Below are 83,490 nucleotides of genomic sequence, written 5' to 3'. Positions count from 1 at the left end.
GGTCGGGGTTGGTGGGCACTGTCAGGCTTCCGTGTAGGGGATGAATGCTTCGATGAGGTACCCGCCGCCTGTTTGCGCTCCGGCGGCCAGATTCCCATCGTAAAGTCTGACTCTCTCGCGCATGCCCTTGATGCCCTGCTCCGCGCCGGCGGACGTCGGGTCCGCGCCGGCGCCGCGGCCGTCGTCGTCGATCGTCAGGCTCAGCCCGCGGGGTGTCCATACCTGCTCGACGACGGCGCGCGCGTCCGGGCCCGCATGCTTGAGTACGTTGGTGAGGGATTCCTGCACCACCCGGTAGGCGGTGAGCTCGGCACCGGCAGGAAGCTCCCGACGGCTGGTGCCCTTGACCGTGTAGCTGGTGGTGAGACCCGCACGCTGCACTGTCTCGATCAGCGTGGGGATGTCGGCGAGTACCGGGAGGGGACGGGTGGAGGCTTCCTCGTCCCCGCGCAGGACACCCAGCAAACGGCGCATTTCGCGCAGGGACGCCCTGCCGGTCTCAGCGATCGTAGCCAGCGTCGCGGGAGCCACCGCTGGGTTCTGTGCGCTCGCGTACCTGGCGCCGTCGGCCTGGGTGATGATGACCGATAGCGAATGGGCCACAATGTCGTGCATTTCCCGGGCAATGTGGCTGCGTTCGTCGGCGGCGGCCAGATCCCGCTCCTGCTGGCGCTCGACCTCCAGGCGACGGGCACGGTCCTCCATGGCCTTGAGGGTCAGCCGTCGGTTGCGGGTCAGGTCACCGAACGCCCAGCACACTAGAACTACTGCCTCGACCATAACGAGCACGATTACGAGGAAGGGGAGGGAGCCGAGACCCGCCTGAAAGGGATTGATCCCATAGCCCTCGCCATACCTGAGTACTCCAGCGAGGCACCCAACTGACGCCAGTGTGAGGCCACCGAGGCTGGCCCACCGGGGTGCATACGCCGCAAGGGCGTACAGGGATACCAGCACCGCAATCTGGGCAAACACCGGCCAGATACCGAGGCTGAGCTGAAATACCGACACTCCCGCGACGATGCCAGCCGAGAGGACGGGGCGGGTGCGCCGCCAGGCGAGCGGAAGAACCAGTGCCGTGGATACCAGGACTTCTATTCCCGGACCCGAGGCGAGGAGCAGGGGCACCACGAGAAACAGGAACAGCACCACCATGAGCATGAAGTCCACGCGACCGGGGTTAGTGCGCAGGAGCCTGGCGACACGGTGGTGGAAGTCCATGGGACTTAACACTAGGCTCACGTCTCCGGTCCTACATCAGCCCGCGGGTGGAGATCAGGTTCGGTCGCCGCTAGGCCCGCAGGTGAGACGTCTCAAAAAGTGAGACAGGTTGTCCATCATGTGGTCCCAATCCATAGCCTGTTCCTATGAGCGAATCCTCTTCACCAGTCCAGCTGGCAGTCATCCCCGGCGACGGAATCGGCCCGGAGGTCATCGCCGAGGCGGTCAAGGTGCTCCACAGCGTCACCGCCACCCTCGATACCTCCTTTACGCTGACCGAGTACCCGCTGGGGGCGGAGCACTGGCTGGCCACCGGAGAGACCCTTCCGGACGAGACCCTCGAAAAGCTGCGGCAGCATGACGCGATCCTCTTCGGCGCCGTCGGCGCAGCACCGGGAGACACCCGGATCCCCTCAGGGCTGATCGAGCGGGAAATGCTGCTGAAGCTCCGGTTCGCACTGGACCACTTTGTGAACCTGCGACCCTCCCGCCTCTATCCCGGCATTGCGAGTCCGCTGGCGGCGCCGGGCGCCATTGACTTCATTGTGGTCCGCGAAGGCACCGAGGGCCCCTACGTCGGCAACGGAGGCTCACTGCGCACAGGTACCGTCCATGAGATTGCCACCGAGGTATCCCTGAATACGGCACACGGCGTGGAACGGGTGGTCCGTGACGCGTTCCGGCGGGCCAACGACCGGCCGCGCCGCCACCTCACGCTGGTGCACAAGCACAACGTCCTGGTGTACGCCGGTCACCTCTGGAAGCGAACGGTCGAGGCCGTCGCCGCCGAGTTCCCCGACGTCACCCACGACTACCTCCATGTTGACGCCGCGATGATCTTCCTGGTCACTGACCCTGCCCGGTTCGACGTCATCGTTACCGACAACCTGTTCGGCGATATCATCACTGATCTGGCCGCGGCAGTGACGGGCGGGATCGGTCTCGCCGCGTCGGGCAACATCAACATGGACCGCACCGCGCCCAGTATGTTCGAGCCCGTCCACGGCTCTGCCCCCGACATCGCCGGGAAGCAGGTGGCCGACCCGACGGCGGCAATTCTCTCGGTTGCTTTGATGCTGCATCACCTCGGGTTTGACGATGCAGCGGCCCGCGTGGAGCGTGCCGTGGACGACGACGTCGCCTCCCGGACCGGCGAGGCCCGCACCACAGCCCAAATCGGCGATGCGATCGCCGCTTTGGTGTCCTAAGCTGGTTAACCATGACAGCCACCGACCTGGAATTTAGCCAGCACCCCTCCGCCAACCCCAAATCCGATCAGGAGCGCGCCGAGATTCTCGCCGAGCCAGGGTTCGGAAACCACTTCACGGATCACACAGTCGTGGTCGACTTCAAGGCTGACAGCACCGGTGCCGGCGGGTGGGGCAACGCCCGCCTCGAAGCCTACGGACCCATTGCGCTCGACCCGGCTGCAGCAGTGCTGCACTACGGGCAGGAAATCTTCGAGGGGATGAAGGCCTACCGCCACGAAGACGGGTCGGTGTGGACGTTCCGTGCCGACCAGAATGCCGCCCGCCTTAACCGTTCAGCCGCACGCCTTGCGTTGCCGCAGCTTCCCGAGAGCATCTTCCTGGAGTCCCTCCGCCAGCTGGTGGCCGCGGATCAGAACTGGATCCCCACCCGCGAGGGCGAGAGCCTGTACCTGCGGCCCTTCATGATTGCCACCGAGGCGTTCCTTGGTGTGCGGCCGGCACGGGAAGTGTCCTTCAGGGTTATCGCCTCACCGGCAGGTAACTACTTCGGTGGGGAACTGGCGCCCGTGGACATCTGGGTTTCCCGCAATTACGCCCGCGCAGGACGTGGCGGCACCGGCAACGCGAAGTGCGGAGGCAACTACGCCGCATCCCTCGCCGCGCAGCTGGAGGCCGAGGCCCAGGGTTGCAAGCAGGTCCTCTTCCTGGACCAGTTCAATGACAACGCCGTCGAGGAACTCGGCGGAATGAACGTCTTCTTCGTCTTCAAGGACGGGTCACTTGTGACCCCAGCCCTGTCCGGCACCATCCTGGAGGGCGTCACCCGCTCATCGGTGATCCAGCTGGGCAAGGACCGGGGCCTGACGGTCACCGAGCGGAAGATCACCCTCGATGAGTGGCGTGATGGGGTTGCCTCCGGTGACATCACAGAGGTGTTCGCCTGCGGTACCGCTGCGGTCATCACCCCGATCGGTCAGCTGAAGGACGGCTCCGAGGTGATCGGCGCCCCCGATTCGAAGGCGGGCGAAGTTACCATGTCGATCCGCGAACAGCTGCTCGGTATCCAGACCGGCACCTCGGAGGACACCCACGGGTGGCTGACCCGGCTGGTCTAACCACTCATGAGTTCTTAACGACCGGGGCGCCCGCAGGAGACTGCGGGCGCTCCGGTCGTTAATTGGCCATGAGTTGAGGGGCCGGGATAGGCGAAAGGCTAGAAGGCGAGGGGCAGGGTGGCCGAGGATCGCAGCAGCGCTGTGGTCTCCTCGACCGGCAAGGGCCGGCTGAAGTAGTAGCCCTGGCCGCCGATGCAGCCCATCTCCTGCAGCTTCTGCACCTGCTCGTACGTTTCGATGCCTTCGAAGACTGCTTCCAGCCCCGCTGCGCGGATCAGTTGGAGGATTGCCGAAATGAAGCCGAACTGGATGGACCCGGTGGACAGTTCATTGAGCAGGGACCGGTCCACTTTGACCATGCTGACGGGCAGCTTGCGCAGGTAGCTGATGGAGGAGTACCCGGTGCCGAAATCGTCGATCTCGATGCACACGCCGAGTTGCTTCAGGCTCAGCAACGAATAGGTTTCCACCTCGCCACCGGTCACCAGAGCGGTCTCGGTGATCTCCAGCACCAGTGCAGCTGGAGGGATGTCGAACCGCCGCAGGAGCCCACGGACGTAGTCCACCAGGTCGAGCTGCTGCAGTTCCACGGCGGACAGGTTGAGCCGGAGCTGGAAGTCGTCGTCGAGCTGCAGCTCCGCCCGCCAGAGTGAGTACTGGCGGATCGCGGCGGCCATCACCCACCGATCCAGTTCGACCACTGCACCGATCTCCTCGGCCAGCGGGATGAATTCGTCGGGCATGATGAAACCACGGGTGGGGTGATTCCACCGGACCAGCACCTCAAGTCCGAGTACCCGCCCGTCGCGCAGGTCCACCACTGGCTGGTAGTTGAGGGAGAGCTGATCCGTCGAGATGGCGTCCCTGAGCTCGGACGCGATCTGGCTGCGCAACTGGCGCTGGTACAGCATGACCGGTTCGAAGACCTTGATGGTGCTGCGGCCTTCGCGTTTGGCTGCGTACATGGCGGTATCGGCGTCGAGCAGGATGCTTTCAGCCTCCTGACGCGGATCGGCAAGCCTCACGCCGATGCTGGCACGGGAGAAGACGTGGAGCTCGGCAAGCGAAATCCGGTCCCCCAGGGCGGCGAGGGCCCGGTTGGCGATCCGGAGGGCTATCTCCAGTGTGGCTTCAGGGACCAGGATGGCGAACTCGTCGCCGCCAAGTCGCGCGACGGTGTCGGTCTCGCGGACCACCCCTTCCAGGCGGCGGGCCACCTCCTGGAGCACGCGGTCACCAGCGTCGTGCCCGAAACTGTCGTTGACGTCCTTGAAGGAATCGAGGTCGAGCAGGATGATGGCGGGCGGGGGAGTGTCCCCGTCCGCGTCCAGCTGTTCCTGGAGTTTGCCCAGCAGGGCGATCCGGTTGTCCAGACCGGTCAGTGCATCGGTCATGGCCATGTTCCGCATGTCGAGGTGCGCCTGATGAAGCATTGCGGTGCGGTTCTCCACCCGCTCTTCGAAGTCGCGGTAGACCAGTTCCAGCTCCTCGGCGAGGAGGTTGAAGCCGGTGATGACGGCGTCGACGTCGTCGCGTGCCTCCGAGGGTTCCATCCGGCTGCTGAGGTCACCGCGGGAGAGCCTGACGATCCCATCGACCAGCATGGCCAGGCGCGGATCGGCGTCTTTCTTAGGCATCCGGGCTGCTTCCTAACCAGGCCAAGGCCTCGGACTCGGTGCTAAAGAACCGGGTGGGGCACGGGGGCGGGTCGCCACCGAGCAGGAAGTTCGCGAGCACCCGGTCAACAGGTGTTTCGCCCAGAACGGCGATCGCAGAGGAGGTGCGTGAGGAGGTGAAGACAGCCCGCGCTTCGCGGCTGATCGCGCTCACTCCCGTGATTTCCAGCAGGACCGGGCGTAAATCGTCTCCTGACAGAGCCCTCGCCCTGGCAGCGTGTTCCTCGGCAATTTCACCGGTGATCTCCACGCCCCGGGGCATGACCAGCCTAATTACCCGGTCCGGCTGACCCTCCCGCACCCGATCATCTTGTGTAGTTATAGCCGACATGCTGCCTTTCACTCCGACTGCGTCTCTGTCCGGTTGTTGGCAAACCAATCCCTACCGCGAGGAGATCCGGCGACGGCGGTCGTTGGAGCCCCGGAGATCACGGTTGAGCCGACGGTCACCGTGATACAGGATCGATGACCAGTCGGCTTCTTCGGGGGTTTTCTCAATTACCCGCGACTTTGTTTCAGGCTTCTTGCGGGGGGATACGTAGAGCCAGTTTAGGACTCCAAGAACCATGTCCACAATTGAATTGTTCACCCCAATGTAGGCGCGGATGGCACCCGCCGCCAGTATTGCGTTGAATCCCGCGAACGCGGCGTTGCCCCAGTTGCCCTGGGCGACATCGCGCCACAGGGTCAGGACGGAGAAGGCGACGATGGCGTAGGGGATAAAGACGTACAGGGCTGGTGCCGCCGTCCGGTCCTTGACCTTGGGGGTACGGACGAAGGGAATCTTCTCGCCGGTGAACGCCTGCTGAATGGATTTCAGCACACCCGCCAGGTTCACGGGGAGCAACACGATGTTGAACCCGTAGATCCTGAAGATGTCGCTGAACCGGTGGCCGCAGTCTCTCAGATCGCTTCCCATGGCCAGGAAGTAGGGCAGCGCGGTCAGAAAGACCAGGGGGCTCAGGAGCCGGCTGTCGTACGGGTACATCAGCAGGAAGAGCAGTCCGAAGCTCGCCCAGGCGATGGAGGCCATGTAGTTGACGCGGAGCAGCACTTCCCGCATCAGGATCCGGTCCCGGCGGTAGCGCCGCTCGGAGAGCTGGTTCCACAGCTTCGGCAGAATCAGGAGCCCGCCGTTGGCCCACCGGCGGCGCTGTACCACGAGCGAACCAAAGTCAGGGGGAGTGGCGCTGTAGCTGAGCCGCTCAGGATAGTTGACCAGGGTCCACCCGTGGGCCCCGAGGTCAACGCTCGACTCGGTGTCCTCAATGACGGTCCGGTCCTGGATGTAGGTGTGGATCTCGAATCCGCCAACATCCTCGACCTCGAGGATGTCCATCAGGGCTTCCTTGCGGATGACTGCGTTGGCTCCCACCCAGAACGTGGCGCCGTAGTAGGACATGCCCTGGTGCAGGATGTGCTGGATGTCGGTGGTAGCGCCAGCCACACGTTCAATGCGGGTGGGTGCCCCACGGAAGGAGGAGTACGGGGTCTGGGTGACCGCTACCCGCTCGTTGCCGGGGGATTCCAGAAGGTAGACCAAACGGAGGCAGTAGTCGCGGAGCAGGAGGGAATCGGCGTCGAGGGTGAGGAGGTAGGTGGTGTCCGGGACATCGAGGTCCACCTGGGCCGGACCCTCGGCGGGACGCAGGATCGTGCCGTTGGGGGATTCCTCCTGGTGCCAGCGCTTCCCCATCAGGGAAATGTAGGAGTTGAGGTTCATCGCCTTGTTCGCCTCGTGCGACAAGGAAGCGAACTTCTTGCGCTCGAACGTTTCCAGCCGGACAGTGAAGATGCGGCAGAGCCGCAGGTACAGCTCGTCCAGCCGGTCAGCGTCCGGTTGCTGGCCCTGGGCACGGGCTGCTGTGAGGCCCAGCAAAGTGAGCCGAAGTTCGCGGGCCAGCCCCATCAGCACCAGGTCGACGAAGAACTCGTCCACATGGTCATCGATGCTTTCCGCGGCGGCCATGTCCTCAAGCCAGGTTGCGGCGGCGACGTACTCGATGGTGAGCAGTTCCAGCTCGTCAATGCCGTCTTCGATGGGTGCCGTGAGACGTTCGCGGAAGCCGGTGAGGGAGTCGTTGAACCGGGTGGAGGGTTCGAGTAGCTGGGCTTCGATGTTTTCCGTTAGTTCCCGGGTGATCCGAAGCCGCTCGGCCACAGCGGGATCGGAGGGGGTAGGAGGATCGTCGAGCAGAAGGACCACCTTCAGGTCCGGGAACTCCTGGAGGGCTGCGGACCAGAGGGTGGCACGAACCACCTGCGGCTCCTCGGCGTAGGAGGGGACCAGGACGGTAATCCCGTCATCGTACTGCGCGAAGTGCCGGTCCAGCTCGCCGCGGGGTACCCGCTTATGGTCCCTGAAGCGGTACAGGGCGCCCTGCCGCGCCACCAGGTACAGCAGCGCCGAGAAGGTGAGGAACGTGACCACGATGAGGTAGGAGACGGCCTCGAACTGGAACCGGAAACCTGCGGTGGGGTTCTCGATGAGCTGCCGAAGGATCGTGGTGATGACATACGACGCCCAGCCCACCATGGTTGCCACGATGGCCAACCGGCCCAGCGCAATCTTCCGGCGCGACGGCGTCGGGTGGACAATCGACAGGGGTTCGGAACGTTTCTCTGCGCCCCATTGCCGCTTACGGGCCGCCGGAGGCAAATCCTTGCTCTTTACGACGGGCGCTGCAGTCACCTTGTGATCTTTCATCTCGCTCCCCAGCGACTCGATTGCAGGATTGACTCCCACCTATCCCTGCGCAGCCGGCACGTGCCGTACCACCGCGGGGGTGGGTTTTATCTGCGTTCACGTTTGACACTGAGACCTGGCACATGACCAATACAGCGATTCGATGACGCTGTAACGATAACACTTGCAGTCAAGACCTATAGTGAGTGCATAACATTAATGTTTAGTGTTCAAGTAACCCTGGCTCAGCAGGGGCGAATATTTCTTGGAGTGCACAGTGGCAAGACATTTTCCGGGCCGAAAACTCTCGATCGTCCGGCTCGTTCTTGTGGTGGGGGTTCTTGCCGCAGTAGTGGGTGCATCATTTACCGGGTGGAACCGTTTCGAGGACGCCCGGGCCGCTGAAGGCACCGGATCCTGGTTCACCGGATACGTCGACGCCACTGCTACTCCGTTCTACGCGTTCGAGCGTCCACGGACCGACGAGGGCAACTCTGTCATGCTGTCCTTCATCGTCGCCGACCCCGAGAGTCCGTGCGAACCGTCGTGGGGTGCGGCCTACAGCTTCGACGAGGCCGAGTCCACCATGGATCTGGACCGGCGGATCGCCCGGCTGGTTCAGGGTGGCGGCGAGGTGGCCGTGTCCTTTGGAGGCCTGCTCAATGACGAGCTTGCCACCTCCTGCACCGACGTTGACGATCTCAAGGACGCCTACGCTTCAGTCGTTGACCGGTACAACCTCACCACCATCGACCTGGACGTGGAGGGCGAGAACCTCCTGGATACCGAGGCTGGCGAGCGCAGGGCCGAGGCGTTGGCCCTGCTGCAGGAAGAGCGACTGGCAGCTGACGAACCATTGAACATCTGGCTCACACTTCCGGTGGCCCCCTCCGGTCTGACCGAGCCGGGGACCACCGCCGTCACGCAAATGCTTGAGGGTGGGGTTGATCTCGCAGGCGTCAACATCATGACCATGGACTTCGGGGGCAGCAAGCCCCCGGCGATGAGCATGCTCGACGCATCGATCGCGGCTGCAGAGGCCACGCATTCGCAGCTCTCCACTCTCTACAGCCGGGCGAACATGGCGCTCGGCCCGCAGGCGCTCTGGACGAAACTGGGGCTCACCCCGATGGTGGGGCAGAACGACGTCGTCAGCGAGGTCTTCTCCCTCGACGACGCCGCGGGGCTTAACGCCTTCGCCGTCGAGCGCGGTATCGGCCGGATGTCCATGTGGTCACTGAACCGGGATGCCACCTGCAGCGACAACTATGCCGACGTGTCGGTGGTGTCGGTGGGCTGCAGCGGCATTGACCAGGACGGGCTGAGCTTCGCGCAGATTCTGGGACAGGGGTTTGAGGGAAGCTCCGAGAGCATCCCGACCGCGTCAGCGACACCGGAGCCCACCCCCGAGCTGGTCGAGGACGATCCCGAAACCAGCCCGTACCCCATCTGGTCGGAGGACGCTACCTACGTTGCTGAGCAGCGTGTGGTCTGGCACGGCAACGTCTATGTTGCCAAGTGGTGGAATGAGGAGTCGACTCCCGACAACCCGGTACTGCAGGCCGACGAGACGCCGTGGACTTTGATCGGACCGGTGCTGCCGGGCGAGAAACCCGTCAGCGCACCCACCATTCCCGCGGGTCTCATCGACGAGTGGGATCCCGAGGAAGTCTATGAGAGCGGTGATCGGATCCGGCTCGATGACCATGTGTTCGTGGCCAAGTGGTGGAGCCAGGGGGACAGCCCCGAGGCTGCCCTGCAGGGGTCGGCCGGATCGCCGTGGAACCGGCTGAGCAACGACGACGTCGTCAAACTCCTGGAGGAACTCAAGAACGACGACGCCAGCGGGCCGACGCCAGCCCCGCGGGCAACCAGCACCACAGGTAGCTCCAAAGCTGACGGGACAAGCACCGATGAGGCCACTACGGACACCACGTCCACCGACGACGACTCTTAGTCCAGAGCAGCGCCTAGATTCGGTGCCGCCTCTTAGTCGGCGCGGTCCGAGTCAGGAAGTGCGCCTGGACGGGCGCCTACCAGTAGCGACTTTAGGATGACGACCGGTCGTCCGACGGATTTCTCCGGATAGACGCTAGGAAGCGCTTTCCTCGGGCTGCAATAGCGAGTCGATAACCGCGGAAACATGCTCGGCCCGGTCTTGGGCTCCAGCCTGAATGAACAGACTCCGGGCAGTGTCGAGGAAGCTCAATGCCTCAATAACGTCTCCGCGACCCACGAGCGCTCGCCCTAGCAATAGGTTGGCTTCTCCTGCAGTCTGTGAGGCGAGGATTGTCCCCTCAGAGCAGATTGGCTTGAGTCGTTTCACAGCGGCGTTGAGCTGGCCGGTCAGGACCAGCCAGTGGGCGCGGGTAAGGGAGAGCTCCAGTTGGTCGCGCTCGTTGCCGCCGACGATCGAGCTGGCAGTCTCCGCCCTCTCGATGCACTCTAGGGTTTCGGCGTCGACCACACCCGCCGCCAACCGTTTCGCGGCTGACGCTCGGTTGAACCTCGCCCACAAGTCGAGGTCATTGTTCGGGGATAGCTTAGAAGCAGCGAGACGATGATACTTCGCCCCTTCTGTCACCTCTTGCCTCAAGAAGGCTACGTTGCCGATCACCCAGTACGCTTTACCGGAAATCTGTGGGGGCGTATCGGGAGTAAGGAGGGCGGCCAGTGCCATGCACTCTGCCCATGCTTCGTCAACCTGATCGCTCTCCGCCAGGGTCGCGATCAGTGCACGGCGAGCGTTGATAAGAAGTTCGCTGGGAGCATCATCGTTAGAGGCCAAATTGACGGCATCTCGTGTGGCGTCCACGGCAGATGGAAGCTGACCTATCCCTTGAAGCCCAATACCAAGCAGGGTAAGAACCCGGGCCTTCAGAGCAGGTGACTGACTTGTAAGAGGGTGTGCGCGGAGGAGTTCCGCAACCTTAACCGATTCTTCAACGGAGCCTTCCTCTCGAAGGCACTCCGCCTGAAAAAAGGCCATATTCCACCAAGCCACCTGATTGTCTTCCCTAAGGGCAAGTTCGACTGCTTGACCAGCAATCACACGAGCAGATTCGTAATCGCGCTGGCTCCACGCTTCTCTGGCCCGCAGCTCATACAGCAGTTGGTTGCCGGGCTGGTTAGTTGCCATGGGTGGTAGCCCCTTCGTGCGGTGTTCTTGTGGACCTCGGGCAATGCATTTCGGGCTTCCCCACGGATAGGGACTCCAAAACAAGAGTTTAGGGGATACGCGGCGCATACTCAGTTTGGAGGCTCATCCTACAAAACGCTTGGTTTCCTCTAAATCGTTCGTATACTAATGAAACTGTGCGGGGTTCGGTTCCCCGTGCTTTATCGCATAAGCAAAGGACTCTCGCTATGAAAAGACTATCTGCTTCACTGCTCCTCGTGGCAGTATTCGCTGTCGGAGGCGTTACCACGGCTACAGCTGCGGACGCCGCTACTGGTCTCAAGGGCTCATCGATCACAAAGATTGGTGATTGGCCCAATAAGATTGGCGATTGGCCTAACATCGGTGACTGGCCTAACTAGGGGCTCAACCCCATAGTTGCAGTTCAGACTGAGCTGCATTTGCTGATGGTCGTGAACTTGTCCGCTGGGGACAGGTTCACGGCCATCTGCATGTTCGGGATCAAATAGACCGACTAATTGCCTGACCCCACGAAATTGCCGTCTAAGTCCGGGGTCACGGTAACCTGAGGATCATGCGTATAGCCCGATTTGTCGTTGACAGTGACCCAGCATTCGGAGTGGTAGAGGGGGAGGAGGGCCAGGAAGAGATTGCCGTCATGGCCGGCGACCCGTTCTACTCAGGGGTGCAATTGACCGGTGTCCGCCATCAGCTTGCTGATGTCCGACTGCTCGCGCCGGTCATTCCCAGGAGCAAGATTGTCGGCATTGGCCGGAACTATGCCGAGCATGCCAAGGAACTCGGCAACGATGTGCCGCCCGCACCCCTGATGTTCTTCAAGCCCAACACTTCAGTCATCGGTCCCGGCGATCCGATTGTCCTTCCCGCGTTTTCCGACGAGATCTCCTTTGAGTCCGAGCTCGCCGTCGTCATCGGCCGGATCTGCAAAGACGTTCCGCTGGAACGCGTGGACGAAGTTGTCTTCGGCTACACCTGCGCCAATGACCTCACCGCCCGGGACGCCCAGAAGACCGACAACCAGTGGGCCAGGGCCAAAGGGTTTGATACCTCCTGCCCCGTGGGTCCGTGGATCGAAACGGAGCTCGACACCGAGAACCTCAGCGTCAAGGGTCGGCTGGATGGCGAACTGAAGCAGGACGGGTCCACCAGCCAGATGATCTGGGGTGTGCGGGAACTCGTTTCCTACGTGTCGCAGGCTTTCACGCTCCTTCCGGGAGACCTCATCCTCACCGGCACGCCGGCCGGCGTCGGCCTGATCAGTGAAGGCCAACGGTACGAAGTGGAAATCGAAGGCATCGGGCGCCTGTCCAACCCTGCGCGCCGCTAGCCATGCGCAGGGTGCCCAGCGGGCCAGTACGGAAAGGCAGCCCGAGCGCTGAACGACGACGGCTCGCGCGGTTTATAGCCATTGCCGCGGTGGCGTTGCCGCTGGTGCTGGCCCGGGCTGCCTCCCTCGGCGGCGCCGACCAGCTCTGGGTGTCGCTCCTCGCGGCGCTGGGCTTTGGCGCCGCCGCGGTGCTGCCGGTGCGCTACTTCCGCCCGAGGACCTCCCTCGTGGTCCAGGTCGCCGTCGGAGTGGTGGTCGCGGCGCTGATTTTCGGCGCCTGGTGGTACTTCGCGGGGTAGCTTCCCCGGCCACCCTCCGCTGCGGGTCGGGCCCGAAAGCCCCGTAGACTGGGGGCCATCATGACTATTGCTGCTGAGATACCCCTTGTCACCGCCGAGACCCCCGTCCGGGTACGGTTCTGTCCCTCTCCCACCGGGACGCCGCACGTCGGACTGATCCGGACCGCGCTGTTCAACTGGGCCTACGCCCGCCACACCGGCGGGACCATGGTCTTCAGGATCGAGGACACCGACGCTGCCCGCGACAGCGAGGAAAGTTACACCCAGCTGCTCGATGCCCTCAAATGGCTCGGCATCGGCTGGGACGAGGGAGTGGAGGTGGGAGGCCCGCACGCCCCCTACCGCCAGTCGCAGCGTGGTGAGCTCTACCAGGACGTTATCGCGAAGCTCCGCGCCGCCGGCCACCTCTATGAGTCGTTCTCCACCCCCGAGGAGGTCGAGGAGCGCCACCGGGCTGCCGGCCGGGACATCAAGCTCGGGTACGACAATCACGATCGGGATCTTACCGAGGACCAGCGGGAGGCCTTCCGCAGCGAGGGCCGCGCCGCGGTGCTGCGACTCCGGATGCCCGACGCCGACATCACCTTCACCGACCTGGTGCGCGGCGAGATCACCTTCCGGGCTGGAAGCATCCCCGACTTCGCGGTGGTCCGCGCCAACGGCGCACCGCTCTACACGCTGGTTAACCCGGTCGATGATGCACTGATGGGGATCACCCATGTGCTCCGCGGGGAGGATCTGCTGTCCTCCACCCCGCGCCAGATCGCCCTCTACCGGGCATTGATCGACATCGGGGTGGCGCGGTACATGCCACTGTTCGGCCACCTGCCCTACGTGATGGGCCAGGGAAACAAGAAGCTCTCCAAGCGGGATCCGGAGTCCAATCTCTTCCTGCACCGGGAACGCGGGTTCATCCCCGAGGGGCTCCTGAACTACCTGTCGCTGCTGGGCTGGAGTCTGTCCGCCGACGAGGACATTTTCACTGTGGACACCCTGGTGGAGAAATTCGACATCCACGATGTGCTGGGCAACCCGGCGCGTTTCGACCTGAAGAAGGCCGAGGCGATCAACGGCACCCACGTCCGGTTGCTGGAGCCGGAGGACTTCCGTGAGCGGGTCATCCCCTACCTGCAGAGCGCGGGCCTGGTGGGCACCAGTCTGAGCGAGCGCGAATCCCAGATCCTCACGGAGGCCGCACCGCTGATCCAGGAGCGCATCACGCTCCTCGGCGAAGCCCCGGACATGCTCGGGTTCCTGTTCACCGACGACGCCGGTATCGAAATCGCCGACGATGCCCGGAAGGGCCTGCCCGCAAACCTTGGCGAAGTCCTCGACGCCGCGCACGCAGCCCTGCTGCCGATCGACGAGTGGACCACCGAAAACATCCAGGACGCCCTCCGCGGAGCGCTCGTCGAGGATCTGGGCATGAAACCCCGGCTCGCCTTCGGCCCGGTCCGCACCGCCGTCTCCGGGAAAAGGATCTCCCCACCCCTGTTCGAGTCGATGGTGATTCTGGGGAAGGAGTCCTCGCTGGCGAGGATCAGCGCGTTCCGCAGCACGGCCAGCTGACCGTGGAGGCGTTGCCGGAGATCGCCGGGGTCCTGTTCGACATTGACGACACCCTGGTCGACCTGGAGACCGCGATGGGCCGGACCCTGCATCATGTGGGCGCCGACACCCTGGCGCACCTCAGTGAAGCCGAGTGGACCGAGTACAAGAGGTTGTACACCCGTGATCCGCTGGGCTCCTATGAGCGGTTCCTGGCGGGTGAGCTGACGTTCACCGAGCAGAGGCTGCACCGCGCCAGGCATGCGCAGGCTGCCTTCGTCGAGGAGCCGCTCGAGGGCGAGGCCGCCCGCCGCTGGAACACCGCCTACGAGGCGACCCTGCCGCTGCATTTTGCGCCGTACGACGACGTTGTACCGCTGCTCGATGCGCTCGACGCAGCAGGCGTGCCCTACGGGGCTGTCAGCAATAATGTGCATGACTATCAGCGCGCCAAACTGGACCGTTCAGGGCTTTCGCGGTTCGGTGTTCTTGTTGGAATCGACACGGTGTCGGCGGCGAAACCCGACCCCGCCATCTACCGGGAGGGTGCCCGGCAGCTCGGCACCGATCCGGAACGCACCCTCTATGTGGGGGACAACCGGATCGTTGATGCCGAGGGTGCCGACGCGGCCGGGCTGGTCGGGGTGTGGCTGGACCGTCGGAACGCCGGGCCGGGGGACTTCGCGGGCCGCCGGATCACCTCGCTGGCGGGCGTTTTGCAGTTCCTGCCGAATGTCCGGTAAAGTGATCTCTCGGCGCAGAGCGGTTTGAAGCGGCCCGGAAGCTCCTCGCGGAGCGCTTCGGGATGTGCCATTGGGGTATGGTGTAATTGGCAACACACTGGTTTCTGGTACCAACATTCTAGGTTCGAGTCCTGGTACCCCAGCGTTAGATGCAGGCCTGATCAGGCGGTTTGATTCGGGACTTCGGTCCGGAGGGCAAACCAACTGATTTGGTGGCAACTAGCAGATGTGAAACAATCATCTAGCTCGTTTGGTCCAACCAGACAGCACACAGTACTGGCCCCATCGTATAGCGGCCTAGTACGCTGCCCTCTCACGGCGGTAACGCGGGTTCGAATCCCGCTGGGGTCACAACTGCCCCCGGAACCCCACGGTTCCGGGGGCTTTTTCTTGCCCATGCCCAGTTGACTGCCTGGCTGACGTGGGGGGCAGTGGCACCCTACGGCCGGGATCAAGGGGTGTACGGCACAATGGGGTGGTGACTGACACCCTTCCTCCCGCCGGCGCACATCCGCTGCTCGCGACGCTGCACCACACCAGCGAAGCCCTGCGCGGTTTAACCTTCCCCCTGGCGGTGCACGGCGCCGAGGACGCCCGCCGCAACGCCGCCACGGCCGCGGCCCAGCTCGATGACTACGTGGTTCCCCGCGTCCGCAGCCTGGACGCGCCGCTGCTCGCCGTCGTCGGCGGATCCACCGGGGCCGGGAAGTCAACTCTCGTCAATGCGATCGTCGGACACCCCGTGACCCGCTCGGGTGCCATCCGCCCGACCACCCGGCAACCGGTTCTCCTGCATCATCCGGCTGACGACCGGTGGTTCTCCGACCAACGGATCCTCCCCACCCTCAGCAGGGTGCGCGCCGTTGACGCCGGCAGTCCTGCTCCGGTAACGGACGAGGCGCGCAACCCGGACCTACCCGGGGCTGGCACGCTGCTGCTGCGCCCCGACCCGATGATTCCGCTGGGCCTCGCGCTGCTCGACGCCCCCGACCTCGACTCGATCGCCGACGAGAACCGTCGCCTGGCCAACCAGCTCCTCGCGGCCGCAGACCTGTGGGTCTTCGTCACAACAGCCAACCGGTACGCGGATGCGGTGCCCTGGAAGCTCCTCGCCGACGCTGCCGCGCGGGACATCCTGCTCGCCGTCGTGCTGGACCGGGTTCCGCCGGGCGTCGAGGAAGAGATCCGCGGTGACCTGCACACGCTGCTCGCCGCCGCTGAGCTGGGCCATGCGCCGATCTTTATCGTCCCCGAACTGCCGCTGGACGCGGAGGGGATGCTCCCCGCGGAGGCAGTTGACCCCATCCGGCGCTGGCTACAGGCCTTGGCCGCCGATGCCGCAGGGCGGCGGGACATCGCCCGCCGCACCCTGTACGGGGCCGTGAAGTCCCTGGCCGGCCGAGTGGACGCCGCTGCCGACGCGCAGGACGACCAGCTGGCGGAGCAGCGGCGCCTCCAGGACGCGGTTACCCGCGCCTATGACAACGCCCTCGCGGGCATCCTCGACGCCACTCAAGACGGGACACTGCTCCGCGGCGAGGTCCTGGCCCGCTGGCAGGACTTCGTGGGCACGGGGGAGTTCATGAGGGGCCTCGAGTCCAGGGTGGGCCGGGCACGTGACGCCATTGGCTCCTTCTTCACCGGCCGCCCCACCCGGGCGGTCACGGTGGAGTCAGCCATCGAAACCGGCCTCCATGCCGTGATCGTGGAACAGGCGGCCCAGGCCGCCGAAAAAGCCGAGCGCGCCTGGCGGGACGCTGACGCGGGCCGGGACCTGCTCGCCGGGCTGCCGCCGCGCGAGGGCGACTTCTCCGCCGAGGTTGCCCGGGAAATCAGGGCCTGGCAGAAGGACCTCCTTGACCTGGTGAGTGCCGAAGGAGCCAATAAGCGGTTCACCGCCCGGATGCTCTCGTTCGGGGTGAACGGCGTGGCGGTGGCCCTGATGGTCGTGGTGTTCGCCTCCACCGCCGGACTGAGCGGATTGGAGATCGGTGTCGCCGGTGGTTCCGCCGTCGTCGGCCAGAAGGTGCTCGAAGCAGTGTTCGGAGAAGACGCGGTGCGGCGGCTGGCCCGCACTGCCCGCGACAATCTCCGGCACCGGTGCGAGTCCCTCCTCCGTGCCGAACAGCAGCGCTACCTGGTTCTGCTGGAGCCACTCAGTCGGCAACCCGAAGCGGCCGCCCTGCGCACCCTCGCCAACGAACTGGTGTCCCATCAAGCCCGGCAGGACGACGCCGGACAGGGCAGCGTCGACGACGGCGCCCCCGCCGCAGAGGGGCAGGAGCAGTGAGCCGCCACAAGGGCAAGGCGGCGGAATCGGCGGTGCAGAACCAGTTGGTCGCCCTGGCCACCGCCCACGACCTGGCGGTCGGCCGCCTCCCCGAGGAGGAGCTTCAGGCTGCCCTCGACGTACTCGACCGGGCCAGCACCCGCCGGTCCCTGTCCGCCGCCCACACGGTGGTGGGCATCTTCGGTCCCACCGGCAGCGGCAAATCGTCGCTGCTGAACGCGCTCACCGGCACCGACGTGGCCCGGGTCGCGGCCCGCCGCCCCACCACCTCCGAGCCGCTCGCCGTGCTCTGGAACACCGAGGGCAGCGGACCGCTGCTCGACTGGCTCCAGGTGGACCAGCGCCACGAACTGCCAGCCCACTCGCGGCTGGCTGCCGGGGGACGCACGTCCCGTGACGCTCTGGGCGGGTTGATCCTGCTGGATCTCCCCGACTTCGACTCGACGGCGGCGAGCCACCGCGCCATCGTGGAGCGGCTCGCCGGTCAGGTCGACGTCCTGCTCTGGGTGGTCGACCCGCAGAAGTACGCGGACGCCGCCCTTCACCACGGGTTCCTGCAACGCATGTCAGCCCACGGCGCCGTCACCCTGGTCGCGCTCAACCAGATCGACCGGCTGGTGGGGGACGAACCCGACCAGGTGGCAGCGTCGCTGCGGGACATCCTCGCCGGCGATGGTCTCGGGTCGGTCGCGGTGCATCAGGTGTCGGCTGCGACCGGGGCCGGGTTGGACGGGCTGGTCAAGGACATCGGGGCGATCGTCAAACGCCAGAGCGCCGCGACGGCGCGGCTCACTGCCGACGTGAGTGCGGCGGCCGCCCACCTTGCCGGGCATGCCGGGTCCTCCGATGCCAGCCCACCCGCCAAGGCGGACCGGTCGCGGCTGGTGGACCGCCTGGCCGGGGCCGCGGGCACCGAGACGGTGGTCGCCGCGGTGGTCGGCTCCTATCGGCGGGACGCCCACGCGGCCACCGGCTGGCCCGTGACCCGTTGGCTCGGGAAACTCCGGCCTGATCCGCTGCGTCGCCTGAACCTGCGCCGCCCCGACGTCGACGCTGCGGTCAACCGGACCTCGCTGCCCACCCCCGGGCCAGCGCAACGCGCCGCCATGGACGGTGCCCTCCGGGAGTATGCGGACGCTGCCGCCTCGTCCATGCGTGGCCCATGGCGGGAGCAGCTCCGCAGCACCGCCCAGGCTACCGGCGGTCCGCTGGTCGACGGCCTGGACCAGGCCATCGCCGGGACTGACCTGCGGTGGGGCCGCCGTTCGTGGTGGTGGCCGCTGGTGGGCGTCCTGCAATGGATCCTGTTCGCCGCAGCCGTGGCTGGCCTGGCCTGGCTGGGATTGCTTGCGGCGCTGGGCTTCCTGCAGATCCCGGCACCGGCTACCCCGCTCGTCGAGGGGTTTCCGCTTCCCACCCTGCTGGCACTCGGGGGAGCGGTCCTCGGGATTGCCGTGTCGATTCTCGCTGCGGTTGCCGCGCGGATCTCGGCTGGATCACGGGGCCGCCGGGCCCGGAGGCGCCTGCACGCGGCGGTCGCCGAGGTTGCGCTGCGCGATGTCGTCGCACCCGTCGGTGCCGAGATTGACCGGTACAACGGCTTCCGGAAAGCCATCCTGGCGGCTCGTGGGGGCAGCTAGGCAGGCTACTTTTCGAGCACCGCCAGCACCTTATGCAGGGTCCGCAGATTCCGGGTGGTGCTTGAGTTCTTGAAGCGTGGCTTGCCGGAGATCTTGCTCAGCGGTGAGTCGAGGGTGCCCCCACGCGGGGCCAACCAGGCGGCGGCGTCGGGACCCAGCACCCGGAAGTCCCCGAGCCCTCCCGTGGCGCCTCCGATTGCCCTGTCGATCGCCTCGACTAGGTCGGTGAGTGCTTCGGGATCGGAAAATAGCGTGATGTAGGTGTGGGTGGTGGGGTCATCAGCGGGGTAGGGGCAGGCGTCCACCAGTTCCCGGAGCCGCCCAGCATCGAAGATCACCACCCAGGCGTCGTAGCCAAAGGTGGAGCGCAGGAGCGTCTCCACCGCGTCCTTGAGCTCCTGGGAAGTGAGGTCCGAGCTGCAGGTGAGGTTCCCGGAGGCCAGCTGGGTGGCCACTCGGGTAACGGGAAGAGTCTCGACCGCTGCCCGCAGTTCAGCCATCAACAGATTGACACCGCCAACGTTGACGCCCCGCAGGAACACCGCATAGTCAGTCAAGGCGTACCTCAGTCATGGCGCCACCCTAGTCCGTGCTCTTGCCGACCGCCAGAGTCAACTGGTGGGCTGCGTTTAACACCACTTCGGCGTGGATGCGCCCCGGCTGACGGGTCAGCCGCTCCATCGGACCGGAGATGGACACCGCGGCAATCACGCGGCCGGACGGCCCCCGCACGGGAGCAGACACCGAGGCGACGCCCGCCTCCCGCTCGCCCAGGCTCTGGGCCCAGCCCCGGCGTCGTACCCCGGCGAGCACCGTCGGGGTGAAGCGTGCCTCCTGCAGGCCCTTCAGGAGGCGGTCGTGGTCCTCCCACGCCAGCAGGCACTGCGCCGCGGATCCCGCCTTCATGGAGAGCTGGGTTCCCACGGGGATGGTGTCGCGCAACCCGATCGGGCGCTCCGCCGAGGCAACGCAAACCCGCCACTCGCCCTGCCGGCGGAACAGTTGCGCGCTCTCCCCGGTGGCGTCCCGCAGATTCAACAGGACCGGTGATGCCGAAGCGATCAGCCGGTCCTCGCCAGCCGCAGCAGCCAGCTCCACCAGCCGGCTGCCCAGCACAAAGCGGCCCTGGATGTCCTTGCTGACCAGGCGGTGGTGGACCAGTGCCTGTGCGAGGCGGTGCACGGTGGGACGGGCCAGCCCGGTGGCAGCCACCAGCTGCGCCAGCGTGGTGGGGCCGGCCTCCAGCGCGTCCAGTACCGTCGCCGCTTTGTCTATGACCCCTACACCGCTAATATTGTCCATAGGATGATATTGCCGTCTCAGCATTTGAGATGCAACTACTTGAGATGTACGACGAACAGCACCGAAGGGAACGGGTCATGGGCAATACGCTCGCGGAGAAGGTCTGGGACGCACACGTTGTGCGCAAAGGCGAGGTCCAGGGTGCTGAATCGCAGCCGGATCTCCTTTACATCGACCTTCACCTGGTCCATGAGGTCACCTCACCGCAGGCCTTCGAGGGGCTTCGGTTGGCTGGCCGGCCGTTGCGCCGCCCCGACCTCACTATCGCCACTGAGGATCACAACACCCCCACCTGGGACATCGACAAGCCGATCGCCGATCTCACCAGCCGCACCCAGATTGAGACCCTCCGCGCGAACTGCAAGGAGTTCGGCGTGCGGTTGCACTCACTGGGTGACGCGGAACAGGGAATCGTCCACATCATCGGCCCGCAGCTTGGTCTGACCCAGCCCGGCCTGACAGTGGTGTGTGGCGACTCGCACACCTCGACCCACGGGGCGTTCGGCGCCCTCGCCCTCGGCATCGGAACGTCGGAGGTGGAGCACGTTATGGCCACCCAGACCCTTTCCCTGAAGCCCTTCAAGACCATGGCGATCACCGTTGAGGGCACCCTGAAGCCCGGCGTGACGTCGAAGGACATTATTTTGGCCGTCATCGCCAAGATCGGCACCGGCGGTGGCCAGGGATACGTGCTGGAATACCGTGGTTCGGCGATCCGGGCCCTGTCGATGGAAGCGCGGATGACCATCTGCAACATGTCCATCGAGGCCGGTGCCCGCGCCGGCATGGTGGCACCCGACGAGACAACCTTTGAATACCTCAAGGACAAGCCTCACGCACCTCAGGGCGAGGACTGGGACGCCGCCGTCGAGAACTGGAAGACCCTGGTCACCGACGACGACGCCGTCTTCGACGCCGAGGTGTTCCTTGACGCCAACGACCTCGAGCCCTTCGTCACCTGGGGTACCAACCCCGGCCAGGGCGTGTCCCTGTCCCAGGCGGTGCCGTCTCCCGATGACTTCGCCGACGAGAACGACAAGGCGGCCTGCGAGCGTGCGCTTGAGTACATGGCCCTCGACGCCGGGACCCCGATGAAGGACATCCGGGTGGACACCGTGTTCCTGGGCTCCTGCACCAACAGCCGGATCGAGGATCTGCGCATCGCCGCCGACATCATCCGCGGCCGGGCCAAGGATCCTGACATCCGCATGATGGTGGTACCCGGCTCGGCGAGGGTCCGCCTTGAGGCCGAGGCGGAGGGCTTGGACCAGGTGTTCAAGGACTTCGGCGCTGAGTGGCGGTTCGCCGGCTGCTCCATGTGCCTGGGCATGAACCCGGACCAGTTGGCACCGGGGGAGCGCTGCGCCTCCACCTCGAACCGCAACTTCGAGGGTCGCCAGGGCAAGGGCGGCCGCACCCACCTGGTGTCCCCGGTAGTCGCTGCGGCGACCGCCGTCCGCGGGACGCTCAGTTCGCCGTCGGACCTCGACCCCCTGCCACCCGCCACGACCGGCCAGCACGACGACGTCGTCGTCCCCTCCGCTTCGAACGCCGCCTAGGAGAACCCCATGGAGAAGATCACCACGCACACCGGCATTGGAGTGCCGCTGCGCCAGAGCAACATCGACACCGACCAGATCATCCCGGCGGTGTTCCTGAAGCGCATCACCCGGACCGGCTTCGAGGACGCCCTGTTTTCCGAGTGGCGCAAGGACCCAAACTTCATCCTGAACCAGGAGCCGTTCAACGCCGGCTCCGTCCTGGTGGCGGGACCTGACTTCGGCACCGGATCATCGCGCGAGCACGCGGTCTGGGCGCTGAAGGACTACGGTTTCAAGGCGGTGCTCGCATCGCGGTTCGCCGACATCTTCCGCGGCAACTCGGGCAAGCAGGGGCTGGTCGCGGCGCAGGTGGCGCAGGACGACATCGAGCTGATCTGGAAAGTACTCGAGAACCACCCGGGCACCGAAGTAACTGTTGACCTGGTGGAACGCACTGTGGTCTGCGGGAGCGTCACAGCACCTTTCCAGATCGACGACTACACCCGCTGGCGGCTGCTGGAGGGACTGGACGACATCGCCCTGACCCTCACCCACGAGGAGTCGATCACCGAGTACGAGCGATCCCGCCCCACTTTCAAGCCGAAGACGCTACCCGCCCGGACCTGAGGCTGCCGCCCCGGGGTGGAACCCCTGTGGTGGGGAAACTCATTCAGCCGGCGGGGTTCCGCGGTCCGGCGGGGAATGAATCGGGGTTCACGGCAGTTTTCGCCAGTACCCCCGGGGAGCCTATTTCAGTCTTGTTGGACATGCTCCTATGCTTAGCGGGAGGCAAAAGCTGCTCTGGGGGCAATCTCTGTTGTGTGCAAATCGTAGAAAATAGGTGTTCATGGGAAGCGTGCTGACCATTCGTGGTGGAGTCCCTCTGACCGGCAAGGTCTTCGTTCGCGGAGCCAAAAACTTGGTGCCCAAAGCGATGGTCGCCACCCTGTTGGGCAATGCCCCCTCAATCCTGCGGAACGTCCCCGAGATCAAGGACGTCGAGGTTGTCACCAGCCTCCTGAAGCTCCACGGCGTGGAAGTCACCAAGGACCCGGTCACCGGGGACTTGAGCATGGACCCCAAGGGCGCGAAGATGGCCCAGTCCAAGGACATCGACGCTCACGCCGGCGATTCGCGGATCCCCATCCTCTTCTGCGGCCCCCTGATGCACAGCATTGGCGAAGCCTTCATCCCCGACCTTGGTGGCTGCAAGATCGGTGACCGGCCGATCGATTACCACATGCAGGTGCTCCGCAACTTCGGAGCCGTCGTCGACAAGCGTCCCGGCGGAATCTCCATTTCCGCACCCAAGGGACTGCACGGCGCGAAGCTGGAGCTGCCCTACCCGAGCGTCGGAGCCACCGAGCAGGTACTCCTAACCGCCACTCGGGCCGAGGGCATCACCGAGCTCAAGGGTGCCGCCGTCGAACCCGAGATCATGGACCTGATCGCCGTCCTGCAGAAAATGGGCGCGATCATCACCGTGCAGACCGACCGGACCATCCGGATCGAGGGCGTGAAGGAGCTTACCGGCTTCAATCACAAGGCCATCTCGGACCGCAACGAGACGGCATCCTGGGCATCGGCCGCGCTGGTCACCCAGGGCGACATCTATGTCGAGGGCGCCCGTCAGCTGGACCTGACCGCCTTCCTGAACACCTACCGCAAGATCGGTGGCGCTTTCGACGTCGACGACGACGGCATCCGCTTCTACCACCCGGGCGGCAAGCTGTCCCCGCTGGTGCTTGAGACCGATGTGCACCCCGGCTTCATGACCGACTGGCAGCAGCCCCTCGTCGTCGCCCTGACGCAGGCCGGGGGAGTGTCGATCGTGCACGAGACCGTCTACGAGAACCGGTTCGGCTTCACCGACGCCCTCATCCGGATGGGCGCCAACATCCAGGTCCACCGCGAGTGCCTGGGCAGTGTCCCCTGCCGTTTCGGCCAGCGGAACTTCCTCCACTCGGCGGTCATTTCGGGACCGGTGCAGCTGCACGGCGCCGATATCGACATCCCGGATCTGCGGGGCGGCTTCAGCCACCTGATCGCGGCCCTCGCCGCGAAGGGCACCTCCCGGGTGACCGGCATCGAGCTGATCAACCGCGGCTATGAGCGGTTCCAGGACAAACTCGAGGGGCTCGGGGCTGACTTCGACGTCACCCCTGATACCGAGGCGACGCCCGAGGGGGTCAGCCGCTAGGCTCAGCGGTACTCATTTATGGCTGAATCGAGGAAATCCCGGGTGACGTTCGGCGTGCTCGCCGTCACCGTGCGTCCGATCATGAACGCGCTGATGGCGAAGCGGTGGTCGGGGGCAGAGAAACTGCCGAAGGACACCGGCTTTATCGTCTGCCCCAACCACATCACCGAGATCGACCCGGTGGTGATCGGCCATTTCCTGTTCAACCACCAGGTGACACCGCATTTCCTCGCGAAGGCCTCACTGTTCAACGTGCCCATCATGGGGTGGATCCTCAAGGCCACCGGCCAGGTGCCGGTGGACCGGACCACCGCGGGTGCCAACCGGTCCCTCGAGGCCGCCCGGGACGCGATCAGCGCTGGCGGTGGCATCGTGGTGTACCCGGAGGGCACCCTGACCCGGGACCCCGACCTGTGGCCGATGAAGGGCCGCACGGGTGCGGCACGTCTGGCGCTTCAAACCGGGGCGCCGGTGGTTCCCATCGCGCACTGGGGCGCCCACGAGGTATTTCCGCGCTACGCCAAGCGGCTCTACCTGTTCCCACGGAAAACCTCGCGGGTAGTGGTCGGTGACCCGATCGATTTCGCCGACCTGGCCGGGAAACCCATCACCAAGACCGTCCTGGACACGGCCACCGACCGGATCCTCGATGCGCTGACCGAGCTCGTGGCCGAGTTGCGCCAGGAGACCCCGCCCACCGAACGCTGGAACCCGGCTGACAAGCACCAGAAAAGTACCGGCAGGGACTACGACAGCCCTCCAGAGGGGACCCCGTGACGCGCACCCCTCCCGCCGTGGTCGCCGTCCTGGGCGCCGGCAGTTGGGGGACCACGTTTGCGAAGATCCTCGCCGACGCCGGCGCCGCCCACGGCACCCAGGTGAAACTGTGGGCACGCCGCGACGACGTGGCCACCGAGATCAACACCACCCGGCGCAACAGCAGGTACCTTCCGGACACAGTCCTGCCCGCGAACATCACCAGTTCCAGCGACATTGCCGAGGTGCTCGACGGTGCCGAACTGGTTGCTGTCGCCGTCCCCGCGCAGTCGCTCAGGCCCCAGCTGGCCAGCTGGAAGCAGTTCCTCAGCGCCGACGCAGTGGTGGTCTCCCTCATGAAGGGGCTCGAGGTCGGCTCCGACGCGAGGATGAGCCAGGTGATCGCCGCCGAACTGGACCTCCCCGAGCACCGCATCGCAGTGGTGTCCGGCCCCAACCTGGCGCTCGAGATCGCCCGGCAGGAGCCCACCGCCTCGGTGGTCGCCTGCCCGGACGAGGACGTGGCTGCCTGGATCGCTGCCGCGTGTACCGCCAGGTATTTCAGGCCCTACACGAACCCCGATGTGGTGGGCGTCGAAATTGGCGGGATCGTCAAGAACGTCATCGCCCTCGCCGTCGGAATCTGCGAGGGAAAGCAGATGGGTGACAACACCAAGGCCTCGGTCATCACCCGCGGGCTCGCGGAGACCACCCGGCTGGCCGTCGCGCTGGGTGGGGAAGCCGAAACGATGGCCGGCCTCGCAGGGATGGGCGACCTGATCGCCACCTGCTCGTCCGCGCTGTCCCGCAACCACACAGCTGGCAGGTTACTGGGGCAGGGGCTGACCCTGGACGAGGTCACCGAGAAGATGAACCAGACCGCCGAGGGCATCAAGTCCGCCCAGGCCGTGCTGGACCTGGCCGGTAAATTGGGTGTTGATATGCCCATTACCGAGAACGTGGTGGCAGTGCTCCAGGGCACCGTCTCCGTCCATGACCTGGGGCCGCGACTGTTGTCCCGCGACCTGAAATCCGAAGGCAAACTGTGACTGTAGTTCCACCCGCGACGCCCGATCCTGACCACACGCCCAAGCCACGGGTACTGGTTCTCTTCGGCGGACGATCCAGCGAGCATGCCGTCAGCTGCATTACTGCGGCCGGCGTGCTCGAAGCGATCGACCGGGACAAGTACGAGGTCATCCCGGTCGGGATCGCGAAGAACGGCCAGTGGGTGCAGGTCTCCGGTGATCCGTCGCAGTGGTCGCTGCGCTCCGCGACTCTTCCCGAGGTCCAGGCATCGGACGAGTCGCTGGTCCTCGCCGCGGCTGGCGTCGGCATGGATCTCGCCTCCACCGAGCTCATGGTGACCGCCGCTGAACAAATGCCGCGCAGCCTGGGCGGGGTCGACGTCGTCGTGCCGCTGCTGCACGGACCGTTCGGTGAGGACGGCACCCTCCAAGGATTGCTGGAGATGGCCGACATTCGGTACGTCGGTGCCGGGGTGCTGGCGTCCGCCGTCGGCATGGACAAGCACTACATGAAGGTGGTCTTCGCCGCCGCCGGTCTGACGGTGGGACCGTACGAGGTCATCACCGATCGCCAGTGGGTCAACGACCGCGACGGGTGCGTTGCCCGTGCAGCGGCCCTGGGATTCCCCTCCTTCGTGAAGCCCGCCCGCGCCGGCTCGTCGATGGGGATCACCCGGGTGGCGTCGGAGGAGGACCTGGCTGCCGCCGTCGAGGTGGCCCGTGACTTCGATCCAAAGGTGCTGGTCGAGGCTGGCATCATCGGCCGGGAGATCGAGGTGGCCGTCCTGGAGGGTCGCGGCACCAGCGAACCGCGGACCTCATTGCCCGGCGAGATTGCCGTCCAGCCCGGCGACCACGACTGGTACGACTTTGAGGCGAAGTACGTCGACGGTGCCGCCGCCGAGCTGAGCTGCCCGGCTGACCTGCCGCCCACCGTCAGTGACCGGGTGCGCACCCTCGCGGCCGAGGCGTTCGACGCTGTCGGCGCCGAGGGACTGTCCCGGGTCGACTTTTTCTACACCCCGGCGGGCGGACTGATCATCAACGAGATCAACACCATGCCGGGCTTCACCCCGATCAGCATGTACCCGCAGATGTGGGCCAAGTCCGGCCTCACCTACACGGAACTCATCGACGAGCTGATCACCCTGGCCCTGAACCGGAAGACCGGCCTCCGCTAGCCCGGCTGACCGGCGCGGAAGATGCCAGACGGGTCGTGCCGTCGTCGTTTTGGTGAGCAACCCGGACAGGCAGGGTCAACCTGGACATCGGTGAGTGAGATCTTGCCCTCCAAGGTCCAGGTTGCTCACCAAAACCGAGGTGGGTCCCAGGAGGCGTCAGGTAAGACCCTAGGCGGTGACCAGGACCGCCCCGGCGAGCGTGATCCCGCCGAGGAACACCGTCGAGATGCCTCCAAGCACCAGGTTCTTCCCTCCGGTGCGTGCCAGATGCGGGATGTCGATCCCGGTGCCCAAGCCAAACATTGCTGCAGCCAGCAACAGCGTGGCGGTCAGGGAGGCAGCGTCGAGGACGGGTTCGGGGACCACCCCTGTGGAGCGGAGCAGCACCAGGGCCAGGAACCCGACAACGAACAGTGGCACAATCGGGGCCACCCGCCCCGTCGCGGACGGCTGGGCACCCTCGGTGCGCCGGATACCGACCGACACGAAGGCCGCGACGGGCGCCAGGAGCACCACGCGGCCCAGCTTCACCACCGTCGCCACCGCGAGGGCGACGGCGCCGGCGGTGCTCGCGGTGGCTACCACCTGGGCCACCTCGTGGACGGCGAGTCCGGACCAGATACCGAAGGTTTCGGGAGAGAGCCCGAGCAGGTTCCCGATCAGCGGCAGCCCGACAATCACTGCCGAACCGTACAGGGTCACCATGGCGATGGCGCTGGCCACCTCGTCGTCGTCGGCGTTGACGATGCTCTGCATGCCAGCGATGGCTGAGGCGCCGCAGATCGAGAACCCGGCAGCCATCAGGGTGGATGCCGCGCGGCTGAGGCCGAGCCTCTCACCCACGTAGCGGGTGAACAGGAAGCTAATGAAAACCGAGACGATGATCAGGGCGAGGACTGGATAGCCGAGGCTGAGGATCTCGGGGAGGGACAGCTGCAAACCCAGGACGACGACGCCGAGCCGCAGGAAGCGCTTGGTGGCCCGCTGGATGCCGGGCCGGATGCGGGGGTGGAACAACCCGGTGTTGCGTACCAGCAGGCCGAGGGCGAGCGCCACGACGAGGGCGCCGATGAATCCCTGGAGACTGGCGACGAAGAGTGAGATGGCGACGGCGGCTGCCATGACCAGTACTCCGGGGAGCAGGTTGATGACTGCCGCGGTGGCGGCCGAGCGCTGTGTGGTCACTGGGTTTCTTTCAGGGCGCTCGGGTGAAACGGGTGCCGGGATGGGGGAACGGGCGCTGCCCATCCCGACGGCGTACCGTCGGGATGGGCAGGGTGCGCTTAGAGGAGGTCGTATTCCTCAAGGAACGCGGTGGCCACGGTGGCGCTGGCTTCGCGGTCCACCTGAACCCGTGCGAGGTATTCGGTGAGGTTCTCGGTGGTGAGGGCAGCCGAAACCGCGTTCAGCGATTCGGTCACCGCATCGGTCACCTTGGACTCGCGAATGATCGGAACGATGTTCTCCGAGAGGTAGAGGTTCTTGGTGTCCTCAAGGATCACCAGTCCCTCGGTCTCGATGACCGAATCGGTGGAGAAGATGTTTGCGACATCAACCTGGCCACTGATCAGGGCTTCGCGGGTGAGCGGGCCACCCGCGTCGAGGGCCTGGAACTCGCCGAAGGTGATTCCGTAGAGTTCCTCAAGGCCCAGCAGGCCCTGGAAACGCTCGGCCCATTCTGGGCCCGCTGCGACGCTGAGTTCACCGGCAACAGGAGCGAGGTCGTCGATGGTTTTGAGGTCGTACTCCTCGGCGGTTTCGGGAAGGACGGCAAGCGTGTCCTTGTCCTCTGCCTCGGACTGTTCGAGGGCAACAATTCCCTCGGGGAGGACCTCGACCATTGCCTCGTACACCTCGTCGGGAGCGGTGATCCCCTCGGGGGCGCCACCCTCTACGAGCGCCGAGTACAGCGCGCCATTGTACTCGGGGAGCAGGTCGATCGACCCGTCCTCAAGTGCCGCAAGGTACAGGTCGCGTGCACCGATGTTGAAGCTGCGCTCCACCTCGATGCCTTCGGCTTCAAGGACCTGCGCGTACATCTCGGCAAGCAGTTCGCTCTCCGGGAAGTTGGCCGAACCAATGGCGATGGTTTCGGCGTCGACCGATTCGCCGCCGTCGGAGGCGAGTGGATCGCCACCGCACGCGGTGAGGGCCAGGGCCGCTGCGCCGAAGAGCGCAACGCTACTCATCAGTTTCGTGGAGCGTTTTCTTATCATGGGTCGTGCCTTTCGGTCAGGTAAATAAAGCTTATCCCGCAGTAGCCGTTGCTGGCCCGACGGAAGATGATGGGGCTTTGTTGGACGTCCGGGTGAGGGCCCGGCCGGAAACGCCGGGCGAGACCACCAGCCGTTGCACACTCGACGCGATCAGGTCGAGCACGATCGCCAGGGCGGCGACGACGACGGCGCCGGCGATCACCCGGTCGTACTGGTTCAGGGCCAGCCCATCGACGAGCAACCGGCCCAGCCCGCCGAGCCCCACGTAGGAGGCGACGGTGGCGGTGGAGACGACCTGCAGGGTGGCGCTTCGCAGGCCGCTGAGGATCAGGGGCAACGCCATCGGGATTTCGACCCGGAAGAGGATCTGGATGGGGCGCATGCCCATCCCCTTCGCGGCGTCCACCGAGGCCGGGTTGATGGCCCGGAGCCCCGCATACGTGGACGTCAGGATGGGAGGGATGGCCAGGATCACCAGCGCGATGATGACAGGGAGCAGGCCGAACCCGATCACCGTCACCAGCAGGATGATCAGGCCCAGGGTCGGCAATGACCGCCCGGCGTTCCCCGCGTTGATTGCCACAAACGAGAACCTGCCGGTGTGGCCGATGTACAGCCCCACCGGGATGGCGATCAGTGAGGCGATCACCAGGGTGATCACCGTGTAGTACAGGTGGTCGACGACGAGCGAGGGGATGTTGCCCGTCACGGCCAGATCCCAGTGCTCGGGGTCCAAAAGATACTCGAGATAGTCCATCAGGCCCGTCCTCCCGCACGCACCCAGGGCGTGAATCGTCGTTGAACAAGCACAATGATGATGTCGCAGGTCGCTGCCAGCAGCACCGACAGGATGATTCCGACGAAGATTGGCGCCAGGTAGTCAAGCTGCAGGCCGCGCAGGAACAGGGCCCCCAGTCCGCCGACGCCGATCAGCGCACCCACGCTGACAATGCTCACGTTGGCCACCGTTGCCACGCGCAGTCCGGCGAGCATCACCGGCAGGGCGATGGGCAGCTCCACCGCGAAGAGCCGCCGGACCCGCCGGTAGCCCATCGCTGTGGCGGCCTGGGTGATCGCCGGGTCAACCGAGTTCAGCCCATCGGCCACCACCCGGACCATCAGCGCGATGCTGTACACGGTCAGCGCGATGATGATGTTCAGCGGAGACAGGACGCCCGTCCCGATGATCGGCGGCAGCAGCAGGAACAGCGCCAGGGATGGGATGGCGTAAAGAATGCTGCTGATATTGACCAACGGGTAGTACAGCTTTTTGTAGCGGACGGCGATGTACCCCAGCGGCAGCGAGATGATGATCGCCAGGATGACCGGGATCAGGGCCAGGTACAGATGCTGCTGGAAGGCCTCCCAGATCAGCTGGTAGTTGATTCTGATGTAGTCGATCATGAGGCGGTCCCCGCGCGTTGCCGGCGTCGTTCATCCAGTTGGCGGACCAGGCTCGGGTGCCTGATGATGCCGTCCGCTACGCCCGAGTCGTTGACCCGGACGGCGATACCGACGGGGGAGCTGATCGCCAGGTCGGTGACGACCCGCAGCGAATCAGCAGCCGTGAACGTGCCAGCCACTGACAGTGGCGAGCGTTCGTCGGCGATTCCTGGACCGGCCCAGCCCAGTGGCCGGCCGGCGTCGTCGAGCACCAGGATCTCGCTGCCGGAGCGGACCGAGTCAACGGAGTCCAGAACCAGGACCCCGGAGGAGTCGAAGGAGAGACTGCGGAAGCCGCGGTCGCGGCCCACGAAGTCGGCGACGAAGTCGTTGGCGGGGTTTTCCAGAAGTTCCTGTGGCGAGGCGTACTGGGCCAGGTGGCCGCCTTCACGGAAGACCGCCACTTTGTCACCGAGTTTGATGGCCTCGTCGATGTCGTGGGTGACGAAAGCGATGGTCTTGCCCAGTTCGCCCTGTAGGCGGAGGAACTCGGTCTGCAGTCCCGCACGGACGATGGGGTCGACGGCGCTGAACGGTTCGTCCATGAGCATGACCGGAGGATCGGCGGCCAGCGCCCTGGCCACGCCCACGCGCTGTTCCTGGCCGCCCGAGAGCTGGACCGGGTACTTGTTGGCCATGCTCTCGGTCAGCCCCACCCGGAGCAGCAGCTCCATGGCGGTTGCCCGTGACTTCTTCTTGTCGGTGCCGATGAGGTTGGGAACGGTCATCACATTCTCAATCACCGTGCGGTGGGGGAATAGCCCGGCATGCTGGATGACGTATCCGATGGAGCGGCGCAGCAGGGCGGCGTCCTGGCTCATGACGTCCTTGCCGTCGATCAGGATCCGTCCGCCGGTGGGTTCGATCATCCGGTTGATCATCCGCAGCGAGGTGGTCTTGCCGCAGCCCGAGGGGCCCACGAAGACGGTGATCTTGCCGGTGGGCAATTCAAAGTCGAGGTTTTCGACGGCGAGGGTGCCATCCGGAAAAGTCTTGCTTACCTTGTCAAACGTAATCACGGTGGCTCTCCAGGTTCCTTGGCACCAGCCCTAATAACCGGCAGTGAATAAGTTGATTCATAGTTTCAGCGAATGAATAGACAGTCAACCTAATTTGTGAGATTACTTACATAGCCGACATACAAAGGACAACGGTGCATCCATGACTTCCGAGCACAACATCAACCGGGTGGTGCTCGACGGCGCCTCGCTGACACTTGACGATCTTATTACTATTTCCACGGGGTCCGCCGGTATTCACGTGCCCGACGGCGTGCTGGCCGCCCTGACGACCTCGAATGAGGTGCTCATTCGGGCCCGCGAATCCGGTCGCGTCTATGGTGCAAATACCGGCGTCGGGGCCAATCGGGCCATGAATGTGGAGCCCGGTGGGTCGCCGGAGGAAATCCGGGCGGCGCACGCACGCCGTCTGCTCCTGAGCCACTGCGCGGGGGCCGGACGGGTGGACGAGGACAGCACTGTCCGCGCCACGATGGCCGTCCGGCTCAACCAGTTCCTCGCGGGCGGCTCCGGGATCAGTACCGGAGTGGTGAGGGGGCTGCTGGAGGCCCTCGACAGTGGGTCGGTCGCCACGATCCACAGCCTCGGCGGGTTGGGGACCGGCGACCTGGCGGCGATGGCCGAACTGGCGCTCACCCTCAGTGGAGACCGGCCGTGGCAGGTGGGCGGCATTGCTCCGGTCCACTTCGAGGACACCGACTCGCTGCCGTTCATGAGCTCCAGCGCGCTGACTCTGGCCACCGCAGCGCAGGGCGCCGTCGCAACGGAGCAGCTGATGAAGAGTGCCCTGGTGGTGGCGTCGCTGACCATGCTCGCGCTGGAAGGCTCGCCCGAGCCGTACGCCGAGGCAGTTCACCGTGCCCGGGTCTATCCGCATCAGGCGTCGGTCGCCGCTCAGATGCGTCGGCTGACGGGGCCCGACACGCCGGTTGCTCCGGCCCGATTGCAGGATCCCTTTGCCCTCAGGGCGCTGCCTCAGGTGCATGCCCCGGCGCTCGATGCCCTGTTGCGGCTGCGGGCCATTCTCGAAACTGAAATCAACGGAGCTGCTGAAAACCCACTGATGATCGAGGGGGGCCCCTTCCACCACGGCCAATTCCACCAGGCCATGCTCTCGGCGGTCCTGGATGCCACGCGAAACGCCGTCTACCCGGTGATCTCCCTGTCGGCGGCCCGGCTGTCGCACCTGTTCCGCCCCGAGCTGAGTGGCCTGCCGTCGTTCCTGGCCGCCGGACCGCGCGGCAGCTCGGGACTCATGATCGCCGAGTACGTGGCGCAGGACATGCTGTCGATCCTGCGCACCTATTCGACTCCAGCCAACGGCCCCGGCATCAGCGTTTCCCTGGGCCTGGAGGAACACGCCGGGTTTGCCACCCAGGGTGCCCGGCAGCTGCGCCACCTCGCGAAGGAGGCGCCCGTCGTCGTCGCGCTCGAAGCGGTCGCCGCGGTGCGGGCGTTGCGGATGGCACCCCACCGGTTGGGTACGGCTCCGGCACGGGCCGCCTTTGAGTACCTGGCAGCCGGGCTGGACCCCGATATTGATGACCGTCCGCTGGGGGACGACCTGGCGGCAGCACTCGCGCTGCTGCCAGGCCTCGCCGGGTTCTAGAATTGCCCGGTTTTAGCGTCCGGCCAGTTCGTCAGTGACTGATTGGAGCTGCTTGTATTTCTCGATGACACTTTCGTCATCCATGGGCCGGAGCTCATCGGCGTAGCTGACCGACATGCGGCGGATCACGCCGTTGCGGCCGATCGCATACTGTCCCATCCGCCACAGCGGTGGGGAGTACGCGTGGATCGAGACCGATCCGTCGACTGAGCCGCCCATCCGGTGCACGTGGTCCGGTCCGAAGGAGAAGGACCTGCCGGCCTCCACAACGCGGCGGACAGGTTCGCCGTTCATCCGGGGGTTCGCTTCGGTGACCGCACCGTGGGTGACGACGACGGCGCCCGAGGAAATGTCGTGGTCGTGCCAGCCGGTGTCGTCCTGGGTGTTCCAGCAGAGCAGCCACACGTCGATGTTGGAGTCCCGGTAGACGGAGGCATAGTGGCGCTCGCCGCCGTCGTGATTGATGTGGTGTTCCCACAGGTCGGGCCGGGCCGCGAGGGTGGTCACCCAGTCCTGCAGTTCCTTTTGGCTGAGGGTGCGCCCGGGTAGGGCAGGAACGTCTGATTCTGTGAGGGCGTGGCCCTGGGGAGGTGCTGTGGTCATCGTGGTGTTCCTTTCAGGAGATGTTGGGGATTCGCGGAGAAGAGTGCGTGGGTGAAGGCATGTCCCAGTCCCGGGTCACGGGGTTCGGCGTAGGGCCGGTCGGAGCCGTGGATAATCGGGTCGACGCCGACTACCCGGATGGTCGCGTCGATCGCCCGGGTGTCGTAGGAAGAGGTCTCGTAGTACACCAGCGGGTCGACGGCCCCGAAAGTGCCGCCGCGGGCTGCCAGCCGTTCGTGGTGGAGCGGGGCTAGTCCGGCGAGGGCCACGAATGCCACCCGCAGGGTGGGGTGCTGGGTGCGTCCCACCGCGTGCCAGGCCAGCCAGGAGGCATGTAGCTGGGAGACGTACGGGACCAGCGCCGGCCACCAGGCGGGTGTTCCGGCCGTGACGGGCGCCGGTCCCGGGTGGATCAGCACCGGTTTGTTGGAGGCCTGCACCACGTCCAGGACGGGCCGCAGGCGGCGGAGTGAGTCTGGGTCCGCCAGTGCCGTGGCGGGAAGCTGCAGCCCCACGACGCGGTCGTGCTCCAGGATGTTGGTCAGCCCGTCGAGATCGAACTCGCTCACCGGCGTCGCCGCCCACACCAGGAACGGATCGCCCAGCTCCAGCGCCGAGGTGTGCCACACCTCAATCAGTGCGCGGGATTCCTCGAACGGCAAATGCTCGATCCCCAGGGGGCTGGACAGGGAGAGCAGCACCTGGTCCTTGCCTTCACGGGCTTCGCGGCCTCGCCGGATCTCGGTGTCATGGGCCAGCGGGTCGACGGCGTAGGGCGCCTCGCCGTCGATAAGCAGCTCCCAGCCGTTCAGGCGTGGAGTCTGGGACCGGTTGCGGAGCGCATCGACGAACGCGGCTGGCCACAGGTGCTGGTGGCAATCCGTGCGCATGATGCCCTTTCGCGGAGGTGGTGAGGTGGAGAGGTGTTAGGGCGGTGAACCAGACGGAAGATACTAAGTAGGCTGCCGTTGTGAACCGGTTCACTCGTAACTAATTGAACCGGTTCACAACAGGGTTGTCAACTGCTTCCCGTGCGCCGAACCGTGAGATCAGGCGGGTCGGGAGATCAACAGGTCGTCAGCTCTCACTCTTCGGCGGGCGGTCTCGGTGGAGGGGGCCCGTGGACGGGGTTGGCGGACGGAGGACGGCGTCGGGGATGGGCGGTCACGGGGACGGACGTATGCTGGTCTGATGACCGGGGCCCAACGCAAGACACTCCAGGACATCGCCGACGCTGCGGGATTGTCGAAGGCCGCAACCTCCTATGCGCTGCGCGGCCTGCGGGGTTCAGAGGCCACCCAGGCCCGGGTGCGGGCGATCGCCGACGAGCTGGGGTACTCTGCCGACCCCATCGCCCGGGCGCTCGCCAATGGGCGCAGCGGCAACGTCGCGATTGTCGGGTCCCTCCGTGACCTGTGGCGGCAGGGTCTGGCAGTGATGTTGTCCGAGGGGCTCCGGGCACAGGAGCTTTCCTCCATCATCGCCGACGTCGACGGCTCCCCCCAGCGCGAGGCGGCAGTCCTTCGCTCCCTGGCCGCCCAGCGGGTGGACGGCATCATCGCTCTGCCCGTCGACCCCTCCGCTGAGTACTGGACCCAGGTGCCGGAGCAGACGCGCATTGTCTCCATCGGGGATGCGCTGACGGCGCGCCCCGAATCGGAGAGCGTCCTGTTCGACAATGAGTACGGGGTCGGTACCGCCCTGCAGCATCTCGCCGACCTGGGCCACCGCACCGTCGGGTTGCTCGCACCCACGCTGCCCACCACCCCTGGGCGACCAGCGGAACTGCTGGCCCAGAGCCTGGGGGATTCGATGGGACTGAGCGTCACGGTGTCGTCGTCGCCGTCGTCAGTGCACGGGGCTGCGCACGCTGCATCCCAGCTGCTCGCCGGCCGCGAGCGGCCCACCGCGCTGTTCTGCCTGGGCGATTCGATTGCGTTCGGCGCCTACCGTGCCGCGCGGGACCTGGGCCTTCAGGTCCCGGCGGACCTGTCGATTCTCGGCTTCGACGACAGTGAGCTTGCCTCACTGGTCAGCCCCGAACTGACCACCTTCGGCTGGGACGAACAGGCAATCGTTGATGCGGCAGTCAGCGCCCTCACCATGCCCGAGGGTACTGGGACAGCCAGCGGCCGGGTGATGTTCCGCCCGATCTTTATTGACCGGGAATCGACAGCTCCTCCGTCGACACCCAGCGCCCCCAGCCACTAGCCAGCAGCTCGTTGAGCAAAGAAATATCCTTGCCGAATGCGCGGTCGTCGGTGCCCGCGGGCAACAGGTCCGACGCGTCATCCACCAGCGTCCCGAGCCGTCGGTCCACGTGTTCCAGCGGGTCCTGGGCCAACCTGACTCCCTGGATCACCGTGAGCAGTTCGCACGCAAGGATGTCACGCAGGCCCATGACCGCGTGATCGCACGCCTCGGCGGCCTCAGCGGAGAAGCTCTGCACATCCTCCTGTCCGAACGACGTTTCGATCGCCCCGACGCTGGATGCCCGTGCGGCAGCCACCAGTTCATGCACGACGCCGACGGTCCGCTTGTGCACGGCGACCATCCCCGCGTACAGGCCGGGCTGGCCGGAGAGCTGGCGGGGGAGCCCGGTGAACCGTTCGTCCAGCAACCGGTGCACGCGTGCCGCCGACGTCTCCGCAACGTGGATCAGGGACAGCCGCAGCCCGTCGAGTGAGGCGGACAGATCGAACCCGTCGAACCCTGCGGTGCCGATGAACCGCCCGTCCAGGTACGCCGGCGAATCGGTGACACCGTTGAGGGCGCGCCCGACGGCGGCCTCCACCCCAGCGATGGAGCGCAACAGATGGGCGACGGCCGGGCCCAGTACCCGGAAGGAGAGGGGCGACTGGAGAGTGCGAGGCGCGGAGTCTTCGCCGGCGAGCCGGCGGATCGCGCCGAGCACCGTGCCCAGCTCCGCATCGGCACGGGCCAGCGCGGGATCGAACGGGTCCCGGCTCGCTCCCACCAGGCAGACCTCGGCGGAGAGGAGGGCAATGGCCTGGGCGGCGAGCAGCCGGGCATCATTAGCGAGCAGGATGGCAAGTGCCGTGGTGACCGGTACCCCCTCGATGAGGGCAACGCCCTCCTTGATGCCAAACGAGTACGGTGCCATCCCCGCCGCTTCGAACACGCCAGCGGCGTTGACAGCACCATCGCCCGCACCGTGGACAACACCGTGGCCAGCCATGGGACGTGAGGTGGTGCCGGCAGTCTGTCCAGCGCCTGCGTCAGCCAGGAAGGCGCCGGAACCGGTGAGGGCTCCACCGAGGTGGGCGAGGGGGATAATTTCGCCAGCAGCGCCAATACGGGTGCGGGGGATGGCTGGCAGCAGGTCCATGCTGAGCAGCTCCGCCAACCTGACGCACAGTTCAGCGGAAACGCCCGCGTCACCGGTAAGGAAGGTCCGCAGCCGGACCGCGATGACCGCACGGGTCTCCGGCCGGGTCAGCCAGGGCGCGGATCCTACCGCCCGGGCGAGCATGAGGTTGTTCTGGTGCCGGGACTGCGCGATGACGTCCAGCGGCACCTCGCTGGCGGCGCCCATCCCGGTGTTCACGCCGTAGACGGGGGAGCCGTCGGAGAGCAGTTCCAGCACCTCCCGGCGTTGCGCCGAGATGGCGTCGAGGAGGCTCTTCTCCAACCGGAGCGGCCGCCCTCCGGCAATCTCGGCGATTGCGGTGGCGTCCAACTGCTGGGGGTCGGAGATGCGCAGCACGGTGAGATGGTCAACGGGGGCGTGGGTGTGATGCATGCGCCGTTACCGGTACCTGAGCATGGTTCCGGTGTCGGTCTGCTCCGCCTTGGTAAGGATCAGGTGCGCCACCGCGACATCGAGGATCGACAGTCCGCGGTGCCAGAGCAGGATCCGCTCGTCGTCGTTCTCCCGGCCCGGCTTCTGCCCGCTGACAATTTCGCCGAGCTGCGCGTACAGGGTCTCGGGGGACAGCCGTCCGGTGTCGACGTGCGGGCGGAGTGCACCGAACCGGCCCGACTGTGCCTCACGCCAGTCGTCCACCACCACCTTGTCCATCACGTCGAGGAGATCCAGTTCCACGGCGCTGACCGTGCCGTAGGGCACCACGAACGCGCCGGGCTTGACCACGCCGGTCCGCAGCAGTGGGGCTGGCTCGTTCAGGCGGGACGCCTCCACCAGGATGTCGGCGTTGTCGAACGCTTCCTCGGCGGTGTCCACCACGCGGACCGGGGTGCTGATCTCGGCGCGCAGCTGCTCGGCGAAAGCCTCACGGGATTCCGGGCGCTTGCTGGTGACCCGGATTTCATCGAAGTCGAACATGCTGTCGAGCATGGTGACGTTGGAGAAGGCTGTGCCCCGGGCTCCCACGTGGCCCAGGATCTTCGAGTCCTTGCGTGCCAGGTGCTTGGCGCCGACGGCAGTCATGGCGCCGGTGCGTACCTCGGTGACCAGGGTGGCGTCCATGACGCAGAGCGGGACGCCCGTGGTCGGGTCGTACAGGGTGGCCATGGCGAGTTCGCTGGGCAGACCCTGCAGGTAGTTGGGGACAAAGTCGCCCACCACCTTGACGCCGCTGATGCCGTTGACGCCGAGGTTCGACACATGACCGCGCAGCACGTTGAAGTGCCCTACCCCGCCATTGTTGGGCATCAGGTGCATGCGGGGTTCGAAGACCGTCTCACCGCGGCCGTGGGAGGCGACGACGTCGTCCACTGCCTTGATGATCTCGGGACGGGTGAGTTCCAGCGAGTCAATATCCGGACCGCTGAGGAATCGAAGCCAAATTTCGCGCTGACCCTGCTCTGACAAAAGAACCTCCGAAGGTGAATTGTTTCATGCACGTGTCGTAGCTGTGTATCATGCTATTCATAGTGAGCGGGATCACCAAACGATGACGTTACCGAAACCGGGGGACTGACTGTGCTGAGCGACCAATCATCAGCTGACCGCGCGCACGACTGGCTGGTGGACCTGGCGCACCGCCATCGGGTCTCGCCCACCCAGCGTCGCGTGATCCAATACATGCTTGCTTCCCTCCCGGACGTGGCCTTTGCCTCGACCATCGACGTCGCCGAGGCCGCAGGGGTCAGCCAGCCCACCGTCACCCGGCTGGCGACCGCGCTGGGTTATCCCGGCTATCCCGAGTTCCGTAGCGCCATCCGTGACGTGGTGCGCGGCAAGACCGCTCCGCTCAACGGTGCAGGCGCCGAACGGCCCACCATCCTTGAGTTTGAACAGCAGAACATCGGCGCCCTGGAACGCACTGTCGCCAGCGAGCAGATGCAGCGGGCGATCGACCTGCTCGCCGGTACCCAGCCGCTCGGCATTATCGGTCTCAGGGTCTCGGCCGCGCTCGCCGAGTACCTTGGCTACTTCGCCCGCCGGGTGCTGCCGGACGTGCACGTCCTCTCCGATGCCGCCTCCATGGACGACGCGATCCTGCAGCTGCACCGCAATGGCGCCACGGCCGTCCTGGCCTTCGTGATGCCCCGATACCCGGCGGTCACGGTCCGCGCCCTGGCGCAGGCCCGGTCGCTGGGCATGGCCACCGTGGCCATCGTCGACAGCCCACTGGTTCCCTTCGCGAACGACGTCGATGCCCTCCTGGTCGCGCCCGTCGGCACCGACCTGGTGTTCGACTCCCACGCCGCCGCCGTCGTCCTGGCTATCTCTCTGCTGGATGCGCTCGCAGCCCGGGACCCGCACCGCACCCAGGAACTGCTGGAAGCGCACGAGGAATTGGTGGAGCGCTGGGCCCACACCCAGCGATGAGCGCCACCCTGCTGCCAGCGTCGTCACACCGGCGGGTGCCGTGGAAGAACGGCGGCGGCTACACCACCGAGCTGGTGGTGCGGCCCGACGACGATGCCACCGGGAGTGCACAGGGGCCTTTCACCTGGCGGCTAAGCATCGCCACCGTGGATCGGGACGGCGGGTTCTCGGCGTTCCCCGGCGTTGACCGGTCCCTGATGGCCCTTTCGCCCGGGGGGCTGGGCCTCGTGGACGGTGGACACCCGGTTGCGCTCGGCCGGTACGGGGTGCACCGGTTCGCCGGGGAGAATGACGTTGCCGCGACCGGGGTGACCGTCCCGACGCTCGACCTGAACCTGATGACCCGGCGGGACGCCTGCACCGGAGTGCTTGAGCACCTGCGGCTCGACGCACCCGCTGGCACCCCCCGGGAGCTCGCCGCCCCGCCGGGTGGGGCTGTCGTCGTCGTGCTGCTGGCCGGAACCCTGCACGTCGATGACCAGTTGCTGAAACCCCACGACGCCGTGCTGATTGAGCGCACGGGCCAGGCTGACGACGGTGCGCTGCGGCTTTCCGGCGCCGCGGACGTGGCAGTGGCTTCGGTTTACCCGCTTCCGGGTGAGGGATTTACACGAACTGTCAGCTGATGCAAGATGGCAGGCACACACACGAGGAGGTCTGATGAACAGCGCAGAATTCGAGTCTGAGGAAGCCACCGAGGCCCAGCCCGAGCTGGTTACTGTTGAACCAGCGGTGACCGCTGTGATTCCCGGAGTGATCGCGATGGAGGAGCTCACCGGCTTTTTCGACCGGTCGTTCTCCCAGGTTCCGGCGGTGGTCGGCGCCCAGGACGTGTCAATCGCTGGTCCGGCCATGGCCTTCTATAACGGGGTTCCCTCCGAAACGGTGGATCTTGAAGTGGGTTTCGTCACCGATCGCGAGGTGGAGCAGGACGGCGAGGTGGTGGCCAGTGCACTCCCCGGCGGCCGGGTGGCCAGGCTGATGCACCACGGATCCTTTGACACCCTCGGAGCGTCATGGGAACGCCTGCAGGGGTGGATCACCGGACAGGGTCTGACCCCCAGCGACGCCCTGTGGGAGGTCTACGTGACGGAGCCGACGCCCGACATGGATCCGGCCGACCTGCGGACCGAGCTCAACTGGCTGGTTACCGAGTAGGCGTCCTCTGGTGCCGGAGCCGCTGGTCCCGGCGCCGTTAGTGGTGGAGCCGGGCCTGGTAGAGCCGGTCGTCGAGTTCCTCGAGGTCCTTCACAGCGGCGCAGAGGAGCAGCTGCCCGAACGTGGGGGTGGTCAGGACTGGCGCGGTGCCCACGGCGATGGCGATGGCATCCGACTCGTCGTCGAGCGGGTGGGGAGCGGTCCGTTCACAAAGCTCGCGGGCGTCCAGGACAGCCTGTACCAGCGGGCGGCGCAGGGCTTCCAGTCCGGACAGGCGCTGTTCGGCGCTTTCGGCGCGGCGGCGGCGTAGAGGGGAAGCGCTGGGAAATTCGGGGGCGTCAATCCTGACTGCCAGATTGCCGTCCTGCACTGCATAGGAGCGCGCCAGGCGGCGTCCGGTGTCGGATGATGGCCGTTTCGATTCCATGCTGCCCTATGCTCGGATGTCGGCAGCACCCCAGCGGGCTGCCCGTACTGCACTGCCGGCTCACGTGGTGTCTGCCGGATGGCTCAGCTATTTGGGTCAACGTCCCGAACGCCCAGCCAGTTCCTGCTTCCGACGATAGTGAGTCGTTGAACGCCCCGGCTATAGTCAGCATGCTTTCTTTATCCGACTGTAACTGATGCCTGAGCAACTGTGACGACATTGTGATCGGCTCGCCGGGACGCAATGCCCGGCGGGGGCTGGGGGTCACGGAGCGCGGCCGGTCGCCTATTGTGGTTTTATGTCGATCAATTCGGCTCCCGGCTGGGGTGCCTCACAGGTAGAACGTGTTGTCGAGACGGTATTGCCTACGCGCTACGGCGTGTTCCGAATGGTGGGGTACCGCGATTCCCGAAACAACGAGCACGTGGCGCTGGTGCGGGGTGACACCAACAACGGGGCGATCCCGCTGGTACGCGTGCACTCCGAATGCCTTACGGGGGACGCCCTCGGGTCCTACCGGTGTGACTGCGGCGAGCAACTCGCGGCCTCCCTGCAACGGATCAGCGAGGAGGGCACCGGCGTCGTCATCTACGTCCGTGGGCACGAAGGGCGGGGGATCGGCCTGCTGGAGAAGCTGCGTGCCTACGCACTGCAGGATCAGGGAGCTGACACCGTGGACGCCAACACCTCGCTGGGGTTGCCTGTCGATTCACGCGACTACGTGCAGAGCACCGAGATCCTGCGCGACCTCGGAATTACCCGCATCCGGTTGCTCTCCTCCAACCCCGCAAAACAGGAAGCCCTGGAAAGCGGCGGTATCACCGTCGCTGGACGCAGCGGACTGAACATTGCCCAGCGGCCCGAGAACGCCGGCTACATCGCCACGAAGCGGGCCAGGATGAGGCACGACGGCGAACCGGTCCAGGACGTCTGGCGCCAGCTCACCGAGGGCACTGTCCCCCAAGGGTCGGTACACGGTCTCGCCGCCGAGCTCATCACCCGCTACGGACCCCTGGTACAGGCCATCCGCCCCGACGGCCGCCTGGTCATTGGCCAGCTCGGCCAGAGTCTCGACGGCTTCATCGCGTCGCGTACTGGCGATGCACGGTTTGTCACGGGCAGCGAGGACCGTGAACACCTGCACCGGTTGCGCGCGCTGGTGGACGCGGTGGTGATTGGTGCGTCGACCGTGACTGCGGACGATTGCCAGCTCACGGTACGGGCCGTCGAGGGACCCAACCCGCTCCGGGTGGTGCTGGATCCGCACGCCCGGATCCCCGCTTCGTCACTGCTCCTGACCGATGGCGCCGCTCCCACCCTCTGGCTGGTGGGGACCGACGCTGCGGTTCCGACCGATCTGGCCGACCACGTCAGCGTCCGACGGCTCGCCGCCGACGACTTCGCGCCGCACCGCCTGCTGGACCTGTTGGCTGACCTGGGCCACCCCCGGGTGCTCGTGGAGGGCGGCGGGCACACGGTGTCACGCTTCCTCGAGGCAGGTGCGCTGGACCGGCTGTACCTGACGTGCGCGCCGATCCTGGTGGGCGACGGCGTTCCGGGGATCAGGTTCGCGGGCAGCGATGCGCTGTCAGGTGCCCTCTCGGCGCCCGTGCGGCGCTTCGAGTTCGGTAGGGACGTCTGCACCGAGTTCGACTTTTCGGCGGCCCTCTCCGTACCGGTTCCCTAGCAGGCCGCTTACGAAGAGGGCGAGCAGGAGCAGAGCGCCGGGCAGGACCGAGACCAGGGCCAGCAACCCATAGCCCACCGACACCTCGATACCCAGCGACCCCTGGTATCCGAACATCATGAACGCGACGGCGGTGACGCCCTCGCGAGGCCCCCACCCGCCCAGGCTCAGGGGGATCGACATACCTGCCAGGCAGATGGCGGTCAGGCCGACGACGTCGACCGGGTCCAGCTCGGGTGCCGTCAGAGCCGCAGAGACCGCAAACAGTGCCGCATAGGAGGACCACCCCAGGACCGACAGCCCCCACACGGCCGCCACCGTCCGGTTGGGGAGCCGCCGCAGCGAGGGACGGGCGGCCAGCAGGACCAGCATGGCGCCGGCGGCGACCGCTGCGGAGGCCCGCCAGTCCACTGCCAGGAGGGCTGCCGCTGCCGCGAGGAGCACGATCACCGTCCCGGCCAGCCGCTCGCCCAGCACCGAGCCGATACTGCTGAGCCAGCTCGATCGGTAGGCCGAGCGCTGCCGGGCGGTGCGGATGGCGTCGCCCGCCAGACCACCCGGGAGCACTGCATTCAGGAAGGACGCTTCGTAGCACTGGGCCAGGGCACCGCCCGGGGGAAGGTGCATCTGGAACCCTGCGGAAACCAGCCGCCAGCGCTGGGCCTGTGCGGCAGTACCGAGGAGCCCGAGCAGGAGGGCTGCGGCGATCGAAGGGAAGGTCAGTGCCTCCAGGCCGGCAGCGAACGGTCCGGTGCCGAATACCCGGACCAGCAGGTAGATCAGAGCGGCTGCGCACGCAGCCTGAAGGAGCCCCAGCCAGCGGCGGCGGGCCTGTGCGGTGAGGGTCACCGTCGTGGCGGGAGGGCGAGCAGGTCGCGGTGACCAATCGTCACCCGGAGGGACCCGGCTGCCGCCTGCTCTGATCGCCGGGCCAGCCAGCGGTCGACCTCCCCGGCGAGGGTGGGGTCTACCTCCAGGACGGCGTCCGCCCGGTCGCTGAGGAACCGGTGGATCAGCTGGGCATGGTTTCCGGTGAGTTCCCACGGCGTGTCGACGGTGGTGACCGTGAAGTTGGCGTCCGCCAGATACCCCGCCGTCAGGTCCACGGCCTGGGCGCCCGCCCGGTCGCCACGGTTCTGGTGCCGGTTGAAGGCGTCGTTGAGGCGTTCGTCCAGGGGGTCCGCCGGTTCGATGTCCATCACGCCGGTGACGCTGAGGCTGAACAGGGCAGCGGTCCCCGTCGCGGCAAGGGTGGCGCAGAGCTCGCGGAGCTGGTCGGGGGTGAGGAGATCAAGAAGGGCTGAGCAGGTGACGAATCGGTGCCGGTCCGGGGCAGGACCGTCAACTGCAGAATCAGCGGTGCCAGCGTCGGCGTCGAGGATCTGCCCAAGGTCTTCGATCCCGGCCACCACTGCTTCAGTGCCGGCGACGCCGTCGACCGGTGGAGCACTCAAGGTGTGGTCCAGCAGATCAGCGTCATGGTCAATAAGGGTCCACCGCTGGGACAGGGCCAGTTGTGGGGCCAGCCACGCCTGGTTGGCTCCCGTCCCGGCGCCGAGGTCGAAGATCCGCACCGGACCGGTGTGGTCGGTACCTCGGATCTCGGCGAGGAAGTTCTGTAGGTCAGCGAGGAGGGGCTGGCTTGCCTGCCGGGCGGCTTCGTCGGCGGGCCGGCGGAGGGAGAGCCAGTCGCTGCTGATGGGTCGGGGTGCATCCGGGTCAGCGTCGGTCACAGGTCGATGATCTTCAGCAGCGTGGTCGCGGTAGTGGCCCATGTCGGCAGTGTATCGCGGCGGCGCAGCGCGGCGGTCCGCCACGACTGGCGGAGGGCCGCGTCGGTGAGCCAGGTCCGCAGCAGTTCGCTGAGCCGGTCCGGGTCGGAGGGATCGAGGACGGCGCCGGGGAGGTTATCGTCGTCGTTCGCTGCGGTGCCGCCGGTCAACGCTTCGACCGCGCCGGTGCCACGGCCCACCACGCCGGGGATGCCCCGGGCCAGTCCCTCGGTTACCACCATCCCAAACGTCTCAGCCACCGACGGCAGGAGCAGCAGATCGGTGCGTGCCCAGTCGGCGTCGAGCGCTGGACCCTGGAGCACACCGGGGAAGGAGACCCGTCCCGGCGGGAGTTTCCCTGCCAGCTCCCTCAGGCCGGTCGCGTGGGCGCCGTCGAGCGGACCACCCACCAGTGAGGCGGTCCAGGGCAGGTCGACCAGGTCGCCGAGAGCGGCAAGCACCACCGAATGGTTCTTCCGGGGCGTCAGCGACCCGAGCATCAACAGGTGCGGACTGCCCTCCTGACTACTCCCCGCGGCGATCTCCGCCGGTTCGGTGCCGGGAGGCACGGCGTACACGCGGTTCAGCCGGTAGCGGCGCTGCAGGTCCTCGCGGGCCCAGTTGCTGGTGCAGATCACCCCGGTGGCGTGCCGCAACGCGGCCTCCTCCGACGCCGCTAAGGCCGTCTGCTCCGCTTCGCTGAGGCCAGTCTCGGCGGGAAGCGGCAGGTGCAGCAATACCCAGACGATGACGCCGGCGTCGACCGCTGCCCGAACTGCCTCCGGGGCGGCTGAGGCCATGAGCCCATCGACCAGCACCACCGAGCCGGCCGGGACATCCCTGAGCGCAGCGGCGAGCACCCGGTGGTGGTGCGCAGAGGCGTTTGGCCAGTCCCCACGCACCAGGATCATCGTCACGCGGTGCCCTGCGTCGCCCAGCGCCGCAGCCAGCCGGTCGTTGTAGATGGTGCCGCCGCTGGGTCCGGGTGCGCCGGGATCCACCAGGGTCAGGTCCATCGAGCTAGCCCGGTACGTCAGCCGGATCGAACTCCACCGAGTAACCGGCCCAGGCATCCGGGTGCTCACGGAGCACCACGTCGAGTCCGGCAAACACCGAGGTGTCGAAGCGGTCCTGCAAGCGGTCGGCAATGTACCGGGCCACCGCCTCGGTGGTGGAGAGGACGCCCGCGAAGTCGGGATGCTCGTCGAGGTTCCGGTACCGCAACCCGTCGAGCACCTCGCCGAGCATGGCTGTGGCCTCGCCAATGTCGATCACCACTGCGTGTTCGGTCAGTTCACGACGCCGCCAGGTCACCTCCACCACCAGCGTGGCGCCGTGCAGGCCCTGGGCCGGGCCGAAGAACGGGTCGGGAAGGCTGTGGGCGATCATCACATGGTCGCGGACGGTCAGGCGGTACATGGGTCTCCTGTGGTTGTTGGATACGGCGGTGCTTGTGGGGCGTGACGATAAGGGCCCGGCGCCGGGATTACGGGGTGTGGTCGGAGCCCGGGTAGGCGATCACATGGCAGAGGGCGGAGAGGGTGCCGCTGGACAGGTCGCGCATCACGTTCGGCAGGTCTTCGAAGGGTGAGGACCCGCTGAGCAGGGCATCGAACGCCGGATCCTTCAGCGCGTCGAGGGCGGTGGCGAGGCGGTCCTGGTGGGTGCGGCGTGCCCGGCGCGGAGCGGCGATGGTGCCCACCTGGCTTGCCCTGATGGTGAGCCGGCGGGCATGGAAGTCTGCCCCCAGCGGCACCTCGGGCGAGTTGGTGCCGTACCAGGACAGCTCGATCACCTCGCCCTCATCGCCGAGCAGGCCCAGGCCCAGCGACAGGCCGGCGGCTGTGGAGGAGCAGTGGTAGACCAGGTCGCAGTCGCCCGCCGCGTCGTCCGGGTGCACCCAGTCCACGCCCAGCTGCTCGGCGAGCGCGGCACGGGCGGGATCCGGATCCACTAGTTGGAGGCGCGCCAGGGGGAAGCGGCGGAGCAGTGTTGCGATGGCGGCTCCGATCATGCCACCGCCGACGACGGCGATCCGGTCACCGATGCATGGCCGGGAATCCCACAGGGCGTTCACTGCCGTTTCGACGGCGCCGGCCAGGACGGCGCGTTCGCTGGGGACGTCGTCGGGAATCAGGGTCAGTGCCTCCGTCGGAACCACGTAGCGGTCCTGATGGGGGTAGAGGCAGAAGACCCGCTTGCCCACCAGGGAGGCGGGGCCGTCCTCGACCAGCCCCACGGAGAGGTACCCGTATTTCACCGGCCCACCGAAAGATCCCTCCTGGAAGGGTGCCTCCATCAGGGTGGCGATCTCGGGAGGAATACGGCCGTCGTGGACCAGTGTCTCGGTTCCCCTGCTGATGCCCGAGTACAGGGTGCGGACCTGTGCCTGGCCGGGCTCCAGCGGTGGCAGGGGAGCGGTGCGGAGTTCGCCGTGCCCGGGGCTGGTGGTCCAGTACGACTGGCTGTGGGAAGACATAACTCGATTATGCCCTGCAGCGCCTCCAAGGCTGCGGGGGACGCCACCAGCCTTCTAAGCCGATGTAATCAGTAGACTGGCTACATGATTACTGTCAAGGGAACCATCAGCACGCCGCTTTCACCCTCGAAGGCCTTCGCGTACCTCTCCGAGTTCGAGCACACCAGCGAATGGGATCCGGGCACACCAGTTGTCGAGAAGCGTTCGATCGGCCCGGTCGCCGTCGGTCACAAATACCACGCAGAGGCGGAATTCCGCGGGAAGCGTCAGCCGATCGAATACGAAGTGACCGAGCTGCGGCAGGGTCACATCAAGCTGCGGGGGGCCAACAAGACTCTCGTTTCATTTGATTCGATCGACGTCGTCCCGTCGGCGACGGGCAGTGACGTCACCTACACGGCCGAGTTCTCACTCAACGGGTTCCGGCGGATTGTCCAGCCGTTCCTCAAGCCGGCGTTCAACTCGCTGCGTGACCCTGCACTGAATGGTCTCCGGGACAAACTGAACTCACTCGTCTAGACCGGGAAGGGACGCCGGTGGCGCGGGTCAGCAAGCGGGCACTGTTCGATGCGTCGGGCGCGGTGCTGGGGTCGGTGGGGATCGGCATCACCCTGCTGGCGTTGAACGATTCCCACAACGTCACCAACCTGGCTGCCGTCGTGGCCGGGCTCACCCTGGTGACCGTCGCGGCGTTGAGCGTGGTGCGTCGGCGGCCGTCCTACTCGGGACCAGCCGACCGGGTCACCCTGCTGCGGGCCGTGCTGGCCGGAGGCTGCGCCACCATTGTGGTCCTGTCTCTCTGGGGAGACGTGCCCACCCGGTCGTGGTGGCTGGTCCTGCTGGCTGCCCCGGCGGTGCTGCTGGACGCGGTCGACGGCGCCGTGGCGCGGCGGACGGGCACCGCGTCCACCGCGGGTGCCCGCCTCGACATGGAAACTGACGCCATTCTCCTGTTGGTGCTCTCCATACCGGTGGCCCTGACGGTCGGCTGGTGGACGCTGCTGATCGGGCTGATGCGCTACCTGTACGTGGCGGCATCGTGGTTCCGTCCGGCGCTGCGGGGAGACCTGGAGTTCAGCCAGTTCCGGCGGGTGGTCGCCGCCACCCAGGGGGTGGTGCTGGTGGTGATCCTGGTCCCCGCGACACCGGTAGCGCTCGCCGTCCCCGTGGCCGCTGCTGCCCTGATGTTGCTGGTGGCCTCGTTTGGCCGGGATGTGGTGCGGCTGGAGCGATCCACCCGCACCCCCAGTTCCTAGCCGGCTACTTCATTCCCGGGGCAGATTCGAGCCGGGCTACCCGGTGGGCATGGTCAGCTCGCCCACGTACTGCCTGAGCGTCGTCGTCGGGCGCCCGATCAGGCGGGAGAGTGTTCCGTCGCTCTCCGCGAGGAGGCCGGCAGCGATGTTGGCGTCGAGTGCGGCGACAAAACCGGCGGTCCCGTCGTCCAGGCCGAAGCCCTTCAACGCGGCGCGGTGCTCGTCGGTGGTGAGGTGGTTGACAGTCACATGGTTCCCGGAGATCGCCGAGATGGTGGCAGCCAGCTCCTCGAAGTCCCACGGCTCGTCGCCGCCCAGTTCCAGGATCTCGCCGTCGTGCGCGTCCGAGAGGAGGACGACGGCGGCGGCTTCGGCATAGTCGGCGCGGGTGGCGCTGGCGACCTTGCCGTTGCCAGCGCTGGTCATGATGGTCCCGGTGGAAACCGCCTGACGGATCGTGTCGGCGTAGTTCTCGGTGTACCAGTTGTTGCGCAGCACCGTGTAAGTCAGGCCGGATTGTTCGAGGAGCTCCTCTGTCGCCTTGTGGTCGGGTGCGAGGACGAGGGCAGAGGTCGAGGCCTTCGGTGCGCTGGTGTAGACAAGGGACGCGCCAGCCCGTCCGGCCGCCTCGATCACTGCCTGGTGCTGGGCGACGCGCTGGCCCACCTCGGTTCCGGAGATGAGGAGCACCTTCTCCGCCCCGGCGAACGCGGCATCCAGCGACGCGGGATCCGCATAGTCGAGGCGTGCCGTCCCGACTCCCTGTGATGCCAGCGCGCTGAGTGCGGCCTCGTTGCGTCCGCCGCCACGATCGTTGACGGGTCAACGTCGCGGGCCAGCAGATACTCGACGACCTTGCGGCCCAGGTGGCCTGTGGCTCCGGTGATGACGATTGACATGTGGTTCCTCCCGTTGGGCACTGAAAGTAGTGCGTCTACTGGAGGTAACCCGGCAGTGCCCGTTTCACTTCCCGACGGCGTGGATCCGCCAGTTCACCGAGTGGCTGATCCCGGGCTTGAGGACCAAGAGGTCAGTCCCGGAGTTGAAGGCATCCGGCGGGCAGGTCATGGGCTCGACGGCGAGGCTTCCGCGGCTTTCCGGCGGATTACCCGGCAGATCGCCGGTGTGGACCTGGACCCACGGGCAGTCCCGGCCAAAAGACACGGCCGCGCCGTTGCCATCGGGGCCGGTGACGCTGACCGTCGCGACGTCGTCGGCGTAGCCGACGTCCGTGAACGCGTGGTCGAGGAATGCCGCCCCGATTCGGGTGGGCGAGCGGAAGTCGAAATCCCCGGTGACAGCGGCCAGCGTGGTGGGAATCAGCCGGTCCTCGGTCACTTCGAGCACCGTGTCCGCCGGCAGGGTAAGGATCCACTCATCCACCGGGCCGTTCCCGGCCACCAGGTAGGGGTGGGGTCCCACGCCGTAAGGTGCGGCGTCGGGTCCGGTGTTGACGGTGGTCACGGTGGTGGTGAGGCCGTCGTCGTCGAGCGAGTACCGCACCTCAACGGCGAGCCGGAACGGGTAGCCCTTCTGCGGGACGACTGTCGCCCGAAGCGTAACCGATGCGTCGCTGTGCTCCACCGTCTCCCACTCGTCCCAGGCGAGCAGCCCGTGCAGGGCATGACCCCGCTCGGGTTCGGTCAGGCTGAGCTGGTGGGTAATCCCCTCGAAGTCATAGGTGCCATCCACTACCCGGTTGGGCCACGGCACCAGGAGTGCGCCCCGGTACTGGGGGCGGATCTCGTCGGCGTCGTAGTGCCGGGTGAGGTGGCGTTCGGCATACCGGAGTTCACGCAACGAGGCTCCAACGCTGGCGACGACGGCACTGTAGTCGCCGTGACGCAGGAGGTGCTGGCGTCCGGACAGGGGAGTGGTGTGGTCCATCATGGCCCTTCGCTGGGGAGTTCGAGTTCGTCATTGAGGCTCAGGCATTCGGAATCCTGCGCAATCACCGATACCGCGGTGCCCAGGTCCACCAGGATGGTGCTTGACGCTACCTCGTTCGGGTCAAACAGGATTTCCACCGCCGGGTCGCGTCCGTAGGTGGTGGCGCGCCAGACCTCCGCCTCTTCCTGGATGATCCAGTCGACGCCGTTCACCGAGGCGCAGGCGTCGGTGGTGGGGCCAGGAACGGCGACGCCGCAGCGCAGCACCACCTGCGACGGGTCACCCCAGGCGGCAGTCGCCTGACTGTCGGTATCCCGTAGCTCATTCTCGGCGACGACGTCGGGTAGGGACACCATCACCGAGGCGCATTCGGGGTTCGCGGCATCCGGGGCAGCCTCCACCCCAACGATCGGCGAGCAGGCGGTCAGGCCCAGAACGACGACGGCAAGCGGGGGGAGGAGTCGGGAGGCACGCATGGTGCCAGCTTAGTAGCCGCGGACGGGGTGAGGAGCGACCGGCGCCGGTTCCCAGCTTCCTCCCACGGTTGAAGGTTAGTATGGGGAGCTGTCTTATGTCAGGGAGAATCCGTCGTGTCAAATTATCTCGAAGAGCCCGTCCAGCCGACGGCCCGAAAGAAGCGCCCGGTGCGCATTGTCCTCTTCTCGGCCCTTGCGTTGGTGCTGGTCGCCTGCCTCGTTGCTGGTGGCTACCTGTTTAATCTGGCCAGCACCTACAACTCGCAGACGCAGACCATCGAGGAGGTGTTTCCAGAAGGCACCGACCGTCCCACCCGGGCTGCTGAGGCCGAGGGGGCACTGAATATCCTCCTGCTGGGTAGCGACGAGAACGGCGGGAGCGGCGAGACCGAGAACCTGCCGGGGGTACCCAACGAGGGACGCTCCGACACCATGATGCTGATGCACATTCCCGCTGACCGGGAGGGCGTGTACGTCATGTCGATCATGCGGGACACCTGGACCGACATTCCCGGATATGGCGAGCACAAGATCAATGCCGCCACCGCGTTTGGCGGGGTGCCGCTTCTAGTGGAGACGGTCGAAGGGCTGTTTGATGCGCCGATCGACCACGTCGCCATCATCGACTTCGAAGGCTTCACCGGCCTCACGGACGCGTTGGGGGGAGTGGAAGTGAATAACGAGATCGCGTTCCAGTCACGCGGAGCCGACGGCGAGTTCTTCGCCGAGGGACCCATCACCCTGCAAGGGGAATCCGCGTTGAAGTTTGTCCGTGAACGGTATGCCTTCACCGACGGCGACTACCAGCGGGTAAAAAACCAGCAGCTCTTCATCCAGGCGATCATGGGCAAGTTCCTCACCGCTGACACTCTGTCTAATCCGTTGAAGATCAACGAAATCGTCGGTCAGGTGTCTCCCTACCTCAGCGTCGACGAGGGTCTCGACGCCTCGGCCGCGGGCAGCCTGGCGCTGTCACTGCGGAATGTCCGCAGCAATGATGTGGAGTTCTTCACCCTGCCAAACCTCGGTATCGGGACGTCAGCGGATGGACAATCCATCATTGTGAAGGATGACGCCGCCATCGCCGAGATCGCCGCGGCACTCGACACCGACACCCTCGGCGATTACGTCGAAACCGCCTCCCGGTAGAATTGCCGGCTCTTCGGAGTCAGCCCCGTAGAATTAGGACCCATGGAATTATTGATGCGCCGCTCTCTCGCCGGCCTGACCGTCGCTGCACTCTGCGTTGGCCTCGGTGCGGGCGTGGCCTCGGCCACCGAAACCCCAACGCCTGGCCCAACCACGAGTCCGGCGCCGTCTCCTACGCCGGAGCCTCAACCGGATCCGGTTCCGGCCCCGCAGCCGGCACCGGCCCCAGCTCCCGCGCCCGCACCAGCCCCCGCGCCTGAACCGGAACCTGCACCGGCCCAGCAGGGGCCAGCCATTGACCCGGCGACCGGATTCGAGGTCGACCCGGTCACTGGGTACCCCATCCACCCGCCCACGGGATTCCTGATCGAACCCGGCACCGGCAACCTGATTGACCGGGCGACCTTTTTCTACACCGACTTCCGGTGGATCGCCGTCACGGGTGGAGTAGTCAACCTGACAGACACCTTCGAGGCCGAGGAGACACCGGAGCCGGAGGAGACCGAGACCCCGGAGCCGGAAGCAACCGAGTCTGCGGAGCCCGAAGAGACCGAAACCCCCGAGCCCACCGTGACCGAAACCCGCGCAGCCACCCCTACCCCTTCGGCCACGCCGGAGCCTACGCAAACCGCGACGGATGTCAGCGAGGCGAGCTCAACCGAGGAAGCCTCGGCCGGCTCAAGCCCGCTGACGCGGGTGCTCGTCATCCTGGGTCTGGTCGGCCTGGGAGTGCTTTACTATGCGAAGCTCCGGGGCGGCAATACGCCGAGGCCCAAGCCCGAGAAATAGGCTGTGCTGTTAGACGGATAGTTCCTGGGGTTCCGCGCTGCGAATGACCTAGTCAGCGCTAAAACGACCGTTCAGCTACCTTCGGTCTACACTTGAACCTGATCCTCTCGACACGAAGCAACTAAGACACTTTGGGGGTGTGCGTTGCGCATTTTATTATTGACGCATTCTTATGCCCCGGAGCATAGCCCTCCGCAGCGACGTTGGACGCAATTTATCCGGTCGTTCCGCGCTGCTGGCTGGGATGTTGATGTCGTCGCTCCGATCGCCCACGCTCCCTTCGGCAAGCGGACCCTGCCGCGCAGTCAGGCAGGTCGGCCGTTCCTGTGCTCGCCTGGGGAATACGGTGAACAGATTCGGCGGGTGCCCTTTCTCTGGCATCGGAATACCCGACTGGGCCGACTGAGCAATCATCTTTTCTCGGCGGCCTGCAGCGTCCCCGCTGCCTTCCTGTCGAAACGCCCCGACGTCGTCATTGTCACAGTCCCCAGCCTGCCCATCCTGGGTGCGGGATTTGTTGTCTCGCGGCTCATGCGACGGCCGCTCGTCGTTGACATGCGCGATGCGTGGCCGGATCTCGCCCGGGACGCAAAACTGGTGAAGAGCAGTGCTAAGGGCGTCGTCGAGCGGATCATCATGGCCATCCAGGACCGCGCCGAGCTGGTGGTGACTGTGACCCATGGGTTCGCGCGGACACTGCGCCAACGGGGCCTGAAAAACGTCGCAACGGTCACCAATGGAGTGGACCTGCGCGGGCTGGACCAGCTGGCGCCGCCACCGCTCGAAGCGGACCGGCTCGAGGTGCTGTATCTCGGCAATCATGGTGAAAGCCAACGGCTGGATGTGGCAATCCGGGCAGCGGCACTCGTAGGCGGGCGGATGCGCCTCACCATGGTCGGTAACGGGGTTCAACGGCTCGAGCTGGTACAGCTCGCTCACGAGCTCCAGGCGCCGGTGGAATTCCACCCCTCCGTCTACGGCCCAGCCGTGAGAGGGTTTTACGACCGCACGGATAGCTGCATTGTTTCGCTCCGCGACGACTGGAAGTCCTTCGAGACCACCATTCCCTCCAAGACCTACGAAGTGCTGTCCCTGGGACGGCATGTCACCGGAATCGTGCTGGGCGAGGCGCAGAAGATTCTTCAGGACGCAGAATCTGGCCATGTTGTCGCTTCATCGCCGGAAGACGTTGCGGAGCTCTGGAGGAAGCTCGCCGCAGATCGTTCGCTGCTGCAGGTCAACGGTGCAGGACGCACCTGGGTGAAGAACAACGCCGACGTCGAGGCGCTGGCGCAAAGCTATATCGACCTGCTGGCCGAAGTAGCTGGGGGTCCGCACCGGTGACAGATGGGGCAGTGCTGCGCAATGCGCGGTTGTTGGGCACCACCGCCTTACGTCATCTGCGCGACGACCCGCTTCTGCTGGTGCTGCAAGTGTCGCGCAGGTTGCCCAGCGGCGCGGTGTACCGGGCGGCCGGAGCGGCTGCCTTTCTCAGCCGGACTCCACTGACCCAAGCGGTCGCCGCGTACCTTCGCGGGGACAGTAGCCGCACCCGCGAAGTATTGCGGTCGGCATTGGGCGCCGACGTGCGAGCCTCGACTGCCCTTCGATTGGCGGAGGTGGCTTTGGCCGCAGGGTATCCAACGATGGCGGATGAGTTCATCGTTCGGGCCCAGACATCCGGCGCGCCGGATGCCAGTCGGACTATTGCGCGACGGCGCTGGTACGACGGCGACATGAGCGGCGCCGTGGAGGTACTCAGAGCGGCCGGTCGGAACCGAACGGCGGAGAGGCTTGAGTCGGAACGTCGGGTCTTCGCTGGCTGGACACCCACGGTGCCGCCCGTCAAGGGGTATGTGCCCCGGCAGCATACAGTGCTGCACGTCCTGACCAACTCGCTGCCCCATACCGGGAGCGGCTATGCGCAGCGCTCCCATTCGATCCTCAAAGCCCAGCATGACGCGGGATGGACGGTTCATGCGGCAACCCGCGTGGGCTACCCGGTGCAGGTGGGTAAACTTTTCGCTGCTGACATTGATGTGCTGGATGGGGTTTCCTACCATCGGTTGCTGCCTTCGACCCTCGCCGAAGGGTTTGATGGCAGGCTGCAGCAGCAAGCTGAGGAACTCCTGGCCCTGGCACTCCAGGTCCGGCCCACTGTCCTGCATACCACCACCCATTTTGTGAATGGTCTGGTGGTGCGCGAAGTTGCGCGGGCCCTGGGCATCCCTTGGGTGTATGAGGTTCGTGGCCAATTGGCTGACACCTGGGCCTCAAGTCGTAGTGATGCGGCAAAGAAGAGCGAACGCTATAGGCTCTTCACTGAAAGTGAAGCTCAGGTTATGCAGAGTGCCAACCTGGTGGTGACGTTGGGTGAGGCTATGAAGCAGGACATGGTGAGCAAGGGAGTAGACCCGCGTAAGGTCCTGTTGTGCCCGAACGCCGTGGGGGATGAGTACCTCGACAAGCCGATGGACTCAGGCAGTGCGCGTCAGTCGCTCGGTCTCCCCAGCGACGGCGTGTACATCGGAACGGTCAGCAGCATTGTCGATTATGAGGGCCTCGATGATCTGTTGCGGGCGTTCGCAGTGCTAGTGCCTGACCACCCTGGTTTGCGCTGTCTGATCGTGGGGGATGGCGTGGCACTGCCATCGTTGAAGACTTTGGCTGGGCAACTCGGTGTAAGCGCACTTGTGACGTTTACCGGCCGGGTTCCGCGCGAGAGAGCCCGGCTTCATCATCAAGCAATCGACATCTTTGTGGTGCCGCGGAAGGACCTGGAAGTGACCCGAGCGGTAACGCCGTTGAAGCCAGTCGAGGCGATGGCGTCTGCCCGGGTTGTGGTGGCGAGCGATCTCCCCGCTCTCCGTGAGATCGTCTCGGCTGATACAGGGGTGCTGGTCTCCGCCGGTGATGTCGCGTCTTTGACGTCGGGGATTCGTGGACTCCTTGACGACGGCGGTGCCTTGAGCAGTGAAGCAATAGAACTCGGAGTGTTCGGTCGTCGAGACGTCCTTACCAACCGGACATGGACCGGAACTTCATTCAGTTTGCTTCACTCGTACTCAGGGCTGGAGCGCGCTGCCTAATGGCTGTTCCTGATGAAAAAGATGGTGCCGTACCAACCTCGGTAGACTTGCGAACCCTAATAAAAGTTGGGGTCAGGCCGCACTTCCTCGACTACCTAGTTGCCCTGTGGGACTACCGCCATTTCGTCTTCTTTGACGCGAAAGCGAGTGTTCAATCAGGAAATAGTCGTGACCGTCTGGGTAGTATCTGGCTCATTCTCAATCCGGTACTGAACGGATTGACCTTTTACCTTATTTTTGGTGTCTTGCTGCAAGTAGACCGCGGTATCGAAAACTTCATTGGATTCCTGATCATCGGGGTCTTCCTCTTCCAGATGAGCAGCCGATCAATTTCGAACGGCGCGCGAGCAATTCAGTCTAATTTGAAGGTAGTGCAGGCCTTCAACTTTCCCAGGGCAACTCTATTGCTTTCAGTCAATATTCGTGAGCTGCTGGCAAGTGTCCCGGTGATCATCACCATGCTGGTCCTGATCTTGTTACTTGAGCCAGCTGAGGAAATCACCTGGCTATGGTTCCTCGTCGTTCCCGCGCTTCTCCTCCAGACCGTGTTTAACCTTGGAATTGGTTTGATTCTGGCTCGCGTAGTTTCGAGGGTGAATGACGTCGCCAACGTCATCAGCTTTGTTATGCGGATCTTGATGTATGCCTCCTGTGTAATGTTCCCGATATCCCTGTTCGATCCATATCCGACAGTTCAGGAAGCGATTGAAGTTAATCCTCTGTACCAGGTGCTCACCATCGTGAGGGAGTCAGTTCTATATAGCGAAGTGCCGTCCTGGGAGTCTTGGGCGATCTTAGGGGCGTGGGCGCTCGGAGCGTTGGCGGTCGGCATGGTCTTCTTTTGGCTCGCGGAGGAGACTTACGGCCGTGACGAATAAAATAGAGTTCCTCTCCGAACCGCCAGCCGTCGTAGTGAATAACGTCAGCATGGCCTACCGTGTGCCAACTTCGGACAACGCTGCGAGCACAGGGCTTCTGCGATCGATCCGGCGAGCTATTGGCAACCGGCCGATGGTAGACGTCCACGCCTTGCAGAACATCTCGCTCGTCGTTGGACGTGGTGAATCAGTCGGGATAATTGGCCGCAACGGATCCGGCAAGAGCACGTTAATGAAACTTATTAACGGGAGGGTTCCGCCCACTTCCGGAGCCATCTACGCGTCGTCCCGCCCAACTTTACTCGGGGTGAGTGCAGCACTGGTTCCGGACATTTCCGGTGAGCAGAACATAATCCTGGGATGTCTCGCCATGGGAATGTCGAAGAAGGATATCTCAACCAAGTACCAGGGCATAGTCGAACTATCTGGCCTCGAGAATTCAATTCATCTACCCATGCGGACCTATTCGTCGGGGATGGCCTCGAGGCTCCAGTTCGCAATCGCGACAGCTGTGGACCCCGAGATTCTGTTGATCGATGAGGCGTTGAACACCGGGGATGATCAGTTCAAGGGCAGGACCAAGCAAAGGATGGACGAACTACTCGGCAAAGCGGGTTGCGTTTTTCTTGTCAGTCACAGTGTTGGAACCATCAAGGAAATGTGTACCCGGGTGGTTTGGCTCGATGAGGGTGAGCTAGTGATGGACGGGCCGGCCGATGATGTCATCAAGTGGTACACCACATTCATCAAGCATTTGACCTCTCGAGACCGGGTAGCGGCTATGAAGACCAAAAGACGAGTGATGAACGATCTAGTGGTCCCGCATCTTATGGCCCGTGAAACCGGGCGAAGGAGCACCGAGTGATCGCCTTGGACGCCCGCCGGATAAGAACGGCGGCGTGGCATTTTCGTCATGGGGGATTCGCGGCCCTCAGAACCTGGCATAGAAGAAACCAAGCGGAACAAGGCGTTTTCACGGTAGATAGTGCCCGTGGGGCTGAAGGCGCTTGGACCGGACGTCGTAAATCCAGGCGGCTAGGCTTTGCGGAAGCGCAGTTGATGGGATCGGCGGTGCCGAGACGGTCATTACGCGCAGCGGTGATACTTGATGAATTCTCGGCGTTGGCATTCGGCTACGAATGGGAATCAATCCACCTGACACCGAACAACTGGCGTGCCGTAGTTGCCGGTCAAAGTGTTGACCTGCTCTTTGTTGAGTCAGCCTGGAACGGGAACGGGGGTGCCTGGCAATACAACCTGACCGGTCCTTCAGGGCCCTCGGAGGCGTTCCGGGAACTGCTTCAGGCGTGCAGCGACAAAGGTATCCCCACCGTGTTCTGGAATAAAGAAGATCCTCCGCATTATGACGACTTCCTACCAGCGGCAAAGCTGTTCGATCATGTATTCACGAGTGATTCGAACATGGTGGAGCGGTACAGAGCGGACCTGGGACATGATCGAGTCGAATCATTGTCCTTCGCGGCACAGCCCGCCATTCACAATCCCGTACGACCAAGACATGGATGGCACCAAAGAGACATTGCCTTTGCGGGGATGTATTTCCGGCACAAGTTTCCTGAACGTCGTGCTCAGATGGACCTGCTGCTCGGAGCGGCGGTGGAAGCGTCCGCGTCAATGAAGACGGGTTTAGAGATATTCTCGCGCAAGTTAGGTGATCGAGAGGACTATCAGTTCCCTTCGCGCCTTGCGCCCTATGTTGTAGGATCGCTGTCTTATCCTCAGATGTTGACCGCGTACAAGGCATACAAAGTCTTCCTGAACGTGAATTCCGTGACTGAATCCCCGAGCATGTGTGCACGTCGGGTCTTTGAAATTACAGCTTCTGGAACTCCGGTGGTTTCGACGAGAAGTGCAGCCATCGAGCGATATTTTGCTCCCTCTGAAGTTCCAATTATCGACACTCCTGAGGATGCAGTCAGTCTGCTCTCTGCCCTCGTTCGACAGCCCTCGATGGGCGAGCGGCAAGTACACCTCGCACAACGTGTGATCTGGCGTGAGCACACCTACGCTCAACGAGTGGAACAAATTCTTCGTGCCGCAGTTCCAGCATTGTCCCGGCCGATGGTTCTGCCGACCGTGAGCGTGATGGTTTCGACTTATCGCCCTCATCAGCTGGAGCATGTGTTTCGAACAGTGGGTGCTCAGCTCGACGTGAACCCAGAGTTGGTATTGCTTACTCATGGATTCACACCAGATGCATCGACGCTCGAGAAGCTGAGGAAGAACCACGGCATAGAATCCCTGACCCTGCTGACTGCACCAGCAAGCCGGAGTTTAGGGCAGTGCCTCAATGACTGTGTCGAGGCCTCATCTGGCTCTGTACTGACGAAGATGGATGACGACGACTTTTATGGGCCGCACTACCTCGTGGATCAGCTCAGTGCCTTGAGCTATTCCGGGGCGCAGATAGTTGGTAAACAGGCCCACTACATGTACCTGCAGTCTCATGACGCGACAGTGCTCCGTTTCGCGCACAAAGAGCACCGGTTCACTAGCATGGTGATGGGGCCAACCATCATGGGTTCGGCGGGCACTCTTCGGGATTTTCCCTTTGAGAATCGAAGCAAGGGAGAGGACACTGCGTTCCTCAAAGCTGTTTCGGTGGCATCCGGGGCAATTTACTCATCCGACAAATACAACTTTTACCAGCAACGCAACGGATCCGGTCATACCTGGCAGGTGTCCGATAACGAAATACTTGCCACCGCGGATCTCTCGTTCTTCGGTAGACCAGACCACCATGTATCAATCTAGGGGAGCGCATGAATAGCATCCGTAAAGTTGCAGTTATCGGGCTAGGCTACATAGGACTACCTACAGCTGCCATCCTCGCCACCAACGGGCTCCAAGTTGTCGGAGTAGACATCAAGCGCGAAAACGTGGATGCAATCAACCGCGGAGAAGTGCCATTTGTCGAGCCTGATCTCAATATTCACGTAGCTGGCGCGGTCAGTGTCGGCGCACTTACTGCGACCACGGAAACGCCCTCGGCCGACGCTTTCATCCTTGCGGTTCCAACCCCGTTCAATGCCGATAGGACGGCTGACCTCTCCTACATTGAGGCCGCGGCACGGGGTCTCGCACCCAAGTTGGAGGGCGGCGAGCTCATAATCCTCGAATCGACCTCGCCCCCTGGAACCACCCAGCATCTTGCTGACTACCTTCTCGGATTACGGCCCGATCTCAGCCTCGATGGTGCCAACGACAAGCCAATTATTCATGTAGCCCACTGTCCGGAACGTGTGCTGCCCGGGCGAGTGATGATTGAGCTGGTCACCAACGACCGCATTGTCGGTGGTATTACCAATGAAGCTACTGAGCTAGCCCGCCAGCTATACCACGTGTTCTGCCAAGGCGACATTCATCTCACCGATGCTGCAACAGCTGAGATGGCCAAGCTCGTTGAGAACGCCTACCGGGACGTGAACATCGCGTTCGCAAACGAGCTGTCCGTCATCAGCGACAAGGTTGGGATCGACGTCTGGGAACTCATTGAACTTGCCAATCATCACCCCCGCGTGAACATCTTGCAGCCCGGCCCCGGGGTAGGCGGACACTGCATTGCCGTTGACCCGTGGTTCATCGTTTCGGCTGCACCCCACGAGTCGAAGCTGATTCGTCAAGCGCGCGAAACAAACGACGCCAAGCCAGCCTGGGTCATCGATCAGGTGAAGATTGCCGTCAAGAGTGCGGGCAAGGACGCGAAGGTCGCTGCGCTTGGCCTTGCCTTCAAAGCCAACATCGACGATCTTCGCGAATCTCCGGCCGTCGAAATAGTCCGGCAACTCAGCCAGGATCTGGATGAATGCTCGGTACTCGTCGCCGAGCCACACGTCACGGTGCTTCCCCGATCGCTCAGTTCGCTGACCAACGTCCAGCTCATGGCGACTGAGAGTGCGGTCCGGAGTGCCGACGTTGTGCTGTTACTCGTCGACCACGACGAGTTCAAGGAGATGGATCGGGCCATGCTCGAAGGTAAAGCAGTTGTGGATACCCGCGGGATCTGGCGCTAATGATTAACCAGTGCCAAGATACTCGGTCGGGGCCAGTTGGATTCGAGTCCGGGATGAGCCATGCAGTTCGATGACGAAAGACGGACCCGCTCGCCGATTGATGCAGCGAGAAGGTCTAAATACCTAGCGGATATTGATAAATTCATCGACGAACACGAAGTGCTGCAGCGTAGCCATAAGCGGGATGCTAACAGCATCCGTTCCCTTCGAACCCAGCTCACCGGCGTGGAACGAACAAATACCGAGCTCACAACAAGGATAAAATCCCTCGAAGGCGAGAATAAGGCTCTTCGCACTTCCCTTTCTGCCCTTCGCAAGTCGTCCAGGCTTCGGATTGGAACGGCGGTGACCGCTCCTGCTCGCGCGCTGACTCGCCTCAAAGCTCCCGTCGAAAACATACTTAAACGTCAGACTCCAGTAGCCCCGTCGGCAGTCGAGACGACACTATCCCGACCTCTAAACCCCATCGAACGTGCCAACGAGCTACGCGAACTACTATCAAGAGCGCCGTCCAAAGGGAACGCACATAACCTGATAGCCCACCTGTACTTCGTCCTAGGAGCGGTAAGCGAACCGGCCGCCGTCATCGAACGGTACGAGGAGGTCCTGACCGATCTGACGCCGAAGGAACGCCAGTTGATTGAGGCAGTGCGAGGCCTCAATAGGCTTCAGAAGCGGCCAATCGTCCTGCCACCGGAGCAAGGGAGCCCCGGTTATCAGCCCGAACGCGGCCGAATGTTGTATTGTGCGCACAGCGTATCTCCCTATAACTCCAACGGGTACTCGACTCGGACAGCGGGCATAGTTAATGGACTTGCCGCAGCGGGTGCAGATGTCGTCATTGCGGCCCGTCCGGGCTACCCGTGGGACATCAAGACTGATAAGGCTCCGTCCTCGGACGTCAGTTACACAGAGACCATCGCAGGGATAACGCATTTCTTCAGTCATGGACCAACCTGGACACAAAGCCCCCTCGACCATTTCATCCAGCAGGCTGCAGACAGCTATGTCCAGATAGCGATCCGAAATCGCGTGGAGCGCATCCAGGCAGCGTCTAATCATGTAACCGCTTTACCCGCGCTTATCGCAGCTCGCCGCCTAGGGCTGCCCTTCATTTACGAGGTGCGGGGACTGTGGGAGATTACCGAATCCTCCACTAAGCCAAACTGGGGTCAATCGGACAGGTACAACTTCTCCAAAGACATGGAGACACTTGTAGCTGCTAGCGCAGACTCCGTGTTTGCGATTACCCCACAGGTAATGGACGAGCTTATCCAGCGGGGGGTCCCAGCCGAAAAGATCTCTGTCCTTCCCAACGCCGTCGACACCGACGACTTCAGTGACATGCCGCAGCACCGGCCCACGCGGACCCGACTTGGGCTGGAAGACGATGCGCCAGTGATCGGCTACGCCGGAAGCCTAGTGGAGTACGAGGGCCTTGGCACTCTACTAGAGGCTTTCAGAACACTCATACTGAAGGACATCCGCGTCCACCTGGTGATCGTCGGCGACGGAGCGGCCCTTCCGAAGCTGAAACACCAGGCGAAACAGCTTGGGATAGCAGATTACGTCAAGTTCACCGGGAGGATCGCTGCTGAGGAAATCCCTGCGCTTATTAGCGTGTTCGATATCATGCCATGCCCTCGGATGCCGCTGCCGATCACGGAGATGGTGTCACCGCTTAAACCGTTAGAGGGCATGGCCGCTGGCAAAGCAGTGGTCCTCTCTGATCTCGCGCCGATGCGCGATCTGGCAGGCGAGGACGGAGAGCGTGCACGACTGTTCCAGGCTGGAGACCCCGGCGCTCTGGCAAGGGTCCTTGAGGACCTTCTCAACGACCCCACTCAACGACAGGAAATGGGTCGCCGCGCGCGGCTCTGGGCAGTAGCGGAGCGGACCTGGAAGAAAGTGGGCGAGGTAGCCTGGAGCTCTCGCGAGTCTACTCAGACGACTGCGTCGGAGTCGGCGCGAAATCTGTCCAGCCTCACCCTTGGGATCATCGCCGACGAGTTCACAACCGCAGGACTCCGACCTGAAATCAATCTGGTCGAAGTGCATCCCGATCGATGGCAAGCCGAACTCGATTCCAACCCTATCGACGCGATGTTCGTCGAATCGGCGTGGGACGGAAACGAGGGCTCTTGGAGAGGGAAGGTGGGCTATTACGACGACGAATCATTTGCCGACCTACTCGCCCTGCTAACCTATTGCCGCGAACGTTCTATACCAACCATCTTCTGGAACAAAGAGGATCCGGTCCACTTCAACCGTTTCAGACAGACCGCTAGGCACTTCGACCACGTCTTCACAAGCGACGACGGTTCTATACCCGGCTATCTTCAGTCCGCCGGCCCATCATTGGTGTCGGTCGCATCATTGCCGTTCTATGCTCAGCCCAAGCTTCACAACCCCCTGCCAAGCCTCCGGCCCTATTCACATACCGTCAGTTACGCAGGCTCCTACTACGGCGATCGATACAAGAAACGTTCTGACCAGCTCCACGCACTGTTGGCCGCTGCACTGCCCTCAGGGCTGACCATCTACGATCGTCAACACCTAAACCCGGACAGCCCCTATAAGTTTCCTCCCGATCTGGCACCCCACGTCAGTGGAGGCCTTCCTTACGCGGAAATGCTTGAGGCCTACAAAGCACACCCAGTCCATGTGAACGTGAACTCAGTCGAACAGTCGGGCACCATGTTCTCCCGTCGAGTCTTCGAGGTGGCCGCTTGCGGGGGAGCGGTGATCAGTGGTCCGGGTCTAGGTATTGAACGGGTTTTCGGAAGCGTTATCCCGATAGCTCAGGATCAACGGAGTGCACACGCTCTCATCAATTATTGGATGGAGAATGAGGACGCCCGGAACGAGGACGCTTGGCTGGGAATGCGCTCAGTCTTTCGTAGTCATACTGCAGCCCATCGCCTCACCTACGTATTGAGGACAGCAGGCCTAGAGATAGTGGCGCCTGCCCTGGAAAAGTACGCGCTACGAGTGTCAAACCCTACCCAAGAGACCATTGAGCAACTCGAAGCCCAGAGCGTCCGCCCTGCCCTCATACTGATGGATTCCGAGGCCAATCCGAATCGCGTAGTGAACGGTATGGCCGGTGAAGGGGCGATGAACCTCAGCTTAGAGGCCCTCCTGACCGCCGGAATCACCCTCATTGGGGACGTGCCCAGTGGGCCGATTGACCGAACGTTTTACGAAGACCTGCTTACCTCCAGGAAGTATTTGGCTTGGGACTCGGCACGAATCGAATCCTCACACACTAACGAACCCGGGTGGGGGCTCGCGCGACCGGCGCCACACGAGGATGTTGCGGGAAGACACCTTGAAGCTCTGGTGGCCAAGGGGACAGGATCGCTGATCCTTAATCGGCGAGTTACCGCATCTTCATCAGCTGCTGCTCAGCAGAGGGTCAAGCCGGCTGCAAAACGGATACTCGTCGCTGGGCATGACCTGAAATTCGCTCGCGGGCTTATCTCATACCTTGAGGACGCAGGGCACACTATCGAAATCGATCAGTGGTTGGGCCATTCGCAGCACGATGAGACAGGCAGTCGTGCCAAACTTGCAACCGCTGACATCATCTTCTGCGAATGGGCTCTGGGGAATGCGGTGTGGTATGCCAACAACAAACGCCAAGACCAAAGGCTGGTATGCAGATTGCACCTCCAGGAGCTGACCACCCCTTACCTTTCACAGCTGAACACCCATAACGTGGACCAGTTCATTTTTGTCGGCAGGCATATAGCGGACGTCGCTGAACGAGATTTCGATATTCCTGCGAAGAAATCGCAGGTTATTCCGAACTATGTTGACACGAAGCGTCTTCATCGGGACAAGAAGCCCGGGGCCAATTGGAATATCGGCCTAGTTGGCATTGTCCCGCAGCGAAAGCGCTTGGACCTTGCCCTGGATGTGCTTCGAGGGCTAAGACGATCAGATAGGCGTTACCACCTGTTCATTAAGGGCAAGCGTCCTGAGGACTTCCCCTGGATGGCTGATCGTCCTGAAGAATTGGCCTATTATCTGGAGCAATATCAGCGTATCGAAAACGATCCGCTGCTTTCAGGTGCGGTAACGTTCGATCCGCAAGGTGATGACATGGCCGAATGGTATCGGAAAATTGGGACGGTTCTTTCCATGAGTGATTTCGAATCATTTCATCTGACGCTCGCTGACGGTGCGGCGTCGGGCGCACTTCCCGCCACCCTCGCCTGGTCAGGAGCCGACCAGATTTACCCGGTATCGTGGATCTCAGCGTCCGTTGAATCTCTGACGAAACGCGTGGCGAGCATGGCAGCCGATGAGCCAATGCGGACCGCTGCGGTGATCAACGCGAGGAAGTTCGTCGAGGAACACTTTGACCAGTCGCAGGTCCTGCAGAATCTGCTTGAATCGATCTTGAAAGAATAGAACCACGGATGCGTGAGTTTCAAAAATTTAATAGGAGGTACCCATGAAGGTGTTCTTTACCTTCAGCGACGCCGCACGGCATAGTCGAAAAGGGGGGTTCTTTATATCTTATCGAAATGTGTTGTTCCCTTTTTGGTGGAACCTCACAGGATCTAGCGAATGGACTCTTTTTACTCCTGGTCGATTTGACCGCGCCAAGCCCGTTCCAGCATTTCAGAGGTCTTCGTACGCCGAATCCATAGATCAGAATGTCGTGTCCATGTTCGATCCTATGCTCTTCATGAATCGCGACATCAGTTTGGGTTGGTACGTGGGAAACCGGTCTCACCACTATGCCGACTGGTTAGCGATCCTCGTGGAAAGGATGATCTCACAGATGAAAATTGATGTGAACAAGGTCGTCATCTATGCGTCGTCGGGCGGCGGTATACCGGCGATAAAGATCGGAACTAGGAACGCAGGAACTAAGATCTATTGCTCGAATATTCAGGTAGATGTGCGTTCGTACTACAAGAAAACGTTCAGCAAAATGATCGCGGTGGCATACCCCGGGATGGACGAGCTAGAGGTTACAGAGAAGTTCTCATCTCATCTAACTTGCATCGACTGGGACGGAGACTTCTCCCTCACCTATGCCCAAAACTTGTTTGATGATTTTCACCTACAGAATCACTTCAAACCGTACAGGGATGAATATGAAAGAGTGAGCGGCCGCCGAAAGGTCGATTTCCTTGTCTATCGGGATGAGGAAAGTGGGCACGGAGTGCTGGACAAGAGCATCGAGCTGGAGATCATCCGAGCGATGCACTCTGGAGCTGATGTTGCGGCAATACTACCCTCGGGGAGGCACCTTGCGGCATCAGAACCGATCTAATCGAGCCCTTGATATGGGTTTGAACATGTCAACCGAACCTGATTTCCCGAGGTCAGGCTGCATCATTGGACGCTAAAGACTTCGGAAGAAGACTCATGTATCAATGGGCCTTGGACGGTCCATCGCAGCGGGAGTTCGACCAGCATGCGAAAGTGCTAGTTGATAGGTTCTCGGGATCGGGATCGGGGGCGGGGGTTACCAAAGGGGCTCGCGTCGACTTTCGGAACTACATCGATTTCTTGAGGGTTTCCGAGGGGCTCGATGTTGCCTTCTCTCGATTGGACGAGCTCCGAAAGAGTGGGTTGTCGTCCGACCTGTATGCCACAGCAGGCATGACAGCTGCCCGCCGTGCAGGCGAATATGGTAGAGCAGCAGACTTCCTTTTGGCTGCCCATGAAGAGTGGCCCAAGAATATGGGCATTTTCGTCTTTCTGATTGAGACTTTGATCTCCGCAGACCGAGTGACTCATGCCGCCGAGTTGCTTAGGGAAGCTAACCGTTCTGGCAGTATGGGCATTCGGTCCTCTGCGGTAGGCCTGAAGCTTGGTGAAATGGCCGCTGTTTGTGGTGTTTGGGACGAAGTCGAGCAGTTCGTTCATTCGAGCGTCGCAGAACCAGACGCTCCTGCCGTGAAAGTTCTTATGAAACGGGCAGAGCTGGGTTTGTCGTTTAGGGACCAAGCTGCCGAATTTCCAACCTATGTCCTGAATATGCTGGAAGACAGACGAAAGCTCAGTTTGCTCCGGGGCCTCTATAGACAGTTCGGCGTCGTACCCAACCGTCACGAGGCGGTGGATGGTCGGAGAATTGACCCCTCCGAACTGCCAGACATTGCCGCTCATCGTGGATTGAGAATGGGTAAAGGTGCGCTCGGGTGCGCGCTTGGCCATATCTCCATGTGGCAGACGTTCCTCTTGAGCAACCGTAGCTATGGATTCTTCCTCGAAGACGACGGATTGCCATACACCTGGATGAACTTATCCGAAGTGGTTGCCGAAGCGGGGCAGTTTGACGTCCTGTACGTCAATGAGCGAATGTCGTCGGTCAAGGCCGGAATTGTCTCGACTTCCATCAGTCCACTTTGGGAGACTCTCGCCACGAGGCCTGATTCTGTGCATGGTTGGGGGGCGGACGGCTATATCCTGTCGCGGCTCGGCGCGGAACGCCTGCTCGAAGCAGCGTCGGAAGATAAGGTGCTAAGCCACATCGATGGACAGATTGCGTCATATGGCATTCCGCCGGACGCGACGCCAACCAATGTTGCACAACAGATTGGGCTTTCTGTGCGCCAGACCAGCCGATACCTCCCGACTCTTAACATCAAATGCCTCGAGTTTCCACTGGTGGCGAGCATGGACTTCGGAGACTCAACCATTGGCCGGGTGGGTGGGCACTAGAGCGTTATATCTTGATCTCGATTCAAGTGAGGTTTATCCACCGGGTTGTGAAAGCCGTCGCCTGACTAGGATCCCCGTCCGTTCGAAATATTCTGACTCGATACTTGCCAGGGGAAAGATCATCGAATATAACGACTTGGCGAGCTGAATAACTCCGCCGGCGAATAATGTCAGAGGCTTTGAATAGTCGATACGCGAGCTGGGCACCGTCAGGGGCGTAAACCTTAATCCGGATGCTTCCTTTGCTCTGATCCGCGGTCAGAATATAGGGAAGTGCTTCCTCAGGGGATTCCGCAACCCACTGCTCGAGGTTAGCTCGAAGGAAGAACCTAAATACAGAACCGATGTCAGCGTGCGACAGGTCCGCCAGAACCGTGACGCTGGGAGGCACGGCCCTTTCTATAGACATTCCATCTACAAGCGGCTGGACATGACGAGGGAGGTGATGATCGTTAGCCCCTACCAGGATTGAAACCCGGGTGGCATCCTCCGCATGACGAGCGTATCTATCGACAATCCCGTCCAGGTGGGCAATGTCTTCTTCACCTTCCCCACCGGCCATAAATAGCAGTATATTGGGATGTGGGCCGGCTACGAAAGTTCCTATTCGTGTCTGGGGCGCCCCTACAACTACTCTGCCGGCCGGGAGAGCGAAACCATGGATAAGGGCGGCAGTTCCCCCTTTAGAGGACCCAGCGGTTACGACATCGGCCGTATCGAGACCGTTGTCGCGTACAACCTGCTTTATCAACGACTGGACGGCATCGAAAATGTCGGTCGAGCGGTGGTCGGAATGATAGTAGGCACCCTGGTCACCGAAGTCGTCCAGAATATAGAGAGCGCTGATGTCGACGTCGTCCACTGTTGATTTGTAGTTATAGGTGAAATCGCCAGGATTGTGGATTGCCGTAAAAATGACCACCAATCGCTTCCTGCCTGCTTGGGACGATCCTTGTGAGAATAGGTAATTCAAGGGTATCGGGCCGTCGTGGCGAGACCAGCCGGATGCTGGGAGCGAAAGATTTCTATCAGTGTAGTTGAAATCCGAGAGTCGGATCTTCGTTGCTATCTTCACGTTCGTTCCCGTGAATTTAACTACAACAACTTTCGCGGGCACAGCTTCACCAAACTTTGGAAATCTCCAACCAAGTGGTTTTGGTTTCTTGACGCCTTCGTGAAGGGAAATCGAGGTGGGAACGGTGGCTGAAAACATTAAGTCCATTACCTTCTTGTTTTCATGGAACAGTTCAAAACCCTGACCGTGCAGCGTCACCTGAACTTCAGTACCAAGATTCCATAATAGTTCGTACTGATGTTCCGTCGAACTGGACACAGAGTCTTCGAGATCGAAGGATGGAACTTCTGATCCATCTGTCACCGATACCGTGCGTTGGTGAACGACATCCTCATATCTGGCGTTCTTTCCGACAACGACAAATCCGTCCGAACGCTCCTCAACTAATTCTAGTGTTACCTGATCTTTTTTATCATCAGTTCGAGGAAGACTCGCCCCGTCTACTACAAGACTATTATGGGCGTATTGCGAGTAAGCGTAACGAGAGAAAGGGTCCTTGTAATCGTAGCTAAATGGCCCGGACTCGCTCAATAGATCGATTTCTTTGCTGCGAAGGAAGAAGCTGAGGTCATCTGAATGTTTGTGATAGTCGGCGTTGTATGCTGCGGAAAAGAACGCATAAGTTGCTCCGACATGTCCCCACTGATCCCGGTAGACGGCGTAACCAGACTCTGGCAAAACAAGCCACCGCTCTTGGGGAGGGTGTCCATGCGCACCGGCACTGCTGGCGTAGGCGAATTCGGGGCTTGTGAAGACTCGGTGCATACCGGCACGATTGACCGGTATCTGCTGTGTATCGCTGATGGGAGGGTACACTCCGTCCGGCATGAGAGCGTGGGTAGCGTAACGTTCCGCGCGGCTTATCAACTGAGCGTAAAAAGCAGCGTCCGGGTGGTTTGCGATCGAAGCGATGCGCTGCACATTCGCGACTTGTCGGGAAACCATCAGGTGGTAGGTCGGCGTGTTTTCGACATGCACGCCGTCCTCGGTGAAGCATTCGCTGAAATAGGCCCGAAGCCGAAGCATCGCGATGTTGAAGTAGGTTTCGGGTCGGTCTCCTCCGTCAGAAGCCGACAAAATGCTCCAGTAAAGGAGTGCGAGATCCTGGAACATGCCGTGGTTGTTCCCAGCAGAGTGAAAGTCGTCTCTTGCCAACAGGTCCGCTGTCGAACTAATGAGGGGCTCAAGAACTTGTTTATCTAGATCCGGGTCGATTATCCGCACCCTTATTTGTAAAGACATAAGGTTTAGGAGACGCTGGGCGGTCGTCTCATCGTGATATGCCATCGGTTCCGCGTCCGATGGTTTGGGATGCAGCTCCTTCCAATCCCTGACCAGAGCCACCGCCATCGTCGCGGCTTGGTGTGCTGTCTCCTTGGCCGTGAGGACTGTTTCAAACCAGTCGACAAAGAAAATGAAGCCGTGAAGGTAACGTTGCTGGCTGCGGGGAAAAGGTTTAGACCAAATTCCTCCGTTATCGTATTTCACATCGGCAAAATTAGGGGAGGAAATTGTGTGATTCTCGACAAAGTTCATCGCCCTCGCGGTACTTGCGTCCCCTTTAGCTCGAGGTAATAGGGAAAGAACAACCTCTCGGAGCCTCGTCGTTTCTGGTTCTGTAAGCATTTTCCCTGAATCTCATTCGTATGACCTGCGGACTGACATCGAACTCGGCACCTAGGGGGAAGCCCGCTGTTCAATTCATCAAGCTTAGCCTCCGTCAGTGCCGTACCCGGCCGGTCGGCAACCTTGCGTGGACCGGCCGGTCGCAGAGGAACGTGGACCGTCCTGGTCCGTCTCGTTTATTTCGCGCTGGTTATCGAGGGGCCACCGTGACAGGGAACACAGGCGCGCGGGTTGGGGCCTAGCGGAGGACCTAGACTTCCTATTTGGCAGTCGCGGTCAGGTTGAGGTTGGATACGTTGGTCATCGTCATTTTGATGATGGTGAGCGCTTGCCCGCTTGGGCCCTTGCCTGGGGCCGCGACGGCCCCCAACTTGGATCCCGACGGTACTCCGCCGAAATTGATAGTGATCTGCTGCCCATTCTTATTCAGGGTGGCCCGGTTCAGACTGGCATCGATTGTGACCGCTGCGTCAGTTACCCATTGCCAGGTCATTGCCTTACCTGAACTTGCCTTCGCCACGTCGTTGATGACCATACTCGTCGGAGTGTGCGTGACGGTACGGGTTGCCGATGAGGTGCCCGGCAACGCCTGGGCCATATCAACGGATGCGGATGACGATGAAAGGAGCTTAGTTGCGCCCTTCGCGCCGATCGGTTGATTCGACTGGCCCATGAGCAATGTGGAGTGCGCAGAGGTACCAGGCTTCCAGAAGTTCCAGCGGGTGGCCGCACTGTAGTAGCCAGTGGGGTTGTTCAACTCGGTTCCAGGATCGATCGACCATTGAACACCCTTTCGGAAGAAGGACACTGTCCCGAGATCGAGATGGGAATGAGCCGTGGTGTTTTCTCCACCCTTCAATGTTGCAGTCCCGGCTGTCGATCCGCTTGGCAGGTGAAGCGCGGCGAATCCTGTGAAGGGGTACACCGAAGATTTCTTAGCGGGAAGTTGACCCGGCTGCGCCCACCACCACATCAATTGAGAGTCAGGCTTTGCTTGATTCTCTTTCCAAACCCACGCGGCAACTCCAGCGTCCTTGGTGGTGTAGGAGATCCAGGCTGGCATCAGAGGACTAAGCGGATTTGGCTCAGAATCCGCAAAGGGAGTCGGTAGACCATCGGGACCAGTGCTGTTCATCGCGTAGTCCGCTGTTTTGGCAAGTGAAGGAATTGCTATTGGGTTGGAAGCGTACACGTTGGGAAGGGTTGAATACAGGGTCGCGAAGGCCCGGCTTTCGTAGGTCCAATATCCGGGGCCTTCCTGAGAACCTCCGTCAGCGGTGACCATAGCGAGGGCAGGCTGAATGGATACTAGGGATTCTTTAGCAAGGGCGGCGGCTTGAACGGGTGACTTCTCTAGGTAGACGGCCGATGCGACGAACGTTGCTGCGTTGTGAATAGCCGCAATATTTGTGGCTGCATCGACGAAGTTTTCCCTGTCTGCGTGGAGGCAGGTTTGCGGGCCGAGCCACCGCACCAGAACTGTCTCTTCCATGCCAGCGACCGGTGCCCAGTCGTTTGCGGTGCCGGCTGCCAGAAGGAGGTGGGACGCAGTCAGTGTGCTCATGGTCTCGGGTCCGCTTTCGAGAATCCGTCGTGTATCCGAACGCATGGCGTCCCGTGATTTGGTGTCTCCTGCCTGGAGCCAGCCATATCCGAGCCGCGAAACCCGAGTCGAGAAGCTACCTCGCAGCTGGTCGATTGTGAGTACGTCCGCGGCTTGGTTGGCGGCTCCTCGGATCATTTGTCCGTGAACCTTCTCGATCGCGGGGTTAGTTGCTGCGCGAGAGTTCGCGTCAGCAATCATCTTGTTGGTTGTGATGATGCCTGGCCCATTAGTTGGCAACTTCGGAGCGAACTTCGACTCCGCGACTGGAAGCGCGCAACCGCCTAGGAATCCGACCCAACCCGAGGACGCGGGAATGGTGCCGGTACGACCCTCAAGCTCGTCGCGCCAAGCTGGCGCCTGAAGCTTTGCGGCAGAGACAACTTTTCCGATGGCGTTACGCTGTGCGACTCGGTCGGCGGCGAGAACTGTAGTAAAGGCCTCTGCGCGAACCTTAGTTGCTTGATACGCAGATGCCGAGATCCGTGCGGCATTCAGGTCAGATAGCGCCGTCTTAGCCACGTTTTGCTGAACCACCCTCAGATCAATCAAAGCCTTCATCTGGGTGGCGCTGGTCTTCACCGTGGCTGCTCGGAGGCTTTCGGAATCGACAGCTTTGGCCGCTGCCGTCATAGCGGTCTGGGTTGTCGCTGCGGTAACCAATGCCCCGGCCTTGTCTAGGCTCACCGTCCCGTTTGCGACGGCATCCTTGACAATTAATCCGTCTGCACGAGCCAAGGTCGAAATGAACGGTCGTGAATCCACATATAGATTCTTCGCCGCGGTGATCCTGGTCCGAAGGGTTGCCCGCTGGTCGTTCAGGCTCGGCCCACCTGCCGTAGCTTCTCCGGGAGTTGTGACTGTTGCCTTTGCAGGGGATGAAAATCTCCCATCCTTGTCGTGTGCAAAGAAGGAGTAGGAATAGGTCGTCAATGGCTGTAGACCAGTGTTCGTCGCCGTGGTCTTCGGAACGGGGACATCGCTAACTGCGGTGCCATCGGTTGGGGAGGCGGGCGCGATGGTACCGGCGGCACGCCGAACGAGGACGCCGGTGTATGCGCTGGATGTTGGGTTCGTCCACCTGAGCGTCACTGTGGTTGGGGTGCCAGCATAGGCAGTCACTGCAGAAACCGGAGCGGGCGGTGGCGCGGCAACCGCTGGGCTACCCGCGTAGCGGTACATGAATGCCGCCATCGCATCCCGATTGACAGGCAAGAGTGGACGATAGGTCCTATCGGGCCAGCCCTCGGAAATCTTCTTGGACGCCAGCCAACTAATTTCCTTGTAGAACTGGACCCCTTTCCCTACATCTGTAAATCGTGCCGTTGCCGGGGCGGTGTAGGAAGGGCTCTTTGCCAGTCGATACATGAATGCGGCCATAGCGTCTCGGTTCACCGGCTCTAGCGGTCGGAAGGTTCCATCGGAGTAGCCGGTCGAGATCTTCATGGACGCTAGCCAGCTAATCTCCTTGTAAAACTGGGTCGTCGTGGTGACGTCTCGGAACGGCGATTTAGCGGGCGGTGTGTACGCTGGGCTATCCGCGAGCCGGTACATAAATGCCGCCATCGCATCCCGATTGACCGGCTCTAGCGGTCGAAAGGACCCGTCCGAGTAACCGGTAGAGATTCTCTCGGCGGCTAGCCAGCTGATCTCGTCAAAAAATTGATTATCGCTGCGCACATCGAAGAAGGATCCTGCCGCAGCCGACACTGTCGCGTCCTCTACGGTTTCAACGGCGTTGGCCGACCCCATCGCGAGGAAAGGAACAACCAAAAGGAATGCTATTGCCGAAGCAATCAAACGACGTGCACGGGTGAAGAAAGACATGAAGCTGACCTCCGCATAAGCCAGCCCCAACGACCGACACCCTGGATAAATTCCGGGTTATGGCGAACCTACAGCAGCGCTGAAGCGTAAAATCGATTCTTGCTCAATCATGATCCAACGCTGATTCAATCCTGTGGTAAACGCGCGGCTAGCGGTAGCGAGATGGTTTGCCGAGTTTAGCCCGCAAAATGATCCCAACCACCTGAGCCTTTCGAAACCGCACCTACCCGTACCGTCGGTTCCCCAGCGGAAACGCTTCCGATCCTTGTGAAGCCACCTGGCAGTAGCGATCTTGGGGGAAACGTCGCGAGAAGTGCGTAGTCTTCGCCCCCAGAGAGCACCCATTCCCGAGGATCGACATCAAGCAGTTGGGCTGCCTCGAGCAGAGGTTGAGTGAACCGTTCTATAGCGAGAGGGTCTATGTTGATACATACTCTGCTTGCCGTGGCGATTCGCCCAGCATCCCGAACTAATCCATCAGATACATCCAGCATGGAACGGGCACCAGCCATGGCTGCGGCTGGTCCCGCTGCTAATGGCGGCCTCGGACGTTGCTGTCGCAGTGTCAGTTCCTGCAGGTCGGCCGAGAGCCTGGTGAAATGATGATCAGATTCCATTAGCGCCAATCCTGCCGCAGCCCGTCCCACCGTTCCAGCGAGTGCGACGACGTCACCCGCTTCGGCACCTGATCGTAGAATCGGTTCTCGATAGTCAAGCGTCCCAGTAACGGCGATCGAGACGGTGAGTTCGTGCCCGGCTCCCAAGTCACCCCCGACGACACCGCACCCTGCAGCACCAAGCTCCCTTATCGCCGCTGCCAGTCCATCAACAAAGTCCTCAATCAAAATGACCGGGGTCCGTCCCGGCAAGGTGAGGCTTACTACCATCGAGGTGGCTCGCGCGCCCATGGCATTGATGTCGCTGAGATTTTGGGCGGCTGCCTTCCACCCAATATCGAAACCCCTAGTAATATGTCCGTTCGATCGATTGAGTCTGAAGTCTTGCCCTTCGACAAGTGTGTCGATGGAGATCACAACTCGTCCGTCCTTCGCGGTAATTACTGCGGCATCGTCCCCTGGCCCTACAACTGCGACTTCTACGTTTAGGAGCCTCGGAAATATTCGCTGAAGAATTTCTGATTCGCTGAGGTCGCTGACGGTGAATGACATAACCCCAAAGTACTAGGACCGAGAGGAGAAACTATAGTAGAACCCTCTTTAGTCCTTGAGGGAGAGTTGCCAGATTGAAAAGCCCAGCAGACCCGCACACTCCGGCCGCACGTCATATGGCGCCCGATTCTGCACCAGCTACCCGCCAGCCCAATAGAGCCAGCCTCGGACCAAGCTCCATCCCAGCGGCCCCCTATCGGTCGTCATTACCCTCGGGGCGTGACCGGTCATACAAACGCAGAAGGACCATCGCGTTGGTCCTTGCATCGTTAGTTGCCACATGTGTTCCTACGCTCATCGTCGCACTGGCGCTCCTAAGATAGGCTGTGACTCGAACACAACCGCAACCTCAGGGGACACTCTTGCCTGTCATTATGCCAATCTACGGAACCCGCCCTGAGGCCATAAAGATGGCACCGATAGTTGCCGCACTGAAGGCATCAGAGTGCCTTAGCTGTGTGGTGACAGTTACAGGTCAGCACCGAGCGATGTTGGATCAAGTTAATGAACTATTCGGCATCGTCCCAGACTATGACCTCAATATCATCCAACAACGCCAAACTCTCACGTCAATAATGACCAGGACCATCGATGGCCTAGATCAACTATTCGAGCACTCAAAACCTGACGCCGTCATCGTCCAGGGAGACACCACAACCTCTACAGCCGCGGCCATTGCTGCCTTCTATCACGGTATCCCTGTCATTCATGTGGAAGCCGGCTTGCGATCGGGCGATCTCTTCTCGCCGTTCCCTGAGGAAGCAAACCGTAAAATAACTTCCCAAATCGCTAGCCTCCATCTGGCGCCGACCTCTAGTAGTCGGGACAACCTTCTCGCGGAGAACGTTCCGGCAGAGAACATCGTTGTCACGGGAAACACCGTCATCGACGCCCTACTGAACACTGTCAAGCAAAATGTCCCGTTCGCCGATCCCCAATTGGAGGAGTTGTCGGTTTCCGGCAGAAAAATTCTTCTAGTAACCACCCATCGCAGGGAAAATCAGGGGGAAGCCATGCGAGGCGTTGGGCGAGCTATAGCGCGGATCGCAAAAGCTGAACCGCGACTCACGATAGTGTTGCCCGTTCACAAAAATCCGGCTGTAAGAGAAGCCGTGCTTCCCGCCATCGAGGGGCTGCAAAACGTGATCGTGACGGAGCCCCTCGCATACGGTGAGTTCACCAGACTTCTTTCCATTTCGCACATCATTCTTACAGACTCGGGCGGAGTTCAAGAAGAGGCGCCTAGCCTTGGCAAGCCAGTTCTTGTGATGCGGGAAAACACTGAACGGCCAGAAGCAGTCGATGCTGGAACCGTATCGCTGATCGGTACCGATGAGGACAGAATTGTCTTTGAAGTCGATAATTTGCTCAACGACAAGGACAGCTTTAATTCGATGGCCAGCGCGATCAATCCCTACGGGGACGGCCAAGCAGCTGATCGGTCAGTAGCTGCCATCGAAAAAATGTTCGATTTGGGTGAACGAATGGCCGACTTTGCTACGAATAGCACCGAGCGCAGGGCAAGTTGATCAATGACTGCTGATCGCTCATATGACGTGGTATCGATGGTCCCTGAGCGATTCTCTGCCCCAAATCTCCTGCAATAGCCTGCTTCACGCCTGAACGGTGTCAGGCTGAAACACATTCGACACTAATCTCGCGCGGTATGGGGAGGGTGTGTGCCTATGGCAGCCTGTCGGTCAGGGATTATTCCGCACTAGGCCGATAAGCACCCCTCAGGGTCCCTTCACGTTCAATGGCTTGGTTTCGTTCTGGTGGATCTTGATGCCGCAACCGTAGCCGGAATCGTTTTGTCCGAAGAGCGCTCCGACAACAGACCGGACTTCGCGTTTGGGGCGCCTAATAATTCGTTTCAGACCGTGGTTGACCATACTGCTTCCATCCTTCCGAGCTGGTCGAGGCATAGCGACAAAGTGCAAACATCAACCGTAATTTCGATAAGGAAAGCTTGCCTTTCACCTTACCGACCCTCCTGCGGAACCGATGTGTCTGTCCAGCGCATGGAAAAAGCGCCACAGCCATCAAGGGCGTCATAGATCCTTCGATGGGGTGACACCGTCGGCTTGCTGTGGAAGCGGACGCGCAGTACAACGAACGAGCTATCAAGTTGTCACTAAGCCACTATTAGACGCCCGACCAGCAGTAGGGCACGCACGCTTCAAATCAAAGCCCATGAAACGACCACTGAAGACTGGGTCAACGTGAAGCTCAATCGGAACCGTGACCATTTCGATGTGGCGACGGCTGTCCCAATGCCATCCCTCAACCGGATAGACTAGACAAGCGTTGGGCGGTTGAACCAGTTTTGCCACTTCACCTGTCTGATGCCATGCCCAGGATCGGAACCGAACCTTTCCGGGATCAAGTCGGCGAGCGGGGCTAATTTTGATATCTGTGATTCACGACTTTCGTTTGGTGGGACCTGCGTTGTCGATTGACGTAGGGATCGAGAACCTTGGTGAGGATGCCGGCGAGAGGCAGGGTGTATTCACTATTGAACTTTTCGATGAATCTGCCGAGCAGTTGTCTCAGGCCTCCATAAATTTGCCGCTTTCGTCCCATCTTGGGGTCTGCTTTGACTATGTCAAAGAAGCAAAGACGGGGGAGATGTTTCTCTTGAGCAAAATCTCGAGCATGATCCCCTTCTCTCGCGTGGTCATCGGGTACAGTCCACTATTCGCTAAGAAACCCCTCAGGAACGAAGATTTTGGGATTCTTGTTTATAAAAGGAATGAAGAAAGCAAATCTTTTCTAGACAAAACTATTTATGTTTGGCCGACGAAATTAACGGCTTAGAATCCTGAAAGGCTCCACTATGATAATTCAAGAAAAAGACATTTCCGTAGTTATAGGATTCAAAGACTGGGGAGTCGAAAGGCTCTTGATTTCGGTAAAATCCATCCTTAGTTCTTTCGGGGAGCTCGAAGGAGAGGTGATTGTGTCCGATTATGGATCAGTCGTCGATTCAAATGTCAAAAATCTAGTCGAGGATCTGGGCGCGAAGTATGTCTACACCGAAACGGATGGGAAATGGTCGCGGTCGCGCGCTCTAAACGCCGGCTTTGCGGAGTCTCAGGGTCGTGTATTGGTGTCGACGGATGCGGATATGCTATTCAGCCCGTCTGCGATGGAGACGATCGGGCGAAGGGTGCTATCCGACCCCGGGGAAGCTTTGGTGTTGCAGTGCCGGGATCTTCCGAAGAAATATGACAGCGTAGGAATTCTCGCTGCCGGGATGGATTGGGACGCCTTCGAGCGATCTTCGACTCTGAGGCCTCGTTGGGGGATGGGCGGCATGATGGCCGTTAGCCGAGCGACCTTCCTTCTCTTGCGCGGCTTCGACGAGAGAATGGAAATCTATGGGGGAGAGGACATGGACTTCGCGCAACGCGTCCGCTGGTCCGGTCGACGTCTCTCCTGGATCTCTGACGATACAGTTCGAATGTTCCATATGTGGCACCAACCAACCAGGACCGAAACCAGTAAAACTCTAGAGGGTAGGCAGGCGATTGAATTTAACCGCCGTGTCGTTCTTGAGGATAAATCAATAATTCGAAATGTCGTGAAATGGGTCCACAAACCAGCCGACGCCAAGCCTATTGCGTCGGTTGTGATTAGTACTAAGGACAGGGCAGAGTACATCAGCGACAGTATAAACTCCGTCCTCGCGCAGACTGTCGAGGATATAGAAGTCATTGTTATCGATGACGGTTCGACTGATGGCACGGCCAATGTAGTCCAGTCTTTCAAAGACCACCGGGTCAAATATCACTTCCGGGAGGGAGCGGGCATAGCATCGGCCCGTAATTACGCTGCTTCCATTTCTCTTGCAGATTTCACAGTCATCCATGACGACGACGACCTTATGTTTCCGGATCGGATAGAAAATCACTTCGCTTCACTTGAGGCGGGCGTGGCGGGGACTTACGGGGGCTGGATAGACTTTGATCACTCCACTGGGGAAGTAATTTCGAGCAACCCCGGGAAGAAATTTTCGCTCGAAGCTTTGCTATTTTCCGGGAAAGTTTTTGCTCATGCGACACTGATGGTTCGAACGGAACTTATACGGCAGGTCGGCTATGACTTCAGGCTACGCAGTGGCTCGGACTACAACCTGGCCATAAGACTGGCGCGGTCCGGCGCGGTGCTTGTTCACACCAACCATTTTCATTTGATCAGACGACTTCATGAGCGTCAGGTGACTCACCTTGACACAGCAGTTCAAAAAGCCTCAGCCCGCCTCATATCTACCCTAGGAATGCAAAGTATTCGGCCGGGGAAGCAAAGGGTGTTGAGGACGGAATTTTCGAAAGCGCCCGGCGTGGCCGTCACGGGTGATTCCGATCCCGCGGCCTTGATCCTTCCATACCTGCCGGACCACTTAGTGGCCAGGCGCTTAGAGTTGCACCTAGAAAAAGGTAGCCAACTTCCAGCGAGGCTATCGGATCGGGACGGATTCAAGTACGTATCAACGCAAGACGTTCTGAATCGGGGACCGATAGAGATCGAAGCTACCCTTGACGACGCTTCTTGGGATGACATCGTGGCGCTGCGCGGGGCCGAAATCTCTTTCACGATCGTGTACGCCAAAAGGCGCGCCGACTTCATCGTCGAATACCCCCAGATCACCGACCAAATGTTACCAGTTCTTCATCGTCTGATTGTCGGTGACGAAGAGCCAGGCAAGGGGACTATGCGGCTGATTTGTATAGGCTCATCAGATCTGTTTCCCGACACCGTTCCCGACGCTAATTCTCACTATCGTTCGGCGAGTAAGAATGAATCCGTAGACGCTATATCCTTCATATTGTCGGATGGAGAAAACGTGAAGTTGAAATTGTCGCAGTTAGGCATCGACCCTATAGGCGTGTATATCGAGCTGCAGCGTCCGAAGTTGAACGAACAGGGACAATACAACTGGAAAGAAGCGGTGAGCTTAGTTTCATGAAGTTCTATTGGGAAAGAGAAACCTCCACCGGAGTCTGCTCATTAGGAGCAGTTCCCGGAAGCTACGATTCGCATCCGTTGATATCAAACTTGTTAATTGACTATATTCCCCGCTTAGTAGGCAACCCACGTATTTCGGTAGCGTTCACCTTAGCGTTCTCCTCAAGCATTAGCGGGGAGATAGAGTTTCCATCAAAAGTCGGGCCGGAACTGGCAGCAGGAGTTCAACGGCTGTTGGAACCGACAGCCGTCTCGGTCACTCCGATAGACCTCGAACCCAGCCAATTCACGTATGGCGAGAATGTCTTTGTCCTGAACTATGCGTCGGATACACAGCCAGAGGTTACTTGGGCGGGGTTTGATTCACCGCGCTGTATAGGTCTGAACTTGACGGACATGAGTGACTCGTTTTCTGCTCAGTATCGAAACGAGGTTCTATCCGTGCCGACAAACGCCGGATTGTTCGCGACGATGAACAATTTGGGCCAGTTCTCCCATGAGCCATTCATTGCGGTCGCCGTGATGCTTTCGGAGGATTACGATGTCGGCACGATTCGACTGCCGAAGGGCACCCTTCTTGATGAGAATCTCCGGAGAGTTGGAATGCTTCTTCAAACTTGCGGGATGAACTTGGAGTTGCAGCCGTAGTAGCGACTTGGTGCCATCTGTATAAGGCGCACCTTTGGAAACAAGACATTTGATTATTTTACAAACTATGAAATGGGCGGATAGATGGAGATCGATCTAGTTGTAGTTGGCCAAGGCTATGTTGGCCTTCCCCTCGCGCATCAAGCGGTGGAATCGGGATTCAGTGTAGTCGGCCTCGATCTCAACCAAAAGGCGGTTGAGTCACTCAACAGTGGGTCTTCCCACGTGGATGACATTTCAGACGATCAGGTCGCAGGCATGATCAGTAGGGGATATCGAGCAACCTCGGACCCAGATTGTTTGTCGGCCGCCGCGAATATTGTCATCTGTGTCCCCACGCCGTTAGGTGAGGCTGGCTCTCCTGACCTTTCTGCAGTCGAAGGTGCTATACGCGATATTTTGACAAGGGTGAAGAAGGGGGCACTCGTCGTACTCGAATCCACTACTTACCCCGGGACTACTGATGAGGTACTGCTACCGATACTTCAGTCGACGGGGCTTCTGATTGACCGTGACTTTTACCTCGCCTTCTCGCCGGAACGAATCGATCCCGGAAATCAGTTGTTCGGTATAAAGAACACGCCCAAGGTGGTGGGCGGGGTCAGTAGCGCATCGACTGAAAGAGCCGTAGATTTCTATCGCAAGATAGTCGACAGTGTTGTTCCTGTGCGTGGGTCAAAGGAAGCTGAGACCGCCAAATTACTTGAAAACACCTATCGACACATAAATATTGCCTTGGTGAATGAGATGTCCAAGTTCTGCAAGGAACTGGATATCGATTTATGGGATGTCATTGACGCGGCGAAGACCAAACCGTTTGGTTTTCAGGCGTTTTACCCTGGACCAGGGGTCGGGGGGCATTGCATTCCGATCGATCCCAATTATCTCAGCTTCCATGTGCGCAAGTCCCTCAAGTATCCTTTCAGGTTTGTGGAATTGGCCGAAGAGATCAATAACTCTATGCCCTCCTATATCGTGTCGCGGGTACAGGCCTTACTCAACCAGCAGAAGATGAGCGTCAACGGATCACGGATCCTGCTGTTGGGCGTCACTTACAAGGCGAATATTGCGGACCAGCGAGAGTCCCCCTCTACGGAAATCGCCAATCTGCTTACCGGAATGGGCGCTAATGTTTCTTACCACGATCCCTATGTACCAGAGTGGACCAGTCCCGAAATCAGAATGTCCAGGGTGGACGATGTCTATCAAGCTAATAGCGAGGCGGACATAGTGGTCCTTCTCCAGGCTCATTCTGATTATGACATTCCCAGGCTAGGGACGGAGTCCGGGGTCTTCTTCGACACACGTGGGGCCTCTGACGGGGTCAATACTCACCGTTTGTAGCAGTCGTACGCTCAATCGGTAGGTCGCTTGCTCGTCGCGCTAGGGCAAAGAAAAGGATATGCAAGTGACAGACGGTAGAAGACTGTCGCCTGAAGACTACAGTTATCTGGGGAGGCGTTAGCCGACCTCGGTATCCCTGCTGGGCCGATGGCAGCCGAAGCTTTAACTGTGCTTCGTCACCGCGGGGGGCCATGCCTGGATCGGTAGGAGGGCCGCGGACCTCTCGTGCCATTCTTCAAATTTGGATGCAGTACGTTCAAATCCGATTTTGCTCAAATAGCGTAGGTTTGCGGAGAAAGATTATTGCTCCGGCTCTGTCGCACGCTGAATAAGAACGTGGGGCGGGTGCTGGATCTGCGATTGAATGACTAGACCGAGGTTGTATACGCGTCACGGATGGACTATAAGCGGAACGGCGACACATATGTTGGGTACGAGCCTGACATCGTGAACACATTTGGGCGCTCCAATGGCTGGATTCTCACCTTTCCAGACTTCGTCGGGACAAAGCGCTAGCAGTATCCGGGAGTCAAAGAACGACCAATTCATGGGAAGAGCCCAACTTAGTGAACCTAAAAGCCGGGGGAGTACTCACGATACCCGCACTGGTGATGTGTGAGAGGTAACCGGTGAACGTTCCCTGAGGAAGCAGTTCAAGATCGACTCCCACGTTGCCCGGTGTAGTGAAGTTGGACCAGAGATAGAGTTCAGGGTCGTAGGCGCCGGCTTCGGGAAGATCGTTGCGCAGCCGGGTTGTACCCAGGCTGAAGCTATAGACGGTTTGATCCTGCTCCAGGCAAAGGACGTACTGCCCAGCGTTCCAAGCGGGCATGACGGCGCCGTCTGAAAGGAACGACCCGCTTACATGTAGCATCGGCGCCCTAAATTCTAGGTTGCTAAACGAAAAAACGCTTTGTTTTGGATTATTTCCGATGAGTCTGGTTTTTTTAACCGTGCAGCCCTTTTCACTGAGCAGGAGCGTGTAATGGTGCCCACTATATACACTTGATATTTCCAGACTAGTTAGGCAGTCAATTTTGCTATTGTACTTTTTCCCATGCTGAGAAAACTCGGAGAGGAACTCGTATTCGCCTTGGTCAATCTTTGAAAGATCAATTCCTTTTGATTGGTGTGGCTCGAAGCCGCCCCAAGTATAGTCTCGATAGTACTTGTCGTATAGCTTTGTGGCTATGGTCTGGTCAGCTCTCTTACTCATCGGGAACGAGTACTCTGATGTTCGGCTTTTCAAAATCAAAGTTGTCTCCCGTGAATCTGCGTCGACTTCCTCTCCAAGAGCCACCGCATAACCTTGAAAGGTCACGTTGTCATTAATTAGCTGACACCAATGAAACCTTGCTACTGGATTTAGTCGAGCTGTTCCGCTGCTGTTGAAATAGTTTGATGACAGCGCCCGATCGTTCTCGCCGTTTCCGTTCGAGACATGTCCGTATTTTGGAGTGATGCCCTCGCATAGGGCATAAAGGACACTAAGAATGAATGGGATGTTGTAAGGGGTGACGTCCGGATGCGCGCGGACGAGGGATGAATCCGTAAGGAGAAGATTGAAGTTTTTTTGTTTATCCAGATCGCTTACGTGCGGATCGATGTGCACGGCGTATTCCGGGTCCGTGAGAGAACTGATTATGTAAATATTCTTGTCGAAAGATATCGGGTTTGCAATTGAATTCGGTATGTATGTATTTAAGACATTTTCCGATTCATCCTGGTCCTCGTTCGCCATGTAGCAAAATGTTTCCTTCAGTTTGTGTCTGGTGTAGGTGCCTATTTTGGTCTGAGGCACGGAGGCTATGATGTTCTTGAATTCGTACTTGGTCCCGAATAGGAGGGCGGCGCTGCCCCCCTTGGAGCCACCTAGAAGTGTGC

General features: G+C 62.1%; 68 protein-coding genes and 2 tRNA genes (1 of these 70 only partly in view). 41 read left to right on the top strand and 29 right to left on the bottom strand.

Annotated features, from left to right (window positions below; all coding sequences use genetic code 11):
- Positions 1-21: 21 nt before the first annotated feature.
- Positions 22-1,242: a histidine kinase gene (locus HMI57_RS11210; protein ID WP_346655194.1), complete on the bottom strand. Its 1,221-nt coding sequence runs from the start codon at positions 1,240-1,242 to the stop codon at positions 22-24.
- A 125-nt stretch (positions 1,243-1,367) separates the two neighbouring features.
- On the opposite strand from HMI57_RS11210, the gene HMI57_RS11205 reads away from it, so the two are divergent.
- Positions 1,368-2,429, top strand: a complete 1,062-nt coding sequence (locus tag HMI57_RS11205) for a 3-isopropylmalate dehydrogenase (RefSeq protein ID WP_171586090.1) — start codon at positions 1,368-1,370, stop codon at positions 2,427-2,429.
- A gap of 11 nt (positions 2,430-2,440) precedes the next feature.
- A complete protein-coding gene (locus tag HMI57_RS11200) occupies positions 2,441-3,547 on the top strand; it encodes a branched-chain amino acid aminotransferase (protein WP_171586089.1) in 1,107 nt (368 codons plus the stop codon).
- Between the two features lie 98 nt (positions 3,548-3,645).
- Here HMI57_RS11200 and HMI57_RS11195 read toward each other — a convergent pair whose 3' ends face one another.
- The 3 genes from HMI57_RS11195 to HMI57_RS11185 form a co-directional block, all read right to left on the bottom strand.
- Positions 3,646-5,184 (bottom strand): EAL domain-containing protein, encoded by a 1,539-nt coding sequence (locus tag HMI57_RS11195; protein ID WP_171586088.1) that lies wholly within the window; start codon positions 5,182-5,184, stop codon positions 3,646-3,648.
- On the bottom strand, positions 5,177-5,485 hold the full coding sequence (locus HMI57_RS11190) for an STAS/SEC14 domain-containing protein (protein ID WP_171586087.1): 309 nt from the start codon (positions 5,483-5,485) through the stop codon (positions 5,177-5,179). The genes HMI57_RS11195 and HMI57_RS11190 overlap by 8 nt, the downstream gene beginning before the upstream one ends.
- 120 nt (positions 5,486-5,605) lie before the next feature.
- On the bottom strand, positions 5,606-7,930 hold the full coding sequence (locus HMI57_RS11185; protein WP_171586086.1) for a glycosyltransferase family 2 protein: 2,325 nt from the start codon (positions 7,928-7,930) through the stop codon (positions 5,606-5,608).
- A gap of 256 nt (positions 7,931-8,186) precedes the next feature.
- On the opposite strand from HMI57_RS11185, the gene HMI57_RS11180 reads away from it, so the two are divergent.
- Complete coding sequence (locus HMI57_RS11180; protein WP_346655193.1) at positions 8,187-9,866, top strand: glycosyl hydrolase family 18; 1,680 nt, start codon at positions 8,187-8,189, stop codon at positions 9,864-9,866.
- A gap of 135 nt (positions 9,867-10,001) precedes the next feature.
- Here the strand turns inward: HMI57_RS11180 and HMI57_RS11175 are convergent, their stop codons facing one another.
- Positions 10,002-11,048, bottom strand: a complete 1,047-nt coding sequence (locus tag HMI57_RS11175; RefSeq protein WP_171586085.1) for a hypothetical protein — start codon at positions 11,046-11,048, stop codon at positions 10,002-10,004.
- Between the two features lie 574 nt (positions 11,049-11,622).
- Here HMI57_RS11175 and HMI57_RS11170 point away from each other — a divergent pair.
- The 8 genes from HMI57_RS11170 (at position 11,623) to HMI57_RS11135 (ending at position 18,916) form a co-directional block, all read left to right on the top strand.
- Positions 11,623-12,396 carry a fumarylacetoacetate hydrolase family protein gene (locus tag HMI57_RS11170; RefSeq protein ID WP_171586084.1) on the top strand — a complete coding sequence of 258 codons (774 nt, stop codon included), beginning with the start codon at positions 11,623-11,625 and terminating at the stop codon, positions 12,394-12,396.
- Between the two features lie 2 nt (positions 12,397-12,398).
- Positions 12,399-12,695 carry a hypothetical protein gene (locus HMI57_RS11165; protein ID WP_171586083.1) on the top strand — a complete coding sequence of 99 codons (297 nt, stop codon included), beginning with the start codon at positions 12,399-12,401 and terminating at the stop codon, positions 12,693-12,695.
- A gap of 60 nt (positions 12,696-12,755) precedes the next feature.
- A complete protein-coding gene (gene gltX / locus HMI57_RS11160) occupies positions 12,756-14,264 on the top strand; it encodes a glutamate--tRNA ligase (protein WP_171586082.1) in 1,509 nt (502 codons plus the stop codon).
- A 2-nt stretch (positions 14,265-14,266) separates the two neighbouring features.
- Complete coding sequence (locus HMI57_RS11155; RefSeq protein WP_171586081.1) at positions 14,267-14,986, top strand: HAD-IA family hydrolase; 720 nt, start codon at positions 14,267-14,269, stop codon at positions 14,984-14,986.
- A 71-nt stretch (positions 14,987-15,057) separates the two neighbouring features.
- Positions 15,058-15,129: transfer RNA gene (locus tag HMI57_RS11150), tRNA-Gln, on the top strand.
- 135 nt (positions 15,130-15,264) lie between these two features.
- Positions 15,265-15,337 (top strand) — tRNA-Glu (locus tag HMI57_RS11145).
- Between the two features lie 163 nt (positions 15,338-15,500).
- Positions 15,501-17,276 carry a dynamin family protein gene (locus HMI57_RS11140; protein ID WP_216607409.1) on the top strand — a complete coding sequence of 592 codons (1,776 nt, stop codon included), beginning with the start codon at positions 15,501-15,503 and terminating at the stop codon, positions 17,274-17,276.
- On the top strand, positions 17,273-18,916 hold the full coding sequence (locus tag HMI57_RS11135; protein WP_171586079.1) for a GTPase: 1,644 nt from the start codon (positions 17,273-17,275) through the stop codon (positions 18,914-18,916). Before HMI57_RS11140 ends, HMI57_RS11135 begins: the two co-directional genes overlap by 4 nt.
- Positions 18,917-18,921: 5 nt before the next feature.
- Here HMI57_RS11135 and HMI57_RS11130 read toward each other — a convergent pair whose 3' ends face one another.
- Together HMI57_RS11130 and HMI57_RS11125 are read right to left on the bottom strand one after the other, a co-directional pair.
- Entirely contained in the window at positions 18,922-19,473 is a 552-nt protein-coding gene (locus HMI57_RS11130) for a DUF1697 domain-containing protein (RefSeq protein ID WP_171586078.1), read from the bottom strand.
- Positions 19,474-19,498: 25 nt separating this feature from the next.
- A complete protein-coding gene (locus tag HMI57_RS11125) occupies positions 19,499-20,218 on the bottom strand; it encodes an IclR family transcriptional regulator (RefSeq protein ID WP_171586077.1) in 720 nt (239 codons plus the stop codon).
- A gap of 77 nt (positions 20,219-20,295) precedes the next feature.
- Here HMI57_RS11125 and leuC point away from each other — a divergent pair, with 77 nt between their 5' ends.
- From leuC to HMI57_RS11095, 6 genes are all read left to right on the top strand, one after another.
- A complete protein-coding gene (gene leuC / locus HMI57_RS11120; RefSeq protein WP_171586104.1) occupies positions 20,296-21,777 on the top strand; it encodes a 3-isopropylmalate dehydratase large subunit in 1,482 nt (493 codons plus the stop codon).
- A 9-nt stretch (positions 21,778-21,786) separates the two neighbouring features.
- Positions 21,787-22,386 (top strand): 3-isopropylmalate dehydratase small subunit, encoded by a 600-nt coding sequence (gene leuD / locus HMI57_RS11115; protein ID WP_171586076.1) that lies wholly within the window; start codon positions 21,787-21,789, stop codon positions 22,384-22,386.
- A 220-nt stretch (positions 22,387-22,606) separates the two neighbouring features.
- Positions 22,607-23,959: a UDP-N-acetylglucosamine 1-carboxyvinyltransferase gene (gene murA / locus HMI57_RS11110; RefSeq protein WP_171586075.1), complete on the top strand. Its 1,353-nt coding sequence runs from the start codon at positions 22,607-22,609 to the stop codon at positions 23,957-23,959.
- Between the two features lie 18 nt (positions 23,960-23,977).
- On the top strand, positions 23,978-24,736 hold the full coding sequence (locus HMI57_RS11105) for a lysophospholipid acyltransferase family protein (RefSeq protein WP_171586074.1): 759 nt from the start codon (positions 23,978-23,980) through the stop codon (positions 24,734-24,736).
- Positions 24,733-25,764 (top strand): NAD(P)H-dependent glycerol-3-phosphate dehydrogenase, encoded by a 1,032-nt coding sequence (locus HMI57_RS11100; RefSeq protein WP_171586073.1) that lies wholly within the window; start codon positions 24,733-24,735, stop codon positions 25,762-25,764. The genes HMI57_RS11105 and HMI57_RS11100 overlap by 4 nt, the downstream gene beginning before the upstream one ends.
- Positions 25,761-26,924: a D-alanine--D-alanine ligase gene (locus HMI57_RS11095; RefSeq protein WP_171586072.1), complete on the top strand. Its 1,164-nt coding sequence runs from the start codon at positions 25,761-25,763 to the stop codon at positions 26,922-26,924. The genes HMI57_RS11100 and HMI57_RS11095 overlap by 4 nt, the downstream gene beginning before the upstream one ends.
- Before the next feature lie 168 nt (positions 26,925-27,092).
- Here the strand turns inward: HMI57_RS11095 and HMI57_RS11090 are convergent, their stop codons facing one another.
- The 5 genes from HMI57_RS11090 to HMI57_RS11070 form a co-directional block, all read right to left on the bottom strand.
- The gene (locus HMI57_RS11090; protein WP_171586071.1) at positions 27,093-28,109 is read right to left on the bottom strand and encodes a putative sulfate exporter family transporter; all 1,017 of its coding nucleotides are present in this window, start codon (positions 28,107-28,109) and stop codon (positions 27,093-27,095) included.
- Between the two features lie 98 nt (positions 28,110-28,207).
- Positions 28,208-29,113, bottom strand: a complete 906-nt coding sequence (locus HMI57_RS11085; protein WP_228721060.1) for an ABC transporter substrate-binding protein — start codon at positions 29,111-29,113, stop codon at positions 28,208-28,210.
- A gap of 58 nt (positions 29,114-29,171) precedes the next feature.
- Positions 29,172-29,897 carry an ABC transporter permease gene (locus HMI57_RS11080; protein WP_171586069.1) on the bottom strand — a complete coding sequence of 242 codons (726 nt, stop codon included), beginning with the start codon at positions 29,895-29,897 and terminating at the stop codon, positions 29,172-29,174.
- The gene (locus tag HMI57_RS11075) at positions 29,897-30,544 is read right to left on the bottom strand and encodes an ABC transporter permease (RefSeq protein ID WP_171586068.1); all 648 of its coding nucleotides are present in this window, start codon (positions 30,542-30,544) and stop codon (positions 29,897-29,899) included. The genes HMI57_RS11080 and HMI57_RS11075 overlap by 1 nt, the downstream gene beginning before the upstream one ends.
- Positions 30,541-31,602, bottom strand: a complete 1,062-nt coding sequence (locus tag HMI57_RS11070) for an ABC transporter ATP-binding protein (protein WP_171586067.1) — start codon at positions 31,600-31,602, stop codon at positions 30,541-30,543. The genes HMI57_RS11075 and HMI57_RS11070 overlap by 4 nt, the downstream gene beginning before the upstream one ends.
- Before the next feature lie 142 nt (positions 31,603-31,744).
- On the opposite strand from HMI57_RS11070, the gene HMI57_RS11065 reads away from it, so the two are divergent.
- Entirely contained in the window at positions 31,745-33,211 is a 1,467-nt protein-coding gene (locus tag HMI57_RS11065; protein WP_171586066.1) for an aromatic amino acid lyase, read from the top strand.
- Positions 33,212-33,223: 12 nt separating this feature from the next.
- On the opposite strand, the gene HMI57_RS11060 is transcribed toward HMI57_RS11065, so the two are convergent.
- Together HMI57_RS11060 and HMI57_RS11055 are read right to left on the bottom strand one after the other, a co-directional pair.
- Positions 33,224-33,814 (bottom strand): cysteine dioxygenase family protein, encoded by a 591-nt coding sequence (locus HMI57_RS11060; protein ID WP_171586065.1) that lies wholly within the window; start codon positions 33,812-33,814, stop codon positions 33,224-33,226.
- On the bottom strand, positions 33,811-34,704 hold the full coding sequence (locus tag HMI57_RS11055) for an amidohydrolase (protein WP_171586064.1): 894 nt from the start codon (positions 34,702-34,704) through the stop codon (positions 33,811-33,813). The genes HMI57_RS11060 and HMI57_RS11055 overlap by 4 nt, the downstream gene beginning before the upstream one ends.
- Positions 34,705-35,005: 301 nt before the next feature.
- Here HMI57_RS11055 and HMI57_RS11050 point away from each other — a divergent pair, with 301 nt between their 5' ends.
- The gene (locus tag HMI57_RS11050; protein WP_171586063.1) at positions 35,006-36,025 is read left to right on the top strand and encodes a LacI family DNA-binding transcriptional regulator; all 1,020 of its coding nucleotides are present in this window, start codon (positions 35,006-35,008) and stop codon (positions 36,023-36,025) included.
- Here HMI57_RS11050 and HMI57_RS11045 read toward each other — a convergent pair.
- Positions 35,970-37,577, bottom strand: a complete 1,608-nt coding sequence (locus HMI57_RS11045; RefSeq protein ID WP_171586062.1) for an aromatic amino acid lyase — start codon at positions 37,575-37,577, stop codon at positions 35,970-35,972. The genes HMI57_RS11050 and HMI57_RS11045 overlap by 56 nt on opposite strands.
- Positions 37,578-37,583: 6 nt before the next feature.
- Entirely contained in the window at positions 37,584-38,609 is a 1,026-nt protein-coding gene (locus HMI57_RS11040) for an ornithine cyclodeaminase family protein (protein WP_171586061.1), read from the bottom strand.
- 111 nt (positions 38,610-38,720) lie between these two features.
- On the opposite strand from HMI57_RS11040, the gene HMI57_RS11035 reads away from it, so the two are divergent.
- Genes HMI57_RS11035 through HMI57_RS11025 form a run of 3 tightly spaced genes read left to right on the top strand, consistent with a single transcriptional unit; the run spans position 38,721 to position 40,730 of the window.
- A complete protein-coding gene (locus tag HMI57_RS11035; RefSeq protein ID WP_171586060.1) occupies positions 38,721-39,572 on the top strand; it encodes a MurR/RpiR family transcriptional regulator in 852 nt (283 codons plus the stop codon).
- Positions 39,569-40,198: a HutD family protein gene (locus HMI57_RS11030; RefSeq protein WP_171586059.1), complete on the top strand. Its 630-nt coding sequence runs from the start codon at positions 39,569-39,571 to the stop codon at positions 40,196-40,198. Before HMI57_RS11035 ends, HMI57_RS11030 begins: the two co-directional genes overlap by 4 nt.
- A 34-nt stretch (positions 40,199-40,232) precedes the next feature.
- Entirely contained in the window at positions 40,233-40,730 is a 498-nt protein-coding gene (locus tag HMI57_RS11025) for a GyrI-like domain-containing protein (RefSeq protein ID WP_171586058.1), read from the top strand.
- Positions 40,731-40,767: 37 nt separating this feature from the next.
- Here HMI57_RS11025 and HMI57_RS11020 read toward each other — a convergent pair whose 3' ends face one another.
- The gene (locus tag HMI57_RS11020) at positions 40,768-41,157 is read right to left on the bottom strand and encodes a hypothetical protein (RefSeq protein WP_171586057.1); all 390 of its coding nucleotides are present in this window, start codon (positions 41,155-41,157) and stop codon (positions 40,768-40,770) included.
- A 298-nt stretch (positions 41,158-41,455) separates the two neighbouring features.
- On the opposite strand from HMI57_RS11020, the gene ribA reads away from it, so the two are divergent.
- The gene (gene ribA / locus HMI57_RS11015; RefSeq protein WP_171586056.1) at positions 41,456-42,844 is read left to right on the top strand and encodes a GTP cyclohydrolase II; all 1,389 of its coding nucleotides are present in this window, start codon (positions 41,456-41,458) and stop codon (positions 42,842-42,844) included.
- On the opposite strand, the gene HMI57_RS11010 is transcribed toward ribA, so the two are convergent.
- From HMI57_RS11010 to HMI57_RS10990, 5 genes are all read right to left on the bottom strand, one after another.
- The gene (locus HMI57_RS11010; RefSeq protein WP_171586055.1) at positions 42,746-43,693 is read right to left on the bottom strand and encodes a lysylphosphatidylglycerol synthase transmembrane domain-containing protein; all 948 of its coding nucleotides are present in this window, start codon (positions 43,691-43,693) and stop codon (positions 42,746-42,748) included. The genes ribA and HMI57_RS11010 overlap by 99 nt on opposite strands.
- Positions 43,690-44,577, bottom strand: coding sequence for an SAM-dependent methyltransferase (locus HMI57_RS11005; protein ID WP_171586054.1), 888 nt, complete (start codon positions 44,575-44,577; stop codon positions 43,690-43,692). The genes HMI57_RS11010 and HMI57_RS11005 overlap by 4 nt, the downstream gene beginning before the upstream one ends.
- On the bottom strand, positions 44,574-45,632 hold the full coding sequence (locus HMI57_RS11000) for a glycosyltransferase family 4 protein (RefSeq protein ID WP_171586053.1): 1,059 nt from the start codon (positions 45,630-45,632) through the stop codon (positions 44,574-44,576). The genes HMI57_RS11005 and HMI57_RS11000 overlap by 4 nt, the downstream gene beginning before the upstream one ends.
- Before the next feature lie 4 nt (positions 45,633-45,636).
- On the bottom strand, positions 45,637-46,035 hold the full coding sequence (locus HMI57_RS10995; RefSeq protein ID WP_171586052.1) for a 6-carboxytetrahydropterin synthase: 399 nt from the start codon (positions 46,033-46,035) through the stop codon (positions 45,637-45,639).
- Positions 46,036-46,102: 67 nt separating this feature from the next.
- Positions 46,103-47,095 (bottom strand): zinc-binding alcohol dehydrogenase, encoded by a 993-nt coding sequence (locus HMI57_RS10990; RefSeq protein WP_171586051.1) that lies wholly within the window; start codon positions 47,093-47,095, stop codon positions 46,103-46,105.
- An 84-nt stretch (positions 47,096-47,179) separates the two neighbouring features.
- On the opposite strand from HMI57_RS10990, the gene HMI57_RS10985 reads away from it, so the two are divergent.
- Together HMI57_RS10985 and HMI57_RS10980 are read left to right on the top strand one after the other, a co-directional pair.
- Positions 47,180-47,614, top strand: a complete 435-nt coding sequence (locus HMI57_RS10985) for an SRPBCC family protein (protein ID WP_171586050.1) — start codon at positions 47,180-47,182, stop codon at positions 47,612-47,614.
- Between the two features lie 17 nt (positions 47,615-47,631).
- The gene (locus tag HMI57_RS10980) at positions 47,632-48,351 is read left to right on the top strand and encodes a CDP-alcohol phosphatidyltransferase family protein (protein ID WP_171586049.1); all 720 of its coding nucleotides are present in this window, start codon (positions 47,632-47,634) and stop codon (positions 48,349-48,351) included.
- A 36-nt stretch (positions 48,352-48,387) separates the two neighbouring features.
- Here the strand turns inward: HMI57_RS10980 and HMI57_RS10975 are convergent, their stop codons facing one another.
- From HMI57_RS10975 to HMI57_RS10965, 3 genes are all read right to left on the bottom strand, one after another.
- Positions 48,388-49,125 (bottom strand): NAD(P)H-binding protein, encoded by a 738-nt coding sequence (locus HMI57_RS10975; protein ID WP_346655195.1) that lies wholly within the window; start codon positions 49,123-49,125, stop codon positions 48,388-48,390.
- 189 nt (positions 49,126-49,314) lie between these two features.
- On the bottom strand, positions 49,315-50,238 hold the full coding sequence (locus HMI57_RS10970) for an aldose 1-epimerase family protein (protein WP_171586103.1): 924 nt from the start codon (positions 50,236-50,238) through the stop codon (positions 49,315-49,317).
- Entirely contained in the window at positions 50,238-50,717 is a 480-nt protein-coding gene (locus tag HMI57_RS10965; RefSeq protein WP_171586048.1) for a DUF3515 domain-containing protein, read from the bottom strand. Before HMI57_RS10965 ends, HMI57_RS10970 begins: the two co-directional genes overlap by 1 nt.
- Positions 50,718-50,831: 114 nt before the next feature.
- Between HMI57_RS10965 and HMI57_RS10960 the strand changes: the two genes are divergently transcribed.
- The 11 genes from HMI57_RS10960 (at position 50,832) to HMI57_RS10910 (ending at position 67,346) form a co-directional block, all read left to right on the top strand.
- On the top strand, positions 50,832-51,866 hold the full coding sequence (locus HMI57_RS10960) for an LCP family protein (RefSeq protein ID WP_171586047.1): 1,035 nt from the start codon (positions 50,832-50,834) through the stop codon (positions 51,864-51,866).
- 42 nt (positions 51,867-51,908) lie between these two features.
- Positions 51,909-52,655, top strand: coding sequence for a hypothetical protein (locus HMI57_RS18865; RefSeq protein WP_216607356.1), 747 nt, complete (start codon positions 51,909-51,911; stop codon positions 52,653-52,655).
- A 144-nt stretch (positions 52,656-52,799) separates the two neighbouring features.
- On the top strand, positions 52,800-53,999 hold the full coding sequence (locus tag HMI57_RS10950; protein WP_171586046.1) for a glycosyltransferase family 4 protein: 1,200 nt from the start codon (positions 52,800-52,802) through the stop codon (positions 53,997-53,999).
- Positions 54,000-54,010: 11 nt separating this feature from the next.
- Positions 54,011-55,744, top strand: coding sequence for a glycosyltransferase (locus HMI57_RS10945; protein WP_171586045.1), 1,734 nt, complete (start codon positions 54,011-54,013; stop codon positions 55,742-55,744).
- On the top strand, positions 55,744-56,622 hold the full coding sequence (locus tag HMI57_RS10940; protein ID WP_171586044.1) for an ABC transporter permease: 879 nt from the start codon (positions 55,744-55,746) through the stop codon (positions 56,620-56,622). The genes HMI57_RS10945 and HMI57_RS10940 overlap by 1 nt, the downstream gene beginning before the upstream one ends.
- On the top strand, positions 56,612-57,487 hold the full coding sequence (locus HMI57_RS10935; RefSeq protein WP_318779207.1) for an ABC transporter ATP-binding protein: 876 nt from the start codon (positions 56,612-56,614) through the stop codon (positions 57,485-57,487). Before HMI57_RS10940 ends, HMI57_RS10935 begins: the two co-directional genes overlap by 11 nt.
- A complete protein-coding gene (locus tag HMI57_RS10930; RefSeq protein WP_346655192.1) occupies positions 57,484-59,397 on the top strand; it encodes a glycosyltransferase in 1,914 nt (637 codons plus the stop codon). The genes HMI57_RS10935 and HMI57_RS10930 overlap by 4 nt, the downstream gene beginning before the upstream one ends.
- A gap of 8 nt (positions 59,398-59,405) precedes the next feature.
- Positions 59,406-60,656 carry a UDP-N-acetyl-D-mannosamine dehydrogenase gene (gene wecC / locus HMI57_RS10925; RefSeq protein ID WP_171586043.1) on the top strand — a complete coding sequence of 417 codons (1,251 nt, stop codon included), beginning with the start codon at positions 59,406-59,408 and terminating at the stop codon, positions 60,654-60,656.
- Between the two features lie 60 nt (positions 60,657-60,716).
- Positions 60,717-65,075 carry a glycosyltransferase gene (locus HMI57_RS10920; protein ID WP_171586042.1) on the top strand — a complete coding sequence of 1,453 codons (4,359 nt, stop codon included), beginning with the start codon at positions 60,717-60,719 and terminating at the stop codon, positions 65,073-65,075.
- 43 nt (positions 65,076-65,118) lie between these two features.
- Positions 65,119-65,949 (top strand): hypothetical protein, encoded by an 831-nt coding sequence (locus HMI57_RS10915; RefSeq protein ID WP_171586041.1) that lies wholly within the window; start codon positions 65,119-65,121, stop codon positions 65,947-65,949.
- Positions 65,950-66,014: 65 nt separating this feature from the next.
- Positions 66,015-67,346, top strand: coding sequence for a glycosyltransferase family 25 protein (locus tag HMI57_RS10910; protein WP_171586040.1), 1,332 nt, complete (start codon positions 66,015-66,017; stop codon positions 67,344-67,346).
- 22 nt (positions 67,347-67,368) lie between these two features.
- On the opposite strand, the gene HMI57_RS10905 is transcribed toward HMI57_RS10910, so the two are convergent.
- The 3 genes from HMI57_RS10905 to HMI57_RS10895 all read right to left on the bottom strand — a co-directional run bounded on the left by HMI57_RS10905 (position 67,369) and on the right by HMI57_RS10895 (position 74,646).
- Positions 67,369-69,957, bottom strand: a complete 2,589-nt coding sequence (locus tag HMI57_RS10905; RefSeq protein WP_171586039.1) for a heparinase II/III family protein — start codon at positions 69,955-69,957, stop codon at positions 67,369-67,371.
- A 349-nt stretch (positions 69,958-70,306) separates the two neighbouring features.
- The gene (locus HMI57_RS10900; protein WP_171586038.1) at positions 70,307-73,477 is read right to left on the bottom strand and encodes an S-layer homology domain-containing protein; all 3,171 of its coding nucleotides are present in this window, start codon (positions 73,475-73,477) and stop codon (positions 70,307-70,309) included.
- A gap of 176 nt (positions 73,478-73,653) precedes the next feature.
- Positions 73,654-74,646 (bottom strand): thiamine-phosphate kinase, encoded by a 993-nt coding sequence (locus HMI57_RS10895; protein WP_171586037.1) that lies wholly within the window; start codon positions 74,644-74,646, stop codon positions 73,654-73,656.
- Between the two features lie 374 nt (positions 74,647-75,020).
- Here HMI57_RS10895 and wecB point away from each other — a divergent pair, with 374 nt between their 5' ends.
- The 5 genes from wecB (at position 75,021) to HMI57_RS10870 (ending at position 81,606) form a co-directional block, all read left to right on the top strand.
- Positions 75,021-76,175, top strand: a complete 1,155-nt coding sequence (gene wecB / locus HMI57_RS10890) for a UDP-N-acetylglucosamine 2-epimerase (non-hydrolyzing) (protein ID WP_276568909.1) — start codon at positions 75,021-75,023, stop codon at positions 76,173-76,175.
- 886 nt (positions 76,176-77,061) lie between these two features.
- Complete coding sequence (locus HMI57_RS10885; RefSeq protein ID WP_171586035.1) at positions 77,062-77,463, top strand: hypothetical protein; 402 nt, start codon at positions 77,062-77,064, stop codon at positions 77,461-77,463.
- Positions 77,464-77,482: 19 nt separating this feature from the next.
- Complete coding sequence (locus tag HMI57_RS10880; RefSeq protein ID WP_171586034.1) at positions 77,483-79,615, top strand: glycosyltransferase; 2,133 nt, start codon at positions 77,483-77,485, stop codon at positions 79,613-79,615.
- Positions 79,612-80,262 (top strand): hypothetical protein, encoded by a 651-nt coding sequence (locus tag HMI57_RS10875; RefSeq protein WP_171586033.1) that lies wholly within the window; start codon positions 79,612-79,614, stop codon positions 80,260-80,262. The genes HMI57_RS10880 and HMI57_RS10875 overlap by 4 nt, the downstream gene beginning before the upstream one ends.
- A gap of 84 nt (positions 80,263-80,346) precedes the next feature.
- Complete coding sequence (locus HMI57_RS10870) at positions 80,347-81,606, top strand: nucleotide sugar dehydrogenase (RefSeq protein ID WP_171586032.1); 1,260 nt, start codon at positions 80,347-80,349, stop codon at positions 81,604-81,606.
- Positions 81,607-82,135: 529 nt separating this feature from the next.
- Here the strand turns inward: HMI57_RS10870 and HMI57_RS10865 are convergent.
- Positions 82,136-83,490: the 3' portion of a hypothetical protein gene (locus tag HMI57_RS10865; RefSeq protein ID WP_171586031.1), read on the bottom strand. 181 nt of this gene lie beyond the right edge of the window; only the last 1,355 of its 1,536 coding nucleotides appear in the window; its start codon lies beyond the right edge, outside the window; the stop codon is at positions 82,136-82,138.

This window comes from Arthrobacter sp. 260 (assembly GCF_013116745.1).
GTDB lineage: Bacteria > Actinomycetota > Actinomycetes > Actinomycetales > Micrococcaceae > Arthrobacter_D.
Note: the sequence above shows the minus strand (reverse complement) of the source record. Positions and strands in the feature narration are given on the sequence as shown.

Coding starts and splice junctions, on each gene's coding strand:
- HMI57_RS11205 (WP_171586090.1), top strand. CDS start 1,368: ATGAGCGAATCCTCTTCACCAGTCCAGCTGGCAGTCATCCCCGGCGAC.
- HMI57_RS11200 (WP_171586089.1), top strand. CDS start 2,441: ATGACAGCCACCGACCTGGAATTTAGCCAGCACCCCTCCGCCAACCCC.
- HMI57_RS11195 (WP_171586088.1), bottom strand. CDS start 5,184: ATGCCTAAGAAAGACGCCGATCCGCGCCTGGCCATGCTGGTCGATGGG.
- HMI57_RS11190 (WP_171586087.1), bottom strand. CDS start 5,485: ATGCCCCGGGGCGTGGAGATCACCGGTGAAATTGCCGAGGAACACGCT.
- HMI57_RS11185 (WP_171586086.1), bottom strand. CDS start 7,930: ATGAAAGATCACAAGGTGACTGCAGCGCCCGTCGTAAAGAGCAAGGAT.
- HMI57_RS11175 (WP_171586085.1), bottom strand. CDS start 11,048: ATGGCAACTAACCAGCCCGGCAACCAACTGCTGTATGAGCTGCGGGCC.
- HMI57_RS11170 (WP_171586084.1), top strand. CDS start 11,623: ATGCGTATAGCCCGATTTGTCGTTGACAGTGACCCAGCATTCGGAGTG.
- HMI57_RS11165 (WP_171586083.1), top strand. CDS start 12,399: ATGCGCAGGGTGCCCAGCGGGCCAGTACGGAAAGGCAGCCCGAGCGCT.
- gltX (WP_171586082.1), top strand. CDS start 12,756: ATGACTATTGCTGCTGAGATACCCCTTGTCACCGCCGAGACCCCCGTC.
- HMI57_RS11125 (WP_171586077.1), bottom strand. CDS start 20,218: ATGGACAATATTAGCGGTGTAGGGGTCATAGACAAAGCGGCGACGGTA.
- leuC (WP_171586104.1), top strand. CDS start 20,296: ATGGGCAATACGCTCGCGGAGAAGGTCTGGGACGCACACGTTGTGCGC.
- leuD (WP_171586076.1), top strand. CDS start 21,787: ATGGAGAAGATCACCACGCACACCGGCATTGGAGTGCCGCTGCGCCAG.
- murA (WP_171586075.1), top strand. CDS start 22,607: ATGGGAAGCGTGCTGACCATTCGTGGTGGAGTCCCTCTGACCGGCAAG.
- HMI57_RS11105 (WP_171586074.1), top strand. CDS start 23,978: ATGGCTGAATCGAGGAAATCCCGGGTGACGTTCGGCGTGCTCGCCGTC.
- HMI57_RS11085 (WP_228721060.1), bottom strand. CDS start 29,113: ATGAGTAGCGTTGCGCTCTTCGGCGCAGCGGCCCTGGCCCTCACCGCG.
- HMI57_RS11080 (WP_171586069.1), bottom strand. CDS start 29,897: ATGGACTATCTCGAGTATCTTTTGGACCCCGAGCACTGGGATCTGGCC.
- HMI57_RS11075 (WP_171586068.1), bottom strand. CDS start 30,544: ATGATCGACTACATCAGAATCAACTACCAGCTGATCTGGGAGGCCTTC.
- HMI57_RS11065 (WP_171586066.1), top strand. CDS start 31,745: ATGACTTCCGAGCACAACATCAACCGGGTGGTGCTCGACGGCGCCTCG.
- HMI57_RS11060 (WP_171586065.1), bottom strand. CDS start 33,814: ATGACCACAGCACCTCCCCAGGGCCACGCCCTCACAGAATCAGACGTT.
- HMI57_RS11055 (WP_171586064.1), bottom strand. CDS start 34,704: ATGCGCACGGATTGCCACCAGCACCTGTGGCCAGCCGCGTTCGTCGAT.
- HMI57_RS11050 (WP_171586063.1), top strand. CDS start 35,006: ATGACCGGGGCCCAACGCAAGACACTCCAGGACATCGCCGACGCTGCG.
- HMI57_RS11045 (WP_171586062.1), bottom strand. CDS start 37,577: ATGCATCACACCCACGCCCCCGTTGACCATCTCACCGTGCTGCGCATC.
- HMI57_RS11030 (WP_171586059.1), top strand. CDS start 39,569: ATGAGCGCCACCCTGCTGCCAGCGTCGTCACACCGGCGGGTGCCGTGG.
- HMI57_RS11025 (WP_171586058.1), top strand. CDS start 40,233: ATGAACAGCGCAGAATTCGAGTCTGAGGAAGCCACCGAGGCCCAGCCC.
- HMI57_RS11020 (WP_171586057.1), bottom strand. CDS start 41,157: ATGGAATCGAAACGGCCATCATCCGACACCGGACGCCGCCTGGCGCGC.
- ribA (WP_171586056.1), top strand. CDS start 41,456: ATGTCGATCAATTCGGCTCCCGGCTGGGGTGCCTCACAGGTAGAACGT.
- HMI57_RS11000 (WP_171586053.1), bottom strand. CDS start 45,632: ATGGACCTGACCCTGGTGGATCCCGGCGCACCCGGACCCAGCGGCGGC.
- HMI57_RS10995 (WP_171586052.1), bottom strand. CDS start 46,035: ATGTACCGCCTGACCGTCCGCGACCATGTGATGATCGCCCACAGCCTT.
- HMI57_RS10990 (WP_171586051.1), bottom strand. CDS start 47,095: ATGTCTTCCCACAGCCAGTCGTACTGGACCACCAGCCCCGGGCACGGC.
- HMI57_RS10985 (WP_171586050.1), top strand. CDS start 47,180: ATGATTACTGTCAAGGGAACCATCAGCACGCCGCTTTCACCCTCGAAG.
- HMI57_RS10970 (WP_171586103.1), bottom strand. CDS start 50,238: ATGGACCACACCACTCCCCTGTCCGGACGCCAGCACCTCCTGCGTCAC.
- HMI57_RS10965 (WP_171586048.1), bottom strand. CDS start 50,717: ATGCGTGCCTCCCGACTCCTCCCCCCGCTTGCCGTCGTCGTTCTGGGC.
- HMI57_RS18865 (WP_216607356.1), top strand. CDS start 51,909: ATGGAATTATTGATGCGCCGCTCTCTCGCCGGCCTGACCGTCGCTGCA.
- HMI57_RS10940 (WP_171586044.1), top strand. CDS start 55,744: ATGGCTGTTCCTGATGAAAAAGATGGTGCCGTACCAACCTCGGTAGAC.
- wecC (WP_171586043.1), top strand. CDS start 59,406: ATGAATAGCATCCGTAAAGTTGCAGTTATCGGGCTAGGCTACATAGGA.
- HMI57_RS10920 (WP_171586042.1), top strand. CDS start 60,717: ATGCAGTTCGATGACGAAAGACGGACCCGCTCGCCGATTGATGCAGCG.
- HMI57_RS10915 (WP_171586041.1), top strand. CDS start 65,119: ATGAAGGTGTTCTTTACCTTCAGCGACGCCGCACGGCATAGTCGAAAA.
- HMI57_RS10905 (WP_171586039.1), bottom strand. CDS start 69,957: ATGAACTTTGTCGAGAATCACACAATTTCCTCCCCTAATTTTGCCGAT.
- HMI57_RS10900 (WP_171586038.1), bottom strand. CDS start 73,477: ATGTCTTTCTTCACCCGTGCACGTCGTTTGATTGCTTCGGCAATAGCA.
- HMI57_RS10895 (WP_171586037.1), bottom strand. CDS start 74,646: ATGTCATTCACCGTCAGCGACCTCAGCGAATCAGAAATTCTTCAGCGA.
- wecB (WP_276568909.1), top strand. CDS start 75,021: ATGCCAATCTACGGAACCCGCCCTGAGGCCATAAAGATGGCACCGATA.
- HMI57_RS10880 (WP_171586034.1), top strand. CDS start 77,483: ATGATAATTCAAGAAAAAGACATTTCCGTAGTTATAGGATTCAAAGAC.
- HMI57_RS10875 (WP_171586033.1), top strand. CDS start 79,612: ATGAAGTTCTATTGGGAAAGAGAAACCTCCACCGGAGTCTGCTCATTA.
- HMI57_RS10870 (WP_171586032.1), top strand. CDS start 80,347: ATGGAGATCGATCTAGTTGTAGTTGGCCAAGGCTATGTTGGCCTTCCC.